At 68.1% G+C, this 115,343-nt stretch carries 99 protein-coding genes and 3 tRNA genes (1 of these 102 cut by a window edge); 61 read left to right on the top strand and 41 right to left on the bottom strand.

The genetic code is table 11. The features are described from left to right. The 8 genes from ACUZ2Y_RS20190 to ACUZ2Y_RS20155 all read left to right on the top strand — a co-directional run. Positions 1-219, top strand: partial view of a DUF1707 SHOCT-like domain-containing protein gene (locus tag ACUZ2Y_RS20190; protein ID WP_476321152.1) — the final stretch only. Its footprint begins 396 nt before the window's first position; 219 of the gene's 615 nt are visible here — the last part of the coding sequence; the start codon falls outside the window, past its left edge; the stop codon is at positions 217-219. 111 nt (positions 220-330) lie between these two features. After that, positions 331-1,359, top strand: a complete 1,029-nt coding sequence (gene tdh / locus ACUZ2Y_RS20185; protein WP_476321150.1) for an L-threonine 3-dehydrogenase — start codon at positions 331-333, stop codon at positions 1,357-1,359. Further along, positions 1,359-2,543 (top strand): glycine C-acetyltransferase, encoded by a 1,185-nt coding sequence (locus tag ACUZ2Y_RS20180; RefSeq protein ID WP_476321148.1) that lies wholly within the window; start codon positions 1,359-1,361, stop codon positions 2,541-2,543. Before tdh ends, ACUZ2Y_RS20180 begins: the two co-directional genes overlap by 1 nt. A gap of 58 nt (positions 2,544-2,601) precedes the next feature. Then, positions 2,602-3,720, top strand: coding sequence for a helix-turn-helix domain-containing protein (locus ACUZ2Y_RS20175; protein ID WP_476321146.1), 1,119 nt, complete (start codon positions 2,602-2,604; stop codon positions 3,718-3,720). Between the two features lie 5 nt (positions 3,721-3,725). After that, positions 3,726-4,259 carry a PIN domain-containing protein gene (locus ACUZ2Y_RS20170; RefSeq protein ID WP_476321144.1) on the top strand — a complete coding sequence of 178 codons (534 nt, stop codon included), beginning with the start codon at positions 3,726-3,728 and terminating at the stop codon, positions 4,257-4,259. After that, complete coding sequence (locus ACUZ2Y_RS20165; protein WP_476321142.1) at positions 4,256-5,152, top strand: LysR family transcriptional regulator; 897 nt, start codon at positions 4,256-4,258, stop codon at positions 5,150-5,152. The genes ACUZ2Y_RS20170 and ACUZ2Y_RS20165 overlap by 4 nt, the downstream gene beginning before the upstream one ends. A 9-nt stretch (positions 5,153-5,161) precedes the next feature. Further along, positions 5,162-5,749: a TetR/AcrR family transcriptional regulator gene (locus tag ACUZ2Y_RS20160; protein ID WP_476321140.1), complete on the top strand. Its 588-nt coding sequence runs from the start codon at positions 5,162-5,164 to the stop codon at positions 5,747-5,749. Between the two features lie 246 nt (positions 5,750-5,995). Beyond that, the gene (locus tag ACUZ2Y_RS20155; protein ID WP_476321138.1) at positions 5,996-6,307 is read left to right on the top strand and encodes a MerR family transcriptional regulator; all 312 of its coding nucleotides are present in this window, start codon (positions 5,996-5,998) and stop codon (positions 6,305-6,307) included. A 209-nt stretch (positions 6,308-6,516) separates the two neighbouring features. Here the strand turns inward: ACUZ2Y_RS20155 and ACUZ2Y_RS20150 are convergent, their stop codons facing one another. Continuing rightward, on the bottom strand, positions 6,517-7,341 hold the full coding sequence (locus tag ACUZ2Y_RS20150) for a ribokinase (protein ID WP_476321136.1): 825 nt from the start codon (positions 7,339-7,341) through the stop codon (positions 6,517-6,519). 240 nt (positions 7,342-7,581) lie between these two features. After that, positions 7,582-9,711 carry an MMPL family transporter gene (locus tag ACUZ2Y_RS20145; RefSeq protein ID WP_476321134.1) on the bottom strand — a complete coding sequence of 710 codons (2,130 nt, stop codon included), beginning with the start codon at positions 9,709-9,711 and terminating at the stop codon, positions 7,582-7,584. Between the two features lie 68 nt (positions 9,712-9,779). On the opposite strand from ACUZ2Y_RS20145, the gene ACUZ2Y_RS20140 reads away from it, so the two are divergent. After that, positions 9,780-10,499, top strand: a complete 720-nt coding sequence (locus ACUZ2Y_RS20140; RefSeq protein WP_476321132.1) for a TetR/AcrR family transcriptional regulator — start codon at positions 9,780-9,782, stop codon at positions 10,497-10,499. 15 nt (positions 10,500-10,514) lie between these two features. Here ACUZ2Y_RS20140 and leuS read toward each other — a convergent pair whose 3' ends face one another. Further along, positions 10,515-13,298 carry a leucine--tRNA ligase gene (gene leuS / locus ACUZ2Y_RS20135; protein WP_476321130.1) on the bottom strand — a complete coding sequence of 928 codons (2,784 nt, stop codon included), beginning with the start codon at positions 13,296-13,298 and terminating at the stop codon, positions 10,515-10,517. Between the two features lie 235 nt (positions 13,299-13,533). Between leuS and ACUZ2Y_RS20130 the strand changes: the two genes are divergently transcribed. After that, positions 13,534-13,941: an SdpI family protein gene (locus ACUZ2Y_RS20130; RefSeq protein WP_476321128.1), complete on the top strand. Its 408-nt coding sequence runs from the start codon at positions 13,534-13,536 to the stop codon at positions 13,939-13,941. 102 nt (positions 13,942-14,043) lie between these two features. Here the strand turns inward: ACUZ2Y_RS20130 and ACUZ2Y_RS20125 are convergent, their stop codons facing one another. Next, positions 14,044-14,619 (bottom strand): YqgE/AlgH family protein, encoded by a 576-nt coding sequence (locus ACUZ2Y_RS20125; RefSeq protein WP_476321126.1) that lies wholly within the window; start codon positions 14,617-14,619, stop codon positions 14,044-14,046. 273 nt (positions 14,620-14,892) lie between these two features. On the opposite strand from ACUZ2Y_RS20125, the gene ACUZ2Y_RS20120 reads away from it, so the two are divergent. Further along, positions 14,893-16,191, top strand: coding sequence for an MFS transporter (locus ACUZ2Y_RS20120; protein ID WP_476321124.1), 1,299 nt, complete (start codon positions 14,893-14,895; stop codon positions 16,189-16,191). Here ACUZ2Y_RS20120 and ACUZ2Y_RS20115 read toward each other — a convergent pair. After that, positions 16,105-17,568 carry a CCA tRNA nucleotidyltransferase gene (locus ACUZ2Y_RS20115; protein ID WP_476331961.1) on the bottom strand — a complete coding sequence of 488 codons (1,464 nt, stop codon included), beginning with the start codon at positions 17,566-17,568 and terminating at the stop codon, positions 16,105-16,107. The genes ACUZ2Y_RS20120 and ACUZ2Y_RS20115 overlap by 87 nt on opposite strands. 146 nt (positions 17,569-17,714) lie before the next feature. On the opposite strand from ACUZ2Y_RS20115, the gene ACUZ2Y_RS20110 reads away from it, so the two are divergent. From ACUZ2Y_RS20110 to ACUZ2Y_RS20070, 9 genes are all read left to right on the top strand, one after another. Then, positions 17,715-18,257, top strand: a complete 543-nt coding sequence (locus ACUZ2Y_RS20110) for an NUDIX hydrolase (RefSeq protein ID WP_476321122.1) — start codon at positions 17,715-17,717, stop codon at positions 18,255-18,257. A 21-nt stretch (positions 18,258-18,278) separates the two neighbouring features. After that, a complete protein-coding gene (locus ACUZ2Y_RS20105; protein ID WP_476321120.1) occupies positions 18,279-20,429 on the top strand; it encodes a DUF6049 family protein in 2,151 nt (716 codons plus the stop codon). A gap of 82 nt (positions 20,430-20,511) precedes the next feature. Continuing rightward, positions 20,512-22,074 (top strand): murein biosynthesis integral membrane protein MurJ, encoded by a 1,563-nt coding sequence (gene murJ / locus ACUZ2Y_RS20100; RefSeq protein WP_476331959.1) that lies wholly within the window; start codon positions 20,512-20,514, stop codon positions 22,072-22,074. Between the two features lie 151 nt (positions 22,075-22,225). Continuing rightward, positions 22,226-23,698 (top strand): protein kinase family protein, encoded by a 1,473-nt coding sequence (locus tag ACUZ2Y_RS20095; RefSeq protein WP_476331957.1) that lies wholly within the window; start codon positions 22,226-22,228, stop codon positions 23,696-23,698. 140 nt (positions 23,699-23,838) lie between these two features. Further along, on the top strand, positions 23,839-24,465 hold the full coding sequence (sigM, locus tag ACUZ2Y_RS20090) for an RNA polymerase sigma factor SigM (protein ID WP_476321118.1): 627 nt from the start codon (positions 23,839-23,841) through the stop codon (positions 24,463-24,465). Continuing rightward, complete coding sequence (locus ACUZ2Y_RS20085; protein WP_476321116.1) at positions 24,462-25,223, top strand: hypothetical protein; 762 nt, start codon at positions 24,462-24,464, stop codon at positions 25,221-25,223. The genes sigM and ACUZ2Y_RS20085 overlap by 4 nt, the downstream gene beginning before the upstream one ends. A 165-nt stretch (positions 25,224-25,388) precedes the next feature. Continuing rightward, positions 25,389-26,384, top strand: coding sequence for a thioredoxin-disulfide reductase (gene trxB / locus ACUZ2Y_RS20080; protein ID WP_476321114.1), 996 nt, complete (start codon positions 25,389-25,391; stop codon positions 26,382-26,384). Positions 26,385-26,413: 29 nt separating this feature from the next. Further along, the gene (gene trxA / locus ACUZ2Y_RS20075; protein ID WP_476321112.1) at positions 26,414-26,743 is read left to right on the top strand and encodes a thioredoxin; all 330 of its coding nucleotides are present in this window, start codon (positions 26,414-26,416) and stop codon (positions 26,741-26,743) included. 191 nt (positions 26,744-26,934) lie between these two features. Next, positions 26,935-28,083 (top strand): N-acetylmuramoyl-L-alanine amidase, encoded by a 1,149-nt coding sequence (locus ACUZ2Y_RS20070; protein WP_476321110.1) that lies wholly within the window; start codon positions 26,935-26,937, stop codon positions 28,081-28,083. 138 nt (positions 28,084-28,221) lie between these two features. Here ACUZ2Y_RS20070 and ACUZ2Y_RS20065 read toward each other — a convergent pair whose 3' ends face one another. Beyond that, the gene (locus tag ACUZ2Y_RS20065; RefSeq protein WP_476321108.1) at positions 28,222-28,845 is read right to left on the bottom strand and encodes a GNAT family N-acetyltransferase; all 624 of its coding nucleotides are present in this window, start codon (positions 28,843-28,845) and stop codon (positions 28,222-28,224) included. 176 nt (positions 28,846-29,021) lie between these two features. Here ACUZ2Y_RS20065 and ACUZ2Y_RS20060 point away from each other — a divergent pair, with 176 nt between their 5' ends. Together ACUZ2Y_RS20060 and ACUZ2Y_RS20055 are read left to right on the top strand one after the other, a co-directional pair. After that, positions 29,022-30,338, top strand: coding sequence for an aminotransferase-like domain-containing protein (locus ACUZ2Y_RS20060; protein ID WP_476321106.1), 1,317 nt, complete (start codon positions 29,022-29,024; stop codon positions 30,336-30,338). Positions 30,339-30,364: 26 nt separating this feature from the next. After that, positions 30,365-31,315 carry a D-alanine--D-alanine ligase family protein gene (locus ACUZ2Y_RS20055; RefSeq protein ID WP_476321104.1) on the top strand — a complete coding sequence of 317 codons (951 nt, stop codon included), beginning with the start codon at positions 30,365-30,367 and terminating at the stop codon, positions 31,313-31,315. A gap of 70 nt (positions 31,316-31,385) precedes the next feature. Here the strand turns inward: ACUZ2Y_RS20055 and ACUZ2Y_RS20050 are convergent, their stop codons facing one another. The 8 genes from ACUZ2Y_RS20050 to rpmH all read right to left on the bottom strand — a co-directional run bounded on the left by ACUZ2Y_RS20050 (position 31,386) and on the right by rpmH (position 38,764). Beyond that, on the bottom strand, positions 31,386-32,363 hold the full coding sequence (locus ACUZ2Y_RS20050) for a ParB/RepB/Spo0J family partition protein (protein WP_476321102.1): 978 nt from the start codon (positions 32,361-32,363) through the stop codon (positions 31,386-31,388). Beyond that, positions 32,360-33,256: a ParA family protein gene (locus ACUZ2Y_RS20045; protein WP_476321100.1), complete on the bottom strand. Its 897-nt coding sequence runs from the start codon at positions 33,254-33,256 to the stop codon at positions 32,360-32,362. The genes ACUZ2Y_RS20050 and ACUZ2Y_RS20045 overlap by 4 nt, the downstream gene beginning before the upstream one ends. A 54-nt stretch (positions 33,257-33,310) precedes the next feature. Beyond that, the gene (gene rsmG / locus ACUZ2Y_RS20040) at positions 33,311-34,000 is read right to left on the bottom strand and encodes a 16S rRNA (guanine(527)-N(7))-methyltransferase RsmG (protein WP_476321098.1); all 690 of its coding nucleotides are present in this window, start codon (positions 33,998-34,000) and stop codon (positions 33,311-33,313) included. Between the two features lie 2,252 nt (positions 34,001-36,252). Continuing rightward, the gene (locus ACUZ2Y_RS20035) at positions 36,253-36,804 is read right to left on the bottom strand and encodes a Jag family protein (RefSeq protein ID WP_476331956.1); all 552 of its coding nucleotides are present in this window, start codon (positions 36,802-36,804) and stop codon (positions 36,253-36,255) included. Between the two features lie 41 nt (positions 36,805-36,845). Further along, positions 36,846-37,886 carry a membrane protein insertase YidC gene (yidC, locus tag ACUZ2Y_RS20030; RefSeq protein ID WP_476321096.1) on the bottom strand — a complete coding sequence of 347 codons (1,041 nt, stop codon included), beginning with the start codon at positions 37,884-37,886 and terminating at the stop codon, positions 36,846-36,848. Positions 37,887-37,889: 3 nt separating this feature from the next. After that, positions 37,890-38,216, bottom strand: a complete 327-nt coding sequence (yidD, locus tag ACUZ2Y_RS20025) for a membrane protein insertion efficiency factor YidD (protein WP_476321094.1) — start codon at positions 38,214-38,216, stop codon at positions 37,890-37,892. Then, complete coding sequence (rnpA, locus tag ACUZ2Y_RS20020; protein WP_476321092.1) at positions 38,213-38,614, bottom strand: ribonuclease P protein component; 402 nt, start codon at positions 38,612-38,614, stop codon at positions 38,213-38,215. Before rnpA ends, yidD begins: the two co-directional genes overlap by 4 nt. Positions 38,615-38,626: 12 nt before the next feature. Next, the gene (rpmH, locus tag ACUZ2Y_RS20015; protein WP_091383715.1) at positions 38,627-38,764 is read right to left on the bottom strand and encodes a 50S ribosomal protein L34; all 138 of its coding nucleotides are present in this window, start codon (positions 38,762-38,764) and stop codon (positions 38,627-38,629) included. A gap of 495 nt (positions 38,765-39,259) precedes the next feature. Here rpmH and dnaA point away from each other — a divergent pair, with 495 nt between their 5' ends. The 12 genes from dnaA (at position 39,260) to ACUZ2Y_RS19955 (ending at position 54,626) form a co-directional block, all read left to right on the top strand. After that, positions 39,260-40,816, top strand: a complete 1,557-nt coding sequence (dnaA, locus tag ACUZ2Y_RS20010) for a chromosomal replication initiator protein DnaA (RefSeq protein WP_476321090.1) — start codon at positions 39,260-39,262, stop codon at positions 40,814-40,816. A gap of 1,839 nt (positions 40,817-42,655) precedes the next feature. After that, positions 42,656-43,789: a DNA polymerase III subunit beta gene (gene dnaN, locus ACUZ2Y_RS20005; RefSeq protein ID WP_476321088.1), complete on the top strand. Its 1,134-nt coding sequence runs from the start codon at positions 42,656-42,658 to the stop codon at positions 43,787-43,789. A 15-nt stretch (positions 43,790-43,804) separates the two neighbouring features. Beyond that, positions 43,805-44,725: a phosphogluconate dehydrogenase (NAD(+)-dependent, decarboxylating) gene (gene gnd, locus ACUZ2Y_RS20000; RefSeq protein ID WP_476331954.1), complete on the top strand. Its 921-nt coding sequence runs from the start codon at positions 43,805-43,807 to the stop codon at positions 44,723-44,725. Continuing rightward, positions 44,725-45,882, top strand: coding sequence for a DNA replication/repair protein RecF (gene recF, locus ACUZ2Y_RS19995; protein ID WP_476321086.1), 1,158 nt, complete (start codon positions 44,725-44,727; stop codon positions 45,880-45,882). Before gnd ends, recF begins: the two co-directional genes overlap by 1 nt. 112 nt (positions 45,883-45,994) lie before the next feature. After that, positions 45,995-46,618 (top strand): DciA family protein, encoded by a 624-nt coding sequence (locus tag ACUZ2Y_RS19990; RefSeq protein WP_476321084.1) that lies wholly within the window; start codon positions 45,995-45,997, stop codon positions 46,616-46,618. A 194-nt stretch (positions 46,619-46,812) separates the two neighbouring features. Then, on the top strand, positions 46,813-48,789 hold the full coding sequence (gene gyrB, locus ACUZ2Y_RS19985) for a DNA topoisomerase (ATP-hydrolyzing) subunit B (protein WP_476321082.1): 1,977 nt from the start codon (positions 46,813-46,815) through the stop codon (positions 48,787-48,789). Between the two features lie 51 nt (positions 48,790-48,840). Further along, positions 48,841-52,608, top strand: coding sequence for an intein-containing DNA gyrase subunit A (gene gyrA / locus ACUZ2Y_RS19980; protein ID WP_476321080.1), 3,768 nt, complete (start codon positions 48,841-48,843; stop codon positions 52,606-52,608). 119 nt (positions 52,609-52,727) lie between these two features. Then, a complete protein-coding gene (locus tag ACUZ2Y_RS19975; RefSeq protein ID WP_476331952.1) occupies positions 52,728-53,456 on the top strand; it encodes a DUF3566 domain-containing protein in 729 nt (242 codons plus the stop codon). 62 nt (positions 53,457-53,518) lie between these two features. Further along, a tRNA-Ile gene (locus ACUZ2Y_RS19970) sits at positions 53,519-53,592 on the top strand. Positions 53,593-53,928: 336 nt separating this feature from the next. Beyond that, on the top strand, positions 53,929-54,069 hold the full coding sequence (locus ACUZ2Y_RS19965) for a DLW-39 family protein (RefSeq protein ID WP_157368238.1): 141 nt from the start codon (positions 53,929-53,931) through the stop codon (positions 54,067-54,069). Positions 54,070-54,103: 34 nt separating this feature from the next. Continuing rightward, positions 54,104-54,176 (top strand) — tRNA-Ala (locus ACUZ2Y_RS19960). A gap of 276 nt (positions 54,177-54,452) precedes the next feature. Then, on the top strand, positions 54,453-54,626 hold the full coding sequence (locus tag ACUZ2Y_RS19955; protein ID WP_476321077.1) for a hypothetical protein: 174 nt from the start codon (positions 54,453-54,455) through the stop codon (positions 54,624-54,626). A gap of 100 nt (positions 54,627-54,726) precedes the next feature. On the opposite strand, the gene ACUZ2Y_RS19950 is transcribed toward ACUZ2Y_RS19955, so the two are convergent. Further along, positions 54,727-55,368, bottom strand: a complete 642-nt coding sequence (locus tag ACUZ2Y_RS19950; protein WP_476321075.1) for a TetR/AcrR family transcriptional regulator — start codon at positions 55,366-55,368, stop codon at positions 54,727-54,729. Positions 55,369-55,475: 107 nt separating this feature from the next. Between ACUZ2Y_RS19950 and ACUZ2Y_RS19945 the strand changes: the two genes are divergently transcribed. Both ACUZ2Y_RS19945 and ACUZ2Y_RS19940 read left to right on the top strand, forming a co-directional pair. Then, entirely contained in the window at positions 55,476-56,198 is a 723-nt protein-coding gene (locus ACUZ2Y_RS19945; RefSeq protein ID WP_476321073.1) for a DUF998 domain-containing protein, read from the top strand. Positions 56,199-56,235: 37 nt separating this feature from the next. Then, positions 56,236-56,685 (top strand): YdeI/OmpD-associated family protein, encoded by a 450-nt coding sequence (locus ACUZ2Y_RS19940; RefSeq protein WP_476321071.1) that lies wholly within the window; start codon positions 56,236-56,238, stop codon positions 56,683-56,685. A 194-nt stretch (positions 56,686-56,879) separates the two neighbouring features. Here ACUZ2Y_RS19940 and ACUZ2Y_RS19935 read toward each other — a convergent pair whose 3' ends face one another. Further along, positions 56,880-57,386: a cupin domain-containing protein gene (locus tag ACUZ2Y_RS19935; RefSeq protein ID WP_476321069.1), complete on the bottom strand. Its 507-nt coding sequence runs from the start codon at positions 57,384-57,386 to the stop codon at positions 56,880-56,882. A 114-nt stretch (positions 57,387-57,500) separates the two neighbouring features. Between ACUZ2Y_RS19935 and ACUZ2Y_RS19930 the strand changes: the two genes are divergently transcribed. Continuing rightward, positions 57,501-58,640, top strand: coding sequence for a helix-turn-helix transcriptional regulator (locus tag ACUZ2Y_RS19930; protein WP_476321067.1), 1,140 nt, complete (start codon positions 57,501-57,503; stop codon positions 58,638-58,640). Between the two features lie 158 nt (positions 58,641-58,798). Then, positions 58,799-59,356 (top strand): DUF2020 domain-containing protein, encoded by a 558-nt coding sequence (locus tag ACUZ2Y_RS19925; protein WP_476321065.1) that lies wholly within the window; start codon positions 58,799-58,801, stop codon positions 59,354-59,356. A gap of 51 nt (positions 59,357-59,407) precedes the next feature. Here the strand turns inward: ACUZ2Y_RS19925 and ACUZ2Y_RS19920 are convergent, their stop codons facing one another. After that, the gene (locus ACUZ2Y_RS19920) at positions 59,408-60,019 is read right to left on the bottom strand and encodes a hypothetical protein (protein WP_476321063.1); all 612 of its coding nucleotides are present in this window, start codon (positions 60,017-60,019) and stop codon (positions 59,408-59,410) included. 87 nt (positions 60,020-60,106) lie between these two features. Between ACUZ2Y_RS19920 and ACUZ2Y_RS19915 the strand changes: the two genes are divergently transcribed. Together ACUZ2Y_RS19915 and ACUZ2Y_RS19910 are read left to right on the top strand one after the other, a co-directional pair. Next, complete coding sequence (locus ACUZ2Y_RS19915) at positions 60,107-60,661, top strand: peptidylprolyl isomerase (protein ID WP_476321061.1); 555 nt, start codon at positions 60,107-60,109, stop codon at positions 60,659-60,661. Further along, positions 60,662-61,588: a rhomboid family intramembrane serine protease gene (locus tag ACUZ2Y_RS19910; RefSeq protein WP_476321060.1), complete on the top strand. Its 927-nt coding sequence runs from the start codon at positions 60,662-60,664 to the stop codon at positions 61,586-61,588. Here ACUZ2Y_RS19910 and ACUZ2Y_RS19905 read toward each other — a convergent pair. Further along, on the bottom strand, positions 61,585-61,986 hold the full coding sequence (locus ACUZ2Y_RS19905; protein WP_476321058.1) for a PH domain-containing protein: 402 nt from the start codon (positions 61,984-61,986) through the stop codon (positions 61,585-61,587). The genes ACUZ2Y_RS19910 and ACUZ2Y_RS19905 overlap by 4 nt on opposite strands. Positions 61,987-62,132: 146 nt before the next feature. After that, on the bottom strand, positions 62,133-62,399 hold the full coding sequence (gene crgA / locus ACUZ2Y_RS19900; RefSeq protein ID WP_091383699.1) for a cell division protein CrgA: 267 nt from the start codon (positions 62,397-62,399) through the stop codon (positions 62,133-62,135). 171 nt (positions 62,400-62,570) lie between these two features. On the opposite strand from crgA, the gene ACUZ2Y_RS19895 reads away from it, so the two are divergent. Beyond that, a complete protein-coding gene (locus ACUZ2Y_RS19895; protein WP_476321055.1) occupies positions 62,571-63,446 on the top strand; it encodes a class E sortase in 876 nt (291 codons plus the stop codon). Further along, a complete protein-coding gene (locus ACUZ2Y_RS19890) occupies positions 63,446-63,601 on the top strand; it encodes a hypothetical protein (protein WP_476321053.1) in 156 nt (51 codons plus the stop codon). Before ACUZ2Y_RS19895 ends, ACUZ2Y_RS19890 begins: the two co-directional genes overlap by 1 nt. Here ACUZ2Y_RS19890 and ACUZ2Y_RS19885 read toward each other — a convergent pair. Continuing rightward, positions 63,588-64,811: an APC family permease gene (locus tag ACUZ2Y_RS19885; protein ID WP_476321051.1), complete on the bottom strand. Its 1,224-nt coding sequence runs from the start codon at positions 64,809-64,811 to the stop codon at positions 63,588-63,590. The two genes, ACUZ2Y_RS19890 and ACUZ2Y_RS19885, sit on opposite strands and share 14 nt — an antisense overlap. Positions 64,812-65,167: 356 nt before the next feature. Here ACUZ2Y_RS19885 and ACUZ2Y_RS19880 point away from each other — a divergent pair, with 356 nt between their 5' ends. Then, on the top strand, positions 65,168-65,815 hold the full coding sequence (locus tag ACUZ2Y_RS19880) for an aminodeoxychorismate/anthranilate synthase component II (RefSeq protein ID WP_476321049.1): 648 nt from the start codon (positions 65,168-65,170) through the stop codon (positions 65,813-65,815). Between the two features lie 51 nt (positions 65,816-65,866). Here ACUZ2Y_RS19880 and pknB read toward each other — a convergent pair whose 3' ends face one another. From pknB to ACUZ2Y_RS19845, 7 genes are all read right to left on the bottom strand, one after another. Beyond that, positions 65,867-67,843 (bottom strand): Stk1 family PASTA domain-containing Ser/Thr kinase, encoded by a 1,977-nt coding sequence (pknB, locus tag ACUZ2Y_RS19875; RefSeq protein WP_476321047.1) that lies wholly within the window; start codon positions 67,841-67,843, stop codon positions 65,867-65,869. Between the two features lie 94 nt (positions 67,844-67,937). Further along, positions 67,938-69,386 carry a serine/threonine-protein kinase gene (locus tag ACUZ2Y_RS19870; protein WP_476331950.1) on the bottom strand — a complete coding sequence of 483 codons (1,449 nt, stop codon included), beginning with the start codon at positions 69,384-69,386 and terminating at the stop codon, positions 67,938-67,940. 1 nt (position 69,387) lies between these two features. Beyond that, a complete protein-coding gene (locus ACUZ2Y_RS19865; RefSeq protein WP_476321045.1) occupies positions 69,388-70,878 on the bottom strand; it encodes a peptidoglycan D,D-transpeptidase FtsI family protein in 1,491 nt (496 codons plus the stop codon). Next, positions 70,875-72,359 carry an FtsW/RodA/SpoVE family cell cycle protein gene (locus tag ACUZ2Y_RS19860; protein ID WP_476321043.1) on the bottom strand — a complete coding sequence of 495 codons (1,485 nt, stop codon included), beginning with the start codon at positions 72,357-72,359 and terminating at the stop codon, positions 70,875-70,877. Before ACUZ2Y_RS19860 ends, ACUZ2Y_RS19865 begins: the two co-directional genes overlap by 4 nt. Continuing rightward, positions 72,359-73,792 carry a PP2C family protein-serine/threonine phosphatase gene (locus ACUZ2Y_RS19855; protein WP_476321041.1) on the bottom strand — a complete coding sequence of 478 codons (1,434 nt, stop codon included), beginning with the start codon at positions 73,790-73,792 and terminating at the stop codon, positions 72,359-72,361. Before ACUZ2Y_RS19855 ends, ACUZ2Y_RS19860 begins: the two co-directional genes overlap by 1 nt. Continuing rightward, positions 73,789-74,247 (bottom strand): FHA domain-containing protein FhaB/FipA, encoded by a 459-nt coding sequence (locus tag ACUZ2Y_RS19850; protein WP_476321039.1) that lies wholly within the window; start codon positions 74,245-74,247, stop codon positions 73,789-73,791. Before ACUZ2Y_RS19850 ends, ACUZ2Y_RS19855 begins: the two co-directional genes overlap by 4 nt. A 192-nt stretch (positions 74,248-74,439) precedes the next feature. Then, a complete protein-coding gene (locus ACUZ2Y_RS19845; protein WP_476321037.1) occupies positions 74,440-75,630 on the bottom strand; it encodes a DUF3662 and FHA domain-containing protein in 1,191 nt (396 codons plus the stop codon). 139 nt (positions 75,631-75,769) lie between these two features. On the opposite strand from ACUZ2Y_RS19845, the gene ACUZ2Y_RS19840 reads away from it, so the two are divergent. Together ACUZ2Y_RS19840 and ACUZ2Y_RS19835 are read left to right on the top strand one after the other, a co-directional pair. Further along, positions 75,770-75,852 (top strand) — tRNA-Leu (locus ACUZ2Y_RS19840). 649 nt (positions 75,853-76,501) lie between these two features. Then, positions 76,502-77,074, top strand: a complete 573-nt coding sequence (locus ACUZ2Y_RS19835) for a hypothetical protein (protein WP_476321035.1) — start codon at positions 76,502-76,504, stop codon at positions 77,072-77,074. Between the two features lie 4 nt (positions 77,075-77,078). Here the strand turns inward: ACUZ2Y_RS19835 and ACUZ2Y_RS19830 are convergent, their stop codons facing one another. Next, on the bottom strand, positions 77,079-78,401 hold the full coding sequence (locus ACUZ2Y_RS19830) for a D-arabinono-1,4-lactone oxidase (protein ID WP_476321033.1): 1,323 nt from the start codon (positions 78,399-78,401) through the stop codon (positions 77,079-77,081). A gap of 86 nt (positions 78,402-78,487) precedes the next feature. Between ACUZ2Y_RS19830 and ACUZ2Y_RS19825 the strand changes: the two genes are divergently transcribed. Beyond that, positions 78,488-79,705 (top strand): amino acid deaminase/aldolase, encoded by a 1,218-nt coding sequence (locus ACUZ2Y_RS19825; RefSeq protein ID WP_476321031.1) that lies wholly within the window; start codon positions 78,488-78,490, stop codon positions 79,703-79,705. Here ACUZ2Y_RS19825 and ACUZ2Y_RS19820 read toward each other — a convergent pair. The 3 genes from ACUZ2Y_RS19820 to ACUZ2Y_RS19810 form a co-directional block, all read right to left on the bottom strand. Next, on the bottom strand, positions 79,702-80,319 hold the full coding sequence (locus ACUZ2Y_RS19820) for a TetR/AcrR family transcriptional regulator (RefSeq protein ID WP_476321029.1): 618 nt from the start codon (positions 80,317-80,319) through the stop codon (positions 79,702-79,704). The genes ACUZ2Y_RS19825 and ACUZ2Y_RS19820 overlap by 4 nt on opposite strands. Positions 80,320-80,550: 231 nt before the next feature. Beyond that, complete coding sequence (locus ACUZ2Y_RS19815; RefSeq protein ID WP_476321027.1) at positions 80,551-80,904, bottom strand: hypothetical protein; 354 nt, start codon at positions 80,902-80,904, stop codon at positions 80,551-80,553. A gap of 7 nt (positions 80,905-80,911) precedes the next feature. Beyond that, the gene (locus ACUZ2Y_RS19810) at positions 80,912-81,163 is read right to left on the bottom strand and encodes a hypothetical protein (protein WP_187221966.1); all 252 of its coding nucleotides are present in this window, start codon (positions 81,161-81,163) and stop codon (positions 80,912-80,914) included. A 254-nt stretch (positions 81,164-81,417) separates the two neighbouring features. On the opposite strand from ACUZ2Y_RS19810, the gene ACUZ2Y_RS19805 reads away from it, so the two are divergent. From ACUZ2Y_RS19805 to ACUZ2Y_RS19795, 3 genes are all read left to right on the top strand, one after another. Further along, positions 81,418-82,788, top strand: coding sequence for a helix-turn-helix domain-containing protein (locus tag ACUZ2Y_RS19805; protein ID WP_476321025.1), 1,371 nt, complete (start codon positions 81,418-81,420; stop codon positions 82,786-82,788). A gap of 29 nt (positions 82,789-82,817) precedes the next feature. Then, positions 82,818-83,711, top strand: a complete 894-nt coding sequence (locus ACUZ2Y_RS19800; RefSeq protein WP_476321023.1) for an aminoglycoside phosphotransferase family protein — start codon at positions 82,818-82,820, stop codon at positions 83,709-83,711. 142 nt (positions 83,712-83,853) lie between these two features. Further along, the gene (locus tag ACUZ2Y_RS19795) at positions 83,854-84,162 is read left to right on the top strand and encodes a hypothetical protein (RefSeq protein ID WP_476321022.1); all 309 of its coding nucleotides are present in this window, start codon (positions 83,854-83,856) and stop codon (positions 84,160-84,162) included. A gap of 145 nt (positions 84,163-84,307) precedes the next feature. Here ACUZ2Y_RS19795 and ACUZ2Y_RS19790 read toward each other — a convergent pair whose 3' ends face one another. From ACUZ2Y_RS19790 to ACUZ2Y_RS19770, 5 genes are all read right to left on the bottom strand, one after another. Next, entirely contained in the window at positions 84,308-85,327 is a 1,020-nt protein-coding gene (locus ACUZ2Y_RS19790; RefSeq protein ID WP_476321020.1) for a copper resistance D family protein, read from the bottom strand. Continuing rightward, a complete protein-coding gene (locus ACUZ2Y_RS19785) occupies positions 85,324-85,878 on the bottom strand; it encodes a copper resistance CopC family protein (RefSeq protein ID WP_476321018.1) in 555 nt (184 codons plus the stop codon). Before ACUZ2Y_RS19785 ends, ACUZ2Y_RS19790 begins: the two co-directional genes overlap by 4 nt. A gap of 5 nt (positions 85,879-85,883) precedes the next feature. After that, complete coding sequence (locus ACUZ2Y_RS19780) at positions 85,884-86,618, bottom strand: YcnI family copper-binding membrane protein (RefSeq protein ID WP_476321016.1); 735 nt, start codon at positions 86,616-86,618, stop codon at positions 85,884-85,886. A 57-nt stretch (positions 86,619-86,675) separates the two neighbouring features. After that, positions 86,676-87,206: a hypothetical protein gene (locus ACUZ2Y_RS19775; protein ID WP_476321014.1), complete on the bottom strand. Its 531-nt coding sequence runs from the start codon at positions 87,204-87,206 to the stop codon at positions 86,676-86,678. Positions 87,207-87,356: 150 nt separating this feature from the next. After that, complete coding sequence (locus ACUZ2Y_RS19770; RefSeq protein WP_476321012.1) at positions 87,357-87,803, bottom strand: DUF6474 family protein; 447 nt, start codon at positions 87,801-87,803, stop codon at positions 87,357-87,359. 176 nt (positions 87,804-87,979) lie between these two features. On the opposite strand from ACUZ2Y_RS19770, the gene ACUZ2Y_RS19765 reads away from it, so the two are divergent. From ACUZ2Y_RS19765 to ACUZ2Y_RS19740, 6 genes are all read left to right on the top strand, one after another. Continuing rightward, positions 87,980-88,834 carry a serine protease gene (locus ACUZ2Y_RS19765; protein WP_476321010.1) on the top strand — a complete coding sequence of 285 codons (855 nt, stop codon included), beginning with the start codon at positions 87,980-87,982 and terminating at the stop codon, positions 88,832-88,834. Between the two features lie 87 nt (positions 88,835-88,921). Beyond that, the gene (locus tag ACUZ2Y_RS19760) at positions 88,922-90,556 is read left to right on the top strand and encodes a TM0106 family RecB-like putative nuclease (RefSeq protein WP_476321008.1); all 1,635 of its coding nucleotides are present in this window, start codon (positions 88,922-88,924) and stop codon (positions 90,554-90,556) included. 8 nt (positions 90,557-90,564) lie between these two features. Then, entirely contained in the window at positions 90,565-91,650 is a 1,086-nt protein-coding gene (locus ACUZ2Y_RS19755; RefSeq protein ID WP_476321006.1) for an S-(hydroxymethyl)mycothiol dehydrogenase, read from the top strand. Continuing rightward, on the top strand, positions 91,650-92,276 hold the full coding sequence (locus ACUZ2Y_RS19750; RefSeq protein WP_476321004.1) for an MBL fold metallo-hydrolase: 627 nt from the start codon (positions 91,650-91,652) through the stop codon (positions 92,274-92,276). Before ACUZ2Y_RS19755 ends, ACUZ2Y_RS19750 begins: the two co-directional genes overlap by 1 nt. Before the next feature lie 49 nt (positions 92,277-92,325). After that, positions 92,326-93,492, top strand: a complete 1,167-nt coding sequence (locus ACUZ2Y_RS19745) for an L-histidine N(alpha)-methyltransferase (protein ID WP_476321002.1) — start codon at positions 92,326-92,328, stop codon at positions 93,490-93,492. A 4-nt stretch (positions 93,493-93,496) separates the two neighbouring features. Next, positions 93,497-94,087 (top strand): hypothetical protein, encoded by a 591-nt coding sequence (locus tag ACUZ2Y_RS19740; protein WP_476321000.1) that lies wholly within the window; start codon positions 93,497-93,499, stop codon positions 94,085-94,087. Here the strand turns inward: ACUZ2Y_RS19740 and ACUZ2Y_RS19735 are convergent. Both ACUZ2Y_RS19735 and ACUZ2Y_RS19730 read right to left on the bottom strand, forming a co-directional pair. Further along, complete coding sequence (locus ACUZ2Y_RS19735; RefSeq protein WP_476320998.1) at positions 94,030-94,788, bottom strand: SDR family NAD(P)-dependent oxidoreductase; 759 nt, start codon at positions 94,786-94,788, stop codon at positions 94,030-94,032. The two genes, ACUZ2Y_RS19740 and ACUZ2Y_RS19735, sit on opposite strands and share 58 nt — an antisense overlap. 133 nt (positions 94,789-94,921) lie before the next feature. Further along, complete coding sequence (locus tag ACUZ2Y_RS19730; RefSeq protein ID WP_476320996.1) at positions 94,922-95,869, bottom strand: oxidoreductase; 948 nt, start codon at positions 95,867-95,869, stop codon at positions 94,922-94,924. Between the two features lie 93 nt (positions 95,870-95,962). Between ACUZ2Y_RS19730 and ACUZ2Y_RS19725 the strand changes: the two genes are divergently transcribed. Continuing rightward, on the top strand, positions 95,963-96,925 hold the full coding sequence (locus ACUZ2Y_RS19725; RefSeq protein ID WP_476320994.1) for an aldo/keto reductase: 963 nt from the start codon (positions 95,963-95,965) through the stop codon (positions 96,923-96,925). A gap of 138 nt (positions 96,926-97,063) precedes the next feature. On the opposite strand, the gene ACUZ2Y_RS19720 is transcribed toward ACUZ2Y_RS19725, so the two are convergent. The 3 genes from ACUZ2Y_RS19720 to ACUZ2Y_RS19710 form a co-directional block, all read right to left on the bottom strand. Then, positions 97,064-97,585, bottom strand: coding sequence for a DUF1697 domain-containing protein (locus ACUZ2Y_RS19720; RefSeq protein WP_476320992.1), 522 nt, complete (start codon positions 97,583-97,585; stop codon positions 97,064-97,066). After that, positions 97,582-99,339, bottom strand: a complete 1,758-nt coding sequence (locus tag ACUZ2Y_RS19715) for a long-chain-acyl-CoA synthetase (RefSeq protein ID WP_476320990.1) — start codon at positions 99,337-99,339, stop codon at positions 97,582-97,584. Before ACUZ2Y_RS19715 ends, ACUZ2Y_RS19720 begins: the two co-directional genes overlap by 4 nt. Before the next feature lie 93 nt (positions 99,340-99,432). Further along, complete coding sequence (locus ACUZ2Y_RS19710; protein WP_476320988.1) at positions 99,433-99,735, bottom strand: hypothetical protein; 303 nt, start codon at positions 99,733-99,735, stop codon at positions 99,433-99,435. A gap of 95 nt (positions 99,736-99,830) precedes the next feature. Between ACUZ2Y_RS19710 and ACUZ2Y_RS19705 the strand changes: the two genes are divergently transcribed. The 5 genes from ACUZ2Y_RS19705 to ACUZ2Y_RS19685 all read left to right on the top strand — a co-directional run bounded on the left by ACUZ2Y_RS19705 (position 99,831) and on the right by ACUZ2Y_RS19685 (position 115,069). Further along, positions 99,831-100,733: a helix-turn-helix domain-containing protein gene (locus ACUZ2Y_RS19705; RefSeq protein ID WP_476320986.1), complete on the top strand. Its 903-nt coding sequence runs from the start codon at positions 99,831-99,833 to the stop codon at positions 100,731-100,733. Further along, on the top strand, positions 100,652-100,831 hold the full coding sequence (locus tag ACUZ2Y_RS19700; protein WP_476320984.1) for a DUF397 domain-containing protein: 180 nt from the start codon (positions 100,652-100,654) through the stop codon (positions 100,829-100,831). Before ACUZ2Y_RS19705 ends, ACUZ2Y_RS19700 begins: the two co-directional genes overlap by 82 nt. A gap of 466 nt (positions 100,832-101,297) precedes the next feature. Beyond that, the gene (locus ACUZ2Y_RS19695) at positions 101,298-108,002 is read left to right on the top strand and encodes a LamG domain-containing protein (protein ID WP_476320982.1); all 6,705 of its coding nucleotides are present in this window, start codon (positions 101,298-101,300) and stop codon (positions 108,000-108,002) included. Positions 108,003-108,129: 127 nt separating this feature from the next. Then, the gene (locus ACUZ2Y_RS19690) at positions 108,130-114,312 is read left to right on the top strand and encodes a polymorphic toxin-type HINT domain-containing protein (RefSeq protein ID WP_476320980.1); all 6,183 of its coding nucleotides are present in this window, start codon (positions 108,130-108,132) and stop codon (positions 114,310-114,312) included. Positions 114,313-114,376: 64 nt separating this feature from the next. Beyond that, positions 114,377-115,069, top strand: a complete 693-nt coding sequence (locus tag ACUZ2Y_RS19685) for a hypothetical protein (protein WP_476320978.1) — start codon at positions 114,377-114,379, stop codon at positions 115,067-115,069. Positions 115,070-115,343 lie beyond the last annotated feature (274 nt).

Raw genomic sequence — 115,343 nt, 5'->3', positions numbered from 1 at the left:
GAGCTGCTGATGCCGGAGCGGTCGTCGGTCGATGCCTCGGCGGTGACCGTGGAGCTGGGCAGCAAGACCGACAAGGCCGGTGGCGCGCGCACGGGCGGGCCGCACTTCGTGGTGACCGGGTCCGTGCGCGCGGGATCGCTGGTCATCCGGCGGCCCACCTACGTGCGGATCGGGTCGCTGACCATCCGCCGACCGTGGAGGATCAGCTGGGACGCGTAGGCTCTGCTGTGAAGCTCTGCTGACAAAGCAGTTCAGAAAGTCCCGATGGACTTCACAGCGGCACGGCAGCAGACTCCGCGCGGGAGCACAACCCGCACTATCGGAGGAACCTTGAAGGCTCTGGTCAAAGTCGCCCCGGGCCCCGGTCTGGAGCTCGTCGACGTCCCGGACCCGAAGCCCGGGCCGGGCGACATCCTGCTGCGCGTGCTGCGCACCGGCATCTGCGGCACGGACCTGCACATCGACGCCTGGGACGACTGGGCGGCCAAGACGATCAAGGCGCCGCTGACGCTCGGCCACGAGTTCGTCGGCGAGGTCGTCGAGATCGGCGCCGCGGTCACCAAGGTCAAGGTGGGCGACCTGGTCAGCGGCGAGGGACACCTGGTGTGCGGCACCTGCCGCAACTGCCGGGCGGGCCGCCGCCACCTGTGCGCCAACACCATCGGCCTCGGCGTGCACACCAATGGCGCGTTCGCCGAGTACGCGGTGCTGCCCGAGTCGAACGCCTGGGTCCACAACCATCAGATCGACCTGGACGTGGCCGCGATCTTCGACCCGTTCGGCAACGCCGTGCACACCGCGCTGTCGTTCCCGGTCCTGGGTGAGGACGTGCTGATCACCGGCGCCGGGCCGATCGGCCTGATGGCCGCCGCGGTCGCCAAGCACGCGGGCGCCCGGCACGTGGTGATCACCGACATCAGCGAGGCCCGGCTGGAGCTGGCCCGCAAGATCGGCGTCAACGTCGCGCTCGACGTCAGCTCCACCCCGGTGTCGGCGGTCTACGGCGAGCTCAACATGACCGAGGGCTTCGACGTGGGCATGGAGATGTCCGGCCAGCCATCGGCGCTGCGCGAGATGATCGGCAACATGACCCACGGCGGTCGGATCGCGATGCTCGGGCTGCCCGCCAAGGAGATCGCGATCGACTGGAGCGCGGTCGTGCTGAAGATGCTGACGATCAAGGGCATCTACGGCCGCGAGATGTTCGAGACCTGGTACGCCATGTCGGTCCTGCTGCAGGCCGGTCTCGACCTGAGCCCGGTGATCACCCACCGGTTCCACCACACCGAACACAAGGCCGCGTTCGACACCGCCCGCGGCGGCAAGTGCGGCAAGGTCATCATGGATTGGGAGAGCTGATGTTCGGCGCTATGCGCGAGGACCTTCGGGTGGGCCTGGACGAGATCCGGGCGGCCGGTCTCTACAAGGCGGAGCGGGTGATCACCACGCCGCAGCAGGCGTCGGTGCGGGTCGACTCCTCGGAGCCGGTGCTGAACTTCTGCGCCAACAACTACCTCGGTCTGGCCGACCACCCGACGCTGGTCAAGTCCGCGCAGGACGCGCTGGACGAGTGGGGCTTCGGGATGGCGTCGGTGCGGTTCATCTGCGGGACGCAGGCGCCGCACAAGGCGTTGGAGGCCCGGCTCTCGCAGTTCCTGGGCACCGAGGACACCATCCTCTACAGCTCCTGCTTCGACGCCAACGGCGGTCTGTTCGAGACCCTGCTGACAGACCAGGACGTGGTCATCTCCGACGAGCTGAACCACGCGTCGATCATCGACGGCATCCGCCTGTGCAAGGCCGGACGCGCCCGGTACCGCAACCGCGACATGGCCGACCTCGAAGCCAAACTCCAGGAAGCCGCGGGCGCGCGCTACCGGCTGATCGCCACCGACGGTGTGTTCTCCATGGACGGCTACCTCGCCCCGCTCGACGAGATCGTCGCCCTCGCGGAGAAGTACGACGCGCTGGTCATGGTCGACGACTCGCACGCCGTGGGCTTCATGGGCGAAACCGGCCGCGGCACCCCGGAGCACTTCGGCGTCGGCGACCGCATCGACATCTACACCGGCACCCTCGGCAAGGCCCTCGGCGGCGCCAGCGGCGGCTACGTCTCCGGCCACGCCGAGATCGTCGAGATGCTGCGGCAGCGTTCGCGCCCGTACCTGTTCTCCAACTCGCTGGCCCCGTCGATCACCGCGGCGGCGCTCGCGACGCTCGACCTGCTCGACTCCTCCGCAGACCTGCTGATCCGGCTTCGCGAGAACAGCGCGTTGTTCCGCGCGCGCATGACCGACGCGGGCTTCGACCTGCTGCCCGGCGAGCACCCGATCATCCCGGTGATGATCGGCGACGCGGCGAAGGCGGGCCGGATGGCCGACCTGCTGCTCGACCAGGGCGTCTACGTGATCGGGTTCTCGTACCCGGTCGTGCCGCACGGCAAGGCCCGCATCCGCACCCAGATGTCCGCGGCCCATTCGACCGACGACGTCAACCGCGCGGTCGACGCCTTCATCGCCGCCCGGGAGAAGATGGACCAGTAGTCCCCAATCGGGTGGATCCCATAGCGGCAACCTACTCGTTTGTTCTAAAATCGCACACATGCTGGCATTGGACAGCGCGGCGATGGGCAGCCGAATCTCGGGTGCACGGAACCGCCAAGGAATGACTCAGGCCGAACTGGCAGCGGAAATCGGCATCGACCGTTCCGCCCTCGCGAAGATCGAGAGCGGAACGCGTCGAGTCTCCGCGCTGGAACTCGCCCAGATCGCCGCCACACTGGGCGAACGCATCGAGTGGTTCGTTACCGACGCGCCTGCGGCGATCGTGTCACATCGGAACATGCAGGCACCCGGCACTCCAAGTCCCGCAATCGACCGGATGATCGAACGCGTCGCATGGAACGTCGAGTTCGTGATCGAACAGGACCAAGGCCTGCACCTCCAGAACCTGGCCGCCCGCGAGAAGCCTCGTTCCACTGAGTCCATCGAAGAGCACGCGAGCGACGTTCGACATCAACTGGGGCTGGAACCGGGCGAGCCGTTGTCCGACATGTCCCGACGAGTAAACGGCCTTGGGCTGTTGACATTCGTCTTCGACCTCGGCCAAGAGGCCGCGGACGCCGCATCCCTCCTGTTGCGGAACGGTGGGATCGCCCTCGTCAACGGACACCTGCAAGTCGGCCGACGTCGCCTGGCGCTCGCTCACGAACTCGGCCATTACGTCTTCGCTGACGAGTACGCCGTGGACTGGCGGATCGGCGATCGCGACGACGACGCCTGGGAAGCACGGCTCGACAGATTCGCGCGCGCGTTGCTCCTGCCCGCTACCGGGGCGGTGAACCGGTGGAGAGAACTTATTTCCCACGATGGCAATGTTCGAACGGCAGCGGTGAAGATCGCGAGCGAGTTCCAGGTCGACATGTCGACGTTGTCCCGTCGATTGAACGAGTTGGGTGTGATTAACAGCGATAGCGCGGGATTCATCCGCTCGGTGCGAACGACGCGAGCGGACATCGTCGATTTCAACCTGGTCCCACGCGACGAGCTCCGGCCGATCTGTCTGCCCAAGAATTATGAGGCCGCAGTTCTTCGCCTGTTCCGAAGCGAGACGGTGTCACCGGCAAGGGCCACAGACCTGCTGTTCGACAGCTGGGAAGAAGACGACTTTCCAGAGCTGCCGAAGCTCCCGGAAAACGCGATCTGGAACTTCGTCTCTTGACGTCGATGACCAAGCCGTACGTATTCGACACGGGTCCGCTGATACATCTGGCGCGAGCGCAGTGGCTCGGGCCACTCAAAGCTGTGGTTGGTGACCGTCACGCGCTGATACCGGATGTCGTGGTGCACGAGCTGCAAGAGGCGGCACGTCAGGATAGCCGCGTCCAGGCCGTCTTGGAGGCCGAATGGATCGAGCACCGAGAACTGCGTACAGCAGAGGAAATCTTGGCATATACCAAATTCGCAGGCCTGCTGGTGCGCGATCGCCGAAATCGGGGCGAGGCAGGCGCGTTGGCACTTGCCAGCACACTCGGCGGTGTCGTAGTAGTCGACGACGGCGCCGGACGCAGAGCGGCCGAACGAAATCACATCGAGTACTGCCCGACGTTGCGCCTGCTTTGCGAAGCAATTCGTTCCGGCTTGCTGACCGTACCGCTGGTCTCCGCTCTCGCCGATGACCTGCTGATCAGCAATTATCGACTGCCAGTGTCACTCGGGGGCTTCGAGAAATGGGCACGGGAGAACGGGCTCGTGGAGTGATAGATCCCCGGCGCCTGCGGGTGCTGCGCGCACTGGCCGACCACGGCACCGTGACCGCCGCGGGCCAGGCGCTGCACCTGACGCCGTCGGCGGTCTCGCAGCAGCTCGCCGCCCTGGAGTCCGAGGTCGGGCAGGACCTGCTGCACCGCAAGGGGCGGCGGGTCTGGCTGACCGCCGCCGGGGAGCTGCTCGTCGAGCACGCCACCGCGGTGATCGCCGAGCTGGACCGGGCCGAGGCGCGGCTCGCCGCGTACGCGGCCGGGGAGACCGGACGGGTCCGGGTGGCCGCTTTCGCCTCGGCGATCACCCAGGTCGTCGCCCCGGCGATCGTCGCGCTGCGGGCCTCCGCGCCGGGGGTGAGCGTGGTCGTGCACGACGCCGAACGCAGCCTGCCGATGCTGCTCGACGGCGAGATCGACATCGCCGTCACCGTGGAGTACTGGGCGAGCGCGGGCGATGACGACCAGCGGGTCGTGCGCACTCCGCTCTACGCGGAACCGTTCGACGCGGTCCTGCCGCCCGGTCACCGGCTGACCGACCAGGCGGAGGTCAACCTGTCCGACCTCGCCGCCGACGACTGGGTCGCGCCGCTGCCGGGCAATCCGTGCCGTGACGTGCTGGTCGTCGCGTGCGAAGGGGTCGGCTTCACCCCGCGGATCACCCACACTTCCGACGACTTCCACGCCGAGGCCGCGCTGGTAGCCGCGGGCGGCGGGGTCGCGCTGATCCCTCGGACCGCCTTGGCCGGGGTGGAGCCCGCCCGGGTCCGGCCGATCGCGGTCGACCCGCCGACGCGCCGGGTGTTCGCCGCGGTGCGGCGCGGGCGGGAGGACCACCCGCTGATCCTGGCGGTCCAGTCGGCGTTGCGAAACGCAGTTACTCGGTCATGTTGATATTTACTCATGCAGGTAACAATCACCGAAGCCGCCCGTCGCAAGCAGATCGTCGACGCCGCGATCGACGTCATCGCCGACCTCGGCTACGCGAAGACGTCCTTCGCGCGAATCGTGGAGCGGGCGGGGCTGAGCAGCACGCGGCTGATCTCGTACCACTTCGCCGATAAGAACGACCTGATGATGGCCGTCCTGATCACCTCCGTCGGCACCCTGGACGAACTCCTCGACGCCCGACTGGAGGGCCGCACCGGCCGCGCGGAGATGCTGCGGGCCCACATCGAGGTCCGGGTCGAACTGCTGCGCACGCACGCCAAGCACCTGCGCGCGATCACCGAGGTCGCCGACAACCACCGCGCCGACGACGGCTCGGCGATGTTCGCGCCGCTGCTGACCGACTTCAGGGTCGGGCGGATGGAAAGCCAGCTGCGCCAAGGACAGCGGGAAGGCGTGTTCGCCGAGTTCGACCCGGCGGTCATGGCGAACACCATCTCGTCGGCCATCGAGGGCGCGGCCCGCTCCGGACTGCCCCTGGACGGCTACGGCCGCGAGTTGGCCGACCTGTTCGACCGTGCGACCCGTTCCGCCGCCCAGTAGCGCGGCGGGAACTGCTGCTGCTGGGATAGGCCTGCGACGGGTACTGCTGCTGTCCCATCGGATCTCCCTGCTGGGGCTGGGCGTATCCGCCTGGCTGCGAGGGGATCTGCTGGGGCACGAACTGGGGCTGAGCGAACTGGGGCTGCGGCGCCATGTGCTGCTGCGGGAACTGGGGGCCGGATGATCCGGACGCTGTCGCAATCGGGACTTGCACCTCACGTGACGTGAGGTCTTAGCGTCATTCCCATGAGCGAGAAGCGCTGGGGAGTCGGGGAGTTGGCCGGGGCGACCGGCCTGACGGTGCGGACGCTGCACCACTACGACGAGATCGGTCTGGTGCCGCCGAGCGAGCGCACGCACGCCGGGCACCGCCGCTACACCGAGGCCGATATTCGCAGGCTGTACCGGGTGCGCGCGCTGCGGTCGAACGGGCTGAGCCTGGACACCTTCGCGGCGACCCTGGCCGACGGGGACCGGGAGGCGTTGCGGGCGGTGCTCGTCGACCAGCTCACACACCTCGATTCCCAGGCCTGCCGGATGAACGACCTCAGGGCCTGACCGCGCGCTGGTTCGGCCTCGTCGAGGCCTTCACCGGCGGCGGCGACGGCATCCGCGAGTCGGTGGGCAAGATGTGGGAGGAACAGGGCGACAAACTCAACCAGCAGGTCGACACTGGTCTGTCACCGGAGCTGATGGCCTACGTACCCCGAGCCAATGAGCTGCGCACGCGCTCCTGAATGGTGAACTCACTTGCCGGAACGGGCGACTCAGTTGCCTGGAGGGGCGACTCGCGGGGGCTGGGCGCCGGGGTGGGTTACTGAGGTGGCGGCGTAGGTGATGGCGTGGGCGGTCGCCTCGAACAGGTCGGCGCCGGTGGCGAGGTGGGCGGCTAGGGCGCCGGTGAAGGCGTCGCCCGCGCCGGTGGTGTCCACGGCGTCGACCTCGGGCGCGGGGATCCGACGGGTGCCTTCCGGGGTGATCACGTCGGCTCCCCGCGCGCCGAGGGTGACGACGACCGACCGGGAGCGGTCGAGGCCGGGCAGTGCGCGGGCCTCGTGTTCGTTGACGATCAGCGGGTCGAGCACGGCGAGGGTGTCGGGGGACAATTCCGCCACCGGAGACAGGTTGAGCACCGCTCGCACCCCGGAGCGGGCCGCGAGCGCGACCGCGTGCTCGACGACTTCGATCGGCACTTCCAGCGAGGCCACCAGGACCCGGGCGTCGCGCAGGTCGACGTCGACCTCGGTGACGGCGGAATTGGCCCCCGGCGAGACGATGATCGAGTTCTCGCCGTCGGGGGTGACCGTGATGAACGCGAGCCCGGTGGGCATTGTGACTTTTCGGACTCGGGCCGTGTCGACGCCCGCCGAGCCAAGTGATTCCAGGAGGAATTCGCCATAGGGGTCGTCTCCGACGGCCCCTATCAGCGACACCGCGGCACCGTTGCGCGCCGCCGCGACAGCGGTGTTCGCACCCTTCCCACCAGGGAGAACACGGGTGTCGGAGCCCAACACCGTCTCTCCCGCCGATGGCCTGCGGGCGACGGACACGACCAGGTCGGCGTTGGCCGAACCCACCACTACGACGTCCATCCGATCAAGCATAGTCGGGACCGACCATGCGCATGTGTGAACGATTCAGTAGCAGAATGGATCTCCGGTGCCACAATGTGCGTCAACTGTTTTGCGTACTCCTCGGGCGATCCGGCGGGTGCGTGGCGGTGAATCCCGGGGCTTGCCCCGGGTGCCGGTCAGGGCCAGGGGGCCACGGCCGGCTTAGCGTCACCGGTGCCGGTCGTGTGGCCCCCCGAGCGATCGTCACCGGTGACGCGTCTACCAGACCCGATCCATCACCAGCGTCGGCGCGTCCGGCTCGACCTCGGACAGCCCGGCCTTCTCCTGCAGCCTGCGTAGCGAGGCGGGCGCCCACCAGGCGGCGTCGCCCAGCAGCCGCATGACCGCGGGCACCAGGAGCATCCGCACGACGGTCGCGTCGAGCACCAAGGCGATGATCATGCCGACGCCGAGGAACCGCATGCTGGCCAGCGCGGACAGGCCGAACGCGCCGGTCACGACCACGAGCAGCAGGGCGGCCGCGGTGATCATGCGCCCGGTGCGCAGCAGGCCCGCGTGCACGGCGGCATGGGTCGAGAGCCCGGTGTGCCTGGCTTCCACCATGCGCGACAGCAGGAACGTCTCGTAGTCGGTGGACAAGCCGAAGACCATCGCGACGATCAACACCATCAGGCCCGCCTGCACCGGCTGCGGGGTCACCCCGAACAGCCCGGCGCCGTGGCCGTCCTGGAAGACCCACACCAGGATCCCGAACGTCGCCGACAGGCTCAGCGCGCTCATCAGCACCGCCTTGACCGGCAGCAGCACCGAGCCGAACGCGAGGAACATCAGGACCAGGGTGGCCGCGACGAGGATGGCGATCATCCACGGGATCCGGTCGGAGATCGCCTCGATGGTGTCGGCGACCTCGGCCGGATAGCCGCCGACCAGGACGTCGGCGTCGGTGGGCACCTCCCGCAGCGCGGCGATGATCGAGGCGGCCGCGTCGGTGTTCGCTTCGCCCGCCAGCGGCACTGTGAGCAGGACGATGTCGTCCTTGGCACCGGTCGGCACGGCGTCGAGCACACCGGGCACGCGCTTCAAGTCGTCCACGAGCAGCGGAACGGACTCAGGGTTGGCGGCGCGCACGACGAGAGTCGCCTGGTTGGTGCTCGCCGCCGGGAAGTTCGCCGCGATGGTCTCCACGGTGACCCGGCTCGGGTCGTCCGGTGGGAGCTGCTTCTCGTCCGCGCCGCCGAAAGTCAGGCCCCCCAGGGGCAGGGCGAGCGCGACCAGGACCGCGGTGATCGGCAGGGCGAACAGCACCGGCCGGCGCATGACGGCGTCGGCGACCCGAGCAAGGAACTCGCGCTCGATCCGGCGGTGCCTGCCGCCGAGCGGGGTGCGCAGCCGGTGTCCGGCGACGGCGAGCAGCGCGGGCAGCAGGGTCAGCGAGATGACCGCCGCGATCGCCACCGCCGACATGCCGCCGTAGGCCATGGACCGCAGGTAGTCCATCGGGAACACGACCAGCCCCGAGAGCGCGATGACCAGCAGGGTCGCCGAGAACGCGACAGTGCGGCCCGCGGTGGCGACGGTCCGGCTGACCGCGTCGGCGATCGTTGCGCCCGCGCCCAGCTCTTCGCGGAACCGGCCGACCATGAACAACCCGTAGTCGATCGCCATGCCCAGGCCGAGCAGGATCGCCACGTTCAGCGCGAACGAGTTGACCTCGAACCCGTAGCTCAGCGCCCGCAGGACACCCAGCGACCCGAAGATCGACAGGCAGCCGACCAGCACCGGCATGGACGCGGCGAGCACGCTGCCGAAGATCACCACCAGGAGAACCAGCGTCACCGGCAGTGACACCGCCTCGGCAACGGTCAGATCGTCGGCGGATCGCTCGTTCATCGCCTGCTCGGTCGGCACCGTGCCGCCGATCTGAGTGCGCACGCCCGAGACCGGCAGCAAGTCCCGAACGGACTGGTAGGCGGTACGGCGTTCGTCCTTGTCGGCGCCGGCGAGCGTGATCGTCGCCATGGCCATGGTCTTCTCGGCGCCGGCAAGCGCGGGCAGACCGGTGCTCCAGTAGTCGGCGACGCGGACGACCTTGTCCGTGGGCAGGCCGCGCAAAGCGGTGGTGACCTGGGCGGCGAGGGCGGGGTCGTCGACGGTCTTGCCGTCCGGCGCCGTGTAGATCACCACGACGTCAGGCGGGCGCTGCCCGAAGGTCCCGGTGACGATCTCCTTGACCCGCATGGACTCGCTGGCCGGATCCTCGTAGCCGCCCTGGGTCAGCTTGTCGAAGACGCCGAGGCCCCACGCGCCCGCCCCGATCGTCACCAGCAGGGTGACGACCAGGACCGCCCACCGCCTGCGGTGCGTGAACAAACCCCACGATGCGAGCAAAGCCTGTCCCCTCAACGGAGCAGGACGCTACAGTCCGTGAACGCCGTTCACAACATCGCGGAGACCACATGACGCAGGGGACTCGTCGAGACCGGGCCCGCGCCGACACGGATCGCGAAATCCGCGGACAGGCCCGTGCGCTGCTGATCAGCGACGGCCCGCAGGCGGTGACACTGCGCGCGATCGCACGGGAACTCGGGATCACCGCGCCCGCGCTCTACCGGTACTACGCCTCGCGCGAAGACCTGATCGAACACCTCCGCGCCGACGTCTGCGCGGACCTAGGCAGCGACCTGGACCGAGACTTGGCCGATGTCGCCGAGTCGGATCACCTCGCCCAAGTGCTCGCGGTGTGCCGCGGCTTCCGGCGGTGGGCGCTGGCGCACCCGCAGGAGTTCACGCTCGTGTTCGCCACGCCGCCGCACGACCCCAGGAAGGACCCGGTCCGGGACTCGTTCGGCCGGATCTTCCTCGGCGTGGCCGGCCGCATCCTCGCCGCCGGGGAACTGATCACCCCGCCGGAACAGGACATCCCGGCGGCGCTGGTCAATGACCTGGCGGCGTTCCGGTCCGATCTGCTCGACACCATGGCCGCCGCCGGAGTGTCCATTGCGGACAGTCGGCTCGGCGTCGCGACGGCGTACGTGATGCTGCGGTTCTGGGTGCGGCTCTACGGGCAGGTCGCGCTGGAGGTGTTCGGGCAGTTCCCGTTCCCGGTGACCGACGCCGAACCCATCTTCGAGTCGATGCTCGCAGACCTGGTTCGCGAGGTGGGGCTGTCCGAGTGACAGCCCCAATCCGCACTACAGAACGATGTTGACCAGACGCCCCGGCACCACGATCACCTTGCGCGGGGTTCCGCCCGCGACCAGGGCCGCCACCTTCTCCTCCGCCAGCGCGGCTGCCTTCACCTCGTCCTGGCTCGCGCCCGCGGCCACCGTGATCCGGCCGCGCACCTTGCCGTTGACCTGGATCGGGTATTCGACGGTGTCCTCGACCAGGTAGCGCTCGTCGGCGGTCGGGAACGGGCCGTGCGCCAGCGACTCGGCGGCGCCCAGCTTCGACCACAGCTCCTCGGCCACGTGCGGGCACAGCGGCGCCAGCATCTGGACCATCGCCTCGGCCACCACGCGCGGGCAGCCCTCGGTGAAGTTCTTGGTGATGTGGTTGTTCAGCTCGATCAGCTTCGCGCCCGCGGTGTTGTAGCGCAGGTTCGAGTAGTCCTCATGCACACCCGCGATCGCCTTGTGCAGCGCGCGCAGGGTGGTCTCGTCGGGCTCGGCGTCGGTGATCCGGACCTCGCCCGTCTCCTCGTCGACGATGTTGCGCCACAGCCGCTGCAGGAACCGCTGCGCGCCGACGACGTCCTTGGTCGCCCAGGGGCGGGAGACGTCCATCGGGCCCATCGACATCTCGTACATGCGGAAGGTGTCGGCGCCGTAGGTCTCGCACATCTCGTCGGGCGTCACCACGTTGCGCAGACTCTTGCCCATCTTCCCGTACTCCTGCTTGACCTCCTGGTCACCGAAGAAGTACTTGCCGCCGCGCTCGACGACCTGGGAGGCGTCGACGTAGACACCGCGCTCGTCGACGTAGGCGTAGGCCTGGATCATGCCCTGGTTGAACAGGCGCCGGTACGGCTCCTCGCCGCTGACGTGGCCCAGGTCGAACAGGACCTTCTGCCAGAAGCGGGAGTACAGCAGGTGCAGCACCGCGTGCTCGACGCCGCCGATGTACAGGTCGACACCACCCGGATCGCCGTCGCTCTGCGGGCCCAGCCAGTACTGCTCGTTCTCCGGCTCGCAGAACCGCTCGGTGTCGGTCGGGTCGACATAGCGCAGCTGGTACCAGCACGAACCCGCCCAGTTGGGCATGGTGTTGGTGTCGCGGCGGTACTTCTTCTTGCCCTCGCCCAGGTCCAGCTCGACCTCGACCCACTCGTTCGCCCGCGACAGCGGCGGCGACGGCTCGGTGTCGGCGTCCATCGGGTCGAACGTCTTCGGCGAGTAGTCCTCGACCTCGGGCAACTCGATCGGCAGCATCGACTCGGGCAGCGCGATCGGCTGGCCGTCCTCGTTGTAGACGATCGGGAACGGCTCGCCCCAGTAGCGCTGCCGCGAGAACAGCCAGTCGCGCAGCTTGTACTGGATGGTGCCGCGGCCGCGGCCGTGCTCCTCCAGCCAGGCGATGATCGTCGACTTGGCCTCGTCGATCTCCATGCCGTCCAGGAAACCGCTGTTGATCGCCGGGCCCTCACCGGTGAACGCCTCGCCGTCGAAGCCCTCGGCGGGCTGGACGGTCCGGATGATCGGCAGGTCGAACTTGGTGGCGAAGTCCCAGTCGCGCTGGTCCTGGCCGGGCACGGCCATGATCGCGCCGGTGCCGTAGCCCATCAGCACGTAGTCGGCGACGTAGACCGGGATTTCCTTGCCGTTGGCCGGGTTCACCGCGTGCGCGCCGGTGAAGACGCCGGTCTTCTCCTTGTTCTCCTGGCGGTCCAGGTCGGACTTGTTCGCCGCGACCCGGCGATACTCGGCGACGGCGTCGGCGTGCTCGGCCGTGGTGATCACATCGACCAGCGGGTGCTCCGGCGCCAGGACCATGTAGGTCGCGCCGAACAGCGTGTCCGGACGGGTGGTGAAGACCTCGATCACGTGCTCGCCGACCGGGAAGCTCACCCGGGCGCCGTTGGACCGGCCGATCCAGTTGCGCTGCATCGCCTTGACCTTCTCCGGCCAGTCCAGGCGGTCCAGGTCGTCGATCAGGCGGTCGGAGTAGGCGGTGATCCGCATCATCCACTGGCGCAGGTTCTTGCGGAACACGGGGAAGTTGCCGCGCTCGCTGCGGCCGTCGGCGGTGACCTCTTCGTTGGCCACGACCGTGCCCAGGCCCGGCACCCAGTTGACCGGGGCGTCGGACAGGTAGACCAGGCGGTACTCGTTCAGCACGGCGTACTGCTCGGCGCGGGTCAGCTCGCACCAGCCACGGCGGTCCGGGGTGTCGCGCTTGCCCTGGGCGAACTCGGCTTCCAGCTCGGCGATCGGGCGCGCCCTGCCCGCGTCGGCGTCGTACCAGGAGTTGAAGATCTGCAGGAAGATCCACTGCGTCCAGCGGTAGTAGTTCGGGTCGATCGTGGAGATCCGACGCCGCTCGTCGTGGCCCAGACCCAGGCGGCGGATCTGCCGCAGGTAGGTCTGGATGTTGTCCTCGGTGGTCTTGCGCGGGTGCTGGCCGGTCTGCACGGCGTACTGCTCGGCGGGCAGGCCGAAGGCGTCGAAGCCCATGGTGTGCAGGACGTTGCGGCCGTTCATCCGGTGGTACCGGGCGAAGACGTCGGTGCCGATGAAGCCCAGCGGGTGGCCGACGTGCAGGCCCGCGCCCGAGGGGTACGGGAACATGTCCTGGACGAACAGCTTGTCCGCGGGGACCTCGCCCTTGAGGGGTCCGACCGGGTTCGGCGCGTGGTAGGTCCCGCGTTCCTCCCAGTGGTCCTGCCAGCGCTTCTCGATCCGACCGGCCAGCTCGGCCGTGTACCGGTGGCTCGGCACGGCATCGGCGGCGCTGGGTGTCTGAGGATCGGGGCTCATCAGTTTCCTTCCGGGGGTGCGTGCTCCTGAGGAAAAACGAAAACCCCCCAGCCCGCTTGGGCATGAGGGGTCGCCGCGCGTGACCGGTCGGTCAGCGCGGCCAACTAAGGAGCAGGCGGGCCGTACTCATGTCCAGAGAATAGCGCACGGGCTCGAACGGCTTTCGGAGATGACCGGGAACACACAGGTCAGGTGCCCGGCGAGGGCTCCGCGTCGGATCTCCTACCATCGAGTGGTGAACCTCGTGCCGCTCGTGCCGCTCATCGCCGGTCTGCCGCTGCTCGCCGTCGGCTTCCTCGGCCTGACCGAGCGGCTGCCGCGCAACCGCTTCGGCGGTGTCCGCACCCCCGCCACCCTGCGCGACGACGACACTTTCCGCCTCGGCAACAAGGTCGCAGGCCTGCCGACCATGGTGGCGGGTCTCGTCGGTGTGGTCGGCGGCATCGTCGGTCTGCTGCTGTCGACCACGGCGGGCGCGGTGACGGTGGCGATCGTGGCGACCATCGGACTGTTGGCGATCACCATCGGCGCCGGCGTCCTGGCCAACCGCGCCGCCGCGGCGATGCCGGAACGCGCTCCCGAACTCCCCGCGGGCTGCGCGGGCTGCCAATGCGGCGGTTGCGGAGTCCTCGGCAGGGCATAGCTACCCGCTCGGTCGCGGTGGCGCTATGACACAGCGCCGACCTCGTTGACGACAGTCATCCGCTGCACGGACTCGTATTCCGTGCCGAGGTACGCGTAGGCGCTAGTTCGCTTTGACGTCCCCTGGATGCGTGGCCAACAGGGCCAGCGGCATTCCCTGGCGGCGCAGGACGCGTCCCCAGAGGTCTTCCTCGGCGGGGGCGAACACGTCGTTGGGCAGGGCGGGGACCACGATCCAGTCGCCGCGGTCGATCTCGCCCGCGAGCTGGCCGATCTCCCACCCCGCGTAGCCGGCGAACACGCGCATGCCGCGGAACTTGGGGACGAGCACGTCCGGGTCGGCGTCCAGATCGACCAACGCCACCGGTCCGCGCACGCCGATCAGACCGGTCACCCCGTCGACCACCTCGCCGGTGTGCATCGCGGCCAGGCACAGCGCGGTCTTCTGCTCGACCGGGCCGCCGACGAACACCGAGTTCGGTTCCGACACGTGCCTGCCCCACGTGGGCAGCACGTCATCGACGGGGACGTCGCTCGGTCGGTTGAGGACAACTCCGAGCGTGCCTTCACTCCGGTGGTCGATGACGTAGACCACCGTGCGACGGAAGTTGTCGTCGAGCAGGCTGGGCGCGGCTACCAGCAGCGTCCCTGGCTCGACGGGGGCGTCGGATGACACCACGCCATGATCCCATCCGCGCGGCGAGTGTGAACGGCCCGACCCTCCTTCGCCGTCGACGGGAACGAAAGCGGGGGGTCCGTCGTTGATGATGAGGTCGGCACTGTGTGTCCCCCGGGCTCAACTAGAACCGCCTTCGTGGAATACCGCACGGCTGGAGCCACGTTGTGCAACTCGCCGTGAGGCGACCCGGTGCCGGTGTCGGGTGGGCGGTCCCTTGCGGGGCCGCCCATTCCGGTGTTCGAGGGCTTTCCTCGCGACGTAGGCTGAGCATCTGTGAGCACGCGAGCCGACACCAGCCACTCCACCGATCACGAGGCACACCACCTTCGGATCGGCGTGCGGAGGCTGCTGTCGATCGCCGACTTCCGACGTCTGCTCTATAGCCGCTTCGCCGCCCAGTGGGGCGACGGGATGCTCCAGGCCGGCCTCGCGGGCGCCGTCCTGTTCAACCCGGAACGCGAAACCGACGCCCTCGCCATCGCCGCCGGGTTCACCGCCCTGCTGCTGCCGTACTCGCTCATCGGACCGTTCGCCGGCGCCCTGCTCGACCGGTGGGACCGGCGCAACGTGCTGGTCGTGGCCAACGCGCTGCGAGGTTTGCTGATCCTGGTGGCGGCCGTGACGGTCGCGGTGGGCGCCGACGAGCCGGTGCTCTTCACGCTGGCGCTGATCGTGGTCGGCATCAGCCGGTTCGTCGGGTCGGGCCTCTCGGCGTCGCTGCCGCACGTGGTGCCGGTGCGCAACCTGGTCGAGGCGAACGCGCTGGCCACGACCTTCGGCGCGGTCGTCGCGGTGACCGGCGCGGGCTGCGCGGTCGGGCTGCGGGCGCTGGTCGGCTCCGACGACATCGGCTCCGGGATCACCACCGCCGCCGCCACGCTCGGCTCGGTCGCCGCCGCGCTGGTCGCCGCCCGGTTCGCGAAGGGCGCGCTAGGACCCGACGAGGTCGACGAGCCGCCGCAGACGCTGGTCGCCATCGCGCGGGGGCTGTTCGACGGCGCCCGGGCCGCGGTGCGCGCACCGACCGTGCTCGCCGGGTTCGTGGCGCTGCTCGCGCACCGGGCCGCGTTCGGCATCCTGCTGCTCCTGACCGTGCTGCTTGTCCGGTTCCGCCTCGAGACCGGGATGACCGGGCTCGGCGAGGTGGCGGGCATGGTCGGGCTCGGCATTCTGCTCGCCGGGCTCACGACCGCCCGGCTCGTCGCCAAGTTCTACCGGCGACGGACCATGGGCGCGGCGCTGATCGTGGGCGGCGTATCGGTCGTCGCGCTCGGTTTGCCGATGATGATGATCACGACGCTGGCCGCCGCGCTGGTGGTGTCCTACGCGGGCCAGATCGTCAAGCTCTGCGTCGACGCCGCCGTCCAGCGTGACATCGGCGACGAGGTCCGCGGCCGGGTGTTCGCCCTCTACGACACGCTTTTCAACGTCGCTCAGGTCGTCTCGGTGTCACTCGCGGCACTGGTCGTCGCGCCGGACGGAGCCTCACCGGGACTGTTCGTCGCCGCCGGCATCTGCTACCTGATCGGCCTCGCCGGCTTCGTCACCATCACCCGAATTGCTGGCCACTAGCCCCTGCTCGGCCGCCCACTCGCGCAGCGCCGCGACGGCGTCGTCGTACTCCAGGGGGCCACGGTCGAGGCGCAGCTCCTTGAGGAACGTCCACGCCTTGCCGACCATCGGACCCGGCGGCAGCCCGAGCACCCGCATGATCTCGTTGCCGTCGAGGTCCGGCCGGACCTTGGCCAGATCCTCCTCGGCGGCGATTCGCGCGATGCGCTCCTCAAGGCCGTCGTAGGTGCGCTGGAGCATGTTCGCCTTGCGCCGGTTGCGAGTGGTGCAGTCGGCGCGGACGAGCTTGTGCAGCCGGGGGAGCATCTCGCCCGCGTCGGTGACGTAGCGGCGGACGGCCGAGTCGGTCCACTCGCCGTTGCCGTAGCCGTGGAACCGCAGGTGCAGGAACACCAGCTTGGCGACCGACTCGGTGATGTCCTTCGAGTACCGCAGCGCCTTCAAACGCTTGCGCACCATCTTCGCGCCGACGACTTCGTGGTGGTGGAAGCTGACGCCGCCGCCGGGGATGAGCCGCCGGGTGTCGGGCTTGCCGATGTCGTGCAACAGCGCGGCGAGCCGCAGCACCAGGTCCGGTTCGGCGTCCTTCTCCTCGAGGTCGATCGCCTGGTCGAGCACGACCAGCGAGTGCTCGTAGACGTCCTTGTGCTGGTGGTGCTCGTCGATCTCCAGCCGCATCGCGGGCAGTTCCGGCAGCATGTGGTCGGCCAGCCCGCTGTCCACGAGCAGGGCGATGCCTTCGCGCGGGTTCGCGCCGCAGAGCAGCTTGGACAGCTCGGCCTGGATCCGCTCCGGGGTGATCCGGGCGATCTCACCGCTCATCGACAACAGCGCCTCGACCACGCGCGGGGCGGGGGTGAAACCGAGCTGGCTGACGAACCGGGCGGCCCGCATCATCCGCAGCGGATCGTCGGCGAAGGACTCCTGCGGGGTGGCCGGGGTGTCAAGCCTGCGCTCGGCCAGCGCGGCCATGCCGTCGTGCGGGTCGATGAATCGCTTTGTCGACAAGTCGATGGCCATCGCGTTGACCGTGAAGTCGCGGCGGACCAGGTCGGCCTCGATCGAGTCGCCGAACTGGACCTCAGGGTTGCGGCTGACCCGATCGTAGGCGTCGGACCGGAACGTGGTGATCTCGCAGGTGGTGCCCTGCTTGGTCGCACCGACGGTGCCGAAGGCGATGCCAGTGTCCCAGATCGCGTCAGCCCAGCCGCTCACGATCTTCATGATCTGCTCGGGCCGCGCGTCGGTGGTGAAGTCGAGGTCGTTGCCCATCCGGCCCAACATCGCGTCGCGGACCGGGCCGCCGACGAGGTAGAGGCGATGGCCCGCCCGGGTGAACCGGGTGGCTAGATCATCCGCGATCGGCGAAACCCGCATGAGTTCCACTACCGCGTTCTGGGCGGCCTGCGCTGATGAGACAGACCGCGACACTGAGGCGAACACAATGAACGAGCGTAACCGGTTATCCACAGGGTCGAGCGACGCCCGTCCCCGAGGTCGCCGATCGCATTACCATCGCGAATATGCCCCCGTCGTCCGGAAGGTCCCGAGGCGCCCGGACCGGGCGCCGCTTCCGCAAGCGCGGGCCGAAGCTGGCGACGGTCGACGAGACGTCGGCGGGCGGGCTGGTGCTCGACGCCGCGACCGACCGGGTGGCCCTGATCGGCCGCCTCGACCGGCGGGGCAGGCTGCTGTGGTCGCTGCCCAAGGGCCACATCGAGCCCGGCGAGACCCCGGAGCAGACGGCGGTCCGCGAGGTCGCCGAGGAGACGGGGATCGAGGGTGAGGTCGTCCGGCCGCTGGGCACGATCGACTACTGGTTCATCGCCGACGGCGCCAAGCGAATCCACAAGACGGTGCACCACTTCCTGCTGGTCGCCCACTCCTATGAGCTCTCCGACGAAGACCTGGAAGTGACCGAGGTCGCGTGGGTGGCCTTCAACGACTTGGAGGCGAGACTCGCCTATGCGGACGAGCGCCGTCTGGTCCGAAAGGCGAGGCAACTACTCTCCGAGCATCCACTCTCACCCGGTCCGGTCGAGCGCGACGAAGTCGGCCGAGGCTGACCCCATGGCTGGAGAGACTTCGTGATCACTCGACTGCGTCGCGCCGGACTGGCGACGCTGGCCGCGGTGCTGGTCGTGCTCGGTGCGCCGCTCGGCGAGTCGACCGCCCAGACCACCGAACGCATCCGAGTCGACTTGGATCAACTCACCCCGAGAGTCGCCGACGCGAGCACCCCGACGGTCACCGTCACCGGAACGATCACCAATACGGGTGATCGCCGGATCGACGACATCCAGGTCCGCCTGGAGCGCGGCGACCTGCTCGTCGACGAGTCGGCCCTGCGCCGGGCGCTCGACGAGCCGCAGAAGACGACCGCGCTGACCAAGCCCACGGTGAGCCAGTTCAAGGACGTCAGCGGAAAGCTGGAGCGGGGTCAGTCCGCGCGCTTCGAGCTGACGGTGGGCCTCGGCCAGGAGCGCGGGTCACTCAAGATCGACAAGCCGGGCATCTACCAGCTGGTGCTGAACTTCAACGGCGCCCCCGACTTCGGCACAGCCGAGCGCATCGGCGCGCTGAGCGCGCTGCTGCCGGTCCTGTCGGTGCCCGGTGGCGACGCGATCGCCCGGCCCGCGGACCCGTCCCGGGTGGGGATGCTGTGGCCGCTGGTCGACGAGCAGCCTCGGCCCGTGGAGATCCCGATCGGCGGCGGGAAACCGGTCTTCGACGACGAGGGACTGGCCGACTCCTTGAGCGGCGGCAGGCTGTTCAGCCTCCTCAACGCCGTGCAGCAGGCGGCCGTGACGGACAACACGCTGCTGCGGTCGCTGTGCTTCGCGATCGATCCCGACCTGATCCACCAGGTCGACCTCATGTCCAAGGGTTACCTCGTCGGCCGCGACGGCGTGGTCAGTGAGGGCAGAGGCCAGGAGACGGCCGCGCTGTGGCTTTCAGTGCTCCGCGACCTCGCCAGGGGCCAGTGCGTGGTGTCGCTGCCGTTCGCCGACGCCGACCTGGTCGCGCTCTCCCGGTCCGACACCGTCGACCTGCAGACCGTCGCGGTCTCGGCGTCGGACGTCATCGAGAAGACCCTCGAGGTCAAACCGCAGGCGGGGGTGGTCTGGCCCGACGGCGGCACCCTCGACCAGCGGACCCTCGCCGACCTGTCGAGCGCCCGGCGAACGACCGTGCTGGCCGACGCCGCCAAGCTGCAGCAGGTCGTCGGGAAGGCGCCGCTGAGCCTGAACGGCGACTCGGCCCGGGCCATCCCGTACGACACCCTCGTGGCCTCCTCCCTGGCCCCGCGCGGCGGCGAGTCGACGGTCAAGACGTCGTCGGTGCAGAACGGGCTAGCCACCCTGGTCTTCCGCGGCGCGTTCACCGCCGGGCAGAACGTGCTGGTCGCACCCCCACGCCGGTGGTCGGCGTCGACCGGCGAGCTGCGGGTGTTCCTGCAGACCCTGCAGTCACTGCAATCCCAGGACTACACGCTGCCGCTGCACCTGCCTTCCCTCGTCGAGCTTCCCGACCAGGGCAAGGCGGGCGGCCTGGACTACTCCGCGCAGGACAGCGGGGCCGAGGTCACCGCGCCGGTCGCCGCGGAGATCGCCCGGATCAACACCGTCCAGCGTGAGCTGATCAAGAACGTCTTCACCAAGGACGCCACCGTCCTGCTCGACCCCAGCGCGCTGCTCGCCCCCATTCGCGACGACCTGATCCGCGCGTCCTCGACGGCGTGGCGCTCGCGGCCCGCCGAGGCGTCGAACGCGACAAGGCACGCGGGCCAACAGCTCAAGGCGCTGCTGTCCCGGGTGACGATCAACGATTCCGGCGTCCCGCTGTCGCTGGCGTCGGCGGACAGCCCGATCCCGGCTTACATCACCAACGGCCTGCCGGTGGCCGTGCGCGCCAGGGTCAACGTGGGGGACACCCCGGGCGTGCGGTCCGACCAGTCGGTCTACGTCCGGATCCCCGCCGGTCACTCGATGACCCAGTTCCTGCCGGTCTCGGTCAGCCGCGCCGGCCGCTTCACCGTGGACGTCTGGCTGACCACGGAGAGCGGCACCACCCTCGGTGCCACCTCCCGGGTGAAACTCAACTCCACCTCCTACGGCAGCATCACCCTGGCGGTCACCGGCACGGCGGCGGGCGCGCTGGTGCTGCTGGTCAGCCTGCGGCTGTTCCGCCGGATTCGCGCCAAGCGGATGGCCGCGGCCGCCGAGAACGATCTATAGGCGCGAAAGAGCGAGGACGACGACGGTGGAGCAGGGCGCACAGAAGAAGGCGGTGCCTTCACTGGCCCGCGCGACCGGGTCGATGGCCATCGCCACGCTGGTCAGCCGGATCACGGGGTTTTTCTGGAAGCTGATGCTCGGCTGGATCATCGGCATCAACGTCATCCAGGACTCGTTCACCATCGCCAACACCTTGCCCAACATCATCTTCGAGTTGCTGCTCGGTGGTGTGCTGGCGAGCGTCGTGGTCCCGCTGCTGGTGCGGTCGCACGACGATCCGGACGGCGGGCAGACCTACATCAACCGGCTGCTGACCGTCGGCATGACAGGTCTCGCGGTCGCCACGGTGATCGCGGTCGCGTTGGCGCCGGTGTTCACCCGGATCTACGTCGACAACTCGACCGGCAAGGCGAATCCCGAGCTCGCCACCGCGTTCGCCTACTTGCTGCTTCCGGAGATCCTCTTCTACGGGCTCTTCGCTTTGCTGTCCGCCATCCTGCAGGCCAAGCATGTGTTCGGGCCGACAGCCTGGGCGCCGGTGGTCAACAACCTCGTCGTCATGGCCACGCTGCTGACCTACACGATCGTTCCCGGCGAGCTGTCGCTGAACCCGGTGCGCATGGGCGACGCGAAGCTGCTGGTCCTGGGCATCGGCGTCACGCTGGGCATCGTTGTGCAGGCGGCCATCCTGCTGCCCGCACTCAAGCGCAGCGGTTTCAAGTACAAGTGGACGTGGGGGTTCGACGCCCGGCTCAAGGAGTTCGGTGGGCTCGCCCTGTGGATCCTCGGATATGTCCTGATCAGCCAGGTCGGCATGGTGGTCACCCAGCGCGTGCTCTCAGCGGCCTCGGCAGGCGGGGTCAGCATCTACGCCCAGGCGTGGCTGTTGTTCCAGTTGCCGTACGGCGTCATCGGAGTGTCGCTGCTGACCGCGATCTTGCCCCGGATGAGTCGAGCGGCGGCGGACGGAGACACCCAGCGGGTGGTCGACGACCTGTCCACCGGAAGCAGGCTCTCGGCGGTCATGCTGGTTCCGATCAGCGCGATCCTCACGGTGTCGGGCGTCGCGATCGGCATCGCGCTGTTCCGCGCCGGGGAAGTCGACCTCGCCCAGGCCAACCGGCTTGGCACAGCGCTGGCGTTCTCCGCGTTCGGTCTCCTCCCGTACGCGCTGGTGATGCTGCAGTTGCGGGTCTTCTACGCCATGAAGGACGCCCGCACGCCCACCCTGATCATGCTCGTGATGACCGTGGTCAAGGTTCCGCTGCTCTACATGTGCGGCGCTATGGTGGATCCCAAGCAGGTAGTGATCGCCGTCATGCTGGTGAATTCGCTGACGTTCGTCGTCGGTGCGGTACTCGGGCAGATGTGGCTGTGGGTGCGCTTGGGGAACCTGCACAGCAAGAAGATCATCGCGGTGATCGGCAAGAGCGTTCTCGCCGGGCTTGGTGGGGTCGCGGCAGCGTGGCTGGTCAGCAGGTTCGTCCTGCCCGGCATGATCGACTCGATGGGTCGGGCGTGGCTGGTGCTCATCGTCCAGTCCGTGGTCGCGGGCCCGGTTATGGTCGGACTTCTGATGGTGTTGAAGGTGCCCGAACTCAAGCCGGCCACAAGCCGGATCACCCGACTCGTGCGCCGTGGGTAACGAGATGACCACCGATCTCGGCGTGGTTTCACGTACCCTCGGCTCGACCGGCGTGCTGGAGACATAGGTGACGACGAGGCGAACCGAGTACCCGACGGGCGAGGATGCGGCAGGCCGCAGTGCCGGCCCGGGCTTCCTCGTCCCCGGCGGCATGATCGGCGACGGCCGCTACCGGCTGGTCGCCCAATTCGGCGTCGACCAGCGGATGAACGCCCACTTCTGGCGGGCCCAGGACAGCTACCTGCGCCGCGATGTCGCGCTCACCCTGCTCGCGGGCGACCAGGGTGACGCCGCCGCGGTGGCCGCCGCCCGACGCACCCTGGAGCGCGCCGCGCACGCCACCACGCTCAACCACCCTGGCAAGGCCCGGGTGCTCGACGTGCTCAGCCAGGGCAGCGGGATCGGCGCCGGTGAGGGACTCATCGGCATCATCGTGGCCGACTGGGTCCGCGGCACCGACCTGATCGACTTGGTCGCCGAGTACCCGGTGCCGTCGGCGATCGCGGCGAGCCTGCTCGAACCGCTCGCCGCCGCGGCCGAGACGGCCCACCACACCGGTCTGGTGCTCGGCCTCGACCACCCGCAGCGCATCCGGGTCACCCCGCAGGGCGCCCTGTTCCTCGCGTTCCTCGGCGCGCCCGCGGAGGCGAGCCTGCACGACGACGTCCGCGGCCTCGGCGCGATCCTCTACCTGCTGCTCACCGGCCGGTGGCCGCTGCCCGGCGGACCCGAAGGCGTCCCGGCCGCGCCGTTGGGCCCGGACGGCCACGTCGTCGCGCCCCGCGCGCTGTACGCGTACATCCCGCAGGAGCTGTCCGAGGTCACGCTGCGCTGCCTGTCCGGCGACGCGATCGGCGGCATCCGCACCAGCGCCGGGCTGATCCGGGTCCTGGAGCGGGCGAAGTTCATCGACGACGAGACCCACCAGCTCCAGGCCATCTCCGACGACGCGGAGTACGAGGACGACGGCACGGTCTGGACCACGCGGCGGCCCAGCAACGACCGCGCCACCCGGCGCAAGCTCGCCGTCGGCGTGACCGCCTTGGCCGTGGCGACGGTCGGCGTCCTGGCATGGCTCGGCATGCAGCTCATCAGCTTCTTCGGCGACTCCGAGCCCGGCGCGGGCGGCCCGACGATCGTGGCGACCGCCCCCGGCGGCAACCCGCAGAACGGCCCGCCGCCACCGCAACCGGGCGAGCCGATTCAGGCCGCGGGCGTGCGGGTCTACAACGTCAAGGGCACGGCCGACAATCCCCGGCGAGCCACCTTCGCGGTCGACGGCGACCCGAAGACCGCCTGGAAGACCGACGCCTACGCGCAGCCGTTCCCCACGCTCAAGCCCGGAATCGGGATCATGGCCTCGTTCGCCGAGCCGGTCCCGTTCGCCGAGGTCATCATCGACTCGCCGAGCGACGGCACGGTCGTCGAGATCCGCACGGCGCCCACGGAGCGCCCGAAACTCGACGAGACCAAGGTCATCGGCCGCGCGACCCTGCAGGCCGGGCAGACCAAGCTGCAGCTCGACAGCGCCGAACCCACCCAACACGTGCTCATCTGGATCACCACGCTCGCCGAGGGCAACGTCTCCGAACTGACCGAGATCCGCTTCCTCCGCGCCCAGTGACAACCAGCGCCGAGGTGGCTGATCAGGCACCCACCCTGCTCAAAGGTTCACCCGCTCGGTCGCGGTGATCAAAGCGACCGAGCCGCGCCCCCTGGGCGCCATGTCACAGCGCCATGTCACACCCCGATACGCTGTGGCGCGTGACCGCCGCCGCCAGTTCGGACGCCGACCTCATCGCGGCCCATGCCGCCGGGGATCCGCGCGCCTTCTCCGAGCTAGTCCACCGGCACCGCGACAGACTTTGGGCAGTCGCCCTGCGCACGCTGCGCGACCCCGAGGAAGCGGCGGACGCCCTGCAAGAGGCGTTCATCTCCGCGTTCCGCGCCGCCGGCTCATTCCGGGCCGAGTCCCAGGTCACCACCTGGCTGCACCGGATCGTCGTCAACGCCTGCCTGGACCGCGTCCGCCGACGCCAGGCCCGGCCCACCGTGCCGCTCCCCGAGGCCGGGCCGGGTGAGCCGGTCAGCCCGCGCGACGCCATGTCCGACCGGGAGACCAGCCTGGTCGTGCGTACCGCGCTGGCCGAGCTGTCCGAGGAGCAGCGGGTGCCCATCGTGCTGGTTGACGTCGAGGGCTATTCCGTGGCCGAGACGGCGAAGATGCTGGGTATCGCCGAGGGCACGGTGAAGAGCCGCTGCGCCCGTGGCCGTGCCAAGTTGGCGAAAGTTCTCGGGCATCTGCGGAACCCGAGTGCAGATGCGAACGTCCCAGGTGGCGCTATCGAACGGCGAGACGCGCCGACTCGGCGCCACTTGGAGGGACGATGACGGACGAGACTCGGGGCATCGGGGTCCCCGACAGGTCGCCGTGGTCTGTCGACTTGCTCGCCGACCTGCACGCGGGTGTGTTGGACCCCCGCGAGAGCGCGCAACTGTGGGCCCAGGTCAACACCGACCCGCAGGCCCGGGCGATCATCGACGCACTCGACTCGGTCAAGGACGGCTTGGAGCAACTGCGCGACGCCCCGGCGCCGCCCATGCCCGCCCACTTCGCCGCCCGACTCGACGCCGCACTCGACGCTGAGGCCCGGCGCGCGTTCACCGGTCAGCATGCAGGCGCCCCGGTCATCGACATGGCCGAGGCGCGGCGCAAGCGCTCCCGCCGGATGGCGTGGGGTGTCGGTGCCCTGACCGCGGCAGCCGCCGCCGTCGCGGTGACGGTCGCGGTGCTGCCCGGCGCGAAGCAGACCACCGACGGCGTCGCCGCCCCGGTGCCGTCGGCGTCGGCGGGCGCGAACGCCGAGGCGCCGCTCGCGGTCAAGACCGAGGACATCGGCAGCGTCGCGGGACAGCTCGGCGGCAAGAAGGACTTCGGCCCGCTCAAGGACCAGGCTGGTCTCGACAAGTGCATCGAGGCCAATGGGCTCGACCCGGCGAAGGCGCAGACCATCGGCGTCCGGCCGGTCACGCTCGACGGGAAGCCGGGCGTGATGGCGATGCTCACCACGGGCGAGGCCACCAAGTTCCGCATCCTGGTCGTCCAAGCGGACTGCACCGAACTGTTCAACGACACGATCGGCCGCTGAACCACCTGATCTCAAACGTTTGCGGGGGATTTCTGCGGCAGCTCCGCAGAGGTCCTCCGCACTCGTGTGCCCTGTCACCGACAGCGGCGGAACAACCGGCCCCTACGATCGCGTTGACATCCAATGCGACCGGGCAAGACGTCCGGCGGAGTCGATGGAGGGCACATGCCTGCGGACGTGGACCAGATCCGGAACCTGATCATCATCGGTTCCGGGCCAGCCGGGTACACCGCGGCCGTATACGCCGCGCGCGCCCAGCTCGAACCGCTGGTCTTCGAGGGGTCCCAGTTCGGCGGCGCTCTCATGACCACCACCGAGGTCGAGAACTTCCCCGGCTTCCGCGACGGCATCATGGGCCCGGACCTGATGGAGCAGATGCGCGCCCAGGCCGAGCGGTTCGGCGCCGAACTCCGTCCCGAGGACGTCGAGTCGGTCGAGCTGACGGGCGAGGTCAAGTACGTGACCGCCAACGGGACCCGCTACGCGGCGAAGGCCGTCGTGCTGGCCATGGGCGCGGCCGCCCGCTACCTCAACGTGCCCGGTGAGCAGGAACTCCTCGGCCGCGGCGTCTCTGCCTGCGCCACCTGCGACGGGTTCTTCTTCCGCGACCAGGACATCGCCGTCCTCGGCGGCGGCGACTCGGCGATGGAGGAGGCCACCTTCCTCACCCGCTTCGCGAAGTCGGTCACGATCATCCACCGGCGCGAGGAGTTCCGGGCGTCGAAGATCATGCTGGAGCGGGCCAAGGCCAACGAGAAGATCCGCTGGCAGCTCAACACCGCGGTCACCGAGGTACTCGGCGACACCAGCGTGACCGGTCTCAAGATCGCCGACACGGTCACCGGCGAGGTCTCCGAACTCCCGGTCACCGGCTTCTTCGTCGCGATCGGCCACGACCCGCGCAGCGCACTGGTCAACGGCCAGGTCGACCTCGACGACGCGGGCTACGTGCTGGTCAAGGGGCAGAGCACCTACACCAACATCGACGGCGTGTTCGCCGCCGGTGACCTGGTCGACCACGAGTACCGCCAGGCCATCACCGCCGCGGGCTCCGGCTGCGCGGCCGCGATCGACGCCGAGCGCTGGCTCGCCGAACACGGTGAGGCCAAGGCCGAGATGGCGTCCGAGTTCGTCGGCGGCGGCTACGCCTCCTCCAACTGATCACCAACCAAACACCACAGGGAGAGAAGATGGCAGGCAACACCGTCCTCGTGACCGACAGCTCGTTCGCGGACGAGGTGCTGATGAGCGACAAGCCCGTTCTCGTGGACTTCTGGGCCACCTGGTGCGGCCCGTGCAAGATGGTCGCCCCGGTGTTGGAGGAGATCGCCCGCGACAACCCCGAGAAGATCACCGTCGCCAAGCTCGACATCGACAAGAACCCCGGCATCGCCCGCGACTACAAGATCATGTCGGTGCCGACCATGATCTTGTTCGAGAAGGGCCAGCCGGTGAAGACCATCGTCGGCGCCAAGCCCAAGGCAGCCATCCTCAAGGACCTCGAGGACTATCTCGCCTGATAAAGGCGGTCGGCGAAGCAACCCGAACCCGGGGTACGCGCGTCTCGTTAAGGACGCGGGGCCCCGGGTTCGGCGTTTCTCTCTGACCCACCCACGCCCCTTCCGTGAAGCGGCCAGGCTGACAGGGCACAATGATGAGCTGTCAGGAACCGCTCCGGCTCCGCCGGAGCCCAACCGGAGAGCGAGGGTGCATGCGGGTACTCCGCCGCGGCGATGGGGGTCCTGCTGTAACCGAGGTCCGGTCCACGCTTCTTGCGTTGGGCCTGCTGCCGTCGGTCACCGGCATGACTGAACCTGGGGTGTTCGACCAGGCCATGGAACACGCCGTTCGCGCCTTCCAGCAGCAGCGTGGTCTGATCACCGACGGACTGGTCGGCCCGGCCACCTACCGCGCCCTGCGCGACGCGACCCACCAGCTCGGTGGCCGTCCGCTCGCGTTCATGGTCTCCGCCCCGATCACCGGCGACGACGTGCTCACCCTGCAGGAACGCCTGCTGGAGCTCGGCTACGACGCGGGTCGGCCCAACGGCGTCTTCGGCGCCCAGACCGAGTCCGCGCTGCGCAACTTCCAGCGCGACTACGGCCTGACCGTCGACGGAATCTGCGGCCCGGAGACGGTCCGCGCCCTGCGCCAGCTGTCCCCGCGCGCCCGCGGCGGCCGTCCGGTCCTGCTGCGCGAACAGGAGCGGGTCCGCAAGGCCGGTCCGCGCCTGCGCGGCAAGCGGATCGTCATCGACCCGGGCCACGGCGGCGCCGACACCGGGCTGTCGGTCGGCGGGGTCAACGAGTCCAACCTGATGTGGGACCTGGCCAGCAGGCTCGAAGGCCGGATGGTCGCCACCGGCATGGAGGCTTTGCTTTCCCGCGGCCGCGAGCAGTGCCCGCCGGACGAGGCCCGCGCCGCGTTCGCCAACGAGGCCGGCGCCGACCTGGTCCTCTCGCTGCACACCGACTCGAACGCCTCCCCGCACGCGCAGGGTGTCGCGTGCTTCCACTTCGGCAGCGGCAACGGCGCGACGTCGACCCTCGGCGAGGCCATGGCCGGGCTGATCCAGCGCGAGCTGGCGATGCGTACCGGCCTGCGGGACTGCGGGACGCACCCGAAGACGTGGGACATCCTGCGGCTCACCCGCTGTCCGGCGGTCCGCATCGAGATCGGCTACCTCACCAACGCCGACGACCGGGCCCGGCTCTCCGACCCGGCCTTCCGCGACGTCGTGGCCGAGGGAATCCTGGTCGCGGTCAAGCGGCTCTACCTGCTCGGAGAGAACGACCAGCCGACCGGCAGCTTCACCTTCGCCGACGTGCTGGCCCACGAAATGCTCGCCAAAGCCGAGTAGGTGATTAGCCCGGTGCACAAATGGGCGGCGCGTCCAACCGGCACCTAAGGGGACCGTGACGACACCAAGCCACGGTCACCCACCACTCCGCACCATCACCCGGTAGGTGACCAACTCCCAAAATTCCGGGGAGGCGGTCTAGTGGAGGACTGGGCTGGCGGTGCTGACGGACACCGTCCCCAGCAGCCGCTCCAGCGCCGCCTCGACGTCTTCCTTCCAGGTGATGGCCGAGCGCAGTTCCAGGCGCAGACGGGGCCACCGGGGGTGCGGGCGCACGGTCTTGAAACCGACGCTCGTCAGGAAGTCGGCGGGCACGACACAGGACCGGTCCTCGTCGGGACGGGCGTCGCCGAAGGCCTCGATCGCCTTCACACCGCGCCTGGTCAGGTCTTTCGCGACGGCCTGGACCAGCATCCGGCCGAGCCCGCCACCGCGGAACTCCGGCACGACGTGGAAGCCGGTCAACACGACCGAATCGGCGCTCACCGGCGAAGTCGGGAAGGCCGAGGCCCTCGGGACGGCGTTCGGCGGCGCGTAAAGGACGAATCCGACGGGCAGCTTGTCGCTGTACACGACGCGCCCACAAGAACCCCACTCAAGCAGGACGCTCGAAACCCAGGCTTCCTTTTCGAGTTCGCACGTGCCGAACTCCTCAGCCTGCTCTTTGAGATGCGGCGCTAGTTCCCAGTACACGCATCCGCGACAGTGCTTCGGAAGGTGCTCCAGGTTGTCCAACGTGACGCCTACAACGCGTCGCGACACCCAACCTCCCGCACACATGCAATGCCTCGCGGACTGACCGTCCGCAGGAGGACGGCGTGATACCCAACCCAGAATAGGACCATGTGCCCTGCGCGGGAACCGTTGAAGCGATAATCAGGGCTAAGTCACCTGTCCGGTTACACTCGATTGATCTACCCGCACCGACGGAGCGCCCGATGACGCCTGGACAGCCGCCGGAAAGACTCGGCGCGCGCAGCCTCGACCCGCACCTACAGCGCTACGCCGCGCGAGCTACGGGGATGACGGCATCCGAGGTGCGTGCGCTGTTCGCGGTGGCCAGCCGTCCGGAGGTCGTCTCGCTCGCGGGCGGGATGCCGAACCTGGCCGCGCTGCCGCTGGACTTCCTGTCCGAGCAGGTCGCATCGATCATCAAAGACGAGGGACTCACCGCGCTGCAGTACGGCTCGGCGCACGGCGTCCCGCAGCTGCGGGAGCAGATCTGCGAGGTGATGGCCCTGGAGGGCGTCACCGGCCACCCCGACGACCTGGTCGTCACCGTCGGCTCGCAGATGGCGCTGGACCTGGTGACCCGCATCTTCTGCGACCCGGGCGACATCGTCCTGGCCGAGGGCCCGTCGTACGTGGGCGCCCTGGGCACCTTCGCGTCCTACCAGGCCGACGTCCGGCACGTCGCCATGGACGAGCACGGCCTGGTCCCCGAAGCGCTGCGGGCCGCGCTGGGCGCCGCTCAGCAGGCAGGCCGCCGGGTCAAGTTCCTCTACACGATCCCGAATTTCCAGAACCCCGCAGGCGTGACGATGGCGGTCTCGCGGCGGGCCGAGGTGCTCGACATCTGCGCGCGCCACGACGTGCTCGTCATCGAGGACAACCCGTACGGCCTGCTCGGCTTCGACGGCCAGATCTACCCGGCGCTGCGGTCGATGGACGCCGACAACGTGATCTACCTCGGCTCGTTCTCCAAGACCTTCGCCTCCGGGCTGCGCGTCGGCTGGGCGCTGGCGCCGCACGCCGTCCGCGAGAAGTTGGTGCTGGCGGCCGAATCCGCGTCGCTGTGCCCGCCGACGCTCAACCAGCTGATCGTCTCGCGCTACCTCGCCACGCACGACTGGAAGGGCCAGATCAAGTCCTTCCAGTCGATGTACCGCGAACGCCGCGACGCGCTGCTGTCCGGGCTGGAGCAGCACATGCCCGCGGGCTGCACGTGGACCCGGCCCGACGGCGGGTTCTTCGTCTGGATGACCGTGCCGGAAGGCGTGGACACCAAAGCGATGCAGCCGCGGGCGGTCACCGCCCGAGTCGCCTACGTGCCCGGAACCGGTTTCTACGCCGACGGTTTCGGCAGCAGGCAGATGCGGCTGTCGTTCTGCTACCCGCCGCCCGAGCGGATCTCCGAAGGCGTGCGCAGGCTCGCCGGTGTGCTCACCGAGGAGATCGAGCTGCTCAACACCTTCGGTCCGTCGACGAGCCGTTCGCTCTCGGGACCGCAGACGCCCACGCCCGACACCGCGTGATCAATCGGATAGCCAAGGAGTTCGCAGTGACCGATCGCTTCGTGGCCGTACTCGCCGGAGGCCTGTCCCACGAGCGCGATGTGTCGCTGCGGTCCGGCAGGCGGATCTCCGCCGCGCTGCGGACGGTCGGCGTCACGGTGGAGGAGTGGGACGCCGACGCGAACCTGCTGCACCGGCTGCGCGAGCACCGACCCGACGCCGTCGTCGTCGCGCTGCACGGCGGCGAGGGTGAGAACGGCTCAATCCAGACGATCTTGGATCTGCTGTCGATCCCGTACGTGGGCACCGACCCGGACGCGTGCAGGCGGTCATGGGACAAGCCGACCGCGAAGGCGGAGCTGGCGCGCGCGGGAGTGCTGACCCCAGACTGGGTTGTGCTGCCGCACAGCACGTTCCGCGAACTGGGTGCGGCGCCCGTGCTGGAGTCGATGGTGCGGCGGCTGGGTCTGCCGCTGATGCTCAAGCCGGACAAGGGCGGCTCGGCCCTCGGCGCCCAGGTCGTGCGCGACGCGGCGAACCTGCCGACCGCGATGGTCGGCTGCCTCGCCTACAGCGACGCCGTCCTCGCCGAGAAATTCGTCGACGGGGTCGAGGTCGCGGTCACCGTGATCGACGGGCCGGACGGTCCCGAGGCGCTGCCCGCGGTCGAGATCGTCCCGGAGAGCGGCGTCTACGACTACACCGCTCGCTACACCGCCGGGCTCACGACCTTCCACACTCCGGCTCGGCTCGACCCGAAGACCGCCGACGCTGTCGCCGAACTCGCGGTGACCGCGCACAAGCTTCTCGGGCTCCGCGACATCTCACGGACCGACGCCGTCATCGATCCGTCGGGCGCGGTCCATTTCCTCGAAGTGAACCTCTCGCCGGGACTGACCGAGACCTCGCTGGTGCCGATGGCGGTCGAGGCGGCCGGCCGGTCGCTCGGCGCGATCTATGCCGGGCTGATCGACCGGGCCATCGCCCGCTCACGTTGAGTGAAATTTGACCCACTCAGTGCCATCGTCACCGTGACGTAAGTACCTGGTGTGATCCCTTGCGGGATTTTTATGTCTGAATTGTCCCATTTTCGGCCATCATGCCGACGATGCGTTCAAGGTCGTCAACCGACCCGAATTCGACAACGATCCGGCCTTTTCGCTTCCCGAGTTCGACTCGGACGCGGGTGTCGAACTTGTCCGACAGCCGCTCGGCGACGTCTTGGAGGCCGGGGGCGACCATCGGCTTGCGCGGTGCGGCCTTCGGCTTGGCGGCGGGAGCGCTCTTCGCGAGCGTGACCGCTTCCTCGGTCGCGCGGACCGACAACCCCTCGGCGACGATGCGGGTAGCCAACTCCTCCTGCTCGCCCGGCTCCTCAAGCCCGAGCAGAGCGCGCGCGTGTCCGGCGGACAGGACGCCCGCAGCCACTCGGCGCTGCACGGGGAGGGGGAGTTTGAGCAGTCGGATGGTGTTGGTGATGACCGGCCTGCTGCGCCCGATGCGGGCCGCCAGGTCCTCGTGCGTCACCTCGAACTCTTCGAGCAGCTGCTGGTACGCCGCCGCCTCTTCGAGCGGGTTGAGCTGAACCCGGTGGATGTTCTCCAGCAGCGCGTCGCGCAGCATGGCGTCGTCGGCCGTCTGCCGGACGATCGCGGGGATGCGCTTGAGCCCGGCCCGCTGCGACGCGCGCAGGCGGCGCTCACCCATGACGAGCTCGAACTTGTCGTCACCCAGCTCGCGAACCACGATCGGCTGCATGAGCCCGAACTCGCGGATCGAGTGCTCCAGCTCGGCGAGCGCGTCCTCGTCGAACACCTGCCGCGGCTGCTTCGGGTTCGCCACGATCGACGCCGTGTCGATCTCCCGGTAGACCGCGCCCGCGACGGCGCCGGTGTGACTGGGCGCATGGTGGTTGTTGTTCAGCCCTTCCACCCGCACCGGCACCCGCGGCGTCGACACGTCGATGGCAGGCGGCGGCGGGCCCTGGGGGATGAGCGCGGCCAGTCCGCGGCCCAGTCCGCCCTTGCGTCCGGCTGGTCCGGTCATTGCTGTACCCCTGCTCCTCGGAAGGCGACTTCACGTGCGGCGTCCAGGTACGACATGGCGCCGCGGGAACCTGGGTCGTAGGCGAGCACGGTCTGGCCGTAGCCGGGGGCTTCGGAGACCTTCACGCTGCGCGGGATGACGGTCTTGAGGACCGTGTCACCGAAATGGTGGCGGACCTCGGAGGTCACCTGGTCGGCAAGTTTGGTGCGGCCGTCGTACATCGTCAGCAGGATCGTCGAGACGACGAGCGAGCGGTTCAGGTGGCTCTGCACGAGTTCGATGTTGCGCAGCAGCTGGCTGAGTCCCTCGAGTGCGTAGTACTCGCACTGGATGGGGATCAGGACTTCCTGGGCGGCGACCATCGCGTTGACGGTCAGCAGACCGAGCGACGGCGGGCAGTCGATGAAGACGTAGTCCGGGTTGAGCTGGTCGAGCGCCTCGTCGGAGAGCGCCTCCTTAAGCCGGGACTCGCGTCCCGCCATCGAAACCAACTCGATCTCGGCGCCCGCCAGATCGATCGTGGCGGGCACGCAGAAGAGGAGGTCCGACTGGTCGCTGGTCTGCGCGGCGTCCGCGAGGGTGACCTCGCCGAGGAGGACCTCATAGACCGAAGGCGTCCCGGAGCGGTGGTCGACGCCCAGCGCGGTGCTGGCGTTGCCCTGCGGGTCGAGGTCGATGACCAGGACGCGCAGCCCGTGCATGGCGAGCGCGGCGGCCAGGTTGACGGTGCTGGTCGTCTTGCCGACCCCGCCCTTCTGGTTCGACACGGTGATCACACGGCGGTGGGTGGGCCGTGGAAACGGCGCCTCCGGATGCTTCATCCGGGTGGCCCTGGCGGCCTCTTCAGCTATGGGCGTCCAACCTGCGACGGATGCGGGAGACGGCTGAGTCACTGGTTCTTCCCCCTCGAAAGCCGTTGTTTCACGTGGAACATCCTCGCTCCGTTCTCAGGCACGGTATGCACCCTGATCCTTCCTTGTCCGCCTGCGCGTCGTCGCCACCCGGTCGACGACCACCACCGTCGTCGGTACGTCGAGGACATCGGCCCCGCAGGTCTCGATCCGCGGATCGGCGCCACCCAGTCTGGCCACGGCCTGCCGGTCCCGTTCGATCTCCTCGACCGCGCTGGTGCCCTTGAGCGCCACCAGCCGTCCACCGACTCGGAGCAACGGGAGACACCATCCACACAACTTGGCAAGTGGGGCGACAGCGCGGGCGGTGACCACATCGGCACCGGCGACGTCGTCCTTGATGCTCGATTCCTCGGCCCGGCCGCGGAGAACGATGACTGACGTCAGTCCGAGAGTCTCCACGACCTCGTCCAGCCACGCCACCCGTCTTGCCATTGGTTCTACAAGAACTATCTGAAGATCCGGCCGAGCGATGGCGAGGGGGATGCCGGGAAGGCCGGCGCCGGACCCGACGTCGACCACCCGGGCCTCGTTCGGCATCTGCTCACCGACCACCGCGGAGTTGAGGATGTGCCGATCCCAAAGCCGCTCGACCTCGCGCGGACCGATCAGCCCCCGCTCCACCCCATGCTCAGTCAGCAACCCGACGAACCGCTCCGCGAGCTCCAGTCGATCTCCGAACACAGCGGCAGCACTAGCCGCGACGGTCCGGTCAACGTTGGTCATACCGAATGAGTCCCATCCCGATGTTTCACGTGAAACCGTGCAGACCGATTGTCGCTGATGCCCCCGAACGCCTCCGCAGGCGCTCCGCACGTTTCACGTGAAACATCGAGATTCGACTGGGGGAGTGGGCCCAACCGCCGCTCCACTTCCAACTCATTGATCCAGCCCCCCACTTGGCCGCCATTCGCGAAGTCACCGGAGGGGGACACCTGGGTTCCGGGGCCGATCCGCGCCACATCGATCCGGCCCGAGCTCAGCCTTCGTTCGGCCAACATCAGACTCCGCCGCTGGATCCAGGTTCAGGTCCATGCCGCCCGTCCACCCACATCGACCTAGATTCGGGTCGCCTCGCGCGCCCGCCTCGGGACCAAGCGCCCGGTGCGATCGCCCGCCCGGGCTGCGCCAATGAGGGCCGGCCCGGTCCCGCCACTGAGGGCCAGGCACACTCCGGCGGCCTCGCCGTCCGATCCACCACGCCAATCCCCGCCGGGCCAGCCCCGCCGGTCACTAGGGCGGGGCAGACACATGGGGTTGGGCCCGCCAATTCCAACCGTCCTCGCTGCCCGTCGTGGCCCACCTGTCGTGGCCCGCCCGTCGTGGCCCACCTGTCGTGGCCCGCCCGTCGTGGCCCGCCCGTCGTGGCCCGCCCGTCGTGGCCCGCCCGTCGTGGCCCGCCCGTCGTGGCCCGCCCGTCGTGGCCCGCCCGTCGTGGCCCGCCCGTCGTGGCCCGCCCGTCGTGGCCCGCCCGTCGTGGCCCAACCGTCCAGTCCGACCGTGCGGTCCCGCCATCTGGTTCCGCCACCGGCTAGACCGCACACGTTCCACCGGACCGATCCCGCCACGCCGGACCCACCGGGCCGGGCCACCTACCCTCCAGTCCCCAACCACCCAATGCCGCCACCCAGCCTGACCGCGCGGTTCCGCCACGGCGCCCCCACCGGCTGGCCCGTCACCAGGTTTCGCCACTCCCGGCCTACTGGCGTGAGTCTCACCGGCCAATGCCTCCGGTTCTCCCCGCCCGCCGGTCCGGCTCCACCAACCGTCCCCCCGATCCGGGCCGACGGGGTGGCTCACCCTGCCAATCCGGCTGCCCAGTCCTGTCGGGTCCTGTTCCACCCGGCCATCCAGCCCAGCCCAACCGATCCGGTCCCATCCCTCGTGAGCGGTCCGGTTCACTCCGCACTACCGCGGCGCTGGTCCACTCGGCTCGTTCTACCCGTTCCTGATCTCGCCCTGCCGCCTGCAGGTATGCAGTGACTCCCGCCCAGCCCCTAGCCCGCGCGGTTCGGCTCCCGGCACGCTCCACCGGTTTGGCTGGTCAGCCAGTCCACACATCCGGTCCGCCGCCTCCGCCTCAAGTCCCATCGCTTCCGCGCCTGGCACGGCACCTTCTGCAGCGCCTACCGCCTACATCGCCGAACTCCTGGCGACTCACCCAACACGCCCCGGCTCCAAGTGCTCAGCCCGGCTGCCCAACAACACCCCCAACCGACCCTCCCGTCCCGACAGCTCACGGCTTGCGCTGCCAGCTCCCAGCGCCCGCCATCTGGCACCCACCCCCTGCCTGGGGCCAGAACTCCGACTGCCAACTCCAGGTCCGATATCAGGGCCCGATATCAGGGTCCGGTACCCGGGTCGGAACTCAGGTCCGGAACTCAGGTCCGGAACTCAGTCCAGCGCTTCCGCCGCCCGCTGACTTCAGCCCCGCCACCCAGCCCCAGCATCCCGCCCAAGTTGTGCCCCAAGTTGTGCCCCAAGTCGCGGCCCTCGGTTCGCGGCCTTTCCATGTCTCGACTTGGCGAGGCCAGTCTTCGACTCGGTGGCACCCAAACTCGCGGCTCCCCGGCCAGCTCTCGGCACCCGCTTCGGCAGCGGGCTCCTAGCTCCGATATCTCCCGCCCCTCACCGATCGCGGCCTGCTGCCCCCTCTGCAAGCCCGCCGCAGTTGTGGCCCAACCCGGCAAGCTCCGCCGCTTCCCCCTCTCGGTCATACCTCCGATTCCCTCGTCCTACTTCCCTCGCCCTACTTCACTCGTAGCTCTGGCTCGTCCCGCTGCTCCCACGCCAGCCCTAACGCCCGACGCGCCCCACTCTCAGCGCCGCCCGCTCCTTGGCCACGGCTCACCAACGCCGCCGTAACGCCCTCACCGCCACCCAGTCCCACACCCGCCGCCGGCAATCACGCGATGTTTCACGTGAAACACAAAGGCGCGGCCCGTCATCGACGGGCCGCGCCTTTCAAGCCAAACGAACTACTGCGGGAAAACCACCACACGCCGGCGGGGGTCTTCGCCCTCACTCTCGCTGTGCACGCCCTTGACCGACGCCACCGCGTCGTGGACGACCTTGCGTTCGAACGGGGTCATCGGCTGGAGCCGAACCCGCTCGCCGCTCTCCAACACCTTCTGGGCCGTCGCGCGGCCGAGGTCGCGGAGTTCCTCGCGGCGGTCGGAGCGCCAGCCCGCGACGTCGAGCATCAGCCTGCTGCGGGTGCCGGTCTCCTGCTGCACCGCCAGCCGCGTCAGTTCCTGCAGCGACTCGAGCACCGTGCCTCGGGGACCCACCAGCTTCTCCAGGTCCTCACCGCCGTCGATGCTCACGATCGCGCGGCTGGCTTCGACGTCGAGGTCGATGTCGCCGTCGTAGTCGAGGATGTCGAGCAGCCGCTCCAGGTAGTCCCCGGCGATGTCGCCTTCCTGGACCAACAGCTCCTCTGTCGACCCACGCCCGCTGTTCTCGGTCGCACCCTCGGCCGGGACCTCCCCGCCCTCAACCTCGACAACGGTCTTCTCGGACTCCTGCACCGTCTCCGGCACGGTTTCTCCTCTCCAGGTCCAGCAACGCCTCAGCGGTTCTTGCGACCTGACTTCTTGCTGCGGGATCGGTCTGCGATCAGACCGGGAATCTCGGTGCCGTTGTCGGCGGGCGGCTCGGCCGCGGCGGCAGGCTTCTCAGTCGAAGCAGGCGGCTTCGCGGTCGAAGGGGTCGAAGCGGCAGGAGCGGTCGGCACAGTCGACGCGGCGGGGCCGGCGGGGCGCTTCTTGGCCGCGGGCTTCTGGCCGGGCTTCGGAGCGAGGGCGTTGCGCTTCTCGATGACCGCGGCCTTCTTCTCCTCTTCCTCCGCGTCGATCTTGCGGTACACGAAGTGCTGCTGCGCCAGCGTCCAGCCGTTGTTGCTCAGCCAGTACATGAGCAGACCGATCGGGAAGAAGAAGCCACCGACGAGCACGCCCAGCGGGAACATGTACAGCGTCAGCTTGTTCATCATCGCGGTCTGCGGGGTGGCCGACTCCGGGTTCTGCCGGGCCACCGAGTGCCGCGCGGTGAGGTGCGTCAGGATGCTCGCCGCGATCATCAGCGGGACAGCGACCGCGATGACCGAACCCCGGGAGACATCGAACCTCGCTAGTTCCGCGGCAGGCTCGGTGATCCAGTTGCCCAGCCGCGCGCCGAAGAGGTCGGCCTTGAGGTAGGAGTCGACACCGCGCTCGTCGAAGAAGTAGTTCTCCGTGGGGCTGTTGCCGAACGAGCGGAGCACGTGGAACAGACCGAGGAAGACGGGGATCTGCAGCAGCATCGGCAGACAGCCGCCCAGCGGGTTGACGCCGTGCTGCTGCTGCAGCTTCTGCATCTCCTGCTGCATCTTCGGCTTGTCGTTCTTGTACTTCGCCTGCAGCTTCTTGATCTCGGGCGCGAACTCCTGCATCTTCCGCATGGAGCGCACTTGCTTGACCGTGGGCTTGTACATGATCGCCCGCAGCGTGAAGACCAGGAACACGATGCCCAGCGCCCAGGAGACGGCGCTCGCCTCGCCGAACACGTGGCCGAAGACCCAGTGCCAACACCAGAGGATGAAGGACACCGGGTAGTAGATGAAATCGAGCACGGACTACTCCTCGGCAACATTCGGTTCGGCCGGGCTAGGGGACCCGGACTCGTTCTTCGGCTTTCGGGGCGGCACGGGGTCGAGGCCGCCTGGGTGCCACGGACCACACCGCAACAGTCTGCGTAACGCGAGCCACGAGCCGCGCACCGCACCGTGGACGGTCAGCGCCTCGACGGCGTACGCGCTGCAGCTCGGATAGAAGCGGCATGCGGGCGGAAGCACCGGCGAGATCCACCGCCGGTAGACGTGCACGGGAACAAGCAACACGCGCGCGACCGGGCCCGGCCGATCGGTCGCGACATCGCCGCGCACCGCCGTAGCCTGTTTCACCGGTCACCACCACTGTCCTCCGCGACCAGTCGCAGTTTACGGATCGCGGCGTCGAAGTCCTGGCCGAGTTCGGCGCTCGTCGCGCCTGCTGCCGGGGGAAGAGCCCTAACAACCAACGCGGTACCAGGCGAAAGAGTTCCGAGCCGGGCCCCCGCGAGGTGCCGAAGCCTGCGTGCGACCCGATGGCGGACCACCGCGTTGCCGACGGCCTTGCTCACGACAAAACCGACCCTCGGCGGCACGGTGTTCCGCTCCGCACAAGGGTCGGCTTCGGTAGTCGCTTGCATCCGCTCCGTCACAGCATGCACCACGAGACGGGGACGTCCAGCACGGCGACCTTTCCGGGTCACCCGTTGGAAGTCCGCGCTGCTGGTCAGCCGAGCGGCCGCGGGGAGCACGGCGGCCTGGAATCAGGCCGACAGCTCTTTGCGGCCCTGCCGACGACGGGACGCGATGATCGCGCGGCCCGCGCGGGTCCGCATACGCAGACGGAAGCCGTGGGTCTTGGCCCGACGACGGTTGTTCGGCTGGAAGGTGCGCTTGCTCACGGCTCGTTCTCCCGATACTTGCTGGCCAGGTGGTTCCGGCTGAGTTCTTGTCTCGCGCCCCCTGCCGGGCACGGCTGGACGAACTCGCGCGACAACCAGTGACGGGCACGCAGAACTCGCCCGCCGCAAGCGGGAGACCTTATGAGGGTACGCATTGGGTCGAGCCGGGCCAAACCCGGGGCCTGTCGTCGACGCGGGGCGACCGCTTGGCGACACGCCGATGTCGTCCACATTGTTGCCTACGACCTCGTCTTGTGGCATCGGGCCTGCCTTGTTAGCGTGCGTTCCCTTGGCTGGACGGACGGGGAATGGGAGCCCTGCTGAGCCGTCGTCGCCGAGCCACTGAGTACCGTGACCCCCTCACCGGGGTTTCCTCTGCGGTTCGCCGTACCTTCGTGCACAGTTGTGGACAACCCTGTGGATGCACGTTTGACGGCACCCGCGAACGGGACCAGCCTTGGACCACAAGCCGACGAGGGGAGGGGAGCGGCACCGATGTCCGACAATCAGCTGAATCTGGCTGTGGTCTGGGAACAAGTAGTTCGAGAGCTGTCCGCGGGCACACTGTCCCCGTCGCAGCGCGCCTGGATGCGCATGACCCGGCCGATCGGACTGCTCGACGGAACCGCTCTGCTGTCGGCGCCCAGCGACTTCGCCAAGGAAGCCATCGAACGCGCCCTGCGCGAACCGATCACCGAGGCCCTGTCCCGCAGGCTTGGCCGTGCCGTGTCGCTGGCCGTCAAGGTCGATGTCGCGCTGGCGCCGCCGAAGCCCGCCCCGCCCGTGCCGCACAACCCCACGCTCGACCAGAACGTCGACGGCCAGGACGCCCCGATCACCGTGGCAGTCGCAGCGCCGCCCGCATCGCAGTACGCGGGCGAAGCCGAGGACGACGGAGAAGAGGTCGATGAGGAAGGCGACGCGCTCGCCACGGTCCACGAGATCTGGCCGACCTTCACCGGCCAGCCCACGACCAGCGGCCAGCCCTTCACCGCCCCGGCGCAGCCGCAGACCTCGAAGACCCGGTTGAACGAGAAGTACACGTTCGACACCTTCGTCATCGGCGCGTCCAACCGCTTCGCGCATGCGGCCTCGGTCGCGGTGGCCGAGGCGCCTGCCCGCGCGTACAACCCCCTCTTCATCTGGGGCGAGTCCGGTCTCGGCAAGACCCACCTGCTCCACGCGGTCGGCCACTACGCGCAGCGGCTGTTCCCCGGCATGCGCGTGCGCTACGTCTCGACCGAGGAATTCACCAACGACTTCATCAACTCGCTGCGCGACGACCGGAAGGTGGCGTTCCAGCGCCGCTACCGCGACATCGACGTGCTGCTGGTCGACGACATCCAGTTCCTTGAGGGCAAGGAAGGCACTCAGGAAGAGTTCTTCCACACCTTCAACACCCTGCACAACGCGAACAAGCAGATCGTGGTCTCGTCCGACCGGCCCCCGAAACGTCTCGAGACGCTGGAGGACCGGCTGCGGACCAGGTTCGAGTGGGGCCTGATCACCGACATCCAGCCCCCCGAGCTCGAGACCCGCATCGCGATCCTGCGGAAGAAGGCCGCCCAGGACCGCTTGGCCGCGCCCGCCGAGGTCCTGGAATTCATCGCCGCCCGCGTCGAGGCGAACATCCGCGAACTCGAAGGCGCCCTCATCCGGGTGACGGCGTTCGCCTCGCTCAACCGCCAACCGGTCGACGTCACCCTGGCCGAGATCGTCCTGCGCGACCTGATCCCGGACTCACAGGCCCCGGAGATCACCGCGCCCACGATCATGGCCGTCACCGCGGAGTACTTCGGCGTCTCCATCGACGACCTCTGCGGCCCCGGCAAGACGAAAGCGCTTGCGCAAGCCCGCCAGATCTCCATGTACCTGTGCCGGGAGCTCACAGACCTGTCGCTGCCGAAGATCGGCCAGACCTTCGGCGGCCGCGACCACACCACGGTCATGCACGCGGACAAGAAGATCCGCAAGGAGATGGCCGAGCGGCGGCGCATCTATGACCAGGTCCAGGAACTGACCTCCCGCATCAAACAGCGCGCTCGCGCCTGACGCCGCTGAACGCCCGCCTGCAACCCAGCGGCGTGGCTGACGGCCGCCTCCGCCGCGGCGGGCGCCGATACCTGTCCCTATTCACCGGAGATGGGCGGTCGAGGCGATAGAACGCACCTAAACAACAAGGCTGGCGACACCCGGCCCTTCGACGATCACCGATCGCGAAGGGCTTAAGTGCTTTGCCCAGACCACAACCACATGGCGCACGCCCGGCAAGACCGCGCGACCAGCCGGCACAAGTGAGCAACCAGCACGCCTGAGTCCGCATGCCCGAGCGATCGGGACACGGGGTTTAGGCACGCTTGTTCTCAGCACGTCCGGCTTCCGAGGCCACGATTTTGTGCTGCCCGCGATCCACACCGAGACGTTCGGCACGCCGTAGTCCGGCAACGGAACCGGCGAGCACGAGCAGTTCGGCGGGTAGTCCGCAACGGAACCGGCGAGCGGGTTCGTCGGCGAAATTCGCCGATCGGTTCGGCAGTCGGATCCGGCGGCCGAGTTCAGCGACGACTTCGACGCCATGGTTCGGCGATCGGATCGGATTCGTCGGCGAAATTCGCCGATCGGTTCGGCAGCCGGTTCGGCAGCCGGTTCGGCGATCGGGCTCGGCAGTCGGGCTCAGCGATCGATCGCCGCGACAAGATTCGGCAGTCCGAGCACTGCGGTCGAGGACGGCGATGGGTCGGCCGCAGCTGCCTGATCGGGACGCCCAGTTTTGATCGGCCGCTTACGGCGACCGGTAGTCGGGGCTTGGTCTGAACGCGAGTTGGTTGGTCGCCGCACGAGCTGGTGAGTTCGCGGCAGGTGCCGTCGAGCCGATGCCTGCTGATGCCGGCGCAACTCGCTCAGGGCTGGCGCGCGCCGCAGTTGTCGGCAGCCGTCGACAACTTGTCGCGTCGCGCCTCGATTCGGTCGGGTGTCACGGCGGGAAAGCGGAGCGGGTGGAGCAACGGGTTGCGGCATCAGTGGCCGAAGGCGTGATGGTCGATCACCGCCGTGTGCGGTGGCAGCCGGATCGTGGTCGGCGGTCGAAGTGGCACTCAGTGAGGAGGTGGACATGTGTCCGGAAGTCGGCATCCCCAGGCCCGCCGAGCGAGCCGCGGCGGCCCCGGTACTTCCAACCCTCCCCATGCGCGCCCATCCACATCTTTATTGCCGCCGTGGACGCCCGCCCACACCCCCAGAAAACTTCGCCCGATCCGCCCGCCCGCGACCCCATCGCCCCCACCGGCCGAGTCGCTCGGCACCGGCGCCGCCACCCGTTCAGACCTCCAAGTCCGCCCGTTCGCATCTTTTCTGGGGCGGTGGAGCGTCCATCCCCACCCCCAGAAACCTCGCGAACGTCGAAAATGACGTGGTCTGCGTCACCGATACGGGGGATTTACCTGTGTACAACCCTGTGGGTGGCGGAACGCCTGCCTGGGCATAACTCGACCAACATCTGGGGACCGATCTGTGGACAACTTGGCCCCCCTGTGGACGAAATTGGGGGTCGCCGAAACCATCCACCGATGGCCCGATCTGTCCACCGGTCCACCCCCAGGCTTGCCCACAGGCCGGCACGCCCCCGGACCTGCGTCAACGGGGGTTGTCCACACAATCCACAGCACCTATTACTACTACTGTCTTTGTTCTCCCTAGAGGAAAAGAAAAGCTAGAAACAGGGGGCGGCGAAATCTGGGGACAGCTCGCTTCACGGCCTCCCGCCGCCACACCGCCCCGGATGACGCGGACGCCGATCACGCTCTACGGTTGGGCCCTACAGCGTGGACAGCTCGACGGACCCGCCTCGCAGGATTCGGTGAGGGGGACCGGTCGGGCCTGGAAAGGACTCCCATGAAGATCCGCGTCGAGCGCGACGGCCTGGCCGACGCCGTCGCCTGGGTCGCGCGCAGCCTCCCGTCCCGGCCTCCCGTTCCCGTCCTCGGCGGGGTTCTTCTCGATGCCGGTTCAGCTGACGGCTCCGAAGGACTCACCGTCTCCGGCTTCGACTACGAGGTGTCGGCCACGGTCGGCATCCCCGCGACGGTCGCCGACGGTGGACGGACCCTCGTGTCCGGCAGGCTGCTCGCCGACATCACCAAATCCCTCCCCGCCCAGCCCGTCGAGATCTCGGTCGACGGCTCGCGGGTCGCCATCGCTTGCGGCAACGCGAAGTTCAGCCTGCCGACCATGCCGGTGGAGGACTACCCGCAATTGCCCGCGATGCCACAGCACGCGGGTGAACTCGCGGGTGAGGTCTTCGGCCAGGCGGTCAGCCAGGTCGCCGTCGCCGCGGGCAAGGACGACACGCTCCCGATGCTGACCGGCGTCCGGGTGGAGATCGCGGGCGACAAGCTCACCCTCGTGGCGACCGACCGCTTCCGGCTCGCGATGCGCGAGTTCGAGTGGAAGCCGTCCGGCGATGTCGAGGACGCCGCGGTGCTCGTTCCCGCGCGGACCCTGGCCGAGGCGGCCAAGGCGCTCGGCAGTTCGGGGCGCACGGTCGAACTCGCGCTCTCGCCCGGTGACGGCCTGCTCGGTCTGTCCGGTTCCGGCAGGCGCGCGACGACCCGGCTGCTCGACGCCGAGTTCCCGCGGTACCGCCAGCTCCTCCCGTCCGAGCAGACGTCCGCGGCGATCATCGCCGTCGCCCCGCTCGTCGAGGCGATCAAGCGCGTGTCGCTCGTCGCCGAGCGCGGGACACAGGTGCGGCTCGAGTTCTCCGACGGCGGTCTGCGCCTGTCCGCCGGTGGCGACGACGAAGGCAGCGCCGAGGAAGAGCTGTCTGTGGAGTTCACCGGCGACCCGGTGACGATCGCGTTCAACCCGGGCTACCTGCAGGACGGCCTGGCCGCGTTGCACTGCGACCGCGCCGAGCTGTCATTCACCACGCCCAACCGCCCCGCGCTGATCAAGCCGGTCGGCGAGGACGGCGAGGTCATCCCCGGCTACCTCTACCTGCTGATGCCGGTCCGCCTCCCGGGCTGACCCGCGACCGAGGAGATTCCACACATGCAGCTCGGACTGGTCGGCCTGGGCAAGATGGGCTTCAACATGCGCGAGCGTCTTCGCGCAGCGGGCCACGACGTCGTCGGGTATGACCGCAACCCCGAGGTCAGCGACACCGATTCGCTCGCCGACCTCGCGGCGAAGCTCGACGCGCCGCGGGTCGTGTGGGTCATGGTCCCGGCGGGCGAGCCGACCCGGCAGACCGTCGCCGAACTGGGTGAACTGCTCAGCGACGGCGACCTGGTGATCGACGGCGGCAACTCGCGCTACACCGACGACACGGTCAATGCCGACCTCCTCGCCAAGAGCGGGATCGGCTACCTCGACTGCGGTGTGTCCGGCGGCGTCTGGGGCAAGGACAACGGCTACGGCCTGATGGTCGGCGGCGCCGAAGCCGACGTCGAGCGGGCGATGCCGATCTTCGACAGCCTGCGTCCGGAGGGTCCGCGTGAGGAAGGCTTCGCGCACGCGGGCGCCGTCGGCGCGGGCCACTTCGCGAAGATGGTCCACAACGGCATCGAGTACGGCCTGATGCAGGCCTACGCCGAGGGCTACGAGCTGCTGACCGCCGCGCAAGCCGTCACCGACGTGCCCGCGGTGCTCAAGGCTTGGACCCGCGGCACCGTCGTCCGGTCCTGGCTGCTGGACCTGCTGGTCAAGGCTCTGGACGAAGACCCGGGCCTGGCCGAGCTGACCGGCTACGTCGAGGACTCCGGCGAGGGCCGGTGGACCGTCGAGGAGGCGATCAACCACGCGGTTCCCGCGCCGGTGATCTCCGCCGCGCTGTTCGCCCGGTTCGCGTCTCGGCAGGACGACTCGCCCGCGATGAAGGCGGTCTCGGCGCTGCGGAACCAGTTTGGCGGGCACGCGGTGCACAAGGCCGGACCGACGTCCGGGGCGGGCGAAGTGAAGTAGTGCACGTCCGGCACTTACAGGTCGTCGACTTCCGCTCCTGGGAGCTCGCCGACCTGGACCTGGAGCCGGGACCAGCGGTGTTGGTCGGCGCGAACGGCCAGGGCAAGACGAACCTGGTCGAGGCGATCGGCTACGTGGCGACCCTGTCCTCGCACCGGGTCGCGTCCGACGCGCCGCTGGTTCGGCACGGCGCTCAGCGAGCCATCATCCGCACGGCCGTGGTCAACGAGGGCCGTGAGCTGACGGTGGAACTAGAGGTCACGCCCGGCAAGGCGAACCGTGCCCGGGTCAACCGCGGGCCGGTCCCGCGGACCCGGGATGTGCTGGGCATCCTGCGCACGGTGTTGTTCGCGCCCGAGGATCTTTCGCTCGTGCGCGGCGACCCCGGTGAGCGTCGCCGATTTCTCGACGACCTCTTAGTACTGCGCGCGCCGCGGTACGCCGGTGTGCGCGCGGACTACGACAAGGTGCTGCGTCAACGGAACGCCCTGCTCAAGAGCGCGGCGACCAGCAGGCGCGCGCGCCGCGCCGACCCGGACGCGCTGTCCACGCTCGACGTCTGGGACGGGCACCTCGCCACGCACGGCGCGCAGCTGCTCGCCGCCCGGCTCGACCTGGTCGCCGATATCGGGCCGCTGGTCTCGGCCGCGTACGCCGGGGTGGCTCCCGAGTCGCGGCCGGCGCAGATCGAGTACCGCGCGGGAATCGCGAACAGCCTGCCCGAGGGCTACGGCACGCCCGATGGTGAGCGCGCGGATGTCGAGGTGGTCGCCGACGCGCTGCTTGCGGAGCTCGTCGCCCGCCGTGAGGCCGAGCTGGACCGCGGGGTCAGCCTGGTCGGGCCGCACCGCGACGAGCTGGACCTGATCCTCGGTGAGGCGCCGGCGAAGGGGTACGCGAGCCACGGCGAGTCGTGGTCGTTCGCGCTGGCCCTGCGGTTGGGGTCCTACGACCTGCTCCGGTCCGAGGGCAGTGAGCCGGTGCTGGTGCTCGACGACGTGTTCGCCGAGCTGGACCGCCGCCGCAGGCAGCGACTCGCCGAAGTGGCGGTGGGGGCCGAACAGGTCCTCGTGACCGCCGCGGTGGAGGAGGATGTGCCCAGCGAGCTGGCCGGGACGCGATATTCCGTGGCGGACGGGGAGGTACGACGTGTCTGACGATCTCTTCGGCGGCACCATTCGGCCCAACGACCCTCCACGATCGGCTACCCCGCGCAAGGTGGGTGGCACCACATCTGGGGATAAACCTGTGGATAGTGTGGATAACACCGTGACTAAGCGTCCATCCGGCGTAGTAAAGCCCGCCGCATCTGGGGACGAATTCACACTTCAGAGTGGTCGCGAAAACAATTCATCCACAGGTGCTACAGAGGGTGAGAACGTTCCGCTCCGCGGATCCGATCTTGCCCGGGCCGCTCTCGACGCCGCCCGCAAGGCCGCCGACACCAAGCGCACCGGGCAGCGCGGCCGCAATGTTCCACGTGGAACATCCACCGGATCCCGCCGTCGTCGCCGCTGGTCCGGGCCGGGCGCGGACGACCGCGACCCGCAGCCGCTGGGCAGGCTCGCCTCCCGACTCGCGGTCGACCGCGGCTGGAACGAGCAACTGGCGGGCGGCCAGGTCTTCGGGAAATGGGCTGCCCTGGTGGGTGCCGAAGTCGCCGAGCACGCCAAGCCGGTCTCCCTCAAGGACGGCGAACTCACGGTCGCGGCCGAATCCACGGCGTGGGCGACTCAGCTCCGCCTGCTCCAACGCCAACTCCTAAGCCAGATAGCCGCGGGAGTCGGCAAGGGAGTGGTCAAAAAACTCAAAGTCCAGGGCCCGACCGCGCCGAGTTGGCGCTATGGGCCGAGGCACGTTTCCGGCCGAGGTCCGCGAGACACCTACGGCTGAGTGTCGCGGGTCGAGATCTCCAGGATGGCGTCGGGACTCGCGCCCGATCGCATCCGCCGCCCTGTGACTCAACCAGGGGTGTCCTTGACCCAGTTCTGGACGACCGCACCAGTAGTATGTGACGAGGAGTGCGCAGGGCGATGTCCGCGCACCGCCGACGCAGTCGATCCGACGCACGAGGAGATACCGAGCACGTGGCAGCCAACAAGCAGGAAAACTCGTACGGCGCTGGCTCGATCTCCGTCCTCAAGGGGTTGGAGGCGGTTCGGCTCCGGCCCGGTATGTACATCGGTTCCACGGGTGAGCGCGGCCTGCACCACCTGATCTGGGAGGTCGTCGACAACTCGGTCGACGAGGCGATGGCGGGCCACGCGACCAAGGTCGAGGTCACCCTGCTGGCCGACGGCGGCGTCCGCGTCATCGACGACGGCCGTGGCATCCCGGTCGGCGAGCACCCGGAGGAGAAGCGCTCCACCCTCGAGGTCGTCATGACCATGCTGCACGCGGGTGGCAAGTTCGACAGCGAGAGCTACGCGGTCTCCGGTGGTCTGCACGGCGTCGGCATCTCCGTGGTCAACGCCCTGTCCCGGGTGCTCGAAGCCGAGATCAAGACCGACGGCCACGTCTGGCGCCAGCGCTACGAGGACACCAAGCCGGTCACCCCGGTCCAGCAGGGCGAGGCGACCCGCGAGACCGGCACGACGATCACCTTCTGGGCCGACCCGACGATCTTCGAGACCACCGAGTACAACGCCGAGACGGTCGCCCGTCGCCTGCAGGAGATGGCGTTCCTCAACAAGGGCCTCACCATCGTCCTGCGCGACGAGCGCGTGTCCGACGAGGACACCGAGGCCGACGCGAGCGGCCTGGCGGCCCGCGTCAAGGAGCGCACCTACTGCTACCCGGGTGGCCTTGAGGACTTCGTCAAGCACATCAACCACGCGCGCGAAGCCCTGCACAAGAAGGTCGTCGCGTTCGAGGCCAAGGGCAAGGGCATCGAGGTCGAGGTCGCGATGCAGTGGAACACCGGCTACAGCGAGTCGGTCTACACCTTCGCCAACACGATCAACACCCCCGAGGGCGGCACCCACGAGGAGGGCTTCCGCGCCGCGCTGACCCGAGTGGTCAACGTCTACGCGCGCGAGAAGAAGCTGCTCAAGGAGAAGGACGCGAACCTCAGCGGCGAGGACGTCCGCGAGGGCCTGGCCGCGATCGTGTCGATCAAGCTGGCCGAGCCGCAGTTCGAAGGCCAGACCAAGCAGAAGCTGGGCAACACCGAGGCCAAGACGTTCGTCCAGCAGACCTGCAACGAGTGGCTCGCCGACTGGTTCGAGCGCAACCCGGTCGAGGCGAAGACGATCGTCACCAAGTCGGTCGGCTCCGCGCAGGCCCGGATGGCCGCCCGCAAGGCCCGTGAACTCGTTCGCCGCAAGGGCGCCCTCGACATCGGCGGCCTGCCCGGCAAGCTCAAGGACTGCCGCTCCACCAACCCGGAGGAGTGCGAGCTCTACATCGTCGAGGGCGACTCCGCGGGCGGCTCGGCCAAGGAAGGCCGCGAGTCCCGCTTCCAGGCGATCCTGCCGATCCGCGGAAAGATCATCAACGTGGAGAAGGCCCGGATCGACCGGGTGCTCAAGAACACCGAGGTCCAGAGCCTGATCACGGCCCTGGGCACCGGCATCCAGGAAGACTTCGACGTCAGCAAGCTGCGCTACCACAAGGTCGTGCTGATGGCCGACGCCGACGTCGACGGCAAGCACATCACCACCCTGCTGCTCACCCTGCTGTTCCGTTTCATGCGCGGGCTGATCGAGCACGGGCACGTCTACCTCTCCCAGCCCCCGCTGTACAAGATCAAGTGGCAGCGCGCCGAGCCGGAGTACGCCTACTCCGACCGCGAGCGCGACGGCGTGCTCGAAGCCGGTCTCGCGGCGGGCAAGAAGATCAACAAAGAAGACGGTATCCAGCGCTACAAGGGTCTCGGCGAGATGAACGCCAACGAGCTGTGGGAGACCACGATGGACCCGGCGCACCGGCTGCTGCTCCAGGTCACCCTCGACGACGCCGCCACCGCGGACGAGTTGTTCAGCGTGCTGATGGGTGAGGACGTCGAGGCCCGCCGGTCCTTCATCACCCGCAACGCCAAGGACGTTCGATTCCTCGACGTGTGATCGGTCCCCACATGATCACCCGGATGGAAGCTATGAAAGGAACTTTGCGTCGTGACTGAAACCCTGCCGCCGACGGGGGACCGGGTCGAGCCGGTCGATATCCAGCAGGAGATGCAAAGCTCCTACATCGACTACGCGATGAGCGTGATCGTCAGCCGCGCGCTGCCCGACGTGCGCGACGGCCTCAAACCGGTCCACCGCCGGGTGCTGTACTCGATGTTCGACACCGGTCTCCGCCCGGATCGCAGCTACGTCAAGTGTTCCCGCGTGGTCGGCGACGTGATGGGTAACTACCACCCCCACGGCGACTCGTCGATCTACGACACCCTCGTGCGGCTCGCCCAGCCGTGGTCCATGCGGTACCCGCTGGTCGACGGCCAGGGCAACTTCGGCTCCCCGGGCAACGATCCGGCCGCCGCGATGAGGTATTGCTTGGTTGATACAACTAACATTCGGCTGGCGGACGGCTCGACGAAACGGATCGGCGATATCGTCCCGTTCGCCAAGCCAAACAGTGACAACCCGATCGACCTCAAGGTGCTGGACCACCACGGAAACCCGGTCCACGCCTCGATGCTCTTCCACTCCGGAGATCACGAAACCCTCAGGCTCACAACGCGCGAGGGCTACGAACTGACGGGAACGCATAACCACCCGGTGCTCTGCCTGGTGAGCGTGCTGGGTGTCCCGACCCTGCTGTGGAAGCTTCTGGAGGAGGTTGAGCAGGGCGACCGGGTGGTCATACAGCGGTTGCCCCAGGCCGAGTACGACATCCCACCGACCCGCGAGTTCGCCGCTGCCATCCTGGCTGGTGCATTCGTCAGCGAGGGATGGACAGGTCAACATGGCGCCGCCGGGTTCGACAACACCGACGAGGACTTCTTCAACCTTGTACTGATGTCGTACGACCGGTGCATTGGCCAGGCGCGCAACATTCAGCAGGAGATTACGTCCACCGGCAAGGTGTTGCAGAAGCTCCGATTCGGCGCGAATGTCTTGCGCTCGTCCGTGATCAGCGAATTGGCTGATCTTCGCAGCAGCGACAAGCGTGTACCGCAGTTTGTTTGGCAGTCTGGTCGCGGTGTCAAGCAGGCGTTCCTGAGCTCGCTGTTCACTGGCGACGGTTCATGCTCGGTGCTGCCGCGAAACACCGTGCAGATCTCGTACTCGACTCGCAGCACCCGTCTGGCCCGAGAAGTCCAGCAGTTGCTGCTGGAGTTCGGTGTCGTCAGCAAGCAGGTGACCTACGACCACGGCGAGATCAAGGTCGTCATCACCAATCGCCGCGACGCCCGCCTGTTCGCGACCAACGTTGGCTTCCTGCAGGCGAAACAGGAGAAGCTGATCGCGATCCTCGACACGATCCCGACCGACAGTCGGTCCATGTCGAGCGACCACGTTCCGTTTGTCGGCGACTACATCCGGGCGAACGGCGCGACTCGCTGGACTGAGCGCGACTGGCTGCGCCGCCACAACGTCGACCGGATCGAGCGGTGGGAGACCCGGCGCGACGAGATCAGCGAGCGGATCACCAACACCGAAGTCCTCGACATCGTCGAACCGTTGGTGGACGGACGTTTCTACTACGCCGAAGTGAAGTCTGTCGTGGACGCTGGCGTGCGTCCGGTGTACAGCCTCCGGGTCGACACCGACGACCACGCGTTCGTCACTGACGGGTTCGTCAGCCACAACACAGAAGCCCGGCTGACGCCGCTGGCCATGGAGATGCTGCGCGACATCGGCGAGGACACCGTCGACTTCGTGCCGAACTACGACGGCAAGACCGAAGAGCCGGTCGTCGTCCCGTCGCGTATCCCGAACCTGCTTGTCAACGGCGGCAGCGGAATCGCCGTCGGTATGGCGACCAACCTCCCGCCGCACAACCTGCGGGAAGTCGCCGACGGTGTGTTCTGGGCGTTGGCGAATCCCGAGGCCGAGGACGAGGAGCTGCTCGCCGCGCTGTTGGCCCGGATCAAGGGCCCGGACTTCCCGACCAAGGGTCTTATCCTTGGCACGCAAGGGATCCAGGACGCCTACCGGACCGGCCGCGGTTCGGTGCGGATGCGCTCGGTGGTCGAGGTAGAGGAAGACGCCAAGGGCCGCACGATCCTGGTCGTCACCGAGCTGCCCTACCAGGTCAACCCGGACAACCTGATCGAGAACATGGCGCAGCTCGTGCGCGACGGGAAGCTCACCGGCATCTCCGAGATCGCCGACGAGTCGAACAACCGCGGCGGCATGCGCATCGTCATCGGTCTCAAGCGCGACGCCGTGGCGAAGGTCGTGCTGAACAACCTCTACAAGCACACCCAGCTGCAGCACAACTTCGGTGTCAACATGCTGGCCCTGGTCGACGGCGTGCCGCGCACGCTGCGGCTCGACCAGATCATCCGGCACTACGTGAAGCACCAGGTCGAGGTCATCGTCCGGCGCACCCGCTACCGGCTGCGCAAGGCCGAGGAGCGCGCCCACATCCTGCGCGGGTACGCCAAGGCACTCGACATGCTCGACGAGGTCATCGCCCTCATCCGGCGCTCCCCGTCGGCTGACGAGGCCAAGACCGGCCTGATATCGCTGCTCGACGTGGACGAGATCCAGGCGAGCGCGATCCTCGAACTGCAGCTGCGCCGTCTCGCCGCCCTTGAGCGGCAGCGGATCATCGACGAGCTCGGCGAGATCGAGCGCTACATCGCCGAACTGCAGGCCATCCTCGAGAGCCCGGTCAAGCAGCGCGAGATCATCCGCGACGAGCTCAAGGAGATCGTCGACAAGCACGGCGACGAGCGGCGCACCCGAATCCTGCCGTTCGACGGCGAGGTGTCGATCGAGGACCTGATCGCCGTCGAGGACGTCGTCGTCACGATCACCCGCACCGGTTACGCGAAGCGCACCAAGACCGACCTGTACCGCGCTCAGAAACGCGGCGGCAAGGGCGTGCAGGGCGCGGCGCTCAAACAGGACGACATCGTGGAGCACTTCTTCGTGTGCTCCACGCACGACTGGATCCTGTTCTTCACGAACAAGGGCCGCGTCTACCGCGCGAAGGCGTACGAGCTGCCGGAGGCCAACCGCGCCGCCCGCGGCCAGCACGTCGCGAACCTGCTCGCCTTCCAGCCCGACGAGCAGATCGCCCAGGTCATCGAGATCAAGGACTACGAGGTCTCGCCGTACTTGGTGCTCGCCACCCGTGACGGTTTGGTCAAGAAGTCGAAGCTTTCCGACTTCGACAGCAACCGCGCGGGGGGTCTGATCGGTATCAACCTCCGTGAGGACGACGAACTCGTCGGCGCGGTCCTGTGTTCCGCCGAAGACGACCTGCTCCTGGTGTCCGCGGGTGGCCAGTCCATCCGCTTCCACGCCAGCGACGACGCCCTGCGCCCGATGGGCCGCGCCACGTCCGGCGTGCTCGGGATGCGCTTCAACGCCGGGGACGAACTGTTGACCCTCGGCGTGGTGAAGGAGGGCACCTTTGTTTTGGTGGCCACCGACGGTGGGTATGCCAAGCGCACGCCCATCGAGGACTACTCGGTGCAGGGCCGCGGCGGCAAGGGCGTCCTCACGGTCCAGTACGACTCGCGCCGTGGCAGGCTGGTCGGAGCGGTGATCGTCGAAATCGACGATGAGCTGTTCGCGATCACCTCGTCGGGCGGGGTCATCCGGACAACGGCCGCCGAGGTCCGCAAGGCAGGCAGGCAGACAAAGGGCGTCCGTTTGATGAACCTGGGTGAAGGGACCACCCTCGTAGCCATCGCACGGAGCGCGGAAAGCGTCGCCGAGATCGACGGCGACGAAGAAGCGCCAGAGACGCCGACCGAGTAAATGCGAACGCGCAGACCTAGGGGATTCCGCTCGTGACACCACCCGACAGGCCGGACACCAACGCACCGGAGCAGTCCGCTGAGGAGCGGGCCTCCGTGGCGACCAGCAAGGTTGAGCCGGTGGCCGAGCCCGCCGCGGCGGAACCCGAGGCCCCAGCGGCGGAGACCACCGCGGTCAACCCGCCGCCATGGCAGCGCGTCACCGCCGACGAGGCGTACGGCGACACCAGTGACACTACGGAGACTCTCTCGACCGACGGCGACACCACGCAGGCGCTGCCGATCAACGGGATCGCCGAATCGGCCTACCAGCCACGCGCCGCGGCCCCCGCGAGCGAGCGCCCGGTCGTGACCGGCACCGCCGCGCCACGGCTGTTCGGCGGCAACCTGGAGTCAGAGGCCCCGCACCGCACCGCGGTCCACCTGGACCCCGGTGTCCGCACCACCCCGCCCCCCAGCGCCCTGCGCAGGCCAGGGCGGGGCCCGCGGCGGGCCAACCTGCAGATCAAGCGCTTCGACCCGTGGTCGGTGCTGAAGCTGTCGCTGGTCCTCGGCGTCGCCCTGTTCTTCGTCTGGCTGGTCGCCGTCGGCGCCCTCTACGCCGTCCTCGACGGCATGGGCGTCTGGGACAAGCTCAACGGCATCTCCAGCGAACTCCTCAACGCGGGAGCCGAAGGCGGCACCACCGGAGACCTCATCAGCGCAGGCCGCGTGTTCGGCATCGCGGCGATCATCGGCGCGATCAACATCGTGCTGTTCAGCGCCCTGGCCACCGTCGGAGCCTTCATCTACAACGTGTCCGCCGACCTGGCAGGCGGCCTCGAAGTAACCCTCGCCGAACGGGAGTAGGCCAAAGGGGATACCGATTTGGGACCGCGAACCCCCCTGCGGTAACCTTCTCGCGTTCCCAGGGGCCTATAGCTCAGGCGGTTAGAGCACTTCGCTGATAACGAAGGGGTCGGAGGTTCAAGTCCTCCTAGGCCCACGGACGACGGGCGACTTGTGTTCGCGGAAAGCGCGAACCGGGTCGTCCGTCGTCGTATGTGGGGGCCGAGCCCCCCACACCCCCACGGTGCGATCGGTGGCCGAACCAGCGGGGCTCGCGCTGCGCGCATCGGAATATGTGACGCTGCGATCAGCGGCCTGACCCAAGCCCTTCGGGCTGTGCTTCGCTGCGCTCGCACATGATCTGCATGCCTGCCCCGCTCGTGATCGACAGGGGTTGGGGGCCACGGCGGTGGGGGTGGGGGTTGTGGCAGACTGGGCGGGTCACGTCGGGTGTGACGTGGACGGACTTGAAGTGCCAAAGGAGGCATACGAAGTGAAGAAGCTTCTCGCGCTCGCCGCAATTGCTGGTGGCGTCCTCCTGGTGGTGCGCCGCAAGAGCTCGGCGAAGGCAGAAGCCGACCTGTGGCGCGAGGCGACCACGCCCGCCGCCAACAACGGCGTGAAGAAGGCCTGACTCAGCACGGCGCGGCCCGCGGGCCGCGCTGCACGGGGACGTAGCTCAATTGGCAGAGCACTGCCTTTGCAAGGCAGGGGTTAGGGGTTCGATTCCCCTCGTCTCCACGATCTGACCAGTGGTTATTCGGTCAGGGCGCCCACCCGAATGTCGAGTGGGCATCAGTGGGTGCGGCTTGCGACGCTCGGTCCGTGGCGAAGCGCGCGAACGGCGCCCGCTCGGCAATGAGCAAGGCTCGATCGAGCGGCGCGGCAACTCCCTCCGGGTGACGGTGTATGCGGGTCTGGATCCGCTGACCGGCCGCCGCCCGCACCTGAGTCGACGAGCAGCGAAACGCCCGGACCAGGGGTTTGTTCAGGGTCGCCGTCGAGGAGTGGCTCCAGGTGCAGGAGACCTACACGGGCTACGCCCGCCGCCACATCTTTCCCCCTCTCGGCGTCCTTCCGGTCAGCAAGGTCATGGCCGAGGTTCTTGAGCGGCTTACGCCGAACTACGGCGCTGCCGGTCACGGTGCGACGGCCGACCGGCGATCGAACACCGCCTCGCTGCCCGCATGAGCGCCGCACGGTGAATCACCGACGGCCCGTGGCCGGGTTCCCGCCACTGGCTACCCACCGCACGACTGTGCCGAGAAGGGCTGCCAGGTCACACCTTTCGCTATCGGTAGGCGCGGAGGAACGTGTCGATCCCGGCGTGTGCGCGTTTCTCGATGTCCTCTGCGGCGGGTGGTGTTGTCGCCTCAAACAGGGCGCGGTCCAGCGATGCGCCTATGACGAGGAACGCGAAGTGCTCCGCGGCCAGTTCCGGGTTCTCGATGCGGAGCGCGCCGCGTTCGTGGCAGCGGCGCAATCCCTCGGCGAGGGTCGCCATCACCCGCCCGGGTGCTCGTTCGTAGTAGTCGCCTGCCAGTTCGGGGAACCGCTCGGCCTCGCCGATCAGCAGGCGGCGCAGGCGAACGATGGGTCCGGTCAACACCGTGCCTGCCAGCTTGATCCCGATGTCACGGAGTTCGGCTTCCACGTCGTCGGTGGTGCCCAGGGCTGACGACATGTCGCGGGAGAACCGCTCGGCCGTGGCCAGCGCGTCGGCCAGGGTTTCCCGGAACAGCTGCTCCTTGCCGCCGAACAAGTTGTAGATCGTCCGCTTGGATACCCGGGCCTGCGCGGCGATCTCCTCCACGTTGGCCCCGACGTAGCCGTTGCGCAGGAAATGCTCCGTCGCCGTGGGCAGGATGACAGCCCGCGACCGCTCGACCCGCGGGTCGAGCGCTCCCGCTGCCTCTTCCGACGTTCTCGTCACCAGCGCACCTCGTTCCGCCGTTCATCCTTCTTACACCAACCAGTGTACAACTACCCATATGAGTGTAATATTGCCCTCATTAGGGCAACAAGTTGGGAGGCGGGCTGATGAACGAGACGGCAGCGGGTCGCGGTGACGGCTTCGATGGCCCGGCGGCGATCACGCGCTCACTGCTGGGGTGGGGTGTCGTGGCCGGGGTCTTCTATCTGGTCACCGGTATCGCCCTTGGGGGGACGCGCGCCGGGTTCGACTTCGGGCGGCACGCGCTCAGCCATCTCATGCTCGGCCACCTCGGCTGGGCCCAGGCGGTCAACCTGATCCTCAGCGGTCTCATGACCCTCGCGGCGGCGTTCGGCGTCGGGCGAGCGATGCGCGGTTCCCGAGGCGCGACGGCGGCGAGCGCGCTGGTCGGGATCTTCGGAGGGTGCCTGGTGGCGAGCGCGATCTTCCCGCCCGACCCGATGGCAGGTTTCCCGGAGGGTTCGACATCGAACGAGGTCTCGTTGAGCGGCCTTCTGCACATGGTCTTCGGTGCGATCGGGTTTCTGTGCCTTGCCGTGGCGGCGTTCGTGGTCGCCGGCTGGTTCGCGCGGCGCGGGGAAAGTCGGCGGGCGCTCTATTCACGTGGGGCCGGCATCGTGGTGGCGGTCGGCTTCGTCGCGGGTGCCGCGTTTTCGGCCGGAGCGCTCGGTCTGGTGTTCCTCTGGGTCGCGGTCGTGGCCGGCTGGGCTTGGCTCGCCGTGACATCGCTGGCTCTGTACGGCACGGTGCCCCATCCTGACGCGCACCGGCGCAACGGGTCGGATACCGCCGCAGCCGCACCGTCCTAGATCATCTAGTCGCCGACAACACGTCAGGGGATCCACCATGAGATTTCGTGCCGAGCTGGAATCCACCGGCAAGACCACCGCGGGCTTCGAGGTACCCGAGGGGGTTGTCGAGAGTCTGGGTGGAGGAGGCCACCCGAAGGTGTCCGTCACGGTCGACGGCTTCACGTTCCGGACCTCGATCGCCAAGATGGGCGGCCGGTTCCTCCTCGGAGTGAGCGCCGAACGGCGTGCGCGGGCAGGCATCGAAGCCGGGCAGGTCTTCGACGTCGACGTGGAACTCGACACCGCGCCCCGCGAGATCGAGGTACCCGACGACCTCGCCGCCGCGCTGGCCGCCGACGCCCCGGCCAAGACCTTCTGGGACACGCTGACCTACAGCAAGCAGTCGTGGCACGTCCACCAGGTCACCAGCGCCAAGAAAGCGGAGACACGGGCGGTCCGGGTCGAGAAATCGGTCGTCATGCTCCGCGAGGGCCGGGCCCGCTAACGCCTGCGACGGCTGTTCGTCCGCCGCCGCGACGAAACACCCGCACGAATTCATGCCGACGCACTGGAGGCCTTCGGTGCCACATCGATGCACTCTGCTGCCGCGATGCGGCCGTCCGCTCCGTGTGGGGCATTCAGATGCCAGGGCGACCGACCAGTTCCACCATGGACGCCATGTCAGCGCTGCCGGTGACGCTAAAACGCCAACCCGTGCCGCTCCACCAGCGGCATCGTGGCGTCGAAGTCCAGGTCGCAGCCGTAGCGACCCGCCAGTTCGGTGAGGTCGTCCGGGGTCATGTCGCCCACCCGCGGGCCGAGTTCCCGGAAGAGGTCTTCCAGGCCGGCGGGTGTGATGATCTCCAGGACCCTGGCCGGTTCGTCGCCGGCATTCCAGAAGGTGTGCCACTGCCCGCGCGGTTTGAAGATCAGGTCACCCGGGTGGCCGACGACCTCCCGCTCACCCAGGAGCACACCGACTTCGCCCGCCAGCACGTAGCTGTACTCGTCCTCGCGGCTGTGGCGGTGCACGGGCGCGGCCAGCGCACGCGGCCCCAAGCCGTGCTCGACCAGAGCCAGGCGGCCGTCACTCTCGCCGCCGTTGATCATGAAGCGGTCGGTGGCCGCGGCCGGGTCGCCGAGGATCTCACCGTCGCCCGGGCCGAGTACCTGGCTGGTGGCGGTGAGCCTGCGGTAAGTCGTCATGGCTCCTCCTTCGTCGGTGGGTTCTCCACCACCGACGCTAGGAGCGACCGGGCGTGTGGCCTATCCCAGATTTGTTGTATTTGTTCCGTCCTGACCAGGACTTACGCTTGGTCCATGGGCGCTGACACCCTGAGCCAGGCGCAGGCCGAGATCGCGAGACTCGCGGGCAGGCAGCTGGACCTCGTGTCGTTCTGGCGTGCCGTGGCGGCCGTCCTCGGTGGCGCCGTGCCGCACTACATGGCGCCCTGCTTCTTCACCCTGGACCCGGCGTCGCTGCTGATCACCAGCCACTTCCAGGAGGGCATACCGGAGTTCCCGGCGAACTGGCTGACCCACGAGTACCTCGGCGACGACGTGCACCAACTGGCGGACATCGGACGTTCCGACCGCGGGATATCGACCCTGCACGAAGCGACCGGCGGCGACCCGGCGAGCAGCCCGCGCTGGCACGCCAACATGGCTTACGGCGGCGACCAGGAGATGATCGCCGCCCTACGCACCCGCTCCGGCGATGTCTGGGGCGCGCTGGGGCTCTACCGCGAACCGGGGCGGCCGATGTTCGAGCCCGTCGAGCTGGCCTTCGTCCGAGCGATCGCGCCCGCGCTGGCCGAGGGTGTGCGGCGTGCGCTGCTGTTCGGCGAGGCCACCGATCCGGACTTCCCGGAGGCCCCCGGTCTGCTGATCTTGACCGGCTCGGGCGAGGTGGAGTCGGTGACACCCGGCACCGAGCGCTGGCTGGCCGACCTGCCCGATGGTGACTGGCCCGCGGGTCGACTGCCGTCGGCGGTCCTGGCCGTCGCCGGTCAGGCGCTGCGGTCGATGCAGCACCCCGGTGAGCCCGGCGTGGTCGCGATGTCCCGGGTGCTGTCGCGGACCGGCACCTGGGTGGTGCTGCACGGCGCGGGCCTGGCCACGACCGGCCAGGAGCGGGTCGCGGTCATCGTCGAGCCCGCGCACCCGGGACGCATCTCGCCGCTGCTGATGTCCGCGTACGGGCTGACCGAGCGCGAGCAGGAGCTGACCCGCCTGGTGCTGCAGGGCAACTCCACCGCCGAAATCGCGGCGAAGCTGGTCCTGTCCGCGCACACCGTGCAGCAGCACCTGCAGAACGTGTTCGACAAGACCGGCGTCCGCAGTAGGCGCGACCTCGTCGGCAAGATCTTCTTCGCCCACTACGAGCCACGCCTTCGCGACAACGAACACCGCGCACAACACGACCGACCACTGCGCGGCGGGCCGTACCTCAGTGGCTAATGCCTCGTAAGGCAACTCGCGTCCGGCGGCGGCCGGCTGAGATTCGTTCTTGCCCTGTGAGTGTTTCCGCCTGACCGCACATCGCGCCTCGCGCCATGTTCCACGTGGAACATGGCGGATCACTGCGCCATTCGGCGGTCTGGTTGACTTGCGGGGCCATGAGACGAGTCGTGATCTTCGCCGCGTCCCTGTTCGCGCTCAGCGCGTGCACCGCCGAGCCGGTGCCGTCGACTGCGCCCGACCAGACGGTCGACGTGCCCGCGAGCACCGCCGCCGAGCCCCCGTCCACGCCGCCCACGGCCGCGCAGGCTCCGCCCGCGCCGGAGCCGGTGGCGGATGGGCCGTGCCCCTACCTGGAGTCCACCGCGGTCGCCGACGCCAACGGGCAGCGGGTGACCAAGGTGCGGATCTCCGCCGACAAGCCGCACCCGGCGTGCTTCTTCTACCGGCCGGACGGAACCGTCCAGCTCACCGTGCGGATCTATGTCGGCGAGTCCGCGGTCGCCACGGCGATCGTCGACGAAGTCGCACCGCGGGCTACTTCGGATCCGGCCCGGTCACCCCAAGGATGGAAAGGTGGCTCCCTTTCGGGTGACAAGGGCGCCGTGTATGCCGTCGCCAAGGACAAGGTCGCCGTCGTGGTGACGTCGAACCAGGCGCAGACCATCAAGGCCCGGCGGATCGTCGAGGCCGTCGTCACCGAACTCGGGCTCTGACGCAAGGAAAGGTGGCCCCGCGAGGGGGGCCACCTTTCCCTGTGCGCGTCTTTAGTTCTTGTCGGACGTAATCGGCTTGGCCGGGCTGGACTGGCCGTTACGCTCGGCGGATTCCGGCCTGGGGGCCGGCTTCGGCGTCGGCGCGGGTACGGGCTCCGGCTTGGGCGTGTGCGCTGCCGGGGCCTGCTCCGAGCGGCCGCGCATGATGACCGCGGCCGCACCGCCCGCCGCGGCGAGCAGCAGGAACAGCGGCCACTTGCGGCGCTTGTTGCCGGGTTCCTTCGCGGCCTGCTTGGCCGCCGACTTCGCGGCCTTGATCTGGTCGCGCAGCTCGCTCTTGTAGGCCTTGACCTGCGGCTTCAGATTTTTCTTCAACTTCTTGACCGGCACCGACACCTGCTCAGGAATCTCGAGGGACTGGCTGGCCCGCTTCGCGGCCTTGGCCAGCTGCTTGCGGGCACGCCGGGTCTGCGCGGCCATCTCGTCCCGAGCGACGTGCGCGGTCTCGGCGATCACATCGGCCACCTGCTTTGGCGCGACACCTTTCGCGGCCATCTTGTGCTCGGCGGCCTGAGCCGCCTCACCAGCGCGTGCGGCACCTTGGCGTGCCGCGCGCCAGCCGGTGCCGACGGCCTTGCCCACCGTCTCTCCGGCCCGGGTCATGGCTTCACCTCGTTCATTGTGGGACTGATTCAGACATCAATCCTGCCCCTTCCCGACAGATCCTGCCGAAGATGGCACGATGGGGCGGTGGCAGACAGCAACGCATCCCTCGTCGGGACGAAGGTGAAGGCCACCCTGCACACCTCGCAGGGTGACATCCGGATCAACCTTTTCCCCGACCATGCACCCAAGACCGTGGCCAACTTCGTCGGCCTCGCCGAGGGCACGAAGGACTACTCGAAGATGAACGCGTCGGGCTCTGAGTCCGGACCGTTCTACGACGGCTCGATTTTCCATCGGGTGATCGACGGCTTCATGCTCCAGGGCGGTGACCCGACCGGTACCGGCCGCGGTGGTCCCGGCTACGAGTTCGCCGACGAGTTCCACCCAGAACTGCAGTTCAACAAGCCCTACCTGCTGGCCATGGCCAACGCCGGGGCCAACACGAACGGCTCGCAGTTCTTCATCACGGTGGGCCCGACGACCTGGCTGAACTTCAAGCACACCATTTTCGGTGAGGTCGCCGATCAGGACTCCCGCACCGTGGTCGACAAGATCGGCCACATCGCGACGGGCCCGAACGACAAGCCCCTCGAGGACGTGGTGATCACCAAGGTCACCATCGAGCGCTCCGAGGGCTGAGTGTCCACTCCGCCCGAACCGACAGGAACGCAGGCGGGCCTGCCCGCCTGCGTTCGTCACCCCGGCAGGCAGACCGGGCTGCGCTGCACGCGCTGCGACCGGCCCGCGTGCCCGGAGTGCCTCGTCGAGGCGTCAGTCGGCTTCCAGTGCGTCGACTGCGTCCGGCAAGCGCGTAGCGAGGTACGGCGGGCGACCACGGTCGCGGGCGCCGAGCTGGCCGACAAGCCGGTTCTCGTGCCCGCGCTCATCGCCGTCAACGTGGCGATGTTCGTGATCACGGTGGCCTTGGCGCGGGACCTCTTCAACAACCAGCAGTCCGAGTTCTTCGTGGCGCTGCTCGCCTACGCGCCGTCGATCGCCGAAGGCGAGTGGTGGCGCACCATCACCAGCGGATTCCTGCACTACGGACCGCTCCACGTGCTCGTCAACTGTGTCGCGCTGTGGTTCTTGCGTGACCTCGAGCTGCTTTTGGGCAGGCTGCGGTTCGCGCTGGTCTACTTCCTGTCGATGCTCGGCGGCAGCGCGGCCGTCTACCTGTTCGACGCCGTCGAAACCAGAAGTGTCGGCGCGTCCGGCGCGGTCTACGGCATGCTCGGTGGACTGCTCATCGCCGTGATCCGGCTCAAGCGCGACAAGCACGTCCTGATGTCCGTGCTGGGGATCATCGCGCTGAACATCGCGTTCAGCATCTCCGTGTCCGGGATCTCGCTGCTCGCGCACCTCGGCGGCCTGGTCGTCGGCGCGGTGGTCACGGCGGGCATGGTCTACGCCCCGACCGCACGGCGGCAGCCGGTCCAAATCGGGACGGTCGTGGCCGTCGTGGTCGTGCTGGTCGCGTTGTTCGTGGTCCGCACGCCCCAGGTCAAAGACCAGACGTTCTGCGTCAACCCGACCGCGCTCGAGTGCTACTACGCGACCCGGCTCTAGGTCCGTAGCCGCAGCAGGGCGTCGGTGACGTCGTGTGGCTCCGCGCCGAGGTCCAGCCTGCCCAGGATCACCAGGGCGGGCTCCTCGGCGTTGTCGGCGTCGATCTCGACGACTTCACTGTCCCGCCCGAGCCTGCGCGTTCGGGCGAGACGCACGTTGACCTCACCCCACGACCAATGCCGCGCGCCGAACAGGCCGCGAACGGTGACGCCGGACTGGTCCGCGGCCAGGCGCGGGCGCGCGACGGTGCCGAACAGCGACAGCAAACCCACGGTGAAAGTCGCGATGACCAGCAGGATCGTGCCCCGGATGTCGCCAACGAAAAGGGCGCCCAGCAGCGCGAGCGCGGTCATGACCCAGCCCACGCCGACGACGGCGGGCTGGGGCGCCCAACTCATGGGTTCAAGGTTCGGCACGGTTATCCACAGTAGTTATCCACACTGGGGATGACTTACATCCATGTGGTTCAGTCGTGTGTGGGCTGAATGGATGTATCCCGCCGGACACGATGGGGTGAAACGGCAGGACTCTCCGTGGGCGTGGGTCAGCGCCAGCGCATCGTCATCAACAGGCCGGCGATCATCAGCGCGAATCCGATGGCGAAGTTCCAGTTGCCCAGGTCCGCCATGAACCCGATCTTCTGACCCGCGATGTAGTTCACGACCAGCCACGCGAGGCCGATCAGCATCACTCCGAGCATCACCGCGACGTAAATCGGGTGGGACGGTCCCGCTGATTTGACCTTCACCGGCGTGCGGCGATCGCTCGGCGCGGTGTAGACGTCCTTCTTGCGGACCTTGGACTTAGGCATGCTGTCCTCGCCTGACGTGGAGCGTTGGGTGCGGTTGTTCTAAGGCATGGGCGCAACTCCCGCCGATGCAACACGTTAACGTAGCGGAGCACGTAGCCGAATCACCAGCCGCCAACGTTCTGACTTCGTTAGCGCGAGAGTGGTCGGGCAACACCCGCGAGAGGAGCCCGCGTGAGCACGCTCGACAGCGGCGACAGCCCAGCGGAGTCCCCGGTCGGCCCTGGTCAGGGCCCGGTTTCGGGAGATTCCGATCGGGTTCGCACGGTTGTTCGCGGGCTCGGCGAATTACTCATCACCGCGGGTCTCGTGGTGCTGCTTTTCGTCGTATACGAGGTTTACGTCACCGACCTGGTTTCCGCGGGCAAGCAGCGGGAGGCCACGTCGGTGCTCGAGGACACCTGGGAGGCGGCGCCGCCTCCCGAGGAAGAGCGGGTCGACCACTTCGAGGGCCTGGGCGAGGGCGCGGGCTTCGCGAAGATGTTCGTCCCCGCGCTGGGCAGCGACTACGCGTTCACCATCCTCGAGGGCACGACCGAGAAGACCCTGGAGATCGGCCCCGGCCACTACCCGGGCACGGCGTACCCGGGCCAGCCCGGCAACTTCGCGGTGGCGGGCCACCGGGTTGGCAAGGGTGCCCCGTTCAACGACATCGACCTGCTCAACTCGTGCGACGCGATCGTGGTCGAGACCCGGTTCAGCTGGTTCGTCTACCGGGTGATGCCGAAGAAGGACGAGGCAGGCAGGTGGGCGGAGAAGGCGTCCGACCCCAGGTGCAAGGGCGTGGCCCCGCTGGGCGCGCCGTATAACGAGGTGGTCGGGCAGGAGATCGTCAACCCGAGGGACAGCTCGGTCATCGCGCCCATCCCGCACCGCCCGGGCGCCGAGGGCAGCGTCGGCGAGCAGGTCACGCTGATGACGCTGACGACTTGTCATCCGCGGTTCTCCGACCGCCAGCGCCTCATCGTCCATGCCGTGTTCGTCCAGCACTGGGCGAAGGACCCGGCCCATCCTGAGTTCAGGCCGCCAGAGTTGAAGGAGACCTCCTGATGTACGGGTGGATTTGGCGGCACCTGCCGGGCCCGATGGTGGTCCGCGCGATCACCGCGCTCCTGCTCATCGCCGGGGTGGTGGCACTGCTGATGTTCGTGGTGTTCCCGTGGATCGAGCCGAAGCTGCCGTTCAACGAGGTCACGACCGAATAGCGAGCCTGGCCAGCAGCCCGACCGCGAGCACGCCCGCGCCGATGAGGACCGAGCCGAACGGCAGGGTCACGGCGAGCACGACACAGCCGACGAACCCGGCGACGTTGAGCCACCGCGGCCACCGTCGTTCGCTCGCGGGCTGGCGGTACGCGCTCGCGTTGGCGACGGCGTAGTAGACGAGCACGCCGAACGACGAGAACCCGATGACTCCCCGCAGGTCCGCGAGCAGCACAAGCACGCACACGGTGGCCCCGACCGCCACCTCGGCGCGGCGCGGGACACCGAAGCGGGAGTCGACGGCGGCCAGGAGGGGCGGCAGGTCCCGGTTGCGGGCCATCGCCATGGCGGTCCGGCCGATGCCGGTGATCAACGCCAGCAGCGCGCCGAGGCTGGCGGCCGCGGCGCCGATCCGGACCGCGACGGTCAACCCGGGGTGCCCGGCCACGGTCAGCATGTCGGCCAGCGGCGCTCGGGACTCGGCGAGCCGGTCCGGGCCGAGGACAAGCAGCAACGTGACGCCGACCGCGAGGTAGACCACCATCGCCCCGCCGAGGGCGCCCAGGATGGCCCGGGGAATCGTCCGGGTCGGCTCGCGGACCTCTTCGCTCAACGTCGCGATTCGCGCGTAGCCGGCGAAGGCGAAGAAGAGCAGACCGGCCGCTTGCAGCACGCCGAGGGGCCCGTGGGTGAACCAATCGCCCGCCGGGGCGGCGGCGGGAAGCGCGAGCGCGACGGAGCCGACCAGCACGATGAGGACGACACTGAGGAGCACCTTGGTGAGCAGCGCGGTGCGGGTGATGCCGAAGCAGTTGACCACCGTCAGCACCACGACCGCCGCGGCGGCGATCGGCCGCTCCCAACCTGGAGCCGCGTAGGCGGCGAACGTCAGCGCCATCGCCGCGCAACTGGCGGTCTTGCCGATGACGAACCCCCACCCGGCGAGGAACCCCCACCACGGCCCGAGGATTTCGCGCCCGAACAGGTAGGTGCCGCCGGAAGCCGGGTAGGTTGCCGCGAGCTGCGCGGACGCGGTGGCGTTGCAGTAGGCGACAAATCCGGCGATGACCAGCGCGACCAGGACCGCCCCACCCGCACTGGCCGCCGCCGGCGCGAACACCGCGAAGACGCCCGCCCCGAGCATCGAGCCAAGCCCGATCGCGGTCGCGTCGACTGTCCCAAGCCTGCGCGTCAACTGAGTCACGGCGCTCATGTTTTCATGGCCGAGTTATCCACAGACAAGATCGACATCGCCTGGAATGTCCGCCCTCGCCGGTAGACTGGCCAAGGGCAGTGCCCCCGGGTGGGTGGGGGTTTGCGCTGGTAGTGGCGGCGGCGAAAATCGTCGATTAGCCCGGTGAGCGGAGCCTTCTCCATCATCGCCGAGGTGGTCGGAGATCGGTGGCGCCTGCGCGGCCGGCCTCCGGTACGTGTGCGGGGGAGCGCGGCGGCAGAAGTTGCAGACCTGCGGGCGCAGGCTCGTGGCCGAGGGTGACGAGCTTGGCGTTGTCCGAGTCACTCAGGCGGCTCAGGCCTAAATCCGGTCGTGGTGAACGGTAGGTTGTGGGCATGCGTGTACTGGTCGTCGACAACTACGACAGCTTCGTTTACAACCTCGTGCAGTACCTCGCCCAGCTGGGCGCGGAGTGCGAGGTGTGGCGCAACGACGCCGACGAGTTGGCTGATCCGGACGCGCTCAGTGGGTTCGACGCCGTCCTGATCAGTCCTGGGCCGAGCACGCCGGAGCGGGCCGGGCTCAGTGTCGACGTGGTCAAGCGGTGCGCCGAGGCGCGCAAGCCGTTGTTGGGGGTTTGTCTTGGGCATCAGGCCATCGCCATCGCCTACGGGTCGACCGTTGATCGGGCACCTGAGTTGCTGCACGGGAAGACCAGCCAGGTCGTCCACAACGGCGCCGGGGTCCTGGCCGGGCTGCCGCACCCGTTCACCGCGACCCGCTACCACTCGCTGACCGTGGTGCCCGAGACGATCTCCGACGAGTTCGAGGTCACCGGGCGCACCGAGACCGGCATCGTCATGGCGATGCGGCACCGCGACCTGCCGATCGAGGGTGTGCAGTTCCACCCGGAGTCCGTGCTGACCGACGGTGGGCACCGGATGCTCGCCAACTGGCTGGCCACCGCCGGGTTCGTGGTGCCGGAGGCACGGGTCGCCGAATTGGAGCGCGACATGCGCGCGCTCACCCAAGCGCTGGCATAAGAAAACGGCCCCTCCCGCGAATGAATCGGGAGGGGCCGTGTTCTTGAGCTACTAGGACGTCGGGATCCCGACCCCGGGCTTGCGCCCGACCAACAGGCTCACGGTGGCGTTCTTGTCCAGCTTCTGACCGGTGTTCGGCCGCTGGTCGATGATCTTGCCAACCTTGTCCTCGTCGTTGGTCAGCGTCTCGTTGACGTTGAGCGTGCCGGTCCAGCCCTTGCTCTTGAGGATCTGGTCGGCCTCCGTCGGCGTCTTGCCTTCCAGGTCCGGCATCTCGATGGTGACCTGATCGCCGTTGGACACCTCAAGGGTCACGGTCGACCCGGGCTTCAACTTGCCGCTCTTCGGCGACTGGTTGACGACCGTGCCCGCGGGCTGGTCGGACGAGACATCCTTGCGCTGCGGCTTGAAGCCCAGCTTCGTCAGATTCGCCGCCGCGGTGTCATAGTCCTGGCCGATCAGGTTCGGCACCTCGACGGCATCCGGCGCCTTGCCGACCGTCAGCTTGACCTGGGTGCCGACGTTGACGCTCTGGCCACCGGTCGGGGTCTGGCCGGTGACCTTGCCGACCGCGGCCGGGTCATCGGTCGACTCCTCCTCGACGCCGGAGACCTGCAGTTGCAGTTTCTGCAGCTCCGCGGTCGCCTCTTCCTTGGTCTTGCCGGTCAGGTCGGGCACCGTGACCTTGCCAGGGCTGCCACCGACGCGGAGCATCACCATGTCGCCCTTGCGGACCGTGGACCCGGCGGTGGGATCGGTGCCGATCACCTTGCCGATGCTGTCCGGACCGCAGGTGGGCGTGCCGTCCGGTGCCGGCTGGCAGGGGACGACCGTGCGGTTGGTCTTCAGACCCTTCTCGATGAGGGTCTGGACCGCCTGGGACTCGATCTGGTTGGTGACGTCGGGCATGGTGAACGTCTCCGCACCGGCGGGCGGTCCGCCCTTCTCCGACATCAGCCAGAAGATCAGCCCGGCGAGTCCCGCGACGAGCAGGCCCACCAGGATGATCATCCAGGTCTTGCGCTGCTTGCGTCTGCGGTCTTCCTCGTCGTCGGCGAACCGGTCGTAGTCGTCGTAGTCGTCGGAGAGGGCCTCCGGGCGGTGGCGGCCGCGGGTGTCGGACTGACGGGTCGCGCCGAGCACGGCGGTGCGGTCCTCGTCGGTCATCACCATCGGCGCCGACGGACGCTGGCCGGACAGCACCCGGACGATGTCGGTGCGCATCTCGGCGGCCGACTGGTAGCGGTTCGCCGGGCCCTTCGACATCGCCTTGAGGACGATCGCGTCGAGCTGCGGGCTGACCCGCGGGTTCACCGCCGACGGCGACCTCGGGTCCTCGCGGACGTGCTGGTAGGCCACCGCGACCGGCGAGTCGCCGGTGAAGGGCGGCTCACCGGTGAGGAGCTCGAACAGCACACAGCCCGCGGCGTAGACATCGCTGCGGGCGTCGACCGACTCACCGCGCGCCTGTTCAGGGGACAGATACTGCGCGGTGCCGATCACCGCGGCGGTCTGGGTGACCGCGACCTGGCCGTCGGCGACCGCGCGGGCGATGCCGAAGTCCATCACCTTGACCGCGCCGGACTTGGTGATCATCGCGTTGGCCGGCTTGACGTCGCGGTGCACGATGCCGTGGCGGTGGCTGAAGTCCAGCGCCGCGCAGACGTCGGCCATGATCTCCATCGCCCGCTGGCCCGACAGCGGGCCCTCGGTCTTGACGATGTCGCGCAGGGTTCGTCCGTCGACGTACTCCATGACGATGTAGGGGAGAGGACCGGTGTCGATCCTGGTCTCGCCGGTGTCATACACGGCGACGATCGCGGGGTGGTTCAGCGCGGCGGCGTTCTGCGCCTCGCGGCGGAACCGCTCCTGGAACTGCGGGTCCCTGGCCAGGTCCGCGCGCAGCACCTTCACGGCGACCTCGCGTCCCAGTCGGACGTCCCGGCCGTGGTGGACCTCGGACATGCCGCCGTACCCGAGAGTCTCGCCGATCTCGTAGCGGTTGGAGAGCAGTCGCGGTGTGGTCATCGGTGCGTCGTCCCGCTCCTAGTCAATTCCTGTCCCATCATGCCTGCTGTCTGCCTCCGAGCCGGCTGTTCGCTGTCTGGCTCGTTCATCCTGCTCATCCCGGTGGACTCTGCTGCGGCCTGCACACGATTGTGATGTGGTCGCCGCGTTGCAGTTTCCCGATTGGCGTGATCTCCGTCACCGCACAGGCCGCCGGGTCTTCCGGCGGGACATCCGACTCGGTGACCACGGTCGTCCGAAGGCCGTCGCGCTCCAGTTCAGCGGCGACGTCCGAGGCGGGCCTGCGGATGTACCGGGTCGGAATGACCGTCACGATCTCACTTTCGGTGCCCGCCTCGGACGGTTTCGGTGAGATCGAAGTAGGACCGCCACCTGGACGACCACCGGGCTGTTCGGCAGTGGTCTCGGCAGTCTTGGATTTGCCGCCGCTCGTCTCGTCCGGCCGCTCGCTCGAACCTTCCGACAAGAAGAGCGCGGGCAGCAGGAACGCGAGCGCGGCGATCAGCGCGACGGCGAGGACCACGATCGTGATCCACAGGCCGGTCCGGCTCTCCCGCATCGGCTGGCGCGGCGGGATGCGCATCGGGAACGCGCCCGACGGCGGGCCCGGCGGTCGGACGGGCACCATCCCGGGATGCGTTCCCGGACCGCTCGGCGGACCCATCCGGTGCGCGGCCATCGCCAGACCGGACGGCGCGGGCAGCGGGTGGCCCGCGCGCACCGCGGCGACGGCGTGGGCGAACTCGCCGCCGTTGCTGTAGCGCTGCCTCGGGTCTTTCACCAGCGTCGCCTCGATGACCGCCCGGGTGCCCGGCGGGACGTCCGGCGGCAGCGGCGGCGGCATGTCGCGAATGTGCATCATCGCGACCGTCACCGCGTTCTCCGACAGGAACGGCCTGCGCCCGGTGAGGCACTCGTAGCCGACCACCGCGAGGGAGTACACGTCGCTGGCGGGCTCGGCTTCATGTCCTAAAGCCTGCTCCGGGGCGATGTAGTGGGCGGTGCCCATGACCATGCCGGACCGGGTGACCGGAGCCGCGTCGGCGGCCTTGGCGATGCCGAAGTCGGTCAGCTTCACGGTGCCGGTCGGGGTGATCAGGATGTTGCCCGGCTTCACGTCGCGGTGGACGTACCCGCGCTCGTGGGCCGCCTGCAGCGCCTGGCCCGCCTGCTCGAGGATGTCGAGCGTCCGCTCGGCGCCGATCCGGCCCTCCTTGGCCAGGATCGCGGCCAGCGGGTCGCCCTCGACGAGCTCCATCACCAGGTACGCGGTGTCCTGCGGGCCGTCGACGATCGCGGCCGTCTCGCCGTAGTCGTGCACCGCGGCGATACCCGGGTGGTTGATCGACGCGGTGGTCCGGGCCTCGGTGCGGAAGCGGTGCAGGAACTCGGCGTCGCCGGAGAGCTCCGGCTTGAGCACCTTGACCGCGACCTTGCGGTCGAGCCGGGTGTCGGCGGCCTCCCAGACCTCGCCCATGCCGCCGACCGCGATGCGGCTGCTGAGCCGGTAGCGGTCGGCGAGGAGTAGGCCGGAGGTCAGCACGTCAGCCACCCCCGGCGAGGAAGGCGTTGATCGTCGCGCGGCCCACGGCCGCCGAGAGCTTGCCGCCGGTTGCCGCGACGTCGCGGCTCTCGACGAGCACCGCCACGGCGATCTTCGGGTCGTCGGCCGGGGCGAACGCCACGTACCAGGCGAACGGCGGGGTGTTCTTCGGGTCGTTGCCGGTCTCGGCGGTGCCGGTCTTCGACGCGATGGTCAGGCCGTTGGTCTTGCCGTCGCCACCGGTCTTCGCCTCGGAGGCGACCATCATGTCGCGCAGCTGGTCGGCGCTGGAGCGCGACATCGCCCGCCCCAGGCTGTCCTCGTCTAGCTTGGCGATCTCCGACAGGTCGGGGGCCAGAATCGATTTCACCAGCTGCGGCTTCATCCGCTCGCCGCCGTTGGCGATGGTGGCCACGATCTCCGCGTTCTGCAGCGGGGTGAGCCGGACGTCGCGCTGGCCGATGCCGCTCTGGTAGAGCGCGTTGGGGTCGCTGATCGTCATGCACTGCTCGGCGCCGGGACCGACGCACGACTGCGTCACCTTCATCGGGACCCGCAGGTCGTTCTCGCCGATGCCGAACTTCGCGGCCTGCTCGGACAACTTGTCGTCCAGGTCGTGGGCGAGTTGGGCGAACGCGGTGTTGCACGACAGCGACAGGGCGGTCTCCATGGTGACCGTGGTCTGGCTGCCGTTGCAGAAGCCGCGGTTGTAGTTGCGCAGCTCGGAGCCGCCGACGCCGATCCGGTCGGTCGCGGTGACCTGGTCGTCCTTGGTCTTGCCGTCCTCGAGCGCGGCCGCGGCGACGACCAGCTTGAACGTCGAGCCGGGCGCGTAGGTGTCGGCGATGGCCCGGTTGAGCATGGGCTTGCGCTGATCCGCGTTGTACTCCCGCCACGCCTTCTCCTGCGCGGCGCCGTTGTGCGCCGAGAGCAGGTTCGGGTCGTAGGACGGGGTGCTGACCATCGCGAGGATCTCGCCGGTCTTCGGGTTCAGCGCGACCACCGAACCGGCGAAACCCTGCTTCTCCATCGCCTGGTAGGCGGCGAGCTGGGTGGCCGGGTTGAGCGTCAGCTCGATGTTGCCGCCGCGCGGGTCGCGGCCGGTGATCAGGTCCGAGAGCCTGCGCACGAACAGCCGGTCGTCGGAGCCGTTGAGGATCTCGTCCTCGGCCCGCTCCAGCCCGCCCGCGCCGTAGCGCGTCGAGTAGAACCCGGTGACCGGCGCGTACAGCGGGCCGTTGGCGTACTGGCGCAGGTACCGCAGCCGGTTATTCGTCGGCTGGACGGTGGCAAGCACCTGGATCTTGTTGTCGGACGAGCGGGCGAGGATCTTGCCGCGCTCGCGCGAGTACTCCTCCAGCAGGACCCGCTGGTTGCGCGCGTCCTTGCGGTAGTCGTCGGCCTTGATGATCTGGATGTAGGTGGCGTTCGCCAGCAGCAGCACGATCATGCAGAGCATGGCCAGGCCGACTCGGCGCAGCGGTGTGTTCATGTCGGCCGCTCCGTCGGGGGTCGTTCCACCATCACGGTGCGGTCCTCGGCGATCGGCACCTGCGCCACCGGGCGCGGCCGCACACCGGTCTGCGGGCGGCGCGCGGCGTCGGAGATCCGCAGCAGCAGGGCGACCAGCACGTAGTTGGCCAGCAGCGACGACCCGCCGTAGGACAGGAAGGGCGCGGTGATGCCAGTCATCGGGATCAGCTTGGTGACCCCGCCGACGACCACGAACACCTGCATGACCAGCAGGAATGACAGGCCGCCGCCGAGCAGCTTGCCGAAGGTGTCGCGCACGGCCAGCGCGCTGCGCATGCCGCGCATCGCGAGCAGCGTGTAGACCATCAGCAGCGCGGCCAGGCCGATGAAGCCCAGTTCCTCGCCGATCGCGGCGGCGATGAAGTCGGTGTTGGCCAGCGGGACCAGCTCCGGGCGGCCCGCGCCGAGGCCGGTGCCGCCGACACCGCCGGTGCCGAGGCCGAACAGCGCCTGCGCGATCTGGTAGCCGCCGCCCGCGTCGGCGTAGGTGCCCAGCGGGTCGAACCAGTTGGCGACGCGCTGCTGGACGTGGGTGAAGAGCTGGTAGGCGACGATGCAGCCGCCGACGAACAGCGTCAGCCCGACCACGACCCAGACGACGCGCTCGGTGGCGACGTAGAGCATCACCAGGATCGTGCCGAAGAACAGCAGGGATGTGCCGAGGTCCTTCTGGAACACCAAGACCGCGAGCGAGACGCCCCAGGCGAACAGGATCGGCCCGAGGTCGCGCGCCCGCGGCAGGTCGACGCCGAGCACTCGGCGCCCGGCGACCATGAACAGGTCGCGCTTGGAGACCAGGAACGCGGCGAAGAAGATCAATAAGAGGATCTTGGCGAACTCACCTGGCTGGATGGAGAACGGGCCGAACCGCAGCCAGATCTTCGCGCCGTTGATCGTCGGCGCGATCGCGTTCGGGAGCACGGCGGGCAGCGCCAGCAGGAACAGCCCCGCCAGGCCGAACGTGTAGTTGTACTTCGTGAGCGTCCGGTGGTCCCGGATCACGATGAGCACCGCTAGGAACAGCACCAACGCGAGGGCGGTCCACAGGATCTGCTTCGGGACGTCGTTGTTGATCTCCTCGCCTGCCCGCAGCGCCTTCTCGGTCAGCGCCAGGTCGATCCGGTAGATCATCACCAGACCCAGGCCGTTGAGCAGCGCCACACACGGCAGGATCAGGGGGTCGGCATAGGGGGCGTACTTGCGCACCGCCCAGTGCGCGGCGCCGAACAGGGCCAGGAACGCGAGCCCGTACCAGACGATGCGCAGCGTGAGCTGCTCATTCTGGTTCGCCTCGACGAGCATGAGCGCCGCGGAGACGACGAACGCGGAGAACCCGAGCAACAGCAGCTCGGTCCCCCGGCGCGTCGGCGCCGCACCGTCGGGCCCGACGCCGCTCAGCCCGGCCGCCGGACCAACCGCGCCCTGGACCGGTGATCCCATCAGCCGCCGCCCTTGTCCTCGTCGCGCGGCTTGCGGCAGTTCACACCCGGTTCCGGGGTGACTTGACCACTGCTGGGACCAGCGGTCGTCGTGGTGGGCGGAGCGATGTTCGACGTGGCCACATTCGGCTCGGTCGGGACGCCCGTCGGCTCGGCGGGCTGCGTCGGCGTGATCGTCGTCGGCGTGGTCTTAGCCAGGTCGGCGCAGTCGGGCAGGCCGAACTTGCTGCGCAACTCGCGGACGAACTCGCGCGCCCCGACGATGTTGTCGAACGTGATGCTGCCCGAGCGGACCTCGTCCTTGCCGAACTGCTCCAGGTCGTCGACGTAGAACTTGTCGCACGTCGCCGCCGTGGCCGGGTCGCACGACCCCTCACGCTGGCTGTTGAGCGACAACCCCAGCACACTGCCGCGCACACCCTGGAAGATCGCGATCTCGCCGTTGCCGCCCTCACCGACGAAGTACTGGTTGTTGACCCACAGCCGGGCCGCGATGGCGCCCGCCACGAGCAGCAGCAGCACCAACAGGCTCGCCAGGACCAGCCGCACCCGCTTGCGGCGCTTGATCCTCGGGTCCGGCGGCTCCGGCGGAGCCTCCACCCGCGGCAGCCTCGGCGCGGTGATCGTGGCCGCACGAGAAGCAGGGGAGTCGCCGGGCGGCATCTCGTCCATGCCGTTGCCCGCGGCGCCACCCACGATCGGGTTGTTGTCGCCGTAGTCGACGTCGATCACATCGGCGATGATCACGGTGACGTTGTCCGGGCCACCGCCCTTGAGCGCCAGCTCGATCATCCGGTCCGCGCACATCTGCGGATCCGGGATCTCGATGGCCTCGCTCATGGTCTCGTGGCTCACCGGACCCGACAGGCCGTCGGAACACAGCAGGTAGCGGTCGCCCGCGCGGGCCTCGCGCACCGTCAGGCTCGGCTCGACCTCATGGCCGGTCAGCGCCTTGAGCAGCAGCGAACGCTGCGGGTGGGTGGCGGCCTCGTCCTCAGTGATCCGGCCCTCATCGATCAGCGACTGGACGAACGTGTCGTCATGCGTGATCTGCGTGAACTGGCCATTGCGCCGCAGATAGACCCGCGAATCGCCGACATGGACCAGACCGATGCGGTTACCCGCGAAGAGGATCGCCGACAGGGTCGTGCCCATGCCGTCGAGATCCGGGTCACCCTCGACGAGCTCGGCGATGGCGCCATTGCCCGCCAACGTCGCCTCACGCAACTGGCCGAGAAGGTCGTCACCCGGCTCGTCGTCATCGAGCGGCGCGAGCGCGGCGATGACGACCTTGCTGGCCACCTCGCCCGCCACATGGCCACCCATGCCATCGGCCAAAGAAAGCAAGCGGGGACCCGCGTACACGGAGTCCTGGTTGTTGGAACGAACCAGGCCCCGGTCGCTTCGGGCCGCATAGCGAAGAACAAGGGTCATGAGCGCAGCTCGATCACCGTTTTGCCGATACGGATCGGGACACCAAGTGGCACCCGGAGGGGTGCGGTGACCTTAGCCCGGTCGAGGTACGTCCCATTCGTCGAGCCCAGGTCTTCCACGTACCAGTCCGTTCCGCGCATCGACAGCCTGGCATGCCGGGTCGAGGCGTAGTCATCGTCGAGAACCAACGTCGAATCATCGGCCCGGCCGATCATGATCGGCCTGCCGTCCAGCGAAATCCGGGTACCGGACAGCGCGCCGTGAGTCACCACGAGCTGCCGAGGCGCCTTACCGCGCACCTTGCCCGCCGCGGACCGGCGGAAACCCGGCATCGCGACCCGCAGCCCTGAGGCCGCGTAAAGATCGGAGCGGACCACCCGAAGCGCGGCCAGCACGAACAGCCAGAGCAGGGCGAGAAACCCTGCCCTGGTCAGCTGCATAACCAACTCTGGCACTTGTTGTGACCGCTCCCGCTTCTGCCGCGTCCGACCCGCCCGCGAACCGCCGCCGCCCCGGATGGGACCGCGCTGTGGATCGCAATGAGGACTGCCCGGGGGATTAAACCCTGGACAGCCCTCAGGACGTCCGGTCGACCTCGAACGTTGCTTGCCCCGACCCGACTCTTACTCGACCGGCGAATCGACCGCTCAGCCCTGCGTGCGGAACACCAGCGACGAATGGCCGATCCGGACCACATCGCCATCCGCCAACTGCCAGGTCTGCACAGGCGTGCCATTGACCGTCGTGCCGTTCGTCGACCCCAAGTCGGCGAGCGTCGCGCTCTGACCGTCCCAGGTGATCTCCAGATGACGGCGGGACACACCCGTGTCCGGCAGCCGGAAATCCGCGTCCTGACCGCGACCCACCACATTGCCACCCTGCTTGAGGGCGTAATTGCGGTTGGAGCCGTCATCAAGCTGAAGGCTCGCGGACAACGTGCGCGGACCGGTCTGCACCGCGGGCGGGGCGTACCCCTGCTGCGCGTACGGGTCCTGCCCATAGCCCTGCGGCTGCGCCTGGCCATAACCCTGGTCATAGCCCGCCTGCTGGCCGTAGCCCGCCTGCTGCCCGTAACCCTGGTCGTAGCCCGCACCCTGCTGCTGGCCATAGCCCTGGTCGTAGCCCGCGCCTTGCTGCTGGCCATAGCCGGCCTGCTGCCCGTAACCCTGGTCGTAGCCCGCACCTTGCTGCTGGCCATAGCCCTGGTCGTAGCCCGCGCCCTGCTGCTGGCCATAGCCCTGTTCATAACCCGCGCCACCTTGCGGCGCCTGGCCATAACCCTGGGCGTAGTTGGGATCATTGCCGTATTGGCCCTGGCCGTACCCGTACTGCTGCTGTCCGTACGGGTCGCCCTCGGGCGGCTGGCCGTAGCCGGGAGGCTGGCTCATGGATGGGTCTCCTGCGTTGCGGGGTTGTGCCTGCTGTCTGCCTGCCTGATGGCCTGCACCACTGACATGAGGCTTCACATCAGGGTCGACGGCTGAGCGGGTTCGGAACTGTCCGGTGTGCAGTGCTTCGGAGCGCTCCAGGGAGACTACGACGTCACCATAGGTGTCCCAACCGTGCTCGGCGAGATGTTCCGCCACACAGTCCGCCAACAGCGACTTCATGCGATCTTCATCGCCCGCGAAATTCTGGTGATCGGCAGGCCCCAACTGCACCACATAGTGGTTCGGTGCCAAAAGCCTGCCACCCGCCAACTCGCGGACATTGTCCTCGCCCTCACGCTGCAGCGCCTGTGCCACTTCCTGGGGCACCACGTTGCCACCGAAGACACGCGCGAAGGTGTTGCCAACGACATCCTCGAGCTTGCGGTTAAGACGCTGTCCGATGCCCATGACCCTCCTTCCCGTGCGTGCTCCTGCTGCGATCGTATCCGGGTGCGCCCGCCAGGACACGGGTATGTGCCAACCGGGTTCCGAGTGCGTGCTAGGCTTCCGCACGTTCCCAGAGACCAAGTCCCTGGAACAGCCGCTCGGGCGAGTGGCGGAATGGCAGACGCGCACGGTTCAGGTCCGTGTGTCCGAAAGGACGTGGGGGTTCAACTCCCCCCTCGCCCACGCAAATGGACGGCGAGTGCTCGCGGAGAGCGCTCGCCGTTTTTGCGTGTCAGTGCCTTTCCGGGGGGCCGAGCCCCCCGGACCCCCACGGTGCGATCAGCAGGCCCGACCCAGCCCTGCCGGAGTCCGGCTTCGCTGCGCTCGCCTCGGCGCTGGTGTGCGCATCGCTTCGCTCGCATCGATCGGGACGACCTGCCGGAGTCCGGCTTCGCTGCGCTTGCCTTCGTTTGGGTGGGGTGGGAAACAAGAATCTGGCGTTTGGGGGCGGTTGGGGCGGCCGTTTGGTGGGGGTGGCTGGAAAACGAATGGGGATTTAGGTGGGGGTTGTTCACTGTGGGCGTTTGGGTGGGCACGGGTTGTTGGCGGGGTTGAGCCGGTTAGCTTGGGCGTCACCCGGTCGGCGGCACAGTCGGGGCGAAGTCCGATTACCGTTGGTCGACCGGTTAACGCCCGGGTGGCGCCGTCGGTCGCACAAGGCATTCACACTCTCTTAATCGCCTGGTCCGGCCTGGTACTCCAGACATGTACCAATCGACACCGCGTTGATTCGCTGACCACTGTGCGGCGAGCGGCGACGGTGGAGGAGAAGGGCGGAAGTTTCGTGACCGGCATACCAGGGCGCATCGCCGTTACCGAAAACCTCAAGGCGATGCCCGCACAGCTGGCCCCGCCGGTCGAGTTGCCCGCTCCCGTTGACGACCTCGCCGCGGCAGCGCTACCGGCACTCGGCTGGGCAGGCACCGTGCTCCCCGAGATGACTCTCCTCGGGCGCCGCGTGTGCCTCGTGGCCGAACTGCGGGCCGACGTGCACGCCGAACGGATCTGCCTCGGCCAGGAACCGGTCACCGACCGGGCAGGCGTGGCCACTTGGGCGTTCCCCGAACTCGCAGGCCGCGTCCCCGAACCCGCCGCCCGCATCGTCGGCGTGATCGCCGTCGCCCGGCACTGGCGCACCGGCCTCGCCAACGCCGTGCCGTTCCTGCGCTACGGCGACGCGGCGGTCGTGCTCCCCACCTCAGCCGTGCTCACCCACGACTACCTCGCCAAGTGCCTGCCCCGCGCCCGCGCGTACGGCGTCGGCATCGTCAGCGCCGAACCCAACGGCGAAGTCGATCTCGACCTGCCCGGCCGCTGCGACCGCGCCTTCCCCGAGACCGACGGCCTCTACCGCTGGATCAGCGAACTGGCCTACGACTCGATCTTGGAAAGCGTCACCGTCTAGCCGATCAGCGGCCCAGAACCCGTTCCGTATAAGGGTTCTGGAAACGACGCTCGGGATCCACCGCGGACCGCACGTCCAAGAAGTCGTCGAAGCGCGGATACCGGGCGCGCAGCGAATCGGCGTCAAGCGAATGCATCTTGCCCCAATGCGGGCGCCCACCGACATCGCCGACGATCGACTCGAACAAGTCGAAATACTCGCGATACGGCATCCCCAGGTACTGGTGGATCGCCAGATACGCTGAATCCCGGCCATACGCGGTCGACAACCAGATGTCATCCGCCGCCGCCACCCGCACCTCAACCGGAAACATCACCGGGTCCGTCAACCGCGGCACCCGCTCGCGCAACTCCGCGAGGACCCCGTTCAACGCCTCCCGCGGGATCGCGTACTCCGACTCGACAAACCGAACCTTGCGGCTCGTCACGAAAACCCGGTGCGACCGGTCGCTGTACTCCCGGGCCGACAACGCCGACGCCGACAACTTGTTGAGCGGACGCACCAACCCCGGCACCCGCCGACCCAACCGGCACAACGCGCCGAACAGCGCGTTCTCCACCACCTCGTACTCGACGAACTGCCGCACCCTGCTCATCGGCTCCGGCACCGACCCCGCGGGCAACCGGTTGTTCCGCTTCGTCAAAGCCTGCTGACCATAAGGAAACCAGTAGAACTCGAAATGGTCATTGGCCGCGCACTGCTCATCGAGCGACTCCATGACCGCGTCGAGCGGCTCCGGCCGCTCCTGCGCGGACAACACGAACGAGGGCTCCGTCCGCAGTGTCACCGTGGTGATCACACCGAGCGCGCCGAGACCGACCCGCGCCGCCGCGAAAAGCTCCGGCCGCTCCGACTCCGAACACGACACGACCGAACCGTCGGCGAGAACCAACTCGAGCGCCGCGACCTGGGTCGCCAGACCGCCGAGCCGGGCACCGGTGCCGTGCGTGCCGGTGGAGATCGCGCCCGACACCGTCTGAGCGTCGATGTCGCCGAGATTGGTCATCGCCAGACCGAGATGGTCGAGCTCGGCGTTCAGGGTGTTCAACGTCGTACCCGAACGGACGACCACCTCACCGGTGTCCAAGTCCGCCGACTCGATGCCGGTCCACCGCGACAAGTCGATGGCCATGCCGTGGGCGGCGCCGACCGCGGTGAACGAGTGGCCGCTCCCGCGTGCGCGGACGCTGATGCCGGACTCGCCCGCCGACTTCACCGCGGCGGTGATCTCGGCGACGTCGCGCGGGCAGCGCACCTCACTCGCCACGGCGGACGCGGTGCCCGCCCAGTTGCGCCAAGCGGCCCGCGGTGCGGTCGAACCGGTCATTCAGGACCTCCTGGCCGTCGAGTCAGCGAGGAAAACGTTAAGTGAATCTGCTTCACATTTCAATATTTTGACCGTACGGTTGGGTTGTGCATTCGAAGAGTCAACGAACGCGGCTCGATGCTGCCACCCAACAACTCGACCCACCGGTCGCGGTGGTGGATCTCGACGCGTTCGACCGCAACGCCGCCGACCTCGCGCGGCGCGCCGACGGCAGGCCCATCCGGGTCGCCAGCAAGTCGGTGCGCTGCCGGTTCCTGCTGGAACGGGCGCTGCGGACGCCGGGTTTCGAAGGGGTGATGAGCTACGCGCTGCGCGAAGCGCTCTGGCTGAACCGTGAATGGGCGGGCACCGACCTGGCCGACACGGACATCCTGGTCGCCTACCCGACCGCCGACCGCGCCGCGCTGCGCGACCTCGCCGCGGACGACCAGGCCCGCGAACGGATCTCGGTCATGGTGGACTCGGTCAGCCACTTGGACTTCATCGACGCCACCCTCGGCGAGGACCACCCGGAGATCCGCGTCTGCCTCGAACTCGACGTCTCGTGGCGCCCGCTGGGCAACCGACACGTCCACGTCGGGCCCCACCGGTCTCCGGTTTTCACCCCGAAACAGGCCGCGGACCTCGCCGTCGACGTGAGCAAGCGGCCAGGGTTCCGGCTCGTCGGGGTGATGGGTTACGAGGGTCAGATCGCCGGGCTGGGCGATACACCGGCCGGAAACCCGGTCCTCGGTGTCATTCGCCGCTGGATGCAGGGCCGTTCGGCGCAAGAACTTGTCCGCCGCCGCGGCGAGGCGGTCCGCGCGGTCATCGCCGTGCAGGAGCTGGAGTTCGTCAACGGCGGCGGCACCGGCAGCATCGAGGTCACCAGGGGCGACTCGTCGGTCACCGAGATCGCCGCGGGATCGGGTCTGATCGGGCCCACCCTGTTCGACAACTACAGTCGCTTCACCCCGCAGCCCGCCGTCGTGTTCGCGGTGCCGGTGGTTCGCAAGCCCGGACCCGGCTTCGCCACCCTGCTCGGCGGCGGCTACCTCGCGTCCGGCCCGGCCAACAGCGCCCGGCTGCCGCGGCCGTACCTGCCCGAAGGCCTGAAGCTGCTGTCGATGGAAGGCGCGGGCGAGGTGCAGACCCCGGTCACCGGACCGGCGGCGGACTCGCTGCGAGTCGGCGACCGGGTGTGGATGCGCCACGCGAAGGCCGGTGAGCTGGCCGAACGGTTCAGCGAATACCACGTGCTCGACGGCGACAAGCTCACGACGACCGTGCCGACCTACCGAGGTGAGGACAAGTCTTTCGGTTAAGCGCCGAAGTTCTTGTTGGAGATGTAGTCCCGCACGACCTGCTTGGCCTCGGCGATGACGACGTCCTCGGGGAACAGCTTGCGCCGGAACGCCAGGTTGAGAATCGAGTCTGCGATCTCATTGGCGACCGCCACCGGCAGTCGAAGCTCGTCGAACGAGACATCGAAGCGCTCGGAGAGGAACGTCGCGATGCTGTCCGCGATCACGGTGTTGTTGTCGCGCTGGTCGTCGATGAGCCGCAGGTCGACCACGTCGCCGAAGCGGATGCGGCTGAACCCGGGCACCTCGCGGTACATCTGCACGTAGATGTCGAAGATGAGGTCCGCGGCCTGGCCCCAGCGTTCCAGCGGGGACTCGTCGAGCCTGCGGCCGATCTCGGCCATGAAGTGGTCGAGGTTGCGCTGGGTCAGCGCCTGCACCACCGCCCGCTTGTCCGGGAAGAACTGGTACAGCGAGCCGACCGCGACGCCCGCCCGCTCGGCGATCAGGGTCGTGGTGACCCCGTCGTAGCCGAGCTCGTCGATCAGCTGGGCGCACGACTCAAGCATCTTCTCCACACGCTTGGCGCTGCGCTGCTGAACCGGCTGCCGGCGGAGTGGGGTAGGGCTGGCCACTGAATCTCCTCCTGGTCGCTGCGGTACATCTTGCCCGTTCAACGACCGATAAAGCGGCTCGGAGCGCCGACCTCCCACTATCGGGAACATATTTCACAAATCTACCCCTGGGTAGCTTGTGGACAGTGACAAGTGGAACCGCGGACCGGTGCTGGTCGGGGGAGGGAGTACAGCAGCACCGGCCCGCGGGTCTGAGGGCCCCGCGCGCCTGGAGACGCGCGGGGCCTGCCTCTAGCGAACGCCCGCGGGAAGTTTCCGCGGCGGGCGCAGCGAGGCCGGGTTGAGCGCGTGGCGAGCGGCGGGTTGCGGGGCGAGGCCACCCGCGACCAAGTGCTCGTACGCCGCGCGCCACACCGAGCACGGGGCCTTCTGCTGGCGCCAGCGAGTCGAGCAGACCGGGCAGTTGCCCCGGTCGTCGGGCTCGTGGGCGCTGAGCATCGAACGCCAGCCCTCCGTCAGGCGCGGCAGCTCAGACCGCGCGACGGACAGCAGAGACGGAGCATCGGCCCGCGTGGCCAGTTCGGAGAGCATGTCCAGTCGCTCCCAGACGGCACTGCGCAGGACCTGGCCGAGTATCTCGTCCACCTCAACGTCACCGTGACCTTTCCGCCTGCTCGGCGGCTTCTTTGAGAGCGGTGCGCAACTGGCCGAGCTGGCCCGATGTCAACACCGCGGTCTCTCCCGGCGGCCCGACGAGGACCACCTTGTTCTTCTCCACGAGAACGGTGATGGACCGATCCCGGTTGATCACATCGCCGCAGCTGATCCGCCAGACTCGCCTGCCTGCGACAGATCCGTGAAGAACATCGGCTCGGGGGTGCCCAGCGGGCCGCCCGCCGGGCAGACTCTGTCCCGGGTGCGGTGCCGTCCTGAGCAAGTCCACGCTGCCGTGTCCCTCCGTGGTCGTACGCTTACAACGAACAACACTGAGGCGTCTCAATCGAAAACGGAGCGTCATAGCGCCGATCGGCGGCCGTCCCACGTTAAGCGGTCACCGGAGTTCGGTCGGACCGATCAGGTTCGCCGATCAGCACTTCTCGCGGCTCGTGAAGTGCGCTTACGCTGCGTTGGACGCCCAGCGAACTGTGAGGGGGCGGAATGAACTCGATCGGATCTTCGGGATCTCCCATTACTCCGGACAGTTGGGAGGAACCCGAGATGCGAACCGCGCTTGCCGCGCGGGAGGTCAGTTCCGTGTATCGGTTGCTTCGTCGCACTGGTGTCTCACAGCGCCAGATCGCCGCGATGACCGGTCAATCGCAGTCCGAAGTGTCGGAGATTCTCAAAGGCCGTCAGGTCATGGCCTACGACGTGCTCGCACGGATCGCCGACGGGTTGGGTGTCCCAAGGGGATACATGGGGCTCGCTTATGACGAGGTCACGGCGATACGTGTCGCTGTCACCCGTGAGCCCTCACAGCCTGAGGAGAGCGAAGAGGTGAAGCGTCGGGAGTTCCTGGCACACGCGGCCGCCGTCACGGTGGGCGCGAACGTGCTGGGCACCAACTCCGGGTCGTGGGTCGCCAACCCCGTCCAGACCCCAGCACCCGGCCGGATCGGGATGACCGATGTGCGCCAGGTGGAAGCCGCCACCAGGGCGCTTCGGTCACTTGACTACCAATATGGCGGGGGCTTCTGCCGCGACGCAGTCGTGGCGCAGCTGTCCTGGGGACAGCAGATGCTTGGCGCTTCCGGTCCGGAACACGTGAAAACGCGACTTCAGGTCGCACTGGCCGACTTGTACAACCTGGCGGGCTGGACGTCCTTCGACATCGGACTGACAGATTCCGCCCGAACCCACTTCGGCAAGGCGCTGGAACTGGCCAAGGCGGGCGGCAGCGAGCCGCTCGTCGCCAACATCCTCTACCGGATGGGCCGGGTCTACCTGCACAAGGAGTCCCCCAACGACGCGCTGAAGATGTTCCAGCTCGGCCAGATCGCGGCCCAGGAGTCGGGTTCCGAGCTCGCCGTCGCGGTGATCTGCGCCAACCAGGCGTGGGCCTACGCGCTGATGGGCAAGAAGGAACAGACGATGCAGCTCATCGGCCGAACCCGCGACGAGTTCGCGCGGGCCAAGCTCGACGACGCTGAGGACTGGGTCAAGTTCTTCAACGAGACCGATGTCTACGCGATGATCGGCACCGTCCACACGGTGCTGGCGCAGACCGTCGATCCCATGCACACGAAGTTCGCGATCCCGGCCCTGTCCAGGGCGATCGATGGTTACGGCGATGAGATGACCAGGTCCAAGGCGTTCAACCTGAGCGCCCTGGCGACGAACCACTTGCTGGAAGGCGATATCGACCACGGCGCGCGGGTCGGCCGGAGCGCGGTGGACCTGGCGGAGAGCCTCAAGTCCAGCCGGGTGAAGGACCGCCTGAAGCCGTTGCACCAGGAGGCGATCAAGCGTCGGAACAACCCCGACGCGCGGGATCTCGCCGACCAAATCACGAATCTGAACGTGGCCTGACGCGACTCGCTGGTCGCGGACGTCATCTGATGGTCACCGGCGGGCTGTTCACCAGGGAGAACCTGAGGATCGCCCTTGCCGCTGTCTGCGCCGAGATCGGGTTCGACGACCGCGGCGCCCGGCTGCTGCGGTTCACCAACAACGCCGTTTTCGAACTGGCCACCGCGCCGGTCGTGGTCCGGATCGTCGGGTCTGTGGCGTTGCGGCACCGAGTCGACAAGGTCGTGCGGGTGGCGACCTGGTTCGCCGAGCACGACATTCCCGCGGTGCGACTGCTGCCGGGGCTGTGCCAGCCCGTCCTCGTCGGCGAGTACACGGCGACGGTCTGGCACTCGGTTCCGCTCGACGCCTACACACCCCGGCCCGCCGACTTGGCCCGCCTGTTGCGCCGGGTCCACGGCCTGCGCCCGCCCGCGGCCCTGCCCGCCTGGGACCCGCTCGACGACGTCCGGCGCAGACTCGGTGAAGCCGACGGGCTCGACGTCGACGAGCTGAAGTTCCTGCGGGAGCGTTGTGACCTGGTCGAATCCCGGCTCGCCGAGCTCGACTTCGCCCTGCCCGCCGGGTTCGTCCACGGCGACGCGCACCTGGGAAACCTCATCCCGGGCCCGTGCGGGCCGGTGCTGTGCGACTTCGATTCCAGCTGCGTGGGGCCGCCCGAGTGGGATCTGACGCCACTCGCCGTCGGTGTCCGCCGGTTCGGCGAGGACGCCGCGACCTACGCCGAGCTGGCCGGGGCATACGGCTTCGATGTCACCCGATGGGTGGGATATCCGGTTCTCTGCGAAGTCCGTGAACTGAAGCTGATCACGAGCGTATTGCCGATCATGAAAAGTAGCCCGGAAGTGCGCCCTGAGCTGCTCAGACGTCTCCGCGACTTTCGCTCGGGTGAAACCTCGACGCCGTGGTCGCGCTACACCTGACTCCGCGAACTACCCTCGGATGGGCGCTCAAGTCCGGTAACGGTTGGCGCTCGGTGAACGAATGCACGGTCAACGGCGGACCGGACGCTCTCGTCCGGGTCGTCGGTCAACTCTCGGTGTTCGGCGGGGCAGGGCGGTACGGGTGATCAGATCGCTGCGTGGGGCGGTGCGGCTGGGCAGGGGCGCCCGGCGCGCACTCGCCGCCGCGCGGGCGCTCGATGACGTCGTGTCCGACCAGCTCCCCGTGGTGGCGGCGCTGCCGGAGGACCTTCGGGTCCGGGCCGCCGACTATCTCGCCGAGCTGGTGATGCTGGCGCAGGCATACCGCCACTATGCCCAGGGCTGGATCAGCCGGAACGAGTTGGCGCTGCGGGGCCGGGCGACGACGGATCGCCTGGCCGATATGCGACGGTCGCGGCCCGCGCAGGCGCATCTCACCGAACAGGACTGACCGCTCGCCGTTGCCCTGTTCGGGTGGCGGTCCTCACCAAAGAGGTTGTCAGAGTAGAGCGGCTGTCCGCCGAACGGGCGTCCATGTCGATGAGCGCGAGTTATCCACAGGCACTTGTGGACAACGATCCACAGGTGTGGACAACTCAGCTGACCGGGGCCCGGGTCAAAATCACCGCGAAACCGAACGCGAGTCCCATCACGGCGAGCTCCACCGCCACCCAGCCCAGCATGGCCGTGCGCTTGTGTGCGATCACGGCGGGCATCAGCCGCCACCGGACATGCGCGCCGAGTCCGGCGAGCCCGACCAGGCAGGCGATCTTGAGGAGCACCAGGGTGCCGTAGCTGGTCTCGAACAGGCCCGCCCACAGCGTGCGGGTGGGGTTCACCGCCAGCTCGATCAGACCGTTGAACAGCCCGGTCGCGGCGACCACCACGAGACAGATCGTCGCGAGCTTGGAGAACCGGGGAAGCGCGTAGCCCAGGAGCGTGCGGTTGGCCGCGAGCAGGGCGACCACCGCACCCAGCCCGCCGGTCCACGCCGCCGCGCTCATCACGTGCAGCTCCATGGAGATCATCGTGAAGTCGTGCCAGCGCCAGTTCGTCGCGTGGCCGGTGACCGGCAGGGGGAGCAGCGCGAACAGCGCCACCGCGGCTCGCAGCTCGGCGGGCATGTTCTCGCCCACCCGGACCGCGACCAGCGACAACACGAACGTCAGCAGCGCGAAGACCGCGACGAACATCAGCGCCCGGCCCGCGCCGACGGTCCCGATGTACTCGCCGACGGCGCTGAGCGAAACGTCCTGCTCGGGCCGCAGTTCGGCGGTCTGCAGCACGATGGCCACCAGCGCCGCCGCCACCCACACCAGTGAACTCGCCATCGCCACCCGCCGGGCGACGGACATCACGGGCTCGGACAGCACGGGTCGCTCGAAGCCGACGAGCAGCGGGAGCAGACACAGGCCGACCGTCACCACGGCGGCCATGTCGAGCAGCACCCGCACGATCGGCAGGCCGACCCGGACCACCGCGTCCGGCGTGGGCAGCCCCGGGATCGGTTCGGTCGCGATGATCGCCAGGCCGATAAGCACTCCGACCAGCGATGACGCGACCAGAACCGTCGCGAGGTGATACCGGTGCCGTGCGGTGGTCCGGGTCTCGGTCACTGCCGCGCACCTCCGCCGACGCGCATCGCGAAGAACACGCCCGCGCCGAGCAGCACGACCGCGCCCGCGATCCACACCCACACCGGCACGCCGCCGCTCTCCTGCGTCTCGCCCGCCTTGGCCGAGCCCGTGCTCTGCGTGGCCTCGACCGGCGCGGGCGTGCCGTTGCCCGCCTTGGTCAGGCTGAACTTGAGCTCGCCTGCCACCGGGTGGCCGTCGGCGGACAGGATTCGGTAGCCGATCCGGTAGTCGCCCACCGGTCCGAGTTCCCGGACCTGCGCGGTGACCACGTTGCCGCGGACCGAGGCCTCGCCCGACTGCCACTGGTCGGTGCCGTTGGGGCCGACGACGACGACCGAGTTGAGCCCCTTGCCGCCCTGGACGGGCTGGTCGAAGGTCAGCTCGATGGTCGACGGACCGGTTTCCAGCGCCGTCTTGTCGGCGGGGGTGCTGCTCACCAGCTGGTTGTGGGCGAAGGCGGCCGGGGCGAGGCCGACCATGGCGAACGACGCGACGGCGAACGCCGTGAACAGCCTGCTGATGGTGCGCATGATGCTTACTCTCCCGCCTTCGCGACAGTCCGACGAGCCCGGATCGTCGCGCCCGCGCCGAGCCCGAGGCCCAGGGCGCCGACGGCGAGGCCGGCGCCACCGAGCCAGCGGGCGGTGTCGTCGGTGCCCGCCGCCTTGGTCTCGGCGGCGTGGTCGTCACCCTGCTCCGCGTGGTGGTCGCCACCGGCGGCCTTCTTGGCCAGCTTCACGACCGGCGCGGGCTTCTCCGGCTCGGTCCCGTCCGCGGGCGGCTGGTCCCAGGCCACGACCTTGCCGCTGTCGTAGGTCTGGATGGCGGGGATGACCAGAGTGTCGGTGTTCTCCGGGAGCTTGCCCGCCGACACCTCGAACTCGCCGAACTCGCCCGGGCCGATCCGGGTGCCCGGCGCCGCGGTCCACGTCACGGTGCTGACGGCCTCGGTGATCTGGGTGCCGTGCGAATCGATGGGCTTGTCGAGCTTGGTCTTGGTGATCACGGCGGTCCAGCCGGGGATGGGCTTGGTGCGCACGGAGGTCATCGGGTACTCGGCGGGGAGCTTGATCTCCAGCTTGGTCGTGCCCGCGGCGTTGTCCTCGTTCGGGACCCGGAAGGTGATCTTGGTGTAGCCGCCCTGGGTGGCGGTCTCACCAATGACCTTGGCGGTGACGTGAGCGGACGCCATTCCGGTGCCGAGCAGGGTGGCGGAGCCCGCGACAGCGAGCAGGACACCTGCGCGCGCGAAGAAGCGATGGGTCGACATTGAGTTCTCCTGAGATGACAAAGGACGGGCCCGATGGGGCCCGGATGAGGGTGGGGTTCAGGAGAACTGAGGAGGTCCGCGCCGGGCGCAGACCTGGCGGAACACGACTTCGAGCAGGTGGCCGACCGTGCTGACCTGGATTTTGTGGACAACCAGGGCGGGCGGACGCGGGGTCCACACCAGCGCGTGCACCAGTCCGGTGATCGCCGCGGCGACCACGTCGAGCGCGGCGTCGGCGCGGGTGAGCAGGACGGCGGTGACCCCGGTGGCGACCAGGTGGGTGGCCAGCATCCCCGGCGTCAGCGCCACGGCGTCGTGGCCGTGGGAGACGTAGGCGAAGAGCACGTGCAGGGTGAGCTGGCTGAGCCCGAGCAGCGCGACCATCGTCGACAGGGACCGGGCGCGGCTCGCCACGGCCGTTCCCGCCCAGGCGATGAGCGCGGCGATGACCACGGTGACCGCTGTCTCCGGGACGCCGCCGCCCGCCATGCCGTGCGCGGCGATGGTCAGCGCGGTCGACGTGGTCGCCAGCAGAGCGCCCCGCGCCACGCGGAACGCCCGCGGACGACTCACTCGACTGGGGGCCACACCAACAAGGGTATCCGCCCCGCCTCCCGGAAAGTTTTAATCCTGGTCACCGGGGGCGCGAACGTGCGGGAGAGTTGGCAACCGTGGCCGGCTTGCGTCACGGTGCCCCTTGGCGCCGGTCGGTCGACGGTCAGGCCAAAGCGCGTTTCCTTAGATGCCCAATGCGGTCAGCAGGCGGTCCTCGATGCGTTCGAGTTCGGTAGTGACGGCACGGTGGGCGGCCTTGCGCCGGGGGGTCGGCATCCGCTCGGCGGCGCGCACCGCCGCGGCCAACTGGTGCAGCGTGTTCTCGGCGGAGTCGGCGAACGCGAGTTCGTCGGACGTCGCGCTGTCCTTGGTCCGCAGCTCGTTCAGCCCGATGGCCGCTCCCGCGATGCGGGCGTGCAGCATGCCGCCGCGACCCGAGTACTGGCCGAGGTCGTCGACGGAGACCCCGAGCTTGCGGGCACGCCTGCGGTCCCAGCGGTCCCTGACCGCCGCCGCTCCCTGGACCACGTAGGGCGTAACCACCGGGAGCACCACCGGACCAAGCACCTTCGCCACGGCGATCATGTTCCTCGCCCGGGCGGGCGTGAACCCGTCCTTCTTGCGCGTCATGCCCCACAGCTTGCCGCACCCCCTGGATAGCCGCCCGGCCGCCAGTGGCGTGCCCTGAACGGGTTAGCCCAAACGGACTACGGGTGTGACGGATAGAACAGTCAACCGTGACTGAACTGAAGATGTTTCGTTTGTTCGGACAAAACAGCTCTCTCGTTCACTCATTGGAGCTACAGATGGCGATCCGAACCACCCTGCGCCGGAGTGCCGCGTCGGCCGCGGGCACCGCACTGCTCGGCGCGCTGATGCTCGCGGCGCCGGGAACGGCCGCGGCCGCACCGGTCTGGGCGCCCGCCGCCCAGGCGACCATCCACCCGGGCATTCAGACCGAGACCGACGGTTCCGGCCAGTGCACGGCGAACTTCGTCTTCAGCGACAGCTCCGGCAACGTCTACATCGGACAGGCGGCGCACTGTTCCGGCACCGGGGCCGCGACCGACACCAACGGTTGCGACGCGGGCACACTCCCGCTGGGCACCAAGGTGACCCTGGTCGGCTCGGGTGTCACCGGCGAGATCGCCTACAGCTCCTGGAACACGATGCAGGGCCGCGGCGAGACCAACGCGGACGCGTGCGCCTACAACGACCTCGCGCTGGTCAAGATCCCGGCCGCCGCGGTGTCCAAGACCAACCCGAGCGTGCCGTTCTGGGGCGGGCCGACCGCGCTGGACACCAACGGCACCACGACGCTCGAGACCGTCCTGTCCTACGGCAACTCGTCGCTGCGCGGCGGCATCACCCAGCTCAGCCCGAAGCAGGGCAAGAGCCTGGGCACGGAGGGCAACGGCTGGAGCCACAGCGTCTACACCGTCACGCCCGGCATCCCGGGTGACTCGGGCAGCGCCTTCCTCGACGCCACCGGCAAGGCACTCGGCACCCTGTCGACCCTGGCCATCGCCCCGATCGCCGGCAGCAACGGCGTCGGCGACCTGTCGCACGAACTCGCGTACGCGCAGCAGTACGGCGGCATCGCCGGGCTGAAGCTCGAACTGGGCACCGTGCCCTTCCGCGGCCCCCTGCTCCCGATCTAGTCCGCACCGGTCGGTCACCAGCGGCCCGCTTGCCGGGCCGCTGGTGCCCGACCTCGACTGTCTGTCTTGACAACTAAGCTGCTTTCCGTGACTACAACGGTGCTACTCGATGCAGGCGTGGTGAGCCGCTGCAGGCGCCGTGTTCACCTGGAACACGATCCGGCCGCCCGAGACTCGCCGCGCGGGGCGCCCGACCCCACCGCTGAGCTGCGCAAAGCCGACGCGGCGGCGCACCGGCGGGAGATCGCCGACCAGCTCGCGGCCAAGTTCGGCGACGACTGGGTCGAGATCCCCGCGGGCCGCGGCACCGAGCGTGAGGCCGCCACCGCCACCGCGCTGCAAGCCGGGGCGCGGTTCATCTGGTCCGCCCAGCTCCCGCGTGACCCCGAAGGCGGCAGGCGCGGCGCGATCGACCTGCTCGTGCGCACTGAACACGGGTATGTCCCGGTTCTTGTGGTCCGGCACAAGGTGAGCGATCCCGGCACCGGTGCCCGCACGTCGCCGATCGCCGAGGTCACCAACGTCGGCGGCGAACCCGACCAGACCCGCAAGGTCCGTCCCCAGCCGCGTGATCAGCTGCGGCTCGCGCACACGCTGCGGCTGCTGAGTGCCGCCGGGTACGCCGACGACCGGCACGCGCTCGCGGGTGTCATCGGCCTCGACGGCGACGTCGTCGTCTGGCACGACCTGACCGCGCCGACCTGGCCCGGTGGACGGACCGCGCTCGCCGAGTACGAGGTCCGCTTCGCCGACCGCGTCGCCGTGGCGGCCGCGGCCGCCACCGGCGGGGAGCCGCTCGCCCAGCCGTCGCGCATCGTCGAGTGCCGCAGCTGCCCGTGGTGGCCGGTGTGCGGGCAGAACCTGCTCGACACCCGCGATGTGAGTCTCGTGGTGCGCGGAGAGGACGCCGGGTTCCTCCGCGCCGCGGGTGTCACCACGGTCGACGCCCTCGCCGCGCTGGATGTCGACGACGCCGATGTCGCGCCGCTGGTCGGGATGCCGCTGCCGGACGCCGTCGGGCTGGCGCGTGCCTGGCTGGCCGACCTCACCGTCGTGCGCCGCAACGAGTCCGTGCACGTGCCCCGCGCCGACGTCGAGGTCGACGTCGACATGGAGAGCTTCGGCGACGCGGGCGCCTACCTGTGGGGCGCGCTGCTCTCGGGCGCCGACATCGGCGTCGAGCACGGCTACCGCGCGTTCGTCACCTGGGACCCGCTGCCCACCGACGACGAGGCCCGCTCGTTCGCCGAGTTCTGGCAGTGGTTCGCGTCGGTGCGCGAGGCGGCGGTCGCGCGCGGCCTCACGTTCCGCGCCTACTGCTACAACGAGCTGGCCGAGAACCGGTGGCTGCTGGCGTCGGCGAAGCGCTTCGCGGGCAAGCCGGGCATCCCCACCCGGCGCGAGGTGCTGACGTTCATCGAGTCCGATGAGTGGTTCGACCTGTTCGGCAGCGTCCGGGAGCATTTCCTGTGCTCGCACGGCAAGGGACTCAAGACGATCGCGCCCGCGGCGGGCTTCGCCTGGCGCGACGCCGAGGCGAGCGGCGAGAATTCGATGCGCTGGTACCGGGCGGCGGTCGGGATGGACGGCGACGAACCGGATACCGTGCAGCGCACCCGGCTCCTGGAGTACAACGAGGACGACGTGCGCGCCACGGCGGTGCTGCGCGGCTGGATGTCATCGCCGGAAGTCAACAAGATCCCGTTCGTCGGAGACCTCTAGGAGTCGGTATGGCCCAGAACGTTCGCGGTGTCATCGCAAGAGCGAAGGGGCAGCCCGTCTCCGTCGAGACGATCGTGATCCCCGACCCGGGTCCGGGCGAAGCGGTCGTGAAGGTCCAGTCCTGCGGCGTCTGCCACACGGATCTGCACTACCGCGAGGGCGGCATCAACGACGAGTTCCCGTTCCTGCTGGGCCATGAGGCCGCGGGAATCGTGGAGACCGTCGGCGCGGGCGTCACCGACATCGAGCCCGGCGACTTCGTCATCCTGAACTGGCGCGCGGTGTGCGGCCGGTGCCGCGCCTGCCTCAAGGGCAAGCCCTGGTACTGCTTCGACACCCACAACGCCGCCCAGCCAATGACACTGGAGGACGGCACGCCGCTGTCCCCGGCGTTGGGGATCGGTGCGTTCGCCGAGAAGACGCTCGTCCACAGTGGACAGTGCACCAAGGTCGACCCGGACGCGTCCCCGACCGCTGTCGGTCTGCTCGGCTGCGGTGTCATGGCCGGGCTGGGCGCCGCGCTCAACACCGGTGGGGTCTCGCGCGGCGACACGGTCGCGGTGATCGGCTGCGGCGGGGTCGGCGACGCGGCCATCGCCGGATCGAAGCTCGCGGGCGCGACGACGATCATCGCGGTCGACGTCGACGACCGGAAACTGGAGTGGGCCAAGGGAATCGGCGCCACGCACGCGATCAACGCCAAGTCCGGCGACCCGGTCGAAGCCATCAAGGAACTCACCGGCGGCTTCGGCGCGGACGTCGTCATCGACGCGGTCGGCCGCCCGGAGACGTGGAAGCAGGCGTTCTACGCGCGTGACCTCGCGGGCACCGTCGTGCTGGTCGGCGTGCCGACTCCGGACATGACGATCGAGATGCCGCTGATCGACTTCTTCTCCCGCGGCGGCTCACTCAAGTCCAGTTGGTACGGCGACTGCCTGCCCTCGCGCGACTTCCCGTATCTGGTCGACCTCTACCGCCAGGGCCGGTTGGACCTCGACGCGTTCGTCTCCGAGACCATCGCGCTCGACGGCGTCGAGGAAGCGTTCGACCGCATGCACCACGGCGACGTGCTCCGCTCGGTCGTGGTGTTCTGATGAGCGCCCGCATCGACTACGTCGTCACCTCCGGCACGTTCAACCACGACGGCGAGACCCACGAGGTCGACAACAACGTCTGGATCGTCGGCGACGACGACGAGGTGGTGATCATCGACGCCGCCCACGATGCCGACGAGATCCTCGCCGCGGTCGACGACCGCCGGGTCAAGGCGATCATCTGCACGCACGCCCACGACGACCACATCAACGTCGCCGAGGACCTGGCGAAGGTGACTGACGCGCTGGTCATGCTGCACCCGGCCGACGAGGAGCTGTGGCGCCACCTCTACCCGGACGACGACTTCGAGTCGCTGTTCGACGGCGAGGTCATCGAGGTCGCGGGCATCGAGCTGCACATCCTGCACACCCCGGGCCACACGCCGGGCGGCATCTCGGTCTACGCGCCCGAACTCGACGCCGTCTTCACCGGCGACACCCTGTTCCGCGGCGGACCGGGTGCCACGGGCCGCTCGCTCAGCGACTTCCCGACGATCATCGACTCGATCACCGAGCGGCTCTTCGAACTCCCGCCCGAGACGATCGTCCATACGGGCCACGGCGATTCGACTTCCATCGGCCAAGAGGCCCCTGATCTTGACGAATGGCTCCGACGCGGCCACTAGTAGTCAGTAGGCTACGTAGGGCTAATTCAGACTGCGGGAGGGGCCGATCGTGACCGCTGGTGAGAGGCCGCTGCCTGGCGACTTGGCCAAGGCCATCGAGGAGTCGGACTTCGCGTGGTCGCTCGTGCTCGTCGGCGAGGACCAGTCGAGCAAGCTCGCCTCGCTCACCTCGGACCTGCGCGGCAAGCCGTCGCCCAACGGCGAGGGCAAGCAGATCACCTCGGGCTACCAGTACTGGGGGATCGGGCCGACGATCGCCTGGGCGCACGCCTGCTCCGACCCGTTCTACCAGGTCATGAAGCAGAGCGTGGAGTCGTTCACCCGGCGCTGGCGGCGGATCAGCGCCAAGGTCGGCGGGTCGCCGTTCCACTACGTCTGCCTCGGCGCGGGCACCGGCCACAAGGACCGGCAGATCCTGGAGACCCTGCTCGCCGACAATCCGGACATGTTCTATTTCCCGGTCGACATCAGCTCGGAGATGCTGCGCCTGGGCACCAACGAGTCGACCCGCGGCCTGGGCATGGCGGGCCACCAGATCATCCCGGTGCACCTCGACTTCGCGATCATCGAGAACCTGCGCGAACTGGGCAAGCTGCTGCGCAGCATCGTCGGCGACGAGCCGATCCTGTACTCGCTGCTCGGCAACACGATGGCCAACTTCGACGACGACGTCGAGATCCTGTCCAGCCTGACGTCGCTGCTGCGCCCGCAGGACCGGTTCCTGCTGGAGGTCGCGACCACCGACGACGTGACCGACGATCTCGCCCGCCAGGTGGTCGAGGAGTACGCGCGGAGCAGGGCGTACAAGGAGTTCGTGACGAGCGCGCTGCTGCACAACTCCGACCTGACGATCGACATGGAGTCGGTGCAGTTCCGCGGTTCCGTCGAGCCGGGACGCGCGCTCAAGGTGAAGGTGATCTACCAGAACCGCACCGGCGGCGACATCCAGATGACCCTGCCCGACCGCACCCGGGTGCTGTTCCCGGACAACGACACGATCCTGTTGCAGGTCACCAGGAAGTACGCCCGCAAGGCCCTCGACGAGATTCTGACCCGCTGCGGCCTGCGCCGGGTCGCGGCGACCCACTCCGACTTCCGGACCCAGCGGGCCTCGCCCGGGTTCGGCATGGAACTGGTGCTGCTCGGCCGCGCCCAGGGCGGCGAACCGGCACCCGCACAGCGCCGAACCAGGGCAGACGAGATCTGGGCCAACTGACCCAGTGACCCGCGTAGCGATCACGGTCGTCACCTTCGCCGCGCTGGCGGTCGCGTTGGCGCTCGGCGTGACGTGGTTCGTGATTTCCGAGCCAGGGCAACGCTTCGAGCCCGCGGTCAACACGTTTGCGCTGCTGGCGGGCATCACCGGCATCTTCGCCGAACGCTGGGCCGCGCAACGCGAACGGCGGCAGCAGGCGATCGAGTCCATCGAGTCGGAACTGGCACACAACCGCGAGGTGCTGGCGGGCGCGGAGTTCAGCGACGACGCGCCCGGCGGCCGCAAGCTCTACCCGCGACTGCTGCACTCGGCCGTCGACTCGGCGTTCACCTCGGGGGCGTTGAGCCCGCGCAAGGACACGGAACTGATCTCGCTGCTGCACCAGTGGCGCGGCCAGGTCAGCTCGGTCAACCGGCGGCTCGAACTCACCGAGATGCTGATGTTCACCACCGCGTCCGCCGATGAGGCCGACGACTTCAACAAGGCGCTCCGCACGTTCATGCCGACCGTGCGGAGCCACCTCGAGGAAGTGGAGACCTACCTCGGCGCCATGCGCAGCGAGCCGTCGAGACGGATCACCTCGCCGTTGAGGTAGTCCTGGTCGATGATCGACAGGGCGAGCTTTGCGTACTCCTCGGGCTTGCCGAGGCGCTTGGGGAATGGCACGCCCTCGGCGAGCGCGGCCCGGAACTCGTCGGACACGGTCGCGAGCATCGGGGTGTCGATGATGCCGGGCGCGATGGTCAGCACCCGGATGCCCGACGTCGCCAGGTCGCGCGCGGCAGGCAGGTTCAGCCCGACGATGCCACCCTTGGACGCGGCGTAGGCGGCCTGCCCGATCTGGCCGTCGAACGCGGCGATCGAGGCGGTGTTGATGATGACGCCACGCTGGTTGTGGTCCAGGGCCTCGGTTTGCGCGATGGCGGCCGCGGCGAGGGTGACCACGTTGAAGGTGCCGATCAGGTTGACCTCGATGACCTTGCGGAACAGGTTGAGGTCGTGCGGGCCCTTCTTGGACAGGATGCGCGCCGACGGGCCGATCCCGGCGCAGTTGACCACCACGCGCAGCGGCTTGCCGGACGCGACAGCGGCGTCTACGGCGGCCTGAACCTGCTCGGGGTCGGTCACGTCGGTGGGGACGTAGGTGATGCCCTCGACCTGCGGCGCGGTCTCGATGGCGGCGGGCAGATCCAGCGCGAAGACACTCACACCCTGCGCGGCGAGCGCCTGCGCGGTGGCTCCACCGAGGCCGGACGCTCCTCCGGTGACGATGGCCGCGGTGCCGTCGATCTGCATCCCGATATCCCTTCACGCCCAGCCATGCACCCCGCACGGCTACCGCCGGGAAGGTTAACGCCCGTTCAGCCCCGGCCCCACTTGGATGTGCGCGACATCCCAGTGCGGCCGGGGCTAGGACATGTCCTGTGGATCAGCGGGCGAGACCGAAATCGGTCCCGGTCAGCTCTTCGCTCACGTCCCACAGGCGCTTGGCCAGTTCGCGGTCGCGGGCGGCCTCAAGCGGCTGCACCAGAGTGGGGTACCCCTTCTGCTCCCGCCGCCCGTTGGGCCCGACGAACTGCCCGCTCTCGATGTCCGGGTGGGTCGCGGCGTACAGCTGCGGCAACGCGCCCATCTCCGCGTCCTGGGCCATGAACTTGTTCGACACCTTCATGGCCAGCTTCGCCACGCCGGTCGGCCCGGAGGTCTGCAGGTTCGTCGCCGAATACCCCGGATGCGCCAGCACGCTGGCGACCGTGAACCCGTTGGCCCGCAGCCTGCGGTGGAATTCCAGGCCGAACACCACGTTGGCGAGCTTGGACTGCGAGTAATAGCCGCTGCGCGAGTACTTGTGCTCGCCGTGCAAATCGTCGAAATGGATCCGGCCGCGCTTGTGCATGAACGAGCTGACAGTCACGACCCGCGGGTCGCGCCCCGACTTCAGCTTGTCCAGCAGCAGGCCGGTGAGTGCGAAGTGGCCCAGGTGGTTGACGGCGAACTGCAGCTCGTAACCCTGGGCGCTCTCGGAACGCGGCGGCATCATCACGCCCGCGTTGTTGATGAGGATGTCGACCTGGTCGACGGTGTCGGCGAACGCGGTCACCGTGTCCAGGTCGGCGAGGTCGACGAGGCGGGTCTCGATGCTCGCCTCGGGCTGCTCGGTGCGGATGGCCTCGACAGCCTCGGCGCCCTTGTCGGCGTCGCGGGCGGTCAGGATGACGTGGGCGCCGTGTCGGGCCAGCTCACGGCTGGTCTGGAAGCCCAGACCGCTGTTGCCACCGGTCACGATGGCGGTACGGCCGACCAGGTCGGGGATATCGGCGGCGGTCCACCCGGGGGCGGCCACCGCCCCCGGATCGTCCTCGGGTGTGGTGCTCATGGTCATAGCCTGCCTTACCGCCAGGCAGAACACCGATGTCGGATCGGGCTTGGCATCTAGATCACATCGCCTGGCCGCCCTACTGTCTGCAGGGTGGAGCTGCGGCACCTGGGTGCGTCCGGGTTGGTGGTGGGAGCGGTCGGACTCGGGTGCAACAACCTGGGCAGGCCGGGCACCCCGACCGAGTCGATCGCGGGCGCGCGTGCGCTGGTCCACGCGGGGCTCGACGCGGGGGTTTCGCTGTTCGACATCGCCGACGTCTACGGCGCCCCGCGCGGCCGCAGCGAGGAGCTGCTCGGCCAGGCGCTCGCGGGCAGGCGGGACCACGCGGTGATCGCGACGAAGTTCGGCATGGACATGCAGGGCGGCAGCGGCCCGGACTTCGGCGCCCGCGGTTCGCGCGGGTACCTCCGGCGGGCGGTGGAGGCGTCGCTGCGCAGGCTCAACACCGACTGGATCGACCTGTATCAGCTGCACCGGCCCGATCCCGGCACGCCGATCGCCGAGACCCTGGCCGCGCTGGATGACCTGGTCCGCGACGGCCATGTCCGCTACGCCGGGGTGTGCAACCTGGCGGCCTGGCAGATCGCCGACGCCGCCTGGATCGCGAAGACCAACAACGTCGTCGCCCCGGTGACCGCGCAGAACCATTACTCGCTGCTCGAACGCGACGCCGAGCGCGAGCACTTACCCGCGTGCGAACGCTTCGGCGTGAGCCTGCTTCCGTACTTCCCGCTGGCCAACGGCCTACTGACCGGCAAGTACACCCGCGACCAGCCACCACCGGCCGGTTCCCGCCTGGCCAACCGGCAGCGCCTCATCGACGACGCCCCCTGGCACAAGATCGAGAAACTCCGCGCGTTCGCCTCTTCGCGGGGCATCACCATGGCCACCCTCGCAATCGGCTGGCTAGCCGCCCAACCCGCCGTGGGTTCCGTCATCGCAGGCGCGACCACCCCCAACCAGATCACCGCCAACTCCAACGCCCTGCACTGGCACCCCACCCAAGAGGACCTGGACGCCATCGACGAGATCTGCCCACCCGCCCGCCGCTAAGTTATCCACAGGACTTGTCCACAGTGTGCACAAGTGTTCGAACGCGAGTCGCCCCTTCCGGCAAGTGAGTCGCCCCTTCCGGCAAGTGAGTCGCCCGTTCAGGACACTGAGTTCGACATTCGGGGCGTTTCGAGCGGCTCAGAGGGCCGCGCCGATCTTGGCCACGGTGTTCCAGTTGCGCGCGGTGGCGACGATTTTCGTCCGTTTCGCGACCAGCGGGACGAGCTCCGGTGCCTGCAGAATGCCGTCCGGGCACCACTGGTAGACGACCCGCGAGCCGATGCGGATGTGATCCGGCGCCAGCGCGACCACCTCGTCGGCGAGCGCCGGATCCAAGTCCTCTGACAGGAACACGACCAGCATCCGAGACCCGTTGTCGGCCAGGTCGACCAGCGGGTGCGCGTCGATCACGGCCTGGACTTCGTCAGCGGTCCGCGCCAGGCAGCGGGTCGTGAGACCCAGGTCCGCGAGCGCTTTCTCGATCCGCTTCTCGGCCTTCGCGGGCGTGTCCTTGGCGGTGAAGACGGCATTGCCACTCTGCAACAGCGTCCGCACGTCCGCATAGCCCAAGTCGGACAGCACGGTGCGAAAGTCGGCCATGGCGATCTTCTTGTTTCCGCCGACGTTCACTCCGCGCAGCAGAGCGGCAATTCGGGTCATACCCGAATTCTGCCCGCTGCCACCTCGTCCGGATAGGACGGATACCAGGGCACGTACTGGTCGCCGGTGAAGACGAACATGGGGTCGGTCACCGAGCGCGCGTAGCCCTCGTCGCGCAGGTCCACCTTGCGCGACTTGAACGTCGACGTCTGCTCGACCTCGTTGATCACCCGCACGAACAGCGGGATCGCGTAGGTCGGGAGCCGCTCGGCGAGGTGCTTGCCCAGCACCTGGCCGTCGAACCGGGCGCCGTCGCGCAGCTTCACCGCGGCCATCCCGGCCTTGCCGTCGGTCCCCGGCACGGCCACGCCGTAGACCACGGCCTGCTCGACGTCCGGGCGTTCGCCGATGGCGCCCTCGACCTCGGTCGTGGCGACGTTCTCGCCCTTCCATCGGAAGGTGTCGCCGAGCCGGTCGACGAACGCGACGTGCTTGAAGCCCTGCATCCGGACCAGGTCGCCGGTGTCGAACCAGCAGTCGTCCTTCTTGAAGGCGGCACGCACGAGCTTGCGCTCGGTGGCGTCGGCGTCGGTGTAGCCGTCGAACGGGGCGCGGTTGGTGACTTTGGTGAGGAGCAGGCCCACCTCGCCGGACTTGACCTTGCGCAGCCGCTCGCCGACCCGCTTCGGCTTACCGGTGTCGGGGTCGTACTCGACGACCGCGAACGGCAGCGGGCAGGTTCCGGCGGTCCGGTCGATGTTCAGCGCGTTGATGAAGGCCAGATTGCACTCGCTGGCGCCGTAGAACTCGGCGACCCGCTTGATACCGAAGCGCTCGGTGAACTCGTGCCAGATCTCGGGTCGAAGACCGTTGCCCACGACAACGCGGACCTTGTGCTCGCGCTCGATCGCGCGCGGCGGCTGGTTGAGCAGGTAGCGGCAGAGTTCGCCGATGTAGCAGAACGCCGTGGAGCGGGTGCGGACCACGTCGTCCCAGAAGCGGGACGCGGAGAAAGACCGTCCGAGGGCGAGCGTCGCGCCCGCGGAAAGGACGGAGGAGAGGGAAACCGTCAACGCATTGTTGTGATAGAGCGGGAGACAACAGTAGAGCGTGTCATCGGCCCGCAGGCGCACGCCGAGTCCGCCGATTCCGGCCATGCTCTTGAGCCACCGGAAATGCGACATCGCGCTCGCCTTGGGCATCCCGGTGGTGCCCGAGGTGAAGATGTAGAAGGCCGTCGTGGACGCGGTCAGCGTCGCGCACACCGCGGGATTCGCGGTGGATGTCGCGCCGTGCGCGAGTGTGTCCAGATCAAGGATCTTCGGCGTGGTGACCTCTTCGAGCGCCTCGCGGTATTCGCGCCCCGCGACCAGGACCGTGGCGCCGAGCAGCCGGACGCTGTGGTCGAGCACGTCGCCGCGCTGGTTGGTGTTGATCATCCCGACGGCGGCCCCGAGCTTCACGCCCGCGAGCGCGGCGAGCAGGGTCTCCGGCCGGTTCCCGGCCATCACCGCGACGGTCGTGCCCGGCCCCACCCCGTGCGCGGCGTACACCGACGCGTACTGGTTGACCAGCAGGTTTGCCTGGTCGTAGGTGATCTCGGTGTCCTCGAAGCGGAGGAACGGACGCTCCGGATGCTCAGCGGCGGCGCGCTGGAAGATGTGGCCGATCGAGTCTTTAGTGGTCGGCTTCAGCGTGACCAGTCCGACCGCTCCGCGCGCCATCCTGAGTCCATCCGGCGCGAGTGTCGGCAAGGCGCGCAGGACATCGACGAAGCGGACCTTGCGGGCCGCGAGCTGCTCCGATGCATCCATGCGAAGCGATGCTACTGACAAGTAGATAGCAGGGCTAGAGGCAATGCGAAAGCTCCCGGACGTCGGGATGCTCACCTTCGCGCAATAGTTGGGTCATGTTTTGTCAATGACCCGTTCGGGGGTCCAGCGAAAGCGCACGGTGCACAAGGTCGTCCGCTTGTCCGGAAGCACGCGCACGGTCGTGACCAGCCAAATGCCGGGGTCGGCGGCTTTTCGATCAAGAAAGTCGGCGGCGCACAGCCGGGTGTAATGCTCGTGCCATTGGGTGCGGCTCATGCCCTTCTTGTGGAAGCAGAATCCGTGGTCCTCGGCCGTCTCGATGTACAGGAGCACACGTTCGTACTTGGAAAGTTCGCGCCGGTACTCAAGGTGGTGCAGGTAGTTCCAGGTGGGCATGGCGGACGGTGGTCCACCGGAGACCGCGCGCCGGATTCCGGAATGTCGGACTCCGTCGGCACACTGGGTGATGGTGCGTGCGACAGGAGTGATGGATGGCGGAGCCCAACCTGCGGGTCAGAGTCTTGGCACGCGCCCTGCGGGAGCTGCGGGAGCGGGCGCGGATGACGCAGCAGGAGGCGGGGGACCGGCTGCGGTTCACGAACCGGAAGATGAGCCGGATCGAGACCGGCCAGGTGCCGAGCTACCACGAGTTGCAGGCGATGTTGGATGTGTATGGCCTGGTCTCGACGGATTGGGCGCCCTACCTGGCGATGTGGGAACAGGCCAAACAGAAAGGCTGGTGGCGGTCCTACGGACTCGCGGATCGCGGCTACATTCCTCTCGAATCAGAAGCGTCAGTGATCCGCTCGTTCCAATTGGGGATGATTCACGGCCTCCTGCAAACTCCTTCATATGCGCAGGCCCTGCTCGACCATGCTCGGATGCCCGCGGCCGCGGTTGGGAACTTCATCGACATCCGCCTCCGCCGCCAACAGCGCCTGACCGCAGAAGATCCACTCGTCCTGCATTCGATCGTCGATGCCGCGACGTTGGAACGCCGGCTCCCGTGCATGCGGGAGCAGTTGGCCCACCTGGTGATGGTCGCGGAACTCGACAACGTGACCTTCCAGGTGATCCCCAAGTCAGTCCCCGTCCACGTCGGGCTTTCCGGCTCGTTCACTCTGATCAGCTTCCCCAGCGATCCCGATATCGCCTACGTCGAGCACATCGCTGGTGCCGTGCAAATGGAGAAAGCCGACGAGCTCCGCGCCTGTAAGGTCGGGTTTGAGATGTTGTCATCATTGGCCTTGGGGCACGACGATCCGTGGCTCTGGTCGATCGGATGGCATCCGAGCTCTGAAAGGCGATCACCGTGGATCTCTCCCACGCCCGTTGGCGCAAGAGCAGCCGTAGTGCCGTCGGCACCAACGCGGAGTGTGTCGAGATCGCGCTGATCAGCGCCGGTGTGCTGGTTCGGGATTCCAAGAACCCAACTGGGCCGAACCTCGTCCTATCCCCCTTGGCTTGGCGCTCGTTGCACGCCCGACACTAGGTGCGCTGAATCCCGGGCCGGGCTGCGGCGCACGCGGTCCTGCCGAACTCGGTGGCCGCGCTGGTTTGATGTGCCTTGGTTCGTGCCGCGGCTGCCGCTTGTAGCTGGCATCGGGACGCCTTCGAAGTCTGGCGTCTAAGCCGCCTACGGCGCCCGGAACGGGTGCGGCAGGGGGTCTGAGCACCAGGAATCGGGTTCATTACTCGGCGTCGGAGCTCCCGGGATGGGCCGAATGGCGGCTCGCTTTCCACCGTCGGATGAGGCACTGTTCCGGCGAGTCGGTCGTGAGAACAGTTGCGCACTATCTGGGGGATAGGTGTTTCGACGTCTTTTGGCGGCGCGCTCGCATGCGCCCGCCTACAGGTCGCTGCCCAAGAGACTGGGCACCGTCGCCCTTGTGGCGATCGGAGTCGCCAGTGTCGTTACCGCGACGGTGAACGTCCCTGATCCTGGACCTGTCCCCGTCGTGCCTCTCACCGAGGCGCCCGACCAGGCGACCGCCATGGCGGCCGCACTTCGGCAAGGCAGCCGCGTCGAGATGCTCGACGCGCGCACTGAGACCCGGTCCATTTTCGCCGATCCCGGCGGCACCATGACCGCTGAAGTGTCGTTGGTGCCGCAGCGGGTTCGCAAGAACGGTCGATGGGTCGCGCCGGATACGACCGTCGTCCGCGATGGCGGCGTGATCCGGCCCAAGGCGTCGATCGCCGACGTGACGTTCTCCCCTGGCGGAAGCGAGCGCCCCCTGGTGCGCCTCGGTAAGGGCGACAAGACGGTGGAGCTGTCCTGGCCCAGTCCGCTCCCCATGGCCACGATCGACGGCAACACGGTCAACTACGCGGATGTTCTTCCCGGTGTCGACCTGCGGATGATCGCCCAGATCGACGGGTACCGCCAGCACCTCGTGGTGAAGACACGCGAAGCAGCGGCCAACCCGGAGCTGGCCCGGATCCAGTTCAAGACGCGGACCACCGGCGTCGAGTTGCGCGACGCGGACGTGGCGGGGCTCCACGCATATGACAGTGCAGGCGAGATGGTGTTCACAGCGCCGACCGCCCTGATGTGGGACTCGGCCGAGCGACCGGAGTCGGATGACCCGTTCGCTGGCAAGGCGATTGTGGACGTCCAGCTTGGTTCCGGCGTACTCGCGCTTGTGCCCGACCAGACCATGCTCGCGAGTCCGGCCACGGTGTTCCCGGTGACGATCGACCCGGACATGAGCACAGTGGAAAAGAACGGCTGGACGACCGTGTACGACGACGGAACCGAAACCATGCGTCTAGGAACGCATTGGAACGGCGCGAACTCCCAGTCCGAGACCAAATCGTGGGTGCCCAGCCCTTCGGCGCGGGTCGGTCGCGCCTACGAGACCACACCCACATTGATCACGAGGTCGTACTTCCAGTTCGACACCACGTTCGTCGGCGACCGTGACGTGCTGAGTGCCCAAGTCAAGGCCGCGGTCGCCTACGGACCAGCCTGTGACTGGAACCACTGGCACGACCTGCATGTCTCGCACGCGGACGTCGGGGGTGCCACCAACTGGACCAACCAGCCGAACCACAACTGGGTCGGAAACGCCCTCGTTCCCACCGAGTACTCCACCTGCCTTGGCCGCAAGCACGTCGGATTCGACGCGCAGGCATCGATCGACAAGTACGGCTACTCGACTTTTTTCATCCGCGGCGGCGGCGATGAAATGGATCAGAACGCGTGGCGCAAGTACGACCCCGCGCACTCGAAGCTCGAGGTCAAGTTCAACACCAAGCCGATCGCGCCGACCGGGATGTACACAAACCCGCCGATGGACGCGTGTCACCTATGCGGGACCACGCCGTATGTCGGCGGCTCCACGGTATGGCTCGGCGCGACCGTGTCCGATCCCGACGGCGACCAGGTCACACCGCAATGGGACCTGTACTACAACGACGTCGGCCCGACCAGGATCTACGACAGCCCGAAGCAGAACTCAGGGACGGCGGCGGCCACCAGCGTGAGCCTGAGTGGCCGCGACGGGCAAAAGGTCACTTGGTATGTGCGGGCGAAGGACTCCGTGGATGCGATCGGACCGTGGTCAGCCGGCAAGCCGACCACGTTCTACGTGGACACCACCGCTCCGAGCAAGAAACCGATCGTCGAGTCGAACCTGTACCCGATGGACAACAGCTGGCATGGCGGCGCGGGTGTCGAGGGCTCCTTCACGTTCCGGGCCGACGGTGTGTCCGATGTGATCGGCTACCAATATGGGTGGCAGCAGGCGCCGGACAAGGCGGCGTTCGCCACCGCGCTCGGCGGCGACGTGACGGTTCGGCTGATCCCGCCCGGCGACGGGCCCCGCACGTTGTCGGTGCGGAGCATCGACCGCGCGAGCAACCCCGGTGAGTGGACCCACCATCACTTCTATGTCCGCCCCGGCAATGGCCCGGCCGCGCAGTACGCCTTCGAGGGCAACGCGAAGGACACCGCGCACCTCGGGTCCCGCGACGGCACTGTGGTCGGCGCGCACACCTACCAGCAGGCCGCTGTGGGGTCGGGTATCGAGCTGACTGGAGGAGCGCACGTCCAAGCGTCGAACACCCTGCGCACCGACGAGAGCTTCACAGTGTCGGCCTGGGTTCGGCTCAACGAGTTCACCGCGGAGCCGCAAGCCATCGTCAGCCAGTCCGGACAGACCATGCCTGGGTTCGCGCTCTGGTTCCGGGCCAACAACACCCAGCAGCCCGCCCTCGGCGGTAAGTGGGAGTTCGGCGCGGGAACGGCCGACAACCAGCCAGGCGGATACTCCATCCAGGCGACCACGCCGGTGCAAACCAGGACCTGGACCCATGTGACGGGCGTGCACGACAAGGCCTCGAACAAGTTCAAGCTCTACGTCAACGGCGATCTCGCAGCGGAGATGCCGAGATCATTCACCCCATGGCACGCGGGCGGTGGTGTGCTCGTCGGCCGGATGCAGTGGGACAGCCAGTTCGGTAATCCGCTCAACGGCGCTGTCGACGAGGTCAGCCTGTATGACCGCGCGTTGACCGACAACGAGATCAAGGCAGCCGTCCTGCGTGACAACGTCACTGTCGGTCGGTGGCGCTTCGACGAGAACCAGGCACCCCAAGGGCTGACCGCGGCACTCAAGGCGTCCAATGACGTCGGCGGCGGCGATCCGTTGACCTTCGTCGGCGACGCGGTCTTCTCCTCGGACGCCGCGGTCGGTGAGTCGGCGATTCGTCTCGATGGAGCGGGCGACGCGGCGTCCACGGTCGGGCCGCAGGTGCGCACCGACAGCAACTACACGGTGTCGGCATGGGTGAAGCTGAACTCTCTGCCGACCGGCAACAACTCCCAGGCCGTGCTGAGCCAGGCGGGTGACACGACATCGAGCGGGTTCGTCCTGGGCGTTCGTGGGAACCCGAGGGGATCCTCTTGGGCGCCCGAGTGGTCGTTCGTGACCACGAAGTCGGCGACCGACCCGACCTCCTCGGTGTTCGCGCACCACGCTGACCCGCAGTACGCCGTGCCGACCGCGACCTGGACCCATATCGCCGCGGTGCACAACACCACAGCCACTCCGCCGACGGCCACCTTGTACGTCGGTGGCAAGCCGGTACACACGGCTCCGATCACGACATCACCGTGGAACGCCGCCGGTCCGCTGAGTGTCGGGCGTGCCCGGTGGGGAGTGGACTGGGTCGATCATCTCAACGGATCTGTCGATGACGTCCGCATATACAGCAGGGCACTCGGCGCGGCGGAGATCGCGGGCGTGGTCGCAGGCGACAACGTGCGCCTCGCCGCGTGGAAGTTCGACGGTGACGGCAAGGATGAGGTCGGCACACGGACCGCGACCACGCTCGACTCGAATGTCAACCCAGTTGTAGTCGACTGGACCGCCGGACAGAGTTCGGTGCCGAGCCATGGGGACCTGGCCGTCCGCCTCGACGGCGGGAATCACGCCACGGCTCCCAATGTGGTGAACACGTCACTCAACTTCTCGGTCGCGGCCTGGGCGAAGCTCGACCGCGTCGGCGGGTATCCCACGGTGCTCTCCCAGGATGGTGCGAACGTCAGCGCGTTCCAACTCCAGGCGGCGCCGGACGGGAACACCGCACGGTGGGCGTTCACGATGTTCGATGACGACGTCGTCGGGGGTGGCGCGGTCCACAACCGGGTCACCGGCCCCATCGTGCAGCTCAACACGTGGACCCACCTGGTGGGCGTGTACGACTCCGACGCGGATGTCATCCAGCTCTACGCCAACGGCGTGCTGGCGGGGACCGCCCCCCGAACCGATTCGTGGAACCACGCGACCGGTTCGTTCGCGATCGGCCGGGCGAAGTGGAATGGTGCTCGCGCCAACTACTTCCCCGGTGCTATCGACGACGTCGCTGTGTACTCGCGCGCGCTGTTCGCCGACGAGATCCGCATCATGGCGGGCCGTGACTCGGCGTTGGTCCACCACCTCACCTTCGATGAGCCCAGCGGCACCGTCGCGGGCGACTCGACGGGCGCGCGTTCGGCGACATTCAGCGGTGATGTCACGCATCTCCCGGGACGCGTCGGCAACGCCGTGGGATTCGACGGTGTGAGCGCGGTCGCCACCACCGGTGGTGTGGACCTGCGTGGTGATCAAAGTTTCACTGTGTCCGGTTGGGTGCGCACGCCCAAGCCCGCCGCCGCTGCGGACTGCGCTTCGAGCTTCTGCATATGGACGGCGATCAGTCAGGACGGTGACGTCAAGAGCAAGTTCCGACTCGGGCTGGTCATCTCCGGCGAGAACCCCGGAGGAAAATGGACCTTCGAGGTGCCGGAGGCTTCAGGCGAGAACGAGGTGACCGGGGCATCCGTATCGACGCACCCCGCCGACTTCGATGCCTGGGTGCACTTGGTCGGTACCTACGACGTGCAGTCCGGCAAGACCAGGATCTGGGTCAACAGCGTCCGCGAGGGCGACGGCACCCTGCTCCAACCGTGGCACCCCAACGGCGGCTTGGTCGTCGGTCGGGGCAAGTTCAACGGTGAGGTCGGCGAGTTCTGGCCTGGTCAGGTCGACGATGTCCGGCTGTACACCGGTGTCATGGCCAAGTCGAAGGTCGAGGCGCTCTACGCGAGCTACCCGGCCGCGCAGGACAGCGGGCCGGTCCAGCGTCCCGAGCCGAATGCCGGCTGGTGGAAGCTGGACGAGCCGGCGCCCAGGGCCGATGTCCCCCCGGTGACCAAAGTTGTCGACTCCAGTGCCGGGCGCAAGGACGCGACGCTGATGGGTGACGCGACGCCGAGCGACTGGTTCCTCCAGACGACGAACACTGGTTTCGCGCAGACCGCCACCCCGGTTATCGAGACCAGTCAGAGCTTCTCCGTCGCGGGCTGGGCCTACATGGACACGAACACGACGATGAACCGGACGGTGTTCGCCCAGGACGGCAGCCGCGCCAGTTCTTTCCTCGTGCAGTACCGGGCGGACATCGGCAAGTGGGTTGTGATCGTCCCGACCGAGGACAAGGACAACCCCGCCGCCGTGCTGCTGGCCTCGTCCGAGGCCGCGGCGATCGGCGACTGGCAGCATTTGGCCGTGTCCTACGACGCGGGCACCGACCAGTTGAGGCTCTACGTCAACGGCGTCCTCTCCGCCGCACGCACCGGTGTGATCGTGCCGGACGTCGACGGGCCGTTCACCCTCGGCCGAAGCAAATGGAACGGGCAGAACACCGACTTCTTCCGCTATGGCATCGACGAGGTGTGGGCGTTCTCGCGGACGATCACCGCGGGTGAGGTGCGCTGGCTGCACGACAATCGCGTCGCCGCACCGCATGGGACTTATCTTTTCGACGACAACACCGTCCGCGATTCCTCGGGTCGGGGAAACGACGCCGCACTGGTCGGCGGGTCCTATCTCGCAGGCGTCAGCGGCAACGCGCTGAAGCTCAACGGCACCACTGGTGTCGCTACCGCGACTGATCCCGGCGTCCCGATGCGCGACAGCTTCACCGTGTCCGCGTGGGCAAAGCTGGCAGCCGATGACCGCGACCAGACGGTGCTCGCCCAGGACGGCTCCCGGATGAGCGGCTTTGAGCTGCAATACCGGAAGTCGGTCGGGCGGTGGGTGTTCGGTGGCGCGGTCGAGGACGTCGACTCGTCGACGTTCGTCTACGCCCTCGACACCAAGCCCGCAGTGGTGGGGCAGTGGGTTCACCTCGCCGGGGTCTACGACCAAGCCGCACGGCAGCTCCGTTTCTATGTTGACGGCACCCTTGTCGGGATGCGCTCGGATGTCCGCCTGTTCAACGCGGGTGGCAGCCTGACGATCGGCAGAGGCAAGGTCAACGGCCTGGCGGCGAATCACTTCAACGGCGTGGTCGACGACGTCGTCGTAGCGAAGTGGATGAACTCCGCGGAGGAGATCGCCGGTTACGCGAGCTATCCGACACCTCCGCCCGGACAACTCGGCCGGTTCGTGAATAGCACGACCGGTGCCCGCTACAGCGCGAGCACGGACCTGCCTATTCGTCCCGGATTCCGGTTCGAGCGGTCGCTCGGTGTCACGGTCGCTTCAGGCGTCAACACGAGGAAGCTGTACTCCTGTCAGAGTGGCGACGACGTGTTCACCTCGATCGACCAGGCCTGTGCCGGATCGACGGTACTAGGGGAGGCAGGTCACGTGTACACGGTCAAGCCGACCAATCTCCCCACTCTCGCCTTGTATGAATGCCGCAGTGCCACCGACGGATTCGAGTCCTTGGAATCGGCTTGTGACGGCGCCACTCAGAAGTCCGTCCTCGGCTACGTGCAGGCGTACGGCAGGCTCGCCCGATACGTCAGCACGATCAAGAATGAGCACGTCACCACCGCCTACTCCACCCCGCCGGGATATCGATACGAGGGCGAACAGGGGTGGCTGGCGAAGACCGCGTCAACCGAAACAACTCCCTTGGTGTCCTGTCGCGACGGTGTGGACAGGTTCCTGTCCGTCGACGCCGCGTGCGATGGCAAGACGGTGCTCGGGTCTACCGGCCACATCTGGACATCGGCGCCGGCGGGCATGGCGAGCGTCGCTCTGTACCAGTGTGTCTACGCGAAACAGAAGTTCACGAACCTTGGCGGCTGCGAGGGACACACCTTCGACCGGCAGCTTGGCTTCGTACTGACTGCCCTGCCGACCACGGCACCCGTCTTCTCCTGACCTGTTCTCGGTTTCGGCTTCGAATCCCATCTGGGGGATTGGTGTGCTCGTGAGTTCCGTGCGTCGTAAGTCCCGTGTGGTGGCGAGAGCTGTGACGGTCTCGCTCGCATTGTCCGTGGTTACGGCCGTGGCGGCGCCGGTCGCTGCCTCGGCCGCGACCGGCCCCAGCGTGTCATTGCCGACGATCCCGTCGGTGCCCGTGGCCACGCAGCCCGTTCAGGGACGTCCGACCGACCAGGCGTCGCTCAACTCGTTGTCCGGCAACCAGACGCCGCCGACGTCCTCAGTGGATGGTGGCGGCAACTACGGTGCGACGCCGATGTCCGCGTCCGCGTCGTGGAACGTCTCGGCCCAGACCGGTGACTTCTCTTGGTCCTACCCGATCTCGGTGCCACAAGTGCCGGGCGGCCTGATCCCGACTCTGGCGGTGTCCTACCGGTCGTCCGCGGTCGATGGTCTGACATCGGCGACGAACAACCAGGCGTCCTGGGTGGGCGACGGCTGGAGTCTCGGCGTCGGATTCATCGAGCGCGCGTACGGCGGTTGCGCCGACGACACCATGGGCGGGACGACGCCGCCGAAGACCGGCGATCTCTGCTGGCGCACCGACAACGCGGTGTCTTCCTCCGGCGGCGCCCTGATCAAGGTCGACGACACCCTGTTCCGATTCCAGGATGATGACGGCACCCGGGTCCAGCGAATCCGGCAGAACGGGATCAACGCGGACAACGACGGCGAGCACTGGAAGGTCACGTCGGTCGACGGGAGCCAGTACTTCTACGGCTCCCGGTCCGGATCGAACTCCACCTGGACTGTGCCGGTATTCGGCGACGACAATGCGGAGCCGTGCAACAGCACAGCCGGTTTCGACGCGTCGTCGTGCACCCAGGCGTGGCGGTGGAACCTGGACAAGGTCATCGACCCGCGCGGCAACGTCATCGTCTACACCTACGACACCGAGACGAACTCCTACGGTCGCAACCTCAAGGACACCGCAGTGTCCTACGTCCGGGGCGGCGCGCTGCGCAAAGCCGAATACGGTCTGCGCGACGACCTCCCCGGCCAGCCGCTCGGCGTCGTCGACTTCGTTACCGGTGACCGGTGCGTCCCCGGCAGTGAGTGCGTGCCGACGAAGCCAGAGAACTGGCCGGATGTGCCGTGGACTGACAAATGCGACACGGCGACGTGCAAGGACCACTACTCGCCGACATTCTGGACGACGAACCGCCTGACGAAGGTGGTCGCCCGCGCTTGGAACGGCACCGCCCACGTCGACGTCGACTCGTGGACGCTCGACCACCAGTATCCGACCACCGGCGACGGTGAGAAGCCCGCGCTGTGGCTGAAGAGCATCACCCGTACCGGTCACGTCGGGTCGTCGCCTACGGCGCCGCCGATTTCCCTGCCATCGGTGGTGTTCGAGGGCAAGCGCATGCCAAACCGCGTCGAGGCCGTCGATGGCGTCGGTCCGCTGATGCGTTATCGGATCATCGGTGTGATCTCCGAATCCGGCGGTGTCACCGAGGTTGTCTACGCACCGCCGAACTGTGTAACCGGCAGCTCGATGCCCGCCTCGCCCGAGTCCAATGTCCTGCGGTGCTTCCCGTCAAAGTGGAAGAAGAGGGACTTCGCCGAGCGGACCGACCACTTCCACAAGTACGTGGTGGAGACGATCACAAGTTCGGACCGCATTCTCAAGAACGGCGACCCGGGCCAGCAGGAACTCGCCAACGCACGCCAGATCGCCCGGTACGAGTACTTGGACGGCGCCGCCTGGCGGTACAACCGGTCCGAGTTCGCGAAAGACGCCGACAAGACCTGGGACGAGTTCCGCGGCTACGGGCGGGTCCGCGTCCACAGCGGTGCGACCGGCGAGGCCAGTCCCATCACGATGACCGAGCAGCGGTTCCACCGCGGCATGCACGGCGATAAGCTGCCCAGTGGCACCCGCACCGTCTCGGTGACTGACTCGGAGAATGTCCCGCGCGTCGACGAGGACTGGCTCAACGGGTTCCCGTACGAGTCGAGTACGCACCTCGGGCAAACCGAGACCGTGGTCAACAAGTCGATCAGCACACCCGCCTGGCGCGGGCCGACCGCCACCAGGGACACGTTCAACGCTTACATGGTGAACCCGGGGGTTGAGGAAAAGTACACGGCGGTCGCTCCCGGCTGGCGAAAGCTCCGCGTCGAGTACACCCACAACGACCACGGACAGCAGACGAAGATCAACGAGCTCGGCGACGTCGACGTCACCGGCGACGAGCGCTGCACCAGGGTGGAGTACGCGGTCAATGAGGCCGCGTGGATGGTGTCCTACCCGTCGCGGTCGGAAACGGTCGCCGTCGCCTGCGGCACCGCTGCCTCGTATCCCGCTGACGCCCTCGGTGACGCGCGGATCGCTTATGACGGTCAGGATTTCGGCGCCGCGCCAACCAGGGGCAACGCGACCAGGTCCGAGGGCGTTCTTGACCACCCCACGGGCGCTGGCACCATCTACGCACCCGGGACCAGTTCGACCTATGACCGCTACGGGCGCGCCCTGACCGTCACCTCCCCCACCGGCGCCACGACGACAGTGGCTTACACGCCCGCCGAGGGCGGACCGGTCACACAGGTCAAGTCCACTGCCGCTTTCGGTTTGTCGTCGACCATGACGGTCAGTCCACTGCGTGGGATCACCACGAAGACCGTCGGCGCCCGCTCCGAAGTCAGCGAGTTGGAGTTCGACGCGCTCGGGCGCACCACGCAGATGTGGTTGCCGAACCGGTTCCGTTCGCGCAGCAGCGCGTCCTACAAGTACGCCTACGACATCCGCAATGACCGACCGTCGTCGGTGACGACGTCGTCGATCAACACCGGTGGCACATATACGGTCAGCACGTCCATTCTGGACGGTTTGTACCGAGTGCGGCAGGAGCAGGTTCCGACCGAGGGCGGCCGTCTGCTCACCGACGTTCGCTACGACTCACAGGGTCGGGCATACAAGTCGACTCAGCCGTATTTCAACGCCAACCCGGTGGACACGACGCTCTGGGTGGCCGCCGACACCGAGGTCCCCGGTCTGACCTTCACCGAGTTCGACGGCGCGGGCAGGCAGGTGGCGTCGATCTACAAGACCGGTAGCACCGAGAAGTGGCGGTCCACCACCGCCTACGAGGGTGACCGTGTCCACGTGACGCCACCGCAAGGCGGCATCGCCACGACCACGGTCAGCGACGCGCTCGGCCGCACAACCGAGGTGCGCCAGTACAAGGCGCCGACGCCGACCGGTGAGTACGAGACGACGGCCTACACCTACGACAGGGCGGGCAGGCTCGCGTCGACTCGCGACGCGGCGGGCACGCAGTGGCGCTGGTTCCACGACTTGCGCGGCCTCCAGATCCGCGCCGAGGACCCGGACAAGGGCGTGACCACGTCGGTTTACAACACCTACGGGCAGTTGGAGTCCACGACCGACGCGCTCGGACAGGTGCTGGCGTTCAAGTACGACGTCTTGGGCCGCCGGACCGAAGTCCGCGAAGGTGGGCTCAACGGCACGCTGAGCCAGCAGTTCACCTACGACACGGCGGTCAACGGCAAGGGTCTTCCCGCCGTGGCCACCCGGTTCGTCGAAGGCGCCGCATATGTCACCAAGTTCGACGCCTACACCCTGATGGGCCAGCCGTCCAAGGCGTCGGTGGTGATTCCTGAGGCTGAGGGCGCGCTGCAGGGCACGTACTCGAGCAACTACACCTACGCCTTCGACGGGCAGGTCTCAGGCGAGACCTTGCCCGCGGTCCCGGCGGCCGGGTTGGCGGCCGAGTCGGTCACCCGCACGTTCGACGGTCTGGGCCGTGAGATCGATTTCAACGCGGGCACAGACGACATCGTCTCCGCGACCACCTACACGAAGTACGGCGAAGTCCAGCGGGTCGAACTCGGTGCGCCGACGTTGCAAAACCGCGCGTGGATGACGTCGATCTACGAGTCGGACACGCGTCGGCTGCAGCGTTACATCGTGGACACAGAGACCCCGGCCCCGATGCAGTCGGATGTCAACTTCACCCGGGACGCTGCGGGCAACGTCCTGTCGATCACCGACCGGCCGCTCGGCGGTCAGACGGACCAGCAGTGCTTCAAGTACGACCATCTGCGCAGGCTCACCGAGGCGTGGACACCGAGCGGCACCTGTGCGCAGACGGCCAGCACGACAGCCCTGAGCGGTCCGGCTCCGTACTGGCACTCGTATGCCTACGACGGATCGGGCAACCGCCGCACCGAGGTACGACACGCGGCGATGGGTGACACGACCCGGACATACAACTACGACCCGGCCCGACCGCATCGACTGGACTCTGTCACGTCGGCGACAGGCGGAACCGATTCGTTTAAATATGACGCGCTCGGCAATACGACTGCACGCACGGTGGGCGGGGCGAGCCAGATCCTGGACTGGGATGCGGAGGGCCGCGTCAAAAAAGTCACCGAGGGAACGAAGGTCAGCAAGTTCGTCTACGCGGCCAACGGAACCCGCCTTCTCCGCAAGGATCCGGACGCGACGACCCTGTACCTCGGCGACCAGGAGGTCCGTCTCGCGACGGGCACCAACACCCCGAGCGTGACCCGGTACTACCGGCACAACGGGCAGATGGTCGCGATGCGCCAAGGCGGCAAGCTCACCTGGCTCACCGGCGACCACCAGGGTACGGCGAACCTGTCGTTCGATACCGCGACGAAGGCGGTCACGAAGCGCCGACAGCTGCCGTTCGGCGGGGAACGGGGCACGGGAGCCTCGGCGTTGGCGGGCGACCGCGGATTCGTCGGCGGCGTCATGGACGGGTCCACCGGCCTGGTGCACATCGGCGCCCGCCAGTTCGATCCGGCGATCGGCCGCTTCATCAGCGTCGACCCGATCCTGGACCTCAAGGACCCACAGTCGTGGAGTGGCTACGCGTACAGCAACAACAGCCCGATCACCTTCAGCGACCCCAGCGGTCTCTGGTGCGACATGTGCAACGGCGGCAAGGGTTGGACCAACGTCAACGGTTCGGACAACGTCGGTTCGGAGAAGGAACAAGCGCGGTACGAGCAGGAGCAGGAGCGTCACAGCGTCGCGACCGGCAAGAACAAGGACCGCAAAAAGCAACCCAAGATCGCTGGCCGTCCCATCCCGACGATGGAGGAGCTACAGGCTCGGCGGATCGCGGCCCGCGGTTATGGGGACGGCGAGTACGGGCTGGCGGTTCACCACTGGGCGACGAATATCTGCACGGGTTCGGCTTCCATCCCGCAGGACTTCTGCACAGAGGCTCGAGACATGGGTCTGCTTGAGCGGCCACCGCCCGGTCCGATCACGTATCTCCTGCTGGGGCCGGTATTCGATGGGAGGGACTGCCTGCACGGCAGCGCTGAAGGCTGCGTCGATGTCGCACTTAGTTTCATCCCAATCGCCAAAATCGCCAAGATCGGGAAGCGGCTCTCGAACGCCGCTCAGCAGACCAACGCGAAGTACGAGGACGCCCTCCATGGCCTCACCTGTTCGACGGGCGGCAATAGCTTCTCGGCGGACACCAAGGTGCTCCTCGCTGATGGCACGACGACGCGAATCGATCAGGTCGAGGTCGGTGACGTGGTGCTCGCCACGGATCCCGAGACAGGTGAAACCTCAGCTCAGACCGTGACCGCGGTCCACCTCAACTACGACACCGAACTCACCGATCTCGTGGTCGTCGAGGCCGATGGTGACGTATCCACCATCAGGACCACGGATGGCCACAAGATCTGGGACGACACCGTCGACCGATGGATCGATGCTGGCGATCTGTTGGCAGGACACCGGTTGCGGACGGCCGATGGCCAGGCGGCCAGTGTGGTGTTCAGCCGCGCGGTCGGCGGCGAGGAACACCGTTACGACCTAACGGTTCGGACGCTCCATACGTACTATGTGCTCGCCGGTAACACGTCGGTTCTGGTGCACAACACGAATTGCCCACGAACTGCGGATGGGAAATTCGCTAAACGAAATGGCGAAGCTGGCCGTGATGGTGCGGCGGACGAGGTCGCGACCTGGGATCAATTGGTGATGGACGGCGCTACTGTCTTCCGCGGTGAAGTGCGTACACAAATTCCGGGCGTTGGTACCCGCATCTACGACGGTGCGGTGCAGATTGGGGGCTCATGGTATGGCATTGAGACTAAGGGTGGAAGTGCTACGCGGTCAGCACGGCAAGTCCAAGCCGACGCATGGTTGAATACTCCTGGAAATACGGTGACCAGCAGTACTGGTCATACATTAGTTGGTGTCTTTGACAGCTGGGTGCCGAGATAGACACTGCTTGGGTGCTCACGTAGTACAATGGTTCAAATTTCGACACGCAAATAGAGGTGTTCCGATGAGCTACGATCTCGCGGTTTGGCATGCTGGGCGGCCAATCTCTGCTGACGATGCTCGGGAGAAGTATGTCGAACTGTGCGGCCAGCCATTCGAGAATCTGGCCCCCGGAACGGAGATGCTGTCGTTCGTGAAGGCTGTGACCGATCAGTTTCGCGCCGCCCGGGGGGTATCAGATGATGATGAACCCTGGGCGGTCGATCCAGATGTGGACCAAGACTATGCGATCATGCCTATTCGCGCGTCGGTGTCTGGCGAAGTTGCCAAGATCATCAAGGACCTCGCGCAGCTTCGAGGGCTGGTTTGCTTTGATCCGCAAAGCTCCGTCGTTCACCAAGTGGCGGAGTCGAACGGTGCAGCCGAGGACTCTACGACGCTCGAACTGTTCAGCGGAGAGATCGTTAGAAATCCCAGCACTGAACTTATCGATAGGGAGATTCGCAGCCTGTCTGTCGATAAGTGGTACATGATTTTGGAGATTGCTCCCCAACGCTATATCCAACTCGGCTATGGCGAAGAAGCCGGCGCGCCAAGGGGGCAATTTGCCATCGAGTATCGAGACGGATCGCCTGAGCGGCATTGGCGAGCTTTGACTGCGAGTGTCAATGATTCCGTAGATGCTTTCCTCGGTTTCTCTCGATATGACATGGAATGGGCGAAGCGGTTGTCGTGGACAAAGGTCGGAGGAGTCTGATTCATTGCCAGGCGTTGCAATTCTGAGTAGCAATGTTGAACGGCAACGGCAACATGAGCGGCTGACCGCTGCGGTGGGTGGGTCGTCGGTGCCCATGCGGAGTGTGGCGATGACTTGGCGGAGTTGTATCCCGAGCCCTGGCAGTCCCAGCGGCTGACCACGAGGGTGGTCGTCGGGTCCAGATCAGGACGGCCGGCGTGGGCGCGGCCTATTAACGCGGTTGTGCGCCGGGGGGCGAGTGAGGATCGCCTCCTTGTCTGGTCGCGATAGTTCC

This window comes from Actinokineospora sp. UV203, assembly GCF_056323665.1.
The sequence above is the reverse complement of the archived record's forward strand: the minus strand, read 5'-3'. Positions and strand labels throughout refer to the sequence as shown.

Bases quoted from the DNA above. Each gene is read 5' to 3' on its own strand.
- ACUZ2Y_RS20180 (WP_476321148.1), top strand. From the start codon at position 1,359: ATGTTCGGCGCTATGCGCGAGGACCTTCGGGTGGGCCTGGACGAGATC.
- ACUZ2Y_RS20175 (WP_476321146.1), top strand. From the start codon at position 2,602: ATGCTGGCATTGGACAGCGCGGCGATGGGCAGCCGAATCTCGGGTGCA.
- ACUZ2Y_RS20170 (WP_476321144.1), top strand. From the start codon at position 3,726: ATGACCAAGCCGTACGTATTCGACACGGGTCCGCTGATACATCTGGCG.
- ACUZ2Y_RS20160 (WP_476321140.1), top strand. From the start codon at position 5,162: ATGCAGGTAACAATCACCGAAGCCGCCCGTCGCAAGCAGATCGTCGAC.
- ACUZ2Y_RS20155 (WP_476321138.1), top strand. From the start codon at position 5,996: ATGAGCGAGAAGCGCTGGGGAGTCGGGGAGTTGGCCGGGGCGACCGGC.
- ACUZ2Y_RS20150 (WP_476321136.1), bottom strand. From the start codon at position 7,341: ATGGACGTCGTAGTGGTGGGTTCGGCCAACGCCGACCTGGTCGTGTCC.
- ACUZ2Y_RS20140 (WP_476321132.1), top strand. From the start codon at position 9,780: ATGACGCAGGGGACTCGTCGAGACCGGGCCCGCGCCGACACGGATCGC.
- leuS (WP_476321130.1), bottom strand. From the start codon at position 13,298: ATGAGCCCCGATCCTCAGACACCCAGCGCCGCCGATGCCGTGCCGAGC.
- ACUZ2Y_RS20115 (WP_476331961.1), bottom strand. From the start codon at position 17,568: ATGCGGGTTTCGCCGATCGCGGATGATCTAGCCACCCGGTTCACCCGG.
- ACUZ2Y_RS20110 (WP_476321122.1), top strand. From the start codon at position 17,715: ATGCCCCCGTCGTCCGGAAGGTCCCGAGGCGCCCGGACCGGGCGCCGC.
- murJ (WP_476331959.1), top strand. From the start codon at position 20,512: ATGGCCATCGCCACGCTGGTCAGCCGGATCACGGGGTTTTTCTGGAAG.
- ACUZ2Y_RS20095 (WP_476331957.1), top strand. From the start codon at position 22,226: ATGATCGGCGACGGCCGCTACCGGCTGGTCGCCCAATTCGGCGTCGAC.
- ACUZ2Y_RS20085 (WP_476321116.1), top strand. From the start codon at position 24,462: ATGACGGACGAGACTCGGGGCATCGGGGTCCCCGACAGGTCGCCGTGG.
- trxB (WP_476321114.1), top strand. From the start codon at position 25,389: ATGCCTGCGGACGTGGACCAGATCCGGAACCTGATCATCATCGGTTCC.
- trxA (WP_476321112.1), top strand. From the start codon at position 26,414: ATGGCAGGCAACACCGTCCTCGTGACCGACAGCTCGTTCGCGGACGAG.
- ACUZ2Y_RS20070 (WP_476321110.1), top strand. From the start codon at position 26,935: ATGCGGGTACTCCGCCGCGGCGATGGGGGTCCTGCTGTAACCGAGGTC.
- ACUZ2Y_RS20060 (WP_476321106.1), top strand. From the start codon at position 29,022: ATGACGCCTGGACAGCCGCCGGAAAGACTCGGCGCGCGCAGCCTCGAC.
- ACUZ2Y_RS20050 (WP_476321102.1), bottom strand. From the start codon at position 32,363: ATGACCGGACCAGCCGGACGCAAGGGCGGACTGGGCCGCGGACTGGCC.
- rsmG (WP_476321098.1), bottom strand. From the start codon at position 34,000: ATGACCAACGTTGACCGGACCGTCGCGGCTAGTGCTGCCGCTGTGTTC.
- dnaA (WP_476321090.1), top strand. From the start codon at position 39,260: ATGTCCGACAATCAGCTGAATCTGGCTGTGGTCTGGGAACAAGTAGTT.
- dnaN (WP_476321088.1), top strand. From the start codon at position 42,656: ATGAAGATCCGCGTCGAGCGCGACGGCCTGGCCGACGCCGTCGCCTGG.
- ACUZ2Y_RS19945 (WP_476321073.1), top strand. From the start codon at position 55,476: ATGAACGAGACGGCAGCGGGTCGCGGTGACGGCTTCGATGGCCCGGCG.
- ACUZ2Y_RS19940 (WP_476321071.1), top strand. From the start codon at position 56,236: ATGAGATTTCGTGCCGAGCTGGAATCCACCGGCAAGACCACCGCGGGC.
- ACUZ2Y_RS19935 (WP_476321069.1), bottom strand. From the start codon at position 57,386: ATGACGACTTACCGCAGGCTCACCGCCACCAGCCAGGTACTCGGCCCG.
- ACUZ2Y_RS19930 (WP_476321067.1), top strand. From the start codon at position 57,501: ATGGGCGCTGACACCCTGAGCCAGGCGCAGGCCGAGATCGCGAGACTC.
- ACUZ2Y_RS19925 (WP_476321065.1), top strand. From the start codon at position 58,799: ATGAGACGAGTCGTGATCTTCGCCGCGTCCCTGTTCGCGCTCAGCGCG.
- ACUZ2Y_RS19920 (WP_476321063.1), bottom strand. From the start codon at position 60,019: ATGACCCGGGCCGGAGAGACGGTGGGCAAGGCCGTCGGCACCGGCTGG.
- ACUZ2Y_RS19905 (WP_476321058.1), bottom strand. From the start codon at position 61,986: ATGAGTTGGGCGCCCCAGCCCGCCGTCGTCGGCGTGGGCTGGGTCATG.
- crgA (WP_091383699.1), bottom strand. From the start codon at position 62,399: ATGCCTAAGTCCAAGGTCCGCAAGAAGGACGTCTACACCGCGCCGAGC.
- ACUZ2Y_RS19890 (WP_476321053.1), top strand. From the start codon at position 63,446: ATGTACGGGTGGATTTGGCGGCACCTGCCGGGCCCGATGGTGGTCCGC.
- ACUZ2Y_RS19885 (WP_476321051.1), bottom strand. From the start codon at position 64,811: ATGAGCGCCGTGACTCAGTTGACGCGCAGGCTTGGGACAGTCGACGCG.
- ACUZ2Y_RS19880 (WP_476321049.1), top strand. From the start codon at position 65,168: ATGCGTGTACTGGTCGTCGACAACTACGACAGCTTCGTTTACAACCTC.
- pknB (WP_476321047.1), bottom strand. From the start codon at position 67,843: ATGACCACACCGCGACTGCTCTCCAACCGCTACGAGATCGGCGAGACT.
- ACUZ2Y_RS19865 (WP_476321045.1), bottom strand. From the start codon at position 70,878: ATGAACACACCGCTGCGCCGAGTCGGCCTGGCCATGCTCTGCATGATC.
- ACUZ2Y_RS19860 (WP_476321043.1), bottom strand. From the start codon at position 72,359: ATGGGATCACCGGTCCAGGGCGCGGTTGGTCCGGCGGCCGGGCTGAGC.
- ACUZ2Y_RS19855 (WP_476321041.1), bottom strand. From the start codon at position 73,792: ATGACCCTTGTTCTTCGCTATGCGGCCCGAAGCGACCGGGGCCTGGTT.
- ACUZ2Y_RS19845 (WP_476321037.1), bottom strand. From the start codon at position 75,630: ATGGGCATCGGACAGCGTCTTAACCGCAAGCTCGAGGATGTCGTTGGC.
- ACUZ2Y_RS19835 (WP_476321035.1), top strand. From the start codon at position 76,502: ATGCCCGCACAGCTGGCCCCGCCGGTCGAGTTGCCCGCTCCCGTTGAC.
- ACUZ2Y_RS19830 (WP_476321033.1), bottom strand. From the start codon at position 78,401: ATGACCGGTTCGACCGCACCGCGGGCCGCTTGGCGCAACTGGGCGGGC.
- ACUZ2Y_RS19805 (WP_476321025.1), top strand. From the start codon at position 81,418: ATGAACTCGATCGGATCTTCGGGATCTCCCATTACTCCGGACAGTTGG.
- ACUZ2Y_RS19800 (WP_476321023.1), top strand. From the start codon at position 82,818: ATGGTCACCGGCGGGCTGTTCACCAGGGAGAACCTGAGGATCGCCCTT.
- ACUZ2Y_RS19785 (WP_476321018.1), bottom strand. From the start codon at position 85,878: ATGCGCACCATCAGCAGGCTGTTCACGGCGTTCGCCGTCGCGTCGTTC.
- ACUZ2Y_RS19780 (WP_476321016.1), bottom strand. From the start codon at position 86,618: ATGTCGACCCATCGCTTCTTCGCGCGCGCAGGTGTCCTGCTCGCTGTC.
- ACUZ2Y_RS19770 (WP_476321012.1), bottom strand. From the start codon at position 87,803: ATGACGCGCAAGAAGGACGGGTTCACGCCCGCCCGGGCGAGGAACATG.
- ACUZ2Y_RS19765 (WP_476321010.1), top strand. From the start codon at position 87,980: ATGGCGATCCGAACCACCCTGCGCCGGAGTGCCGCGTCGGCCGCGGGC.
- ACUZ2Y_RS19755 (WP_476321006.1), top strand. From the start codon at position 90,565: ATGGCCCAGAACGTTCGCGGTGTCATCGCAAGAGCGAAGGGGCAGCCC.
- ACUZ2Y_RS19750 (WP_476321004.1), top strand. From the start codon at position 91,650: ATGAGCGCCCGCATCGACTACGTCGTCACCTCCGGCACGTTCAACCAC.
- ACUZ2Y_RS19735 (WP_476320998.1), bottom strand. From the start codon at position 94,788: ATGCAGATCGACGGCACCGCGGCCATCGTCACCGGAGGAGCGTCCGGC.
- ACUZ2Y_RS19730 (WP_476320996.1), bottom strand. From the start codon at position 95,869: ATGAGCACCACACCCGAGGACGATCCGGGGGCGGTGGCCGCCCCCGGG.
- ACUZ2Y_RS19720 (WP_476320992.1), bottom strand. From the start codon at position 97,585: ATGACCCGAATTGCCGCTCTGCTGCGCGGAGTGAACGTCGGCGGAAAC.
- ACUZ2Y_RS19715 (WP_476320990.1), bottom strand. From the start codon at position 99,339: ATGGATGCATCGGAGCAGCTCGCGGCCCGCAAGGTCCGCTTCGTCGAT.
- ACUZ2Y_RS19710 (WP_476320988.1), bottom strand. From the start codon at position 99,735: ATGCCCACCTGGAACTACCTGCACCACCTTGAGTACCGGCGCGAACTT.
- ACUZ2Y_RS19705 (WP_476320986.1), top strand. From the start codon at position 99,831: ATGGCGGAGCCCAACCTGCGGGTCAGAGTCTTGGCACGCGCCCTGCGG.
- ACUZ2Y_RS19685 (WP_476320978.1), top strand. From the start codon at position 114,377: ATGAGCTACGATCTCGCGGTTTGGCATGCTGGGCGGCCAATCTCTGCT.